The sequence below is a fragment of the Pseudonocardia sp. EC080619-01 genome, from assembly GCF_001420995.1.
GTDB lineage: Bacteria > Actinomycetota > Actinomycetes > Mycobacteriales > Pseudonocardiaceae > Pseudonocardia.
Genome location: NZ_CP012184.1, coordinates 4,462,999 through 4,575,551, shown reverse-complemented (window position 1 = coordinate 4,575,551; position 112,553 = coordinate 4,462,999). Strand labels below are relative to the sequence as shown.

Here is a 112,553-nt window from a genome sequence, read left to right as displayed (position 1 = left end):
CGGCAGACGCACGTTCTGCGCCTTGATCGTGATGCCGCGCTCGCGCTCGATGTCCATCCGGTCCAGGTACTGGGCCCGGTAGTCGCGATCCCCGAGCACACCCGTCACCTGCAGCATCCGGTCGGCCAGGGTGGACTTGCCGTGGTCGATGTGGGCGATGATGCAGAAGTTCCGGATGCGCTCCGGCGGGGTGAACGTGCGGTCGGCGTACGTCGTCACTCGGCTGTACTCGGCTTTCGCAGTCGCGTCGGGGCACTGGCACTCGCACCCCATCGTCCCATGTCGCACGGGAGAGGCGGGTGGTACCGGGCCGCCGGGCCCTCGCGGCGGCCCGGGCGGGTTCCGGCGCGGAGCGCGTGGTGACCCGCGGCGGGGGTGGCGGACCCCGCTGGTAACCTTGTTCTTCGAGCGCTCGGCGTGCTCGCCCGGAACGGCCTGGACCCTCTCTCCAGCGTTGCCGTTCGGTGCCGCCGAAGCGGACCGGACGCAGAGCAAGCAGACCAGCCGAATCCAGCAGGCAGGAAGACCAGAGGCAGACGTGGCCAACATCAAGTCGCAGATCAAGCGTGTCAAGACCAACGAGAAGCGCCGTCAGCGCAACAAGTCGGTGAAGTCCACGGTCAAGACCGCCATCCGCAACTTCCGCGAGGCGGCCGACCAGGGCAGCGAGAACACCGCCGAGCTGCAGCGCAAGGCGGCCAAGGCCCTGGACAAGGCGGCCGGCAAGGGCGTCATCCACAAGAACCAGGCCGCGAACCGCAAGTCGGCCATGGCCAAGCGCCTGAACAAGGTCGGCGCCTGAGCCTCCTGTTCCACCGCACGACGGCGTCATCCCGCACCGGGGTGGCGCCGTCGTCGTGTGTCGGGGTGGTGCTCAGCGGGCGCCGCGGGCATCCACGACGGCGAGGACGGCCCGTTCCAGGGCGTACCCGGGATCGGCCGCGACGCCCTTGACGTCGGCGTTCACCTCGGCGGTCGCCGCGATCGCGACGGCCAGCTGCTCGGGGTGCCACTGCCGGACCAGGCCCTGCGCCTTGCGGATCTTCCACGGCGGCATGCCGAGCTCACCCGCCATCCGGTTCGGGTCGCCACGACCGGCCGACCCGACCTTGGCCAGAGTCCGCACGGAGTCGGCGAGCGCGTCGGCGATCAGCACGTGCGGGACGCCGAGCACCAGCGCCCACCGCAGGGCCTCCAGGGCGCCCCGGCGGTCACCGGCCACGGCCGCGTCGGCGACCGCGAAGCCGGAGGACTCCGCCCGGCCACGGTGGTAGCGGCGCACCCCGGCCTCGTCGATCGTCCCGCCGGTGTCGGACACGAGCTGACCGGCCGCCGCCGCGAGTTCGCGCAGGTCCGAGCCGACCGCCTCGACGAGTACCGCGAGCGCACCGTTGGTGATGCTCCCGCCGTTGCGGCGGACCTCGGCGTGCACGAAGTCGGAGCGCTCGTCGGCCCGGGTGATCCGGTTGCAGGTCGTGACGTGCGCTCCGGCCTTGCGGAGGAGGTCGAGCACCGCCTTCCCCTTGGCGCCACCCGCGTGCTGGACGACCAGGACGATGCCCTCGGCCGGGTCCCGCACGTAGTCGGCGATCGCCGCGACCATGTCCTTGGTCGCGTCCTGGCCGTGGGTGAGCACGATCACCCGGGCCTCGGCGAAGAGCGAGGGACTCAGGTGACCGGCCAGCTCGCCGGGAGCCACCTCGGAGGTCCGGAACCGGCGAAGCTCGGCCTCCGCATCCTGCTGCCGGACGCGGCGGACCAGGTCCGACACGGCCCGTTCCGCCAGGAACTCCTCGTCGCCGACCACGAGCTGCAGCGGATCGGGCGGCGCGGTGTCACGGGTCCGGCTCACGCCCTCCATGGTGGCCCACGCCTCCACCGACCGGTGAGTCGCGTCCCGATCCGGGTGGATCGGCTGGCCGGTCCGGCACCGGTTCGCGTAACGTCAGCCCCGCTCCGGACCTGCTCCGGGCGACACAACCGCATATGGCTCATCCAGAGGGGCAGAGGGAACGGCCCGTAGAAGCCCCGGCAACCGGCGTCGCACGACGATCCGCCCGTCCCTGCGCACCTCGCGCAGCCAGGACGTCGACGAACACGGTGCCAATTCCGACCCGCCACCCCCGGCGGGACAGATGAGGAGATCTCGTGACTCTCACTGCTGTGCCCGAAACGACGTCCTACGACCTGGGCCCCGCCCGTGCCCTCTCCTGCCGGGAGTGCGGGCACGAGGTGCCGCTGGCCGCGGAGTTCGCCTGTCCCCAGTGTTTCGGGCCCCTCGAGGTGGCCTACGACTTCCCCGCGGTGACCCGCGCGTCGATCGAGGCCGGCCCGAAGTCGATCTGGCGCTACAAGGACCTCCTCCCGGTCCCGTCGACCGTCGAGCAGCACCGCAACACCGAGCCCGGGCTGACCCGGCTCATCGAGGCCGACAACCTGGCCAGGGCGCTCGGGGTGCGCAAGCTCTGGGTGAAGGACGACACCGGCAACCCCACGCACTCCTTCAAGGACCGCGTGGTCGCAGTGGCGCTGGCCGCCGCCCGCGAGCTCGGCTTCTCGGTGCTCTGCTGCCCCTCGACCGGCAACCTGGCCAACGCCGTCGCGGCCGCCGCCGCGCGCGCCGGCTGGGACTCGGTCGTGCTCATCCCCTCCTCGCTGGAGCAGCCGAAGATCGTCACGACCGCGGTGTACGGGGGCACCCTGCTCGCGGTCGACGGCAACTACGACGACGTCAACCGGCTCGCCACCGAGCTGGCCGCCGAGCACGAGGACTGGGCGTTCGTGAACGTCAACGTCCGCCCCTACTACGCCGAGGGCTCCAAGACCCTGGGCTTCGAGGTCGCCGAGCAGCTCGGCTGGCGGCTGCCGCAGCAGGTCGTCGTCCCGGTCGCGTCCGGCTCGCAGCTCACGAAGATCGACAAGGGCTTCACCGAGCTGGGCAAGCTGGGCCTGGTCGAGCCGACGCCGTACACGGTGTTCGGCGCGCAGGCCACCGGCTGCTCCCCGGTCGCGTCGGCCTTCGAGGCCGGCCACGACTGGATCCAGCCGCAGAAGCCGGACACCATCGCCCGCTCGCTGGCGATCGGCAACCCGGCCGACGGCCCGTACGTCCTGGACTCGGTGCGCCGCACCGGTGGCTCGGTCGCCCACGTCTCCGACGACGAGGTCGTCGCCGGCATCCGGCTCCTGGCCGAGACCGAGGGCGTGTTCGCCGAGACCGCGGGCGGTGTCACGGTCGCCACGACGAAGAAGCTGCTCGAGGCAGGCGCGCTCGACCCGGACGCCGAGACCGTCCTGATGATCACCGGTGACGGCCTCAAGACACTCGACGCGGTGTCCGGCCAGGTCGGTCCGACGGCCACCGTGCCCTCGACCAGCGCCGCCGTGCGCGAGGCGCTGGCGCACCGCTCCTGAGCCCCTCCGCACCGGACCGGGCCGGGAACCACGGCCGCGCCGGCCCGGTGCGGGGCGCGGGTCGCCGCGTGCCACCAGCGTCAGCCCGGCCGGGTCCTCGCCGGTGATCGCGACGTCACCGGCACGGTCGGTGCGCGCGACGGCCACCCCCGAGCGCTCGAGCCGCTCCACCAGCTCCGGGCTCGGGTGCCGGTAGGTGTTGCCGTTGCCGACGCTGATCAGCGCGGCCCGTGGCCGGACCGTGTCCAGCCACCGCGGCACGACCTTGCGGGAGCCGTGGTGCGGGAGCTTGAGCACGTCGGCCCGCAGGTCGCTGCCGGAGGCGAGCAGGTCGTCCTGCGCGGCGAGCTCGATGTCACCGGTGAGCAGCACCGACCCGGCCGGGGTGCTCGCCCGCATCACGAGCGAGCCGTCGTTGACCGCGGTGCCGTCCTCGCCGTCGACCGACGCGATCGGGTGCACCGGCCCGAGCACGTCGAGCCGCAGGCCCGGCCAGCCCAGCGCCACGCCCCGGGACAGCTCGACGACCGGGACGGCGGCGCGTCCGGCGACCGCGGTGAGCTGTCGCAGCCCGGAGGCCGGTTCCCGGACGGGGCCGACGGCGATCCCGCCGGCTGCGCGGCCGCGCAGCGCCCCGGCGAGGCCGCCGTCGTGGTCGGAGTGCAGGTGGGTGATCACGACGAGCTCGAGGACCCGGACGCCGAGCCGGTCCAGGCAGGAACCGATCGCGTCGTCGGTGGGACCGGTGTCGACCAGGACCGCGTGCCCGGGCGGACCGGTGGCGAGCACGAGCGCGTCGCCCTGACCGACGTCGCAGGCGACCACCCGCCAGCCCGGCGGCGGCCAGCCCGGCGGGACGAACCGGGTCGGGACCAGCACGATCAGCAGCCCGACGAGCAGCGCCACCAGCAGCGCCCGCAGCCGTGGCACCCGGCCCATCGCGAGCAGGCCCAACAGCAGCGCGCCCAGGAGCAACGCCCCGCCGGTCCCGGCGGGCCAGGGCACCGTCGCGCCGGGTACGGCCGCGGCCCGGTCCCCGACCAGCACCAGCCAGTGCACGAACGGGCCGGCGAGCCAGGCACAGAGCCAGGCCGCCCCGGGACTGACCGCGGAGACCACCGCACCGAGCACCCCGAGCACCGTCGCCGGTGCCACGGCGGGCGCGGCGAGCAGGTTCGCGACGATCGTGACCAGCCCGACGTGCCCGTTCAGCCCGGCGATCAGCGGGGCGGTGGCGACGGCCGCCGCCACCGGCACGACGAGCGCCTCGGCCGGTCCGGACGGCAGGCCGCGCGCCGTCAGCGCCGCCGTCCAGCCGGGGCCGAGGAGTACCAGGGCTCCGGTCGCGACCACCGACAGCGCGAACCCGGCGTCCACGGCGAGCGCCGGGTCGTACAGCAGCATGCCGAGCACGGCCGACGCCAGGGCGGGCACCGCCGACCGCGCGCGACCGGCGGCGAGGGCCGCCAGGACCACGGCGCCCATCACGGCCGCCCGCTGCACCGACGGGGAGGGCCGGGCCAGCACCACGAAGCCGACGAGTGCGAGCAGGGCGGCCGCCGCGGCGAACCGGGGATCGGCCCGGAACAGGCGCAGCAGGAGCAGCACGGCCCCGGTGACGATCGCGACGTTCGCACCGGAGACCGCCGTGAGGTGGGCGAGACCGGCGGTGCGGAAGTCCTGCTCCGTCTCGGGCAGCTGGGCGCGGACGTCCCCGACCGCCAGGCCCGGCAGGAGCCCGGCCGGTGCCTCGGGCAGCGCCCGGCCTGCGGCGTCGCGCAGTCCGTCGCGCAGCGATCCGGCCGCCGTCTGCCACCACGGCGGAGCCGTGACGTCGCCCGGCGATCCGCGCACCCGCAGCACCGCCGTCGTCAGGTCGGGGCGCTGTGCCGGGGCCAGCAGCCCGGCGGCGGAGGCCTCCTGCCCGGGCAGGAGGTCGCTCCAGGTGTCGGCCGGTGCCAGCAGCAGGATCCGGCCGCCGGTGTCCCAGGTGTCGTCCCCCGCGGTGGCGGACAGCAGCTCGGCCGGTACCAGCGCGGTGGCACGGGCGGACCCTGCCTCGTCGCCGCGGACGGTGCTGCGCAGGACGCGCGGATCGTCGGTGAGGCGGACCCGCACCTCCGCGGCGGCGCCCCGGTCGGCGTGCGCACGCAGTGGATGAGCAGCGAGGGCCGAGGCGTGCCCGGTCACCAGCACCGCGGCGACGAGCGCGCACCCACCGGCCGCCACGACCGTCGACCCGGGCGCCGCGGCGCGGGCGCTGATCCGGGAGCGGAGGAGTGCCGTGAGCACCGCGGCGGCGGCCAGGAGGGCGGCCGTGATCCCGCCCGGTGGCCCTCCGAGCAGACCGGCCAGCACGGCGCCCCAGGTGGCGAGCGCCGCCGGGACGAGCCGGAGGTCCGGGGGCGCGGGACGCTCCCCCGAGTCGTCGTGGGTGGCGGCGGAACGGTCCGCTGCGGCCCTCACACCGTCACCAGCGCCTGGAGCTGCGAGAACCGGCGCTCGCCGATGCCGTCGACCTCGCGGAGCTGCTCGATCCGGCTGAACCGCCCGTTCGCCGACCGCCAGTCGATGATCTTCTTCGCGGTGACCGGGCCGACGCCGGGCAGCGCGTCGAGATCGGCGGCGGTGGCGGTGTTGAGGTCCACCGTGCCGCTCCCGGGATCGCCACCGGGCTCGCCGCCGGAGGCGGGCTCCCCGCCGGGTGCGGGGAGCACCGGGGCGCCGTCGGCGGCGGGCGGGACGCCGATCGCGATCTGCTCGCCGTCGCCGACCCGGCGGGCCAGGTTCAGGGCGGCGAGATCGGTGCCGGGCAGCGCTCCCCCGGCGGCGTCGACGGCGTCGGCGACACGGGCGCCGTCCGGGACCCGGACCAGGCCCGGGCGCAGCACCTTCCCGACGACGCTGACCACCAGCGGCCCTGCGGTCACCGGTGCGGCGGCGACCGGGTCCCCTGGTGTCGCCGCTGTCGCCGGGGGCGCAGGTGTCGCCAGTGGCGCGGCCACCTCGGGGAGCCCGGTGACCGGCTGCGCGGTGGGCCGGTTCGACCACACGCCGATCCCGGCCACGACGGCTCCGACGAGCACGACCGCGAGGAGGGCGAGCGCACCGGGCCTGCCGGGATCGACCCGGGCTCCGGCCAGCGAGGACGGCAGCCACCGCTGCGCCGTCCGGCGCCACCAGGACGGTCGACCACCGTGTGGTGGGCCGTCCTCCGTGGTGGGGCCGGTGGCAGCGGGACCCGCCGGGAACCGGGCGAGCGGATGGTCCCCGTCGCCGTCGGTCCGCTGCGGATCCGGGTGGAGCCCGCGCGGCTCACCGGGCCACCACCCCGGTGGCGGGTGCCCCGTGCCCGGGTCGGGCGGGGGCGGCAGCGGCACCGTCGGCGGATCGAGCGGGTGCCGCCCGGTGACCGGTCCCACCGCGCGCGGACGACCGCCCAGCCCGGCGAGCCGCCGGGATGCGTCACGGGAGGCGTTCGTCGTGGTCACGCCTCCGACGCTAGGAGCGGATCGACCCGCCGCACCCACGATCCGCGGGGCTGTGGACGGCCGGCCCGGTTGGGGACGACCGGGCTCGCACGGCGCCCGGCGGGCCGTGACCGTCGATGCTGTGTGCTAGGACTCCGCGGGGACCACCACGACCCCGACCAGACCGGGACCGGCGTGCGCCCCGATCACCGCACCGACCTCGGACACGTGGAACTCCGCCGCGTCGGGCAGTTGCTCGCGCAGCCGGTCGGCGATGTCCTCGGCCCGCTCCTCGGCGCCCAGGTGGTGCACGGCCAACCGGGCCCCGGGCCCGCCGGACGCCCCGACGGCGAGCGCGACCAGCCGGTCGGTGGCCCGCGACGTCGTCCGGACCTTCTCCAGCGGGGCGATCCGGCCCTCGGCGAGGTGCAGCAGCGGCTTGACCGACAGTGCCGCCCCGAGCAGCGCGGACGCCGCACCGATCCGCCCGCCACGGCGCAGCCGCTCGAGGTCCTGCACCCCGAACAGCACCCGGCAGCGGGCGCTCACGGCCGTCGCGGCGGCCTCGGCCGCGATCCCGTCGGCACCGGCGCAGGCGGCGTCGGCGGCGGCGAGCACGGCGAACCCGAGGCCCATCGCGATCGCCCGGGAGTCGACGACCCGGATCCGGTCCGGGGCGATCTCGTCGGCCGCGACCCGGGCGGCGTCCCAGGTGCCGGACAGCTCGCGGGACAGGTGCACCGACACGATCTCGCGGGCCCCGGCGTCGAGGAGCTCCCGGTAGAGCTCGGCGAACGCGGCCGGTGCGGGCCGTGAGGTCTGCACCGTGAGGTTCCGGTCGGCGAGTGCGGTGATCAGCTCGGCCGGGGTGACGTCGACGCCGTCGCGCGCGGTCCGCTCCCCCATCCGCACCTCGAGCGGCACGACGTGCACCCCGCGCCGGTCGGCCGCCCCCGGCGGCAGGTAGGCGGTGGAGTCGGTGACCACGGCGACCGGGGAGCTGGGCACGGCCGGACCCTACCGGTGGCCGGCCGGTCCTGATCACCGGAACAGCGGGGCCAGCGCCTCCTGTGCCGCGAGGTAGCGCCCGTGCGCGTCGTCGAGCCTGCCCCGCACGCGCGGATCGGGGACGAACTCGCGGTCCACGCGCACCATCCGCCCGGCCAGCTCCCCCACCGACCCCGCACCACCGACGGCCAGCCCCGCCAGCATCGCGGCGCCGAGGACGCCGGCGTCGCGCTCGGCGGTGCGGCGCAGCGGGCGGTCCAGGACGTCGGCCTTGACCTGGCACCAGAGGTCGCTGCCGGCGCCGCCACCGCAGGCGGCGAGCGTCGTGGCGGGCCGCCCGGCGGCCGCCTCCAGCGGGGCGAGGACGTGCCGTGCGGCGTGCGCGACCCCCTCCAGCACCGCGCGGGCCAGCTCGGCGCGTCCGGTGCCGAAGGTCGCGCCGAGCCAGTGGCCGCGCAGCTCCGGGTCCCACAGGGGGGCGCGCTCGCCGGCGAGCTGCGGCAGGAACAGCACCCCGCCGCTCCCCGGACCCGCCTGCCCCGCGAGCTCCAGCGTCTCCGGGACCCCGGTGCCGAGAGCGGCGGACGCCCAGGTCAGCGCGTCGCCGCCGGCCTGCGTCGGTCCGGCGTGCACGTGGAGCCCGCGCCAGGTGGGGAAGGTGACGATGCCGGGCGCGCCGCCACCTGGCCGCGCGGCCATCGCGAGCACCTCGGAGGTCCCCGCGACGTCGACGGCGTCACCCGGCTCGGCGACACCGCCGCCGAGCAGCGCGGACCAGGCGTCCATCGTCCCGACGGCGACGGGCAGCCCGGCCGGCAGGCCACCGGCGCCGGTGGTCTCCCCGGCGACCGATGCCGGGTCCGCGAGCGGCGGCAGCATCCCCGTCAACCCGGGGGCGAGGAGGTCCAGCCCGTCCGGGTAGGTTCCGCCCGGCCCGACCGCGCCGATCGACGACAGCGGGTCGGCGACCGCGGCGCCGGTGAGCCGGAGCAGCAGCCAGTCCTTCGGGGCCAGCAGCCGCTCGGCCCGGGACCACACGTCCGGGCGGTGCCCGGCGAGCCAGGCCGCGCGGGCGGCGGGGTGCGAGGCGTCGACGGTGCCCAGGCCACCGCGTACCCGGGCCCGCTCCTCGGGGTCGAGCCGGTCGCCGAGAGCCGCGGCGACGGCGGCGCACCGGCCGTCCTGCCAGGTGATCGCCGGGTGCACGGGGATGCCGTCGGCACCGGTGAACAGGTGCGTGTTGACCTGCGCGCAGAGCCCGACGGCGGTGAGGTCCCGCAGCGCGCCGGCCGCCCGGAGGTCGGCGACGGCACCGGTCAGGCCGTCCCACCAGTCCGCCGGATCCTGCTCGGCGTGCCCGGGGGCGGGGCGGCGGGTGACGTGCCGACGGCTCGCGGCGGCGACCCGGACACCGTCCGCGGTGAACACCGCGGCCTTGACCGACGTCGTGCCGAGGTCGATCCCGAGCAGCGTCACGGCTGCTCGGACCGGACCGGCAGACGTCGTCCCAGCTCGTCGGCCAGCGCCGTACCGACCGCCCGGTGCCCGGCCCAGCCCCAGTGCATGCCGTCGGGGTTGCCGTGCCCGCCGAGGACGTGCCCGCCGACGAGCGCTGCCGTGTCCAGCAGGGTGACGCCGGGTGCGCGGGCCGCCCACGCCCGCATCGCCGCCTCGGTGGCGGCCCGGTGCGGGTGGACCCGGCCGTAGTCGGCGGCGCGGTGCACCGACGGGAGCAGCGCGACCACCGGCAGCCCCGGCCGCAGCGCGTGCACCGCGGAGCGGCACCGCTCCAGGTAGGACGCGGTCAGCCGGGCCGGGAGCGTGGCGGGACCGCCACCGGGGAGCTCCGCGAGGAGCGGCGCCAGCACCGGCTGCGCCCGCCGGTAGCCGTCCCGGACCACGCGGCGGAGCGGTGCCGGGCGCACGGCCGGGATCAGCTCCCGCAGCGCCGTCGGCAGCGGCGAGGGCAGCGAGTCCATCCCGGACACCCCCAGCACGACGGCGTCCACGTGCGGCAGCACCGCCCACACCCGCGGGTCGCCGCTGACCGCCGACCACGCGTGCCGGGCCGTCCACCCGGCACGGGCGACGAGCTCCGCGCGCCCGCCGAGGCGGGTCGCGGCGAGGTTGGGCCACAACCGCGGCTCGTCCGCCGGGTAGGGCCGCTCGGGACCGTGGAAGGCCAGCGAGTCCGCGACGACCAGCAGGTCAGGCACCGATGTTGTATCCCGAGAGCCGCCAGCGCGGGTGGTCGGCGCGGCGGGCGACGACGGACCACTTCGCGTTGCCCATCCCGCCGATCACCGGCCACGCCGACTCGGGCAGGTCCAGCAGGCCGCAGACCATCCCGGCGATCATGCCGCCGTGCGCGACGAGCAGGACGGACCGCTCCTCGGGGTCGTCGGCGTACGCGGCGTCGAGCTCGGCGACGACCGGCAGCGAGCGGTTGACGACGTCGACGCGGGACTCGCCGCCGGGCGGTGTCCACCGCGGATCGGACCGCCACGCGGCGATCGCGCCCGGGTCGTCGGCCTCGATCTCGGCGACGGTCCGGCCCTGCCAGTCGCCCAGGTGCGTCTCACGGAGCCGCTTGTCCACCGACAGCGGCAGCCCGGTCGCCCCGGCGACGGCGGTCGCGGTGTCGTGCGCGCGGCTCAGGTCCGAGGTCACGATCCGGTCGAACGGGATCCCGGCCAGCAGCGGCGCGGCCGCGGCGGCCTGGGCACGGCCCTCGTCGGTGAGCCGGGTGTCGAGATGACCCTGCATGCGGCCACCGGCGTTGTACTCGGTCTGGCCGTGCCGGAGCAGGGTGATCCGGCGCAGCGTCATCCGGCGCCGTCCTCGTCGGTCCCGCTGCTCGCGTCCGACGGCACCGCGTGCGGCACCTCGATCGTCGGGCAGTCCTTCCACAGCCGGTCCAGGCCGTAGAAGCCGCGCTGCTCGTTGTGCATCACGTGCACGACGATGTCGGTGAAGTCGAGGAGGATCCAGCCGTTGTCGGCGTCGCCCTCGCGGCGGGTGGGCTTGCTGCCGCGCTCCCGCAGCTTCTCCTCGACCGCCTCCACGATCGCCTGGACCTGACGCTCGTTCTGCGCCGACGCCAGCACGAAGCAGTCGGTGATCACCAGCTGGTCGGACACGTCGAGGGCGACGATGTCGACGGCCTTCTTGTCCGCCGCGGCGGCCGCCGCCACCTTCGTCAGCTCGATCGCCTCCGGTGATGCCGTCACTGCGCCTCACGTCTCCCGGGTGTTCGTGTCGCGGACGGACTCGTCCGACGGTCCCCCAGTGTGTCAGCCGGTCCCGCGGGGGTTGGGCGCCGGGCACCTCACGGGATAGGTTGCGGTGATCACGGTGGAGAAGTCGAAGGAGACTCCCCATGGCCCTGGCCCCCGATCTCGAGGGCACGCAGTGCGAGCCGGTCAACGTCGCGTGGGCGCGTGACGACGTGCTCCTCTACGCGCTCGCCGTGGGCGCCGGCGCCGAGCAGCCGCTGGCCGAGCTGTCGCTGACCACGGAGAACACCGACGGTGTGCGCACCGTGGTGCTGCCGTCGTTCGCCGAGACGCTCACCCGCAACGCCGTCGTCGATCTCGGGGGTATCGACCACTCCCGTCTCGTGCACGCCGAGCAGTCGTTCCGGCTGGCCGCCCCGCTGCCCGTCGAGGGCCGGGCCCGGGTCACCGCGACGGTCACCGAGGTCCTCGACAAGGAGTCGGGTGCGCTCGTCCGCACCCGCGCCGACGCGGTCGACGCCGAGACCGGGGCTCCGCTCGCGTCGGCCGTGAAGTCGGTGTTCGTCGGGGGCGAGGGCGGGTTCGGCGGGTCCCGCGGCGCGGCGGCCGCGCCGTCCCCGATTCCGGACCGGGCACCCGACCACCGGGTGACCTACCGGACCTCGCCCGGCCAGGCGCTGCTCTACCGGCTGACCGGGGACCGCAACCCGCTGCACTCCGATCCGGCCTTCGCCGCCCGGGGCGGCTTCGACCGGCCGATCCTGCACGGCATGTGCACGTACGGCTTCACCGCGCGGGCGCTCGTCGAGACCGCCTGCGACGGCGACGCGACCCGGCTCGCCGCCATGGACGCGCGGTTCACCAGGCCCGTGCTGCCCGGCCAGGTGCTGACGGTCTCCGTCTGGAGCACGGCCGCCGGGCCGGTGTTCCGGACCGCCGTCGACGGCGAGGTGGTGCTCGACCGCGGGACGGCCGAGCTCACCGGCTGATCCGGGCTCAGGAGGCGACGGCGGCGATCCGCGGCGGCGCCGGATCGCCCGGGTAGTCGCTCCCGCCGCGGTAGGCGAGCTCGGCGAGCGCGTCGAGTGCCGCGAGCTGCGGGTAACGGTGGTCCGGGTCGCCGCGGTGCGGCCACCGGTGGTCGAGCTCCCGGAACGCGACGGCCCGGTGCCGGGTCGTCGCGAGGTAGCGCGGGTTGTCGCGGACGAACCGTCCGTAGGCGTGGCGCAGCTCGTCGTGGTGCGGGAGCTCGGTGCGGACGAAGCGGTCGACGTCGGCGGCGATCTCGTGCACGTACTCCCCGCACAGCTGCACCACGAACGGCACCACCCACGGCTCGTGCACGCAGAACAGCTCGCGCACGGCGCGCTGCCGGACGCCCGCGTTCTCGCTGCGCGACATCCAGGCCGCGACGACGGCCTGCCGGCGCGGGCTGAACCGGGCGACGAAGCCGGGCGGGGGCCACGGGAAGGACACCCGGTACGGGATCTGGACCGGGTCGCCGTCGACGTGCACGTCGTGGTCGGCGACACCACCGCCGGTGTCCTGCACGAGCTGCGCGGACACCGCGCCCCACGGGGCGAGTGCGTGCATCGCGACGTGCGCGTCCCGGCGGACCGGCTGCGGGACCGCCCGCAGCAGCAGCCCGGCGAGCGCCGGGGTCGGGACGTCGATCACGGCTCCACGGTAGCCCGATCAGCCCAGTTCGGCGTGACCGATGGTGCATCGTCGCCCTCTGCGATCACCTGTTCGGCGCAGAGTGAAGGATGCGTGTCCGCGGGGCGGTAGCGTCCCGGCGCGTGACGGCACCGGAACCGAACGCGGAGCAGTGGCGGGCCTGGAGCGGCAGCGGCGGGGACTTCTGGGCCGCCCACGCCGACCTGTTCGAGGCGGGTGTCGCCGGTTACCGGGACGCGTTCCGGTCCGCGACCGCGGTCCGGCCCGGCGAGCGGGTGCTCGACGTCGGCTGCGGCGCCGGGACCACGACCCTCGACGCCGCGGCGGCCGCCGCCCCGGATGGGCACGCGCACGGTGTCGACATGTCCGCGGCGTTGCTGGCGATCGCCCGCGACCGCGCCGCCGCGTCCGGGCTGCCGGCGACCTTCGCCGTCGCCGACGCCCAGACCGAGGAGCTCGGCGACGGCGCGTTCGACGTCGTGGTCAGCCGCAACGGCGTCATGTTCTTCGGCGACCCGGAGGCCGCCTTCGCGAACCTGCACCGCGCGCTGGCCCCGGGCGGGCGGATCGTGCTGCAGGTGTGGCAGCCGCTCGCCGAGCAGGAGTGGTTGTGGGCGGTGCACGGCGCCCTGCGGCTGCCCGATCCGCCACCGGACGAAGCGAGCCCGCTCTCCCTCGGCGACCCGGACCGGTGCCGCGACCTGCTGACCGGGGCCGGCTTCACCGGCGTCCGGCTCGACGACGTGCGGGCCCCGATGTGGTTCGGCTCCGACGTCGAGCAGGCCGCGGCGTTCCACCTGGGACGGGTGGCCGACGCGCTCGCCGCACGCGCCGCGATCGACCGGCAGGACGCGGAGGACGCGCTGCGGGGGGTGCTCGCCGAGCACGCGGGCCCCGGGGGCGTCGCCTTCCGGTCGGCCGCGTGGCTGGTGCGGGCCACCCGCCCCTGATCTCCGGCCTCAGCGGTACTCGACGGTCTCCACGGTGTGGGCCTCGATGCGCTCCCAGTCGTAGGTGACACCCAGGCCGTGTCCCTCCGGCACCGGGACGCAGCCGTCGGCATCGACCGCGGCGAGGCCGTCGCGGTAGTCGTCGGCGTAGACCAGCTGGCTGCGGCCGATCTCGCTCGACTTCGGGTGCACGAACGACATCTCGTAGTAGTTCGTGTTCCGCAACGACGCCATGAGCTGGCGCTGGGCGGGCCCGGGGGTGTGCAGCTCGACGTCCAGGCCGAGCCCCTCGGTGGCGTGCGCGATCTTCAGCGCTCCGGTGATGCCGCCGTCGTACTCGGCGTCGGCGCGCACGAAGTCGGTGCCGCCGCCGACGACGAAGTCGACGTGCTGCTCCAGCCCGCGCACGTGCTCGGTCTGCAGCAGCGGCGTCCGGATCAGCTCCCGCAGCCGCTTGTGCCCGAAGATCGAGATCCCGGTGTCCTTGTACGGGTCCTCGAGCCAGAGGAAGTTCGCCTCGTCGCAGGCCCGGCCGACCTGGACGGCGTGCGCGAAGGTCTCCAGCTTGCAGCCCGGGTCGAGCATGAGGTCCATGTCCGGCCCGACGGCCTCGCGCACACGCGCGATCGTCTCGACGACCTCGGAGACCTCGTAGACGTCCCAGACGTGCAGCTTGTAGGCCTTGTAGCCCAGCTCCTTGCACTGCACGGCGAAGTCCGCGTAGGCGGCGGGCGAGTCGAGGCCGCCGTTGCGGTCACCGGCGGCGGTCGAGGCGTACGCGGGGACGCGGGTCTTCCAGCCACCGAGCAGCGTGCGGATCGACGCGCCGTGCGCCCGGCCCGCGAGGTCCCACAGCGCGATGTCGACGAAGCCCATGCCCATCTTGTCGAACTTGCGGAGCTGACGCTTCACGTCGTTGTAGATGAGCTCGCGCTGCAGCGGGTCCTTGCCGATCAGGTAGTCGCCGAACATCGCGACCTGCGCGACGGCGACCGAGTTGCCGCCGACGTAGCCGCCGACGACGCCGTCGTCGGTGTAGATCCGGATCGCGTAGGCGCTGGTGGGCTTGCGGCTGCCCGGCTCGTAGACCAGCGAGAAGCCGGTCGTGTGCTTGGCGAAGTCGACCATGTCGAACTTCGCCTTGTCGATGCGGATCCGCTCGATCTTCACGCGGCGCCCCCGCCGTTGCGGGCCGCGTCGAGGTGCGCCTTCGCGGCCTGCTCGAGGTGCACCACGTCGCAGGCGACGCTGGCGTAGGAGAAGCCCTGGGCCAGCCGCCGGGCGGCGGTGGCTCCGTCCGGGCAGTGGATGCCGCAGGCGATGCCGGCCGCGTTCGCGGCGGCCAGGATCGCGGTCAGCGCCTCCTCGAACCGCTCGTCCAGGTCCGGGTCGGTGGAGGTCTTCCCGCCGAGCGCGAGCCGCAGGTCCGACGGCCCGACGTAGAGCCCGTCGACCCCTGGGACGGCGGCGATGTCCTTGACGTTCGCCAGGCCGTCCGGGGTCTCGATCATCACCAGGCAGGCGACCTCGTCGTCGGCGACGGCGGGCGTCGGGCCGACCCGCAGCTGCGCCCGCATCGGGCCGTAGCTGCGCCGCCCGACCGGCGGGTACCGGGTGGCGGCGACGGCGGACTCGGCGTCGGCGACGGTGTCGACCATCGGGACGATCACACCGCGGGCACCGGTGTCGAGCGCCTGCCCGATCCAGAACGCGTCGTTGGCCTGCACCCGCACCATGCTCGCGACGCCGAACGTGTCGACGGCGGTGATCGTCGACAGCACGGCGCGCGAGTCGACGAGCCCGTGCTGGGCGTCGATGCAGACGTAGTCGTAGCCGGTGCGGGCGATCCGCTCGGTGCCGACCGGGTTGTCCAGCACCACCCAGTAGCCGATGGTCTTCTCCCCGGAGCGCAGCCGGGCGGCGAAACCGTTGGTCATGACAGGTCCCCTCAGCGGTTGTAGGCGGGCACCGGCCCGCGCAGGTCGGCCCAGACGGCGTCGCAGGCCGTGACGACGTCGTCCGGGAGCGGGCCGCGCTCGGCGGCGGCCACGTTGGCGTGCAGCTGCTCGACCTTCGACGCGCCGACCAGGATCGCGCCGACGCTCTCCCGGCCGACCAGCCAGCGCAGCGCCAGCTCGGGCAGGGGAAGACCGGCGTCGGCGGCGACCCGGGACAGCGCCTCGACGGCCCGGAACAGGCCCTCGTTCCAGTAGCGGTCGCGGTACATCGTCGCCAGCCCGGACGAGCCGAACCGGCCGTCCGACGGCGGCGCGTCGAACGAGTGCCGCCCGGACAGCAGGCCGCCGCCCAGCGGGTTGTAGACGATGTCGAACAAGCCCGCGGTCCGGGAGAACTCGACGTACTCCTCGTCGATCCGGCGGGCGAGCAGGTTGTAGAGCGGCTGGGAGAACACCGGCTGCGGGGCACCCGCCGCGATCGCGGCGTGCCGCAGCTCGGCGATCTGCCAGGCCGCGAAGTTGGAGACGCCGAGCGCGCCGATCGTGCCGGCGTCGGCGAGCTCGGCGACGGTCTCCAGGGTCTCCGCGATCGGCGTCGCGCGGTCGGGCTGGTGCAGGTAGTAGACGTCGAGCTTCTCGACGCCGAGCCGGGTGAGCGAGCCCTCGACGCAGGCGTGGATCGCCTTGCGCGACAGCGGCGGCGCCCCACCGGCGTCGGGGTGCGGGATGCCGACCTTGCTCGCGACGTCGAACCGGCCGGGCCGGGACCGCAGCAGCTCGCCGAGGATCGGCTCGCAGCGGGACCCGGCGTAGCCGTTCGCCGTGTCGATCATGGTGATGCCGGCCTCGGCGGCCGCGTCCAGCATCGCGGCGGCACCGTCCCGGTCGACGGTGTCGCCGACGTTCATCGTGCCCAGCACCAGGCGGGACACCGCCAGGCCGGTGCCGGGTACCTCGGTCGTCTGCATGTGTTCGGTCTCCTCAGCCGACGGGGTGGGCGGGCCGCTCGCCGCGGAGCACCCGGGTGATGTCCGCGACGACCATCGAGCCCATCGCGGCGTTGGCGTCGTCGCTCGCGGCCCCCACGTGCGGGGTGAGGACGACGTTCGGCGCGGTGAGCAGGGGGCTCCCGGCCGGCGGTTCGACGGCGAACGCGTCCACGCCCGCCCCGGCCAGGTGGCCGTCGTGCAGGGTCGCGGCGAGGGCGGCCTCGTCGACCAGGTCGCCGCGGGCGGTGTTGACGAGGTAGGAGCCGGGCCGCATGGCGGCGAGCTCGGGGGCACCGATGAGCGGGGTGCCGGAGCCGCCGGGCAGGTGCAGGGTGACGGCGTCGGCGCGGGCCAGGCACTCGGTGAGGCCGAGCAGCGGGACGCCGTCGGCCTCGGTGCCGGGCAGGAAGGGGTCGTGCGCGACGACCTCCATGTCGAACCCGGAGGCGCGCCGGGCCACCGCCCGTCCGATCCGGCCGAACCCGACCACCGCGAGGGTGCGGCCGGCGAGCTCCGGGCCGAAGAAGCGCTCCCAGCGGCCGGCCGCGGTCGAGGCGTGCGCCTGCGGGATCCGGCGGGCCAGCGAGAGCAGCAGCGCGAACGCGAGGTCGGCGACCGCCCCGGTGTTCGCACCCGGGGTGTTGACGACGGTCACGCCCCGGGCGGCGGCGGCCGCGACGTCGAGGTTGTCGACGCCGACGCCGTGCTTGGCCAGCACGCGCAGCCCGTCCGCGGCGTCGAGCACCTCGGCGGTCACCTCGTCGAGGCCGACGATCGCGGCGTCGACGCCGGGCATCAGCGCGGCCAGCTCGGCGGCGGGCAGCGGGTGCCGGTCGGTGCGGACGACCGGCTCCAGCCCGGCGTCCTTCAGCGCCGTCCAGGGAGCGTCGGAGCGCGCGCCGAAGCTCGGGGTCGTGATCAGCACACGGGGCCGGGGGTTCACTGCGGTCATCCTCCGAAGTCCACGCCGAACGTGTCGAGCAGGGAGTACACGGCCAGCGCCGTCACCGCGAGGCTGGACAGCGCCAGCGCGACGGTGAGCAGCGGGTTCGACCGGAACCGCCGGTCGACCTCGGTCGTACGCAGGTACCAGACGGCGACGACGACCGCGAGCAGGAACACCCCGCCGGCCACCCCGCCGATCTGGACCATCAGCACCGGCGACTGCACCGCGAGGTAACCCAGCGCCCAGACCGGGGGCATGGTCATCGTGAGGATGCGGATCCACTTCTCGCGGGCGGCCCGGTCCCGCCAGTCCAGCACACCGAGCAGCGACAGGGTGTGCGTCCAGAGCCGCGGGACGCTGGCGGTGGAGGCGACGAACGTCGAGTACAGCACCGCGACGGCGCCGACCAGGAAGGCGTACATCGCCCACTCGCCGAGCGTGTCGGTGTACATCCGGGAGAGCGTCGTGATCATCTCGTTGCCGGACGGGACGAGCCCCTGGGGGTGCAGCACGGACGCGCCGATCAGGTAGAACGACAGCGTGCAGACCGTGCACACCAGCCAGGACACGAACACGTCGAGCCGCATGACCTTGAGCCAGCCCTCGGCGCGGCGGGCGCGCTCCTCGGTGCCGTCCTCCGGGCCGGTCCAGCGGGCGTAGCCCTTCTCGATGCACCAGTACGAGTAGGTGGTCATCTCGTCGGCGCCGACGCCGGTGATGCCGAACATCGCGATCGCGAAGCCGAGCGTGCCGGCCGGGATGAGGAACTCGAAGCCGAGTGCGAGGTCGTCGCCGCCGTACCCGAACGGGGTGAGCGGCAGGCCCAGCGCCAGCCCGACGGTGGCGACGGTGAACAGCAGGACCGCGACGAAGCAGACCTTCTCGACCACGCCGTAGCGGTTGGTGCGGAGCAGGAACAGCACGCTCGCGACGGTGATCACGGTCCAGGTGAGCAGCGACGGGAACGACAGCGGCTCGCCGACGATCGGCCAGAGGATGCTCAGCGCCGCGACGGCGCCGCCGATGATCCCGCCGCGCTGGAGGATCTTCGCGCCGTCCATCAGGATCCACAGCACGTTGATCCAGCTGATCCGGCCGATCCGCGGCGGGACCTGCGCGTAGCCCTCCAGGGCGGGCTTGCCGGAGAGGATCGCCCAGCGGGCGAGCTCCATCTGCACCCAGACCTTGACCGCGGTGCTGGCGACGACCAGCCACAGCAGGACGAACCCGGCCTTCGCGCCGAGCGCGGTGGTGGTGATGAGCTCACCGGACCCGACGACCGCGGCGGACAGGATCAGTCCGGGGCCGAGGTGGCGCAGGCGGCCGCCGAACGTGGTCGGCGGGGGGCGGACATCGGCCGGGTCCAGCGCGTACGGGTCGGGCGAGCCGGTCCGTGCGGCGCGACCCGCCGTGTCGTCGGTCGTCGTCATCGACATCCCGTTCTGGTCCGTGGTGAGGCCGGGGAACCGGCCGCCGGGGTGATCGGTCGGCGCGACTGCGCCGGGCAGAACATGACACATTCTGCGCGCTTCGCGCAATACTGTCGGTCCAGATCGCGAATTTCTGCTTGTTCTGCGCAGAAGTGCTCGCGCAGAACGCGCGTTTGCTGCATGATGTGCACGACCGGCGCACCGCCGGTCCCCGCGACGACGACGCCCGAGGGAGGTGCTCGATGACCGCCACGCCCGTGCTCGTGCTCGCCGACGACCTCTCCGGCGCCGCCGAGACGGCCGCCGTGCTCGCCGTACCCGGCGAGCCGGCCACGATCCTGCTCGCCCCGGGCGCCGACCTGCCCGCGACCGGGCTGACCGTCGTCGACCTGCACTGCCGCACCGCCGCACCCGCCGTCGCCGCCGACCGCACGCGCCGCGTCCTCGACGCCGCGCCGGCCGGCACGCGGACCTTCCTGAAGATCGACTCGCTGCTGCGGGGGAACGTCGCCGCGGGGATCGGGGCGCTCGCCGGGCGGGGACCGGTCGTCGTCGCCGCGGCCCTGCCGGGCGCCGGGCGCACGGTCTCGGGCGGGGTCGTCCACCTCGACGGGGTCCCGCTGCACCGCACCGACGCCTGGCGGATGGAACCGCACCCCGCGCCGGACGACCTGCACGTCGCCACCGGCCGGCCGGACGCCGTCGTGCTGGGCGTCGCCGAGCTGCGCCGCGACCCGCACGCCGCACTGGCGGCGGCCCTCGCGCGCGGCCCGGTCGTGCTCTGCGACGCCGATACCGACGACGACCTGGACCTCGTCGCCGCCGCGGCCGCGGCGGCCGGGGTCGCGACCGCGGGCTCCGGCGGATTCGCCGCGGCACTCGGCCGTGCCACCGGGCGTCCCGGGCTCGGCACCGGGGACGCCCCGGACGGCGCGCCGCGGCCGGTGCTGGCCGTCGTCGGGTCGGCGGAGCCGGTCGCCGCCCGGCAGGTCGCCCGCCTGCTCGACGACGGCGCCGTCGAGATCCGGCTGCGCCCCGGTGACCCGGTGCCGGACGGCCCCGCGGGACCGGGCGTCACCGTGCTGCGGCCGGACCCGGACCTGCGCGGCGACCCCGCCGCCGTCGCCGGCGCGCTGTCGCGGGCCGCGACGGCGCTGGCCGGCGGGCCGGACGGCCCGCACCTCGTCCTCACCGGCGGCGAGACCGCCCGCCGGGTGCTCGACGCGCTGGGCACCGACCGGCTCGTCCCGCTCGGCCAGGTCGCGCACGGCGCGGTCCGCAGCGCCGCCGCGGGCGGGCGGCAGGTCGTCACCCGGCCCGGCAGCTTCGGCGACGACGACTCGCTGGCCGCGATGGCCACCGCCGTCGCCCCACCCACCGGTCCGACCCAGGACCCTCCGCACCGCACCGAACGATCGGAAGGCAGCCGCATGACCGCCACCGTCTCCCCGCAGGTCCCCGCCGGGGCCGGCGCACCACTCCCGACCGTCGCCGTCACCATGGGCGACGCCGCCGGGATCGGCCCCGAGGTGATCGTCCCGGCCCTCGTGCACCCGGACGTCCTCGGCCGGTGCCGTCCCGTCGTGATCGGCGACGCGGACCGGCTGCGCCGGGCCGCGGCCGTCCTGGGTCACCCGGCCGAGATCGTCGCCGTCGACGACGTGGAGAGCGCCGCGCCCGGACCGGACCGGGTCTGCGTGCTGCAGGTCGGCGAGCTGCCCGCGGACCTGCCGTGGGGCACCGTCTCCGCGGCCGCCGGTGAGGGCGCCTACCGCTACGTCGAGGCCGCGGCCGCGCTCGCCGTCGCCGGGCGGGTGCAGGCGATCTGCACCGCGCCGCTGAACAAGGAGGCGCTGCACGCCGCCGGCCACCGCTTCCCCGGTCACACCGAGCTGCTCGCGCACCTGACCGGCACCGAGGAGGTGTCGATGATGCTGTCGACGCCGACGGTGAAGGTCGTGCACGTGACCACGCACATCGGACTGATCGACGCCGTCGCGCGGATCGAGCCCGGCCTGGTCGAGCGCACCGTCCGGCGTGGACACGAGGCGCTGGTGCGGTCCGGTGTGGAGGCCCCCCGGATCGGCGTCTGCGGGATCAACCCGCACGCCGGGGAGAACGGCCTGTTCGGCTACGGCGAGGAGGCCGAGAAGATCGTCCCCGCGCTGGAGGTGCTGCGCGCCGACGGGATCGACGCCCGCGGCCCGCTGCCGGCCGACACCGCGTTCTTCCTGGCCGGGCGGGGCGACTACGACCTGATCGTCGCGATGTACCACGACCAGGGCCACGGCCCGGTCAAGGTGCTCGGCATCGAGAACGGCGTCAACCTGACCGTCGGGCTGCCGGTCATCCGGACCTCGGTCGACCACGGGACCGCGTTCGACATCGCCGGCACCGGGAAGGCCGACGCCGGGTCGATGGTCGAGGCACTGCGGCAGGCCGTGGAGCTCGCCGCCCGACCGGTAGCGTGACGCCATGCCGCCCCGCGGATCACGTGCCCGCCGGGACGAGATCGTCCGGCTCGCGACGACGAGTGGCCTCGCCAGCGTCGAGGAGCTCTCGCACGCCTTCGACGTCACCGCGTCCACGATCCGGCGCGACCTCGCCCAGCTGACCGCCGAGGGCCGGCTGGCCCGCACCTACGGCGGCGCGATGGCGCTGTCCGCGCACCCCGAGACGTCGCTGCGGCAGCGGATCGGGGAGGCGTTCGGCGCCAAGCGCGCGATCGCACGGTCGGCGGCGGCGCTGGTGCGGCCCGGCGAGACCGTGCTGCTCGACGCCGGTTCCACCGTCGGGGCGCTCGCCCACGAGCTGCGTGCGGTACCCGGGATCACCGTGGTGACCACCGGGCTGACCGCGCTCGGGGAGCTGTCCGACGCCGAGGGCGTCACCGTGCACTGTCTCGGCGGCACGCTGCGCCCGGTGAGCCAGGGCTTCGTCGGCCCGCTCGCCGAGGCCGCACTGGAGCACCTGAGCTTCGACCGGGCGTTCCTCGGGGCCGACGGCGTGACCACCGACGGCGGGCTCTGCGAGGCCGAGCTCGCCCAGACCCGGCTCAAGGAGCTGATGGCGCGCCGTGCCTCGGCGGTCTACGTGCTCGCGCACGCGGACAAGCTGGGGCGCAGGCCGTTCCACGCCTGGGCCCGGCTCGAACCGGGCTGGACGCTGATCACCGACCCGGCCGCCGACACGGCCCAGCTGGCCGCGCTGCGCGGCTCCGGGGTGACGGTGACGGTCGCCGACACGACCGACGGCGTCGCCTGACCTGCTGCGCGTTTCGCGCGAACCGATCGATCACTCTCACCCACGCTCACCTGGCGTGCCCACATGTGCGCGCAATGCGCGCTCCAAATCCGGTCTTGCGCACATCGCGCACACAGTGCGAGCGTAGGACCCGCTGGGCCCGGTGGTCTCCCACCGCGCCCCTCCCCCGCCTCCGGAGGTCGACGATGACCCTTGACCGACAGGCCGGCCCGCGACTCGACCGCCGGGCGTTCCTGCGGTGGACCGCACTGGCCGTCGCCGGGACCGCGGCCGTCCCGCTCGCCGGATGCGCCGGCCCGACCGGCGCACCCGGCCCCGGGACGATCGTCCTCGGGCTCAACCGCTCCCTCGCCAGCCTGGACAACAAGCTCAACCAGTTCGACGGCGCCGTCACCGTCCAGCGCGCCGTCCGGCAGGCCCTGACCCGGGTCGGCCCCGGCCAGACCGCGCAGCCGGTGCTCGCCGACCGCTTCGAGCGGACCGGGCCCACCGAGTGGACGGTCCGGCTGCGCGACGGCGTCCGCTACTCCGACGGCAGCCCCGTCACCGTGACCGACGTCGACGTGGCACTGCGGTGCTACGGCGAGGTCAACGGCGGGTTCATCGCCAGCCTGTTCCCCGAGATCCCGACGGTGCGCCCGGTCGACGACCGGACGTTCCGGCTGGTGACCTCGGACCCGGTGCCGGTGATGGACCTGCTGATGGCGAACGTCCTCGTCACCCCGGCCGCGGCCAACCGCCCCGAGCAGCTCACCGACGGCATCGGCTCCGGCCCCTTCCGGGTCGCCGAGGCGAACACCGGCACCGGCGACTACACGCTGGTCCGCAACGAGAACTACTGGGGTGCCGCGGCGCACCTGGAGTCGGTGCAGGTCCGGTTCGTGCCCGAGGAGTCCAGCCGGGTCGTCGCGATGCGCTCGGGCGAGCTCGACGTCATCGACAGCATCACCCCCGACTCCGCCGAGCAGCTCGCCGGGCTGCCGTCGGTGATCCTGGACCGCTCCCCCAGCACCCGCACCAACCAGCTCTTCTACAACTTCCGCAAGCCCCCGGGGCACCCGCTGGCCGATCCCCGGGTGCGCGAGGCGCTGACCTACGCCGTCGACGGCGAGGCACTGGCCCGCGACGTCCTGGTCGGCTCGGTGCAACCCGCCCGCGGCGTCGTCGCCTCGGCGCTGAGCGGCGCCGCCGACACCGGCGGCTACCGCTACGACCCGGCCCGCTGCCGGCAGATGCTCGACGCGGCCGGCGTGCGCGACCTGGAGCTGACGATCATCTGGGAGTCGGGCGAGTTCCCCGCCGACACCTCGGTGATGGAGTCGGTCGCCGGGATGCTCGGCCGGGTCGGCGTCCGCACCCGGCTGCAGCAGTTCCAGCCCGGCGGGGACATCACCGCCTGGCGGCAGGGCCGCGGCGGGGACTGGGACGTGCTCGGCAACGGGTTCGCCGGGCCCACCGGCGAGGCCGCGACCGTGCTGCAGGGCATGTACGGCGGCACCCCGGCCAAGGAGCGGACCCGCGACACCTACCAGGGCTACGTCGTGCCCGAGGTCGCCCGCACGCTGGACGCCGCGGCGGCCGAGACCGACCCGGCCCGCCGGGAGGCCGCCCTCGCCGGCGCCCAGAAGAAGATCTGGGACACCTGGCCGTGCCTCTGGGCGTTCGTGCCCGACGTCGTGCAGGCCCGCCGGCAGCGGGTCTCCGGCATCGAGCTGCTGCCCACCAACTCCTACGACCTCTCCTCCGTCGCGCTGGGGGCATCGGCATGACCGTCACGACCGCGCCCACCGGGACGGGCTCCGCCGCTCGCCGCGCGCCGTCCCGGGCCGCCGGGCTCGCCCGCTACGCCGTGGTCCGCGTCGGGCAGGGCCTGCTCACGATCTTCCTGACGATCTCGACCGTGTTCGTGCTGGTGCGGCTCGCCCCGGGCGACCCGGCCGCCGCCTACGCCGGTCCGAACGCCTCGCCCGAGGACCTCGAGCGGATCCGCGCCCAGCTCGGCCTGGACGAGCCGGTGCTCACCCAGTACCTGACGTTCCTGCGGAACCTGCTGGCCGGTGACCTCGGGACCAGCTACTCGTTCCAGGCGCCCGCACTCGACGTCGTCCTCGGCCGGGTGCCGTACACGATCACCCTCGCGGTCTCCGCCGTGCTGGTGACGACGCTCGTCGCCGTGCCGCTGGGCATCTGGATGGCCCGGCGCGCCGACACCGGCCGCGAGCTCGGGGCCAACGTCGTCACGGTCGCCGGGCAGTCGATGCCCGACTTCTGGAGCGGCGTCATGCTGCTCACGCTGTTCTCGGTGCTGGTCCCGGTGCTGCCGGCGTCCGGGTTCGCGACCTGGTCGGGGCTGGTGCTGCCGACGCTCACGGTGGCGATCCTGCAGATCGCGCTGATCTCCCGGCTGGTCCGCCGGGAGATGACGGGGGCGCTGACCTCGCCGTACCTGACGGTCGCCCGGGCCCGCGGGACGAGCGAGCGCACGCTCGTCTGGCGCTTCGCGATGGCGAACTCCGCCATCCCCGTCCTCACCGCGCTCGGCACCCGGTTCGCCGCGATGCTCAACGGCGTCGTGGTCGTCGAGGTGGTGCTCTCCTGGCCCGGCGTCGGCTCGCTCGTCGTCCGCGCCCTGGAGACCCGCGACTACCCGCTGATCCAGGCGACGGTGCTGGTCACCGCCGCGCTGGCGATCGGCGTCCAGCTGCTGATCGACCTCGCGTACCCGCTGCTCGACCCGCGGGTCCGGCTCGGAAAGGAGTCCGCGCGATGAGCACGACCGTCCCGGAGCGGACGGCGGCACCCACCGGCCGCCCCTCCGCCGTCACGCCGGAGCTCGCCGCGGCGTCCCCGGCACACCGCCGGGCCCGCGCCTCGCGGGTCAAGATCTGGATCGGCACGGTCTGCACGGCGCTCGTCGTGCTGCCGGTGCTGCTGGCGACGGTGCTGCCGCTGCCCGACCCGGACGCCCAGGAGCTCTCGGCCCGCCGCCTGCCCCCGCTGACCGACGGCCACCTGTTCGGCACCGACCAGCTCGGCCGCGACCTCCTCGCCCGGGTGCTCTCGGGCGGCCAGGTGTCGCTGACCGTCGGGATCCTCGCCGTGCTGGTGTCCGGGCTGATCGGGCTCACGCTCGGCTCGCTGGCCGGCTTCCTCGGCGGGTGGACCGACGCCGTCGCGTCCCGGCTCGCCGAGGCGCAGATGGCGCTGCCGCTGCTGATGATGCTGCTGCTCGTCGTCGCGCTGTTCGGCTCGTCGATCCCGGTGATCACCGCGGTGATCGCGGTGGCGCAGTGGCCGGAGGTGTTCCGGCTGACCCGGTCGCTGGTGCTCGTCGAGCGGGGGAAGCCCTACATCGACGCGGCCCGCACCCTCGGGCTCGGCCGCCCGGCGATCCCGGTCCGGCACGTGGTGCCGAACGTGGTGAAGCCGGCGTCGCTCGTGGTGCTCCTGCTGCTCGCCCAGGCGGTGCTGCTGGAGAGCGCGCTGTCGTACCTGGGGGCCGGTCCGGAGCGGCCGTTCGCGACCTGGGGCCGGATCGTCTCCGACGGCCAGGACTACGTGACGACGTCGTGGTGGATCGCCACCCTCCCGGGCCTGGTCATCGTGCTGCTCGTGGTCGGCGTGAACCTGCTCGGCGACGGTCTGCGCGACCGGCCGGGCGGCGTCGGCCGGCCCCGGTTCCTCGGCCTGGGCCGGAAGGAGGCGACCCGATGACCCCGCTGCTGGAGGTCGCGGACCTGCAGGTGGAGCTGGTGACCGAGCGCGGTGTGGTCCGCGCGGTCGACGGCGTCGACCTGCACGTCGGCGCCGGCGAGACCGTCACGCTCATCGGCGAGTCCGGCTCGGGCAAGTCGACGACGGCGATGGCCGTGCTCGGCCTGCTGCCCGCCGGGACCGCCGTGGTGAGCGGGGCGGTGCGCTACGCGCTCGACCCGGACGCCGCCCCCGTCGACGTGCTCACCGATCCGCGCGCCCCGGCCGCGGTCCGCGGCCGCGGGGTGTCCCTCGTCCCGCAGGACCCGATGACGGCGCTGTCCCCGGTGCACACGATCGGGGCCCAGCTCGGGCACGCCCTGCGGCTGCGTCATCCGGAGCTGTCGCGGAGCACGGTCCGCGAGCGCGGGATCGCGCTGCTCGACCAGGTGCACGTCGCCCGCCCGGAGACGCAGTGGCGCTCCTACCCGCACCAGCTCTCCGGCGGGATGCTGCAGCGCGTCCTGATCGCGATCGCGCTGGCCGGCGAGCCGCGGCTGATCGTCGCCGACGAGCCGACCTCGGCCCTCGACGTCACCGTGCAGGCCGGGATCCTCGACCTGCTGCTGGAGCTGCAGGAACGCACCGGCGTCGGGATGCTGCTGATCACCCACGACCTGGGCGTCGCCCGGCTCGTCTCCGACCGGATCCACGTGATGCGGTCCGGGGCGTTCGTCGAGTCCGGCGAGGTGGAGCAGGTCGTGGGGGCCCCGCGCGAGGAGTACACGCGTCGCCTGATCGCCGCCGTCCCCACCCTCGAAGGGACCCCGTCATGACCCCGCACCTGGCCGTCCGCGGCCTGACCGTCGCGTTCGGCGACTTCCGCGCCGTCGACGGCGTCGACCTGTCCGTGGACCGCGGCGGCTCCCTGGCCGTGGTCGGCGGGTCGGGCTGCGGCAAGTCGACGATCGCGCGCTGCCTGGTGCGGCTGATCCGGCCGACGGCGGGGGCGATCGAGCTGGACGGCGTCGACGTGGCGACGCTGCCCGAGCGGAAGCTGCGGGCCCACCGCCGGAAGGTCCAGATGATCTTCCAGGACCCGTACGGCTCGCTCGACCCGCACCTCACCGCGGGCCGGATCGTCGCGGAACCGCTGGCCCTGCGCGGGATCCGCGGCCGGGCCGAGCGCGAGCGGCGCGCGGTCGCGCTGCTCGACCGGGTCGGTATGCCCGCGTCCGCGGCCGCCCGGCGGCCCTCGGAGTTCTCCGGTGGCCAGCGCCAGCGGATCGGGATCGCCCGCGCGCTGGCCAGCGACCCCGAGCTGCTGGTCTGCGACGAGGCCACCTCGGCGCTCGACGTCTCGGTGCAGGCCCAGGTCCTCGACCTGCTGCGGGAGCTGCAGCGCGAGTCCGGCCTGACCTTCGTGGTGATCGCCCACAACCTGGGCGTCGTCCGGGAGATCACCGAGAACGTCGTCGTCCTCTCGCACGGCCGGGTCGTCGAGTCCGGCCGGACCGCCGAGGTGCTCGGCTCCCCCACCCACGAGGTCACCCGGCGGCTGCGGGCCGCGTCGCTGGACCCGGCGGCCGTCCGGGGCCGGAAGCCGCGTTCCGCGCTGGCCGGGGCCGTCCCCGCACCGTCCGGAGGTACCCGCCCGTGACCGTCACCGAGACCGCACCGGCCGAGCTGCCCGGCCCCGCCGACGGCCTGCTCCGCCCGCACGCCGGCGAACCGGACCGGCGCGACGCGCTGCTGCCGGCGCCGGACGTCCAGAACCACGCCGCGAACCTGATGGAGCTGCCCGGCGGCGCGCTGGGGTGCGTGTGGTTCGGCGGCACCCAGGAGGGCGTGCCCGACATCGGGGTGCGGTACTCCCGCCTCGAACCGGGCTCCGACCGCTGGACCGGGCCGGTCGCCCTGTCGGACGACCCGGAGCGTTCCGAGCAGAACCCGCTCCTGTTCGTCGCCCCGTCCGGCACGGTGTGGCTGCTGTGGACCGCGCAGGTCGCGGGCAATCAGGACACCGCCGAGGTCCGCGTCCGCACCTCCGGCGACGGCGGCCGCACCTGGGACGCGCGGCGCACGCTGTTCCCGGCCGGGCCCGGCGGCGGGGTGTTCGTGCGGCAGCCGGTCGTCGTCACCCGGAGCGGCCGGTGGCTGCTGCCGGTCTGGCACTGCGTGACCCCGCCCGAGGGCCGCTGGGTCGGTGACCTCGACACGTCCGCCGTGATGGTCTCCGACGACGACGGCGCCACCTGGCGCGAGACCGCCGTCCCGGACAGCACCGGGCAGGTCCACATGAACGTCGTCGCCCGGCCGGACGGATCGCTCGTCGCGCTCTACCGCAGCCGCCGCGCCGACGCCGTGCACCGCTCGGTCTCCACCGACGACGGCGGCACCTGGTCGGCGCCCGAACCCGTCGAGCTGCCGAACAACAACTCGTCGGTCCAGGTCGTCGGGCTCGCCGACGGCCGGCTCGCACTCGTCGGGAACCCCAGCAGCCGGGCCGACGCGACTGCGCGGCGGGCGTCGCTCTACGACGAGATCTCCGACAGCGGCGACGTGGGCACCGCGGCCGCCGCTGCCGACGCGCTCCGGGAGGGCGCGTTCTGGGGAGCCCCACGCGCCCCGATGACCCTCGCGATCTCCGACGACGGCGGCCGGACCTGGCCGGTCCGCCGCGACCTGGAGACCGGCGACGGGTTCTGCCTCGTCAACGACTCGCGCGGCAAGCGGAACCGGGAGTTCTCGTACCCGACGATCCGGGCCGCGGCCGACGGCGGCCTGGACATCGCCTACACCGTCTACCGGCAGGCGATCCGGCACGTGCACCTGACCCCGGCGGCGACGGGTGGCTGAGACCGCGCCGCACGCCGTCGTCACCGGGGTCAGCTCCGGTATCGGGGCGGCCGTCACCGCCAGGCTGCTCGACGCCGGCTGGAGGGTCACCGGGCTGTCCCGCAGCGCCCCCGCACCGCGCGACGGGCTCGCCTGGGTCGCCGCCGACCTGGCCGGGCCGGCCGCGGTCGCCGGTGCGGTCGCCGGGACCGGTCCGGTCGACGCCGTCGTGCACGCGGCGGGGCTCCAGCGCACCGCCCCGCTCGGTGCGCTCGACGCCGAGGCCGGGGACCTCATGTGGCGGGTGCACGTGGCCGCGGCCGCGGAGCTCGCCGGGGCGCTGCTCGACCGGATCCCCGACGGCGGCCGGATCGTCCTGGTCGGCAGCCGCACCGCGGGCGGCTCGCCCGGGAAGAGCCAGTACGCGGCGACCAAGGCCGCGCTGGAGGCGATGGCCCGCTCCTGGGCGGCCGAGCTCGCCGCCCGCCGGATCACGGTGAACGTCGTCGCCCCCGGCCCGACCGAGACGCCGATGCTGGCCGACCCCGGCCGGTCCGGCACCCCGCCGCTGTTGCCGCCGCTCGGTCGCCGCGTGCGACCGGAGGAGGTCGCCGCCCTGGTCGAGCTGCTGGTCGGCCCGGACGGCGGAGCCATCACCGGTCAGACGCTCACCGTCTGCGCCGGGGCGTCACTGCCCCGCTGAGCCGGCTCCGCGGGGCCGCAGCACGTAGGCGGTGTAGCCGTACTCGGTGCCGTACCGGTCGCGGACGTCGATCTCGTGGCCGACCTCGTCGAGCGCTGCCGGGTCCACCCCGTCGGCGCGCAGCAGCTCGATCCGCGCGGCCAGCGGGCGGTAGTAGGCGTCCCAGTCGGAGTCCGGCAGCAGGTAGGCGGCCCGGACCGTGTACCCGGCGCGCTGCGCGGCGGCCACGTTGTCCGCGGTCGTCCGCATCGCCGGGTAGCCGGCGTCCCAGAACTCCCGGGCGCCCGGTGACGGCGCGGGCGTCGTCCACTCCGCCTCGGTCAGCACCAGCACCCCGTCCGGGGCGAGCAGCCGCCGCCAGGACGACAGTGCGGCGTCGAACCCCATGACGTAGGCGGCGCCCTCCGACCACACCAGGTCGGCCTCGCCGTCCGGCAGCGGGAGGTCGTCCATCGGCGCGACCAGGGGCCGGACCCGCTCGCCGAGCCCGGAGACCGCGGCGCGGGCCTGCAACCGCCGCAGGTACGGCTCGTGCAGGTCGACGGCGACGACGTCCCCGCCGGTCGCGGCGGCCAGCGGCAGGGTGGCGGGCCCGGTCCCGCAGCCGATGTCGACGATCCGGGGCCGGTCCGGGAGCTCCCCCGCCAGCTGCAGCAGCGCGGTGGTCTCCTCCGATCCCGGTGCCTCGCGGGGGAGGTCGTCGTGGGCGGCGAGGAAGACCCGCTCCAGCGATGTGCTCACGTACCCGGATGATGCCTCCCCCGGGCCTCCGGCGCAGCCCCCGGTCGCAGGCATGATGGACCGGTGCACGTCGACATGCTCCTGATGGCGATCCCCCCGCTCGCGATCTACCTGCTCTGCGCGGCCGTGGTCGGTGTCGAGAGCATCGGCATCCCGCTCCCCGGCGAGATCGTGCTGGTCGCGGCCGCGCTGCTGGCCGCGCGGCCGGGATCGCACGTCGACCCGGTGATGGTCGCCGGGTTCGCCGCGGCGGGGGCGATCGTCGGCGACTCGATCGGCTACTCGGTCGGCCGCCGCTACGGCACCGGGCTGCTGGACCGGCTCGGCCGGCGGTTCCCGCGGCACCTCGGACCGCGGCACGTCACCGTCGCGCAGCGGATCTTCGACCGGCACGGCGTGTGGGCCGTCCTGTTCGGACGGTTCGTCGCGATCCTGCGGATTCTCGCCGGACCGCTCGCCGGGACCATGCGCATGCGCTACCCGGCCTTCCTCGCCGCGAACGCGACCGGCGCGATCCTGTGGGCCGGCGGCACCGTCACCGCGATCTACCTGCTGGGTCTGGTCGCCGAGACCTGGCTGAAGCGGTTCTCCTGGGTCGGCCTGGTGGTCGCCGTCGTCGCGGGGGTGCTGGTGTCGCGGGCGGTGCGGAACCGGGTCGAGCGCGCCGCCGCGGCCGACGACGCGTGACCCGGACCGCCGTCAGCGCAGGCTGTGGCAGGTGTAGGTCACCCCGCCGCTGAAGCTCTTCGCGTCGGTGAGCCGCAGCCCCTCCCGCGACCAGCCGTCCGGGAACAGGCCGCGGCCGCGGCCCTGCACGACCGGGTAGTGGAACAGGCGCAGCTCGTCGACCAGCCCGGCCGCGATCAGCGTGTGGCAGAGATCGATGCTGCCGGTGACGACGATGTCCTGGCCGGACGCCTCCTTGAGCGCCGTCACCTCGGCGACCGGGTCACCGGCGAGGATCGTCGAGTTCACCCACTCCGGATCGGTCAGGGTCGAGGACACGACGTACTTCTGGACCTTGTCGAGGTACGCGGTGACGCCGGTGGTGTCGTCGGTCTGCTCGGGCCAGAACCCGCGGAAGTCGGTGAAGGTCCGCCTCCCGAGCAGGACGGCGTCACAGCTCGCGTCCTGCCGGTGCATCTCGGCCTGCTGGTCCCCGGCGTCGGCCGTCGGGTCGAACCAGGAGCCGAGCATCTCCACGGCTCCGTCGAGGGTGATGTTCTGGGTGATGGCGAGGGTGCGCACGGGTGTGCCTCCACGGTCGTCCTGTGTCGTCCACGAGGGTCGACCGTGGAGGCGGCCCGGACTCATCGGTCCGGACTCGTCGCCCGGGGAGCGATCAGCCCTCGTGGACGGTGATCGCCGCGGCCGGGCAGCCGGAGGCGGCGTGCCGCACCGCCTGGTGCTCGCCCTCCGGCGGCTCGGCGTCGAGCAGCTCGACGATCGCGTCCGAGTCACGCTGGTCGAACACGTCCGGTGCGGTGAGCAGGCACTGCCCGGACCCCACGCAGGAGTCCTGGTCGACCTCGACCTTCATCGGTGCCCCTCCTCTCACCACTGCACCGGCAGGCTGCGGACGCCGCCGGTGAGGTGGTCGGTGCGGATGTCGAGCTCGTCCATCCCGATCGCCAGGCGCAGCTCCGGGACCCGGCGGGCGAGCGTGACGAACACGGCGCGCAGCTCGGTACGGGCGAGGCTCGCGCCGATGCAGAAGTGCGGGCCGTGGCCGAACCCGATGTGCCCGCGCTCGCCGCGGTCCGGGTCGAAGGTCTCGGCGTCGGCGAAGACGCCGGTGTCCCGGTTCGCCGCGTTGATCGACAGGATCAGCGCGTCGCCGCGCTCGATCGTCACGCCGCCGATCTCGACGTCGGTGTGCGCGTAGCGGAGCAGGCCGAGGTCGCCCGGCGCCCCGAGGCGCATGATCTCCTCGATCACGGCGTCGATCCGGCCGTCCGGGTCGGCGACCAGGGCGTCCCACTGGTCGCGGTTGTTCATGAGGAACAGCAGGCCGAGGCCGATCCGGTTCACCGTCGTCTCGTGGCCGGCGAACAGCAGCCCGACGCAGAGCCGCACCATCTCCGGGTAGCCGAACGTCTCGTCGTCGGCCTGCGCCTGCACGAGGTCGCTGATGACGTCCTCGGCCGGTGCGGCGCGCTTGCCCTCGGCGAGGCCCGCCATGTAGCGGCCGAACTCGGTCCGGGCGTCGTGCGCGTCCTGGCCGGAGAAGGTGGCCATCCGGTCCGACAGCGCGCGGAAGTACTCGCCGTCGGACTCGGGGACGCCGAGCAGGGTGCAGATCACCGCGACCGGCAGCGGGAAGGCGAGGTGCGCGTGCAGGTCGACGACGCCGTCCGCAGCCGTGTCGTGGTCGGCGAGCAGGGCGTCGACGTAACCGTCGACCAGCTCCTGGACGTGCCCGGACAGCCGTCGCATCCGCTTCGCGGAGAACGCCGGGGTGAGGAGGCGGCGCATCCGGGCGTGCTCGTCGGCCTCGGAGGCGTAGTCGCCGGTCGGCCCGTCCTGCACGGCCGCGGTGCTGATCCGGGACGCCTTCTCGGGCTCCGGGTGGGACCGGCCGAACCGCTTGTCCCCCAGCAGGTCGCGGACCTCGGAGAACCGGGTCACCAGCCAGGCGGGGTCACCGGCGGGGGTGGTCACCGGGGCGACCGGGGCCTCCCGGCGGAGCACCTCGTAGAACGGGGCCAGGTCGAGGATGTTGGGGCGGGCGAACGGGAGCTGCGGGCGTTCGGCGGCGAGGGTCATCGGGCGTCCTCCTCGGGTGGTGGTGCCCTCACCCTACGATTTGATGGCAGTTTCTGCCACAAACATGACCGTTTACGGTGGCGACGTCACGAACACCCGGACCGGGGGAGGCCGCCGTGACCGGAGAACAGGGCACGGCCCGCCGTGGACGGCCGCCGATGAGCGAGCAGGGCCGGCGCGCGCAGCGCCTGGCCGTCTCCCGGGCCGCCGTGCGGCTCTTCCGGGAGCACGGAATGGCCGCGACCTCCGGCGCCGACGTCGCGCGGGCGGCCGGCGTGTCGGAGCGGACCCTCTGGCGGCTGTTCCGGACCAAGGAGAGCCTCGTCGAGCCGCTGCTCTCGGTGTCCATCGAGGGCTTCCGGGACGTCCTGCGGTCCTGGCCGGAGGGGACAGAGCTGACCGCACACCTGCGCGGGGCCTACACCTTCGCGACCGGCGGCCCGGACGGCGAGACCGAGGAGGTGCTCGCGGTCGTGCGGATGACCCGGGACACGCCGGCGCTGCGCGCCGTCTGGCTTGTGCTGCAGGAGCAGGCCGAACCGACGCTCGCCGCCGTGCTCGCTCCGCGGGCCGGGCTCGCCCCGGACTCCGCCCAGGTCCGGCTGCTGGCCGCCACGGTCAACGCCGCATTCCGGGTCGTCACCGACGAGGTCGCCGCGGGCGCCGCGGAGGGCGCCACCGCCGAGGCGCTCGCCGCGCACCGCGAGCTGCTGGCGGAGGCGCTCCGCACCGGCGGGCAGCCGGCCGGCCGTCAGACGTCCTCGCCCAGCAGCTCCTGCAGGTAGCGGTCGACCTGGCCGATATAGGTCGGGGCGACACCGAACAGCGCCAGGTGCCCGAGCAGGTCGTCGATCACCCGGATCGTCGCGTGCGGGGTCAGCTCCAGCTCGTACTCGTGGTCGCGGACCGGGAAGAACATGTCCTCGTTGATCGGGACGATCCGGGTGACCGCCTCGTTGCGGCCCAGCGCCTCGGCGAGATCGCCGCCGGTGTGCCGGGCGACGTCGCCGCGCTGCCACTTCCACGCCATGCAGAGCAGGTCGTTCGGGTCCATCGCGGTGAAGTAGGGCTCGAGGAACCCCTCCATGAACGCCTCCTTGGAGTCGAACTCCAGGGCGCGCCAGACCTCCTGCTTCCAGAACTCGGTGGAGAAACCCATCACCGCCCAGATGCCGGCGTGCCGCTTGAGCCCGTCGACGACGTCGGCGTTCGAGGAGTACTCGCCGTCCTTGAAGCCGGGATCGGAGGTGATCGCCTCGACCAGCGCCTTGGTGAAGAGGAAGTCGTGCGGGGTGTTCTGCGCGGTGCCCGCGATCGGGGCGGCCCGCTTCACCCGCCCGGGGAAGCGCACCATCCACTCGTAGGTCTGCTGGGCGCCCATCGAGCCACCGACGACGAGCTGCAGGGTCTCGATGCCGTAGTGCTCGCTCAGCAGCTGCTCCTGGGCGCGGACGTCGTCGCCGATCCGGACGTGCGGGAACCGCGACATCGCGATCGAGGCGTTGGGGCCGGCCGCGTTGTGCGGGCTCGTCGAGAGGCCGTTGCCGATCTGGTTGACGACGACGATGAAGTACTTCTCGGGGTTCAGCGCGTGCTCGGGACCGATGTAGACGTCCCGGAAGATCTGGTGGGTCCCGGAGTACCAGGTGGTCACGAGGATCGCGTTGTCCTTCGCCGCGTTCAGCGTGCCGAACGTGGCGACGGCGAGCTGCAGGTCGGGGATCACCCCGCCCTCCTCGAGCGCGAACTCCCCGAGGCCGATCAGGTCGTAGTCGCCGTGGAACTCGTGGGTGTAGTAGCTGTTCTCGATCGCCATGGACTCTCGGTGCCTCCTCGACGCGGGCCGCTCAGGCGACTCTGCCCCGTTGTGACCCGGCACACAAGGATCACCGCGGGCCCCCGCCGAAGGTTCCTGCGGTCGTGGCGCATGCTCTATCGTTCCCACTTGATATAAGTGACGACGAATGGAGACGCTCGATGGACCTGACCGCGGAGATCCGGAAGGCGCACCGCACGGTCGGCGGGGAGGGGCGCACCCACACGATCGTCCTGAACCGGCTCTACCCGGCCTCCCCCGAGGAGGTCTGGAGCGCGTGGACCGAGCCCGAGCGGCTGGCGCGCTGGTTCGAGCCGGTGTCCGGCGATCTGCACGAGGGCGGCCGCTACCGGCTCGAGGACAGCGGGACGGTCGGCACCGTCGAGCGCTGCGCGCAGCCCCGCGCACTGCGGGTGACGTGGGAGTACGAGGGCAGCATCAGCGCGGTCGAGCTCACCCTGACCCCGGCCGGGGACGAGACGGAGCTCGAGCTGCGCCACGAGGTGCCCGACGACGAGCACTGGGCCCGGTTCGGCCCGGCCGCGGGCGGGATCGGCTGGGACTTCTCCCTGCTCCCGCTCGCGATGCACCTCGCGGGCGACCCGCGCGTCCCGGCCGAGGTCCTGGAGGGCACCGAGCTCGGCAACGACCTCACGCGGTGGGCCGCCGGCGAGTGGGCGGCCGCGCACGAGGCGTCGGGCGCCGGCGCGGCGACCGCGAAGGAGGCCGCCGGGCGGACCCTCGAGTTCTACCTGGCCTGAGGGTCAGCTCAGGAGCACGACGAGCACCAGCATCGCCAGCACGAGGACGTTGCCGAGCACGACGAGGGCGAGCCAGGCCCCGGCCGGCGGCGGCGTGACGGGTTCCGGCTCGGCACGGTGACCGTGCCGGCCGCTGTCGGCCCTCCGCAGCTCCGCGATCTGGTTGCGGTCGAGGATCGGGGCGGTCAGTCCCTCGGCGTCGACGTTCATATCCGGATAACGCGCCGGAAACCGCGGAGCGACTGCGGTCCAGCCTCTCGTGTCCCTGCGCAAGATCGATGTCGCCGATCGTGGTCCGATCACGGAGATGCACCACCCTCACGGCCCACACGGGCGGAGCCGATCGCACGCAGCGTGATCGATCCGGGTGCCCCGCGGGCGGACCGATGAGTCGCGGCGCCGGGCGCGGTCGACACCTCGGGACCGGGCACCGCGCCCGGGGCTGCGGAGGACGGACATGGGAACGCTGGACGGGACGGTCGCCCTGGTCACCGGTGGGGCACGCGGGCAGGGCCGCGCGCACGCGACGACGCTGGCCCGGGAGGGCGCCGACGTCGTCGTCTGCGACCTGGCCGCACCGGTCGACGGTGTCGACTATCCGCCCGCGACGCCGGAGGACCTCGACGAGACCGTGCGGCTGGTCGAGGCCACCGGGCGGAGTTGCCTCGGGCTGGTCGCCGACGTCCGCGACCTCGCCGCCGTCGAGAAGGTCGTGGACGCCGCGGTCGAGCGGTTCGACGTCGCGGTCGCGAACGCCGGCATCGCGACCGGGGGCCCGGTCGCGACGATGACCGACCGGCAGTGGCGGACGATGATCGACGTCAACCTCACCGGGGTCTTCACGACGTTCCGGGCCGTGCTGCCGCACATGGTCGAGCGCCGCTCGGGCCACCTGGTCGCGACGTCGTCGGTGGTCGCGACGACCGGGGCGTCGCACTCCGCGCACTACGCGGCGGCGAAGGCCGGGGTGGTCGCGCTCGTGCGGTCGGTGGCCCACGAGGTCGCCGCGGACGGGATCCTCGCGCACGCGGTCCTGCCCGCCGGTGTGAACACCACGATGATCCACAACCCGGCGACGTACCGGATGATCCGGCCGGACCTGGCCGACCCCGGCCGCGCCGACGTCGAGGAGATGTTCGCGCGCGGGCGGCCGCGGCCGGGCCTGCTGGAGCCCGACGACGTCGCCGACGCCGTGCTGGCACTCGTCTCGGGCCGGGTGCGGTGCCGGTCCGGAGAGACCATCACACTGTCCAACGGGCTCGACTGAGCAGGCTCAGCGGTCGCGGAACACGACCGTCCGGAGCAGCACGAAGTTACAGGTCGTCCCGACACCCTGGGACAGCACCCACGCGACCGGGACCGCCCACCACGCGGCGGGCAGCAGGGCGAGCGCGAGCGCGTTCACCCCGAGGATCACGAAGAACATCGTCCCGTAGAGCACCGCGTAGCCGGTCGCACGGCGTGCGCCGCCGGAGACCCGGAAGGCCCACCGCCGGTTCAGGACGTACGCGACGGTGGTGCCGCAGACGAAGCTCAGCGCGCGGGCCGCATGCACCCACAGACCGAGGTGCAGCGCGAGGGCGTAGACACCCGAGTCGACCAGTGCGCCGAGGATCCCGACGGCGACGAACCGGCCCGCCTGGCCCGCGACGCCACGCCCCTCCGACCGGACCGTCATGACGGCGGACCGTACCGGCCGGGGCACCCCGGTTCAGCTCCTCCCCTCCGCACCACGCACCGACGCGCCCGCTCCGCTCGTCACGACACCCTCCGACGCACGGCGGGTGAGCACCAGCGGCCCGTCCTCGGTGATGGCGACCGTGTGCTCGGAGTGCGCCGTGCGCGAGCCGTCCGCCGACCGGATGGTCCAGCCGTCGGGGTCGTAGACGATGCGGTCGGTGGTCCGCGCGAACCAGGGTTCGAGGGCGAGGGTCAGGCCCGGCCGCAGCGTCAGGCCACGGCCCGCCCGGCCCCTGTTGGAGACGTGCGGGTCCTCGTGCATGGTGCGACCGAGACCGTGCCCGCCGAACTCGTCGTTGACCGGGTAGCCGTGATCACGGGCGACCGCCTCGATGGCCGCCGAGATGTCCCCGAGCCGGTTGCCGGGCTGCGCGGCGCCGATCGCCGCCTCCAGCGCCTCGTCGGTGGCGCGGACGATCCGGAGGTCCTCCTCGGCGGCCGTCCCGACGACGACCGTGCGGGCCGAGTCGGCGACCCAGCCGTCGATGCCGACCGCGAGGTCCGCGGTGAGGACGTCGCCGTCGCGCAGGGTGTAGTCGTGGGGCAGGCCGTGCAGGACGGCGTCGTTGACGGCCAGGCAGGTCACGTTGCGGAACGGGCCGCGCCCGAAGGACGGGGCGTAGTCCCAGTAGCAGGACTCCGCGCCGCGGCGCTCGATCATGCCGCGCACGTGGTGCTCCAGGTCCATCAGGTTGACGCCGACGTCGGCGAGCCGGCCGATCTCGGTGAGCGCCTCGGCGACGAAACGCCCGGTCACGTGCATGCGGTCGATCTCCGCAGGCGTCTTCAGTTCGATCACGAGTACCTCGTCACGGGTGCCGGTATAGTTATACCGCGACCGTAGCACTTGCCGGTACAGTAATACCAACCGTAGCCTCGGGGCATGGTCCGCCAACCGCTCACACCCGAGCAGATCGAAGCCGGCAGGCGTCTCGGCGCACTGCTGCGGCACGCGCGGGCCGGCCGCGACCTGGCGGACGTCGCGCAGGCGGCCGGGGTCTCGCCGGAGACCCTCCGCAAGATCGAGACCGGGCGGCTGCCCTCCCCCGGCTTCGGGACGATCATCTGCCTCGCCGAGGCCCTCGACCTGCCGGTGCAGGAGCTGGCGGCGACCTGGCGGGGCAGCGACCTGCCCCTCGAAGCCGCCGGGTAGCCGTCCCACGTCTCACCCACCGCGGGTGAGCTCGGCTGCGACGCGGCCGCGCTACCGTCGGCTCCTCGTCCGTGGGAGCCGACGCCATGACCGATCGACCCGCCGAGCCCGAACCCCCGGGTGAGGACCTGCCGAACTCGGTCGCGGACGAGTTCGACTTCTGGGACGACCGCTACGAGGGGCGCCGGCTGTTCTCGGAGCTGCTGGGCACGTTCTTCCTGGTACTGGTCGCCGTCGGCGGCGGGATGGTGAACGCCCGGTTCGGCGGGGACGCGGTCCCGCCCGCGGCACAGGTGGTGGCCCCGGCGCTGATGGTGGCCGCGGTCATCCTGTTCATGGGCACCGTGTCGGGCGCTCACCTCAATCCCGTGGTCAGCGTGGCGTTCGCGCTCCGCGGGGACTTCCCGTGGCGGCGCGTGCCGGCCTACGTCGTGGCCCAGCTCGTCGGTTCCGTCCTGGCGACGCTGCTGCTCTGGGCGCTGATCGGCAGGCACGGCGACGCGGGCCTGACCCTCCCCGGGGCCGGCATCCCGACCACGACGGCGACGCTCTGGGAACTCGTCCTCACCACCGGCCTGGTCAGCGTCATCCTGGGAACCGCGTCGGGGGCCCAGCAGATCGGGCCGCTGGCCGCGATCGGCGTCGGCGGCTACATCGCACTGGCCGGATTGTGGGGGGCGCCGGTCAGCGGTGCGTCGATGAACCCGGCCCGCTCCCTCGGACCGGCCCTCGTGCTCGGCGACTGGACGGCGTGGTGGGCCTACCTCGTCGGGCCCGCGGCCGGCGCGATCGTCGCCGTCGGGTTCGCGTACGTCCTGCGGGGACGCGGCGGCGGCCACTCCGGACGGGCAGCGGCGCAGGGCACGCTCGGCACGGAGTGACCACACGTCCTCATGATCGTTCTCCCGGTGAGGGTCGGAGCCGGTCGAGGAGGACGAGGCATGGGAACAGCGCTGACCAGAGCCGTCGCGACGGCTGCCGCGTGCGCCGCGCTGGTGGGGACGGTCGTCGTCGGGCAGGCCGCGGCCGCCCCGGCCGGGCCGGCGGCGGAACCCTGCGCGCTCCCCTCGGGTTCCGGCGGGCCCGAGCGTTCGACGCCGGAGGCCCAGCAGCTCGACCCGGCGGCGGTCCGTGACGCCATCGCCTACGCGCAGACGAACATGCGCCTGTCGGTGCGGATCCATCGGCACAACTGCCTGGTCGGCACGGGTCCGTTGGACCCGGTGACCGAGAACGTGCCGATGAACGTGTGGAGCTCGACCAAGAGCGTCGTCTCGATGGCGACCGGCATCGCCTACGGCCAGGGCAGGCTCGGGCTCGACGACCCGATCGGCGCGTATCTTCCCGACGGCCCGGGCTGGGGCGACGACGCCCACCGGGCGATCACCGTCCGCAACCTCCTGCAGGAGGCGGGTGGCCTCGACGAGGCGATCCTCTCCGAGGCGGCCACGGTCGGCAACGACCCCCACGTCGCCCGCCAGGCGCTCGCCCTGCCGATCACCCACGCACCGGGCACGAACTTCGCCTACAGCCAGCGCACCCCGGACCTGCTCGCCTTCGTCGTCGCCCGCGCCGTCGGGCAGGACTTCCAGGACTTCGTCCAGGACACCCTGTTCGACCCGATCGGCATCGACCGCGACAGCTACGTCTGGCTGCGCGACCGTTCCGGCAACACCTACGGCTACGCCCACCTGTTCATGCCCAGCGAGCAGTTCGCCCGCCTCGGCCTGCTGATGCAGAACGGCGGCGCCTGGAACGGCCGCCAGGTCGTCCCGTCCGGCTATGTCCGGCAGGTGAGCGAACCGTCGGTCCCGAACCCCTGCTACGGGCTGCTGTTCTGGACCAACCGCGGCGACACCTGCACGACACCCGACCTCCCGGCGAGCCGGGTCCTGGACCACGAGAGCACGCAGAGCGCACCCCGCGACATGTACGCGATGGTCGGGGCGCTGCACCAGAACAACTTCATCGTCCCCAGCCTGGACATGACGATCACCTGGAACGGCGTGCTCGGCGACAAGTCGCCCGATCCGCAGGCGCTCCTCAGCGCCAGCCCCGCCGACCTCTACTACAACTTCTTCCGGATCCTCATGCGCGGCGTCGAGGACCAGGACGTCCCCGACCCCGGCCCGTACCGGCCCGACACGCCCAGCACGGACCTCTCCCCCGACAACTACCTCGATCCCGCCGTCCTCGGGAACGGACTCGGTGTCGGCCCGTACGCCCCGCCCGGCTGCAGCGTCGTCGCGTGCCCGCCCACGGACGCCGCGGACCCGCGGGACGACTGAGGGCGGCGCTACCCTCCGGCGCATGCCCACACAGGACGACGTGCTCGGGTACTTCGAGACGCTCTCGAACTGGGGACGGTGGGGTGACGACGACGAGCTCGGCACCCTGAACCACGTCACCGACGACGTCCGCCTGGCGGCGGCGCGCGCCGTGCGGCACGGCAGGAGCGTCTCGTGTGCCTGGGACGTCGCCGTACCCGGCGAGATGGAGCGGTCGACGACGACGTGCCCGTGCGCCGCCGACATGCCGGGCGCCGAGGGGATGCCTGCCGCGTTCCACGCCGACCGGCGCTGGGGCTTCTCCTCCGAGCGGCTCGCCATCGGCTTCCACGGCAACACCGTCACCCACGTCGACTCGCCGTGCCACCTCTTCTGGGACGGCGCCATGTACAACGGGCGGCCCCACTCGCTCGTCGATCCCACGACGGGATCGGCGTGGGCGGCGGTCACGGCGGCGGCGAACGGGATCGTCACGCGGGGCGTCCTGCTGGACGTCGCGGGCGCTCGCGGCGTCCCGTGGCTGGAACCGGGCGAGGGTGTCGTCCCCGACGACCTCGAGGAGGCCGAGCGCCGCCAGGGTGTTCGGGTGCAACGCGGCGACGCGGTTCTCCTGCGGACCGGCCGTGGGCGCGTCCGGCACGACGGCGGCGAGGCCGGCGGTGTCACGCAGGCGGGCTGGCACGCCTCCTGCCTGCCGTGGCTGCACGAACGGGACGTCGCCCTGATCGGGGCCGACACGCCCCAGGACGTCCAGCCGTCGGGGTACGACGCCGTGCTGATGCCGGTGCACGCCGTGGGCCTGGTCGCGATGGGACTGTGGCTGCTAGACAACTGCGACCTCGAGACGTGTGCGACGACGGCCGCCGAGCTCGGCCAGTGGGACTTCCAGCTCGCCGTCGCGCCGGTCCGCTTCGCGGGGACGTCGGGGAGCCCGGTCAACCCGATCGCCACCTTCTGACGCCTCGACGGCTCGCCGACCCCTGGAGTCGCGGGTGACTCCCCGAGTACGTCGCCATGACGGCGCGCCCCGCCCCGGCGAGGTCCGGACAGGACAGCACCGTGCAGCGGACGGCAGGTATCGGTCATCCGGGCGCCAGGTAGGTGTGCCCGGTCGGGGTCGTGGTCCGCACCCCGCCGTCCGGCCCGCGGGCCACCCGCCACCCCGCCTGCTCGCGGACATGGTTGTGGAACTCGCACACCCCGCGCCCGTTGTCGAGCTCGGTCGCCCCGCCCTCGGCATCCCGGTGGATGTGGTCGATATGGCGCACCGGGGCATCGCAGTACGGCTCGGTGCACCGGTTCCCCGCCCGCACCCGCACCAGCCGGGCCAGCAAGCCGGTGAAGGTGCGCTGGCGGGAGTCCCCGCCGACCACGACACCGTCGGAAGTGATCAGGCGGCGCAGGGTCTTCTTTCCCTCGCTCGTGGCGAGGAGGTCGACCGGGACCGGGCCGTGGCCGGGGATCTCCGCCGGGAGTGGCGAGTCCGGGTCCAGCAGCGCCTCGATCGGCACCACGACCTGGACCTCGACATCCACATCGGTCGCCACGGCTTGTCCGGTGACCCGCTCGACGAGCGTGTCGGCCATGACCTGACCACGAGTCCGGGTCAGGGGTGCCGGGTTCACCGACACCTCGGTGAACGCCTTGTTCAACGCGGCGAGGCAGGCCACACCCTGCTCGACCGGCAGATACGCGGTCAGATACGTCATCGCATCCGGCGCCGGGCGCAGGGTCACGCGCCGCTCGGCGCGGGCGGACTCGACCCTGGCGCGGAACTTCTCCGGCGCCACCTCGGCGGCGAACTTGCGTGCGAGGTCCTGCAATCGCCGGATCCCGAGCCGGGTCAGCTCGTGGGCGGCCAGGCGCGCGTCCACCGCGGCGCGTTCGGCGCGGTCGAGATCCGAGCACGCGGTCACTACCGCCGTCACCTTGAGCGCCGACAGCTCCCCGGCGGCGAACAGCCCACGGACGTGATCGAGGCCGTCGTGCAGGTCCCGGGCGACGCTCACCCGGCGGCGGGCCTCGGTCGGCGAGACCCGGCAGGCCAATCCGACCTGGGCGACCACCCCACGTTGCAGCCGATCCGGGTCGGTCTGTCCAGCCGCGATGCCGTTCTCCACATGGAGCCGGGCGAACGCCCGCACCCGGGTCGCCTGCAACGCCGCGAGGGAGTGCTGCACCGACTCCAGCTGCTGGATCTGGTCGATCAACTCCGCTTCGGAGACACCGGACAAGTCGTCGTGCGCGGCCTGCTCCGCGGCCAACTGGACCAGGGCCAGGTCGACCTGCGGGAACCCCGGATCCCCGGCAGACGTGCCGGTGCGTGGAGGTTCCTGGACCGCGGTCATGTGATCGATCGTACTCGAACATGCGTTCGATCCGCTAGTAACATTCGCGCCCTCGCACCCCCTGACCACCAGGAGCGCAGGTCGCCCTCGTAATCCCGGCCCCGGTCGCAGCCGACGCGCCCCGAGTCCCCGGAGCCTGTTCGATGACCGACCCGACGACGCGTCGGCCGGACCGGGTCGGCTCGTAACGACTTGTACCCGGCGACCGCCCCACCGCAGGATCGGAGGCGTGGGCGAGCAGAAGGAGCGCATGCTCCGCAACGAGTGGTACCTCGACGAGCCCGACCTCGTCGACGACCGACGCCGCTGCCGGCGCCTGCTCGACCAGTTCAACTCGACCGGCGCCGACGACGACCACGAGCGCGAGTCCGTCCTCCGCCAGATCGTCGGACGGCTCGGCGACGGCGTCGTCGTGCTGCCCCGGTTCCAGTGCAGCTACGGCACCCACATCGCCCTCGGCGCACGCACTTTCGTCAACCACGACGCCTTGTTCATGGACGACGCGACGATCACCATCGCCGACGACGTCCGGATCGGTCCGCGCACCCAGCTCCTGACCGCGCAGCATCCTGTCGAGGACCACGACCGCCGGCGTGAGGGATGGGAACGTCCCTTGCCCATCAGCATCGGAAGCAACGCCTGGCTCGGCGCGGGGGTCATCGTCTGCCCCGGTGTCACCATCGGGGCGGACGCCGTCATCGGTGCCGGGAGCGTCGTGACCCGCGATGTCCTCGACCGCTTTCTCGTCGCCGGCAACCCGGCTCGACCGATCCGTGAGATCTAAGGCACCGAGCAGGCCATCCGAAACAGTGGGACAGGGCGGGAGCGGGGTGCACGGCCTCCGGGCAGGCGCGGGCCGGTCCGTTCCCGACGGTCGGCAGTCAGACGAGTCGCCCGGTGTAGCCCCGTCGGACGAGCAGTTCGAACGCTGCTCGGACGTCGTCGGGCATGGGCTCGGGAGCGGCGAACCCGCGGTCGGCGTAGACCCCGATGCGCTGGGTGTCCCCGGGGAGCATGGTGATGACGCGGTGCTCGTCACCGATCGTGTCGATGTAGTCCCGGATGCCGGTCTGCGCGCCGGCCGTGACGACGTCGACCTCGGGCCAGAGCGCGCGGCAGGTGGCCCGGGCCCGGCGTTGTTGATACGGGCGGCTTATCAGCGTGACCGCGGCCGGGACGACACCGGCGTCGGCAAGGAGTGCCCGGGCTCGGGTGATGTTCTCGCCGGTGTTGGTCGCCGTCGGCTCACTCAGGACCGACGCGGCGGGGACGCCGAGCTCCAGGGCACGTTCGCGGAAATGGACCGCCTCCCCCTCGGGGAAAGCGGTCGATGGTGGTGGGCGCGTTGGCGCCGGTGAACACGATCAGCGGGATGCGGCCGCACCGGTAGAACTGAACGGCCGTGTCCACGACGGACAGGTCGTGACCGCCGAGTCCGATGCCCACGTCGGTCGTGACGCCCCAGGCGTCGTCGAGCCGGTGGTAGGCCCACAGGGTCTTGGCGGCGCGGGCGACGGCGGGGTCGTCGAGGAGTGCATGGTGTCGGCTCATCGGGCTCACGGCGATCGGGCGGAGACGTCGGGCGAGCACCGGGACGATCTCGCACCCGCCAGGGACACAGGCGGCAGAACCGCAGGTCAGCGACCCGGATCCACGTAGAGGCTGCGCTTGGAGATGTACTGGACGACCCCGTCCGGCACGAGGTACCAGACCGGCCGCCCAGCGGCGACGCGCGTCCGGCAGTCACTGGACGAGATCGCCATCGCCGGCACCTCGACCGTCGTGACGGAACCCTCGGGCAGGTGCCCGTCGGCGAGTTCGTACCCGGGCCGGGTCACACCGACGAAGTGGGCGTAGCGGAACAGCTCGTCGACCTTGCGCCAGGACAGGATCTGCTGAAGCGCGTCGGCGCCGGTGATGAAGAACAGCTGCGCCTCGGGCATCGCCTCGTGCAGGTCGGCGAGGGTGTCCGCGGTGTAGGTCGGTCCCGTCCGGTCGATGTCGACCCGGCTGACCGAGAACCGCGGGTTCGACGCCGTCGCGACGACCGTCATCAGGTAGCGGTCCTCGGCGGGCGAGACGTCGCGCCCGGTCTTCTGCCAGGGCTCACCGGTCGGCACGAAGATCACTTCGTCGAGGGCGAACCGGTCGGCCACCTCGCTGGCTGCGACCAGGTGGCCGTGGTGGACGGGATCGAACGTCCCGCCCATCACGCCGATCTTGCGCTGCATCGCCGCAGACTATGCGTCTCCCCCGCCCCGCGGCATCCCCGGTGACCCGGGGTAGAGGTGCCGGAACTGGACGCTGATGCGCGGACCGGACGCGGCGACCTTCGGCACGCTGTGCTGCCAGGTCCGCTGGCAGCTGCCGCCCATCACCAGCAGGTCGCCCGAGGCGAGCGGGAACGACACCGACGCGCCGCCACCGGTCGGCCGCAGCCGGAGCGGCCGGGTCGCCCCGAGCGACACCAGCGCGACGACGGCTTCGGGCCGCTCCCGCGCGACCCGGTCCCCGTGCCAGGCGACGCCGTCGGTTCCGTCGCGGTAGAGGTTGACGCCGACCTGGGTGAAGTCCTCGCCGTACCGCTCCCCCAGCTCCGCCCCCATGTCGAGCAGACGGTCCGGCACACGGGGATCCGGCAGCAGCCAGCGGTGGGTCAGCCGCGGCTCCTCGACCATGCGGTCGTACATCCGGCGGCGGTGCCCGGTGAACGGGACGGTGCGACGCAGCCGGTCGAACAGCGGGTCGGGGTCGGGGACCCAGCCGGGTACGACGTCGACCCAGGCACCGTGCGCCAGCTCGTGCCGAAAGGCTACGGAGAGCCCGCCGCCGGTGGCGGCGAACAGCGATCCCTGCCAGCAGGCGTCCACCCGGCAGACGGTACCCCGGTTCGAACAGAAGTTCGACCCCGTCGGCGGAACTGTCGGTCCCCGCGGCTAGCGTCCGGCCCCGGAACGCACCCCGTGACCAGGAGGCCGAGATGACGAGCACGTTCACCGAACTCGCGATCGACTGCGCCGATCCCGGCCGGCTCGCCCGCTTCTGGTGCGCGGTCCTCGGCTACGACGTGCGGGACCAAGACGACGGGATCGTCACGATCGGGCCCCCACCACCGGCGGGAGGCGGTACGCACACCGGTCCGGTGCCCCCGGTGCTGACGTTCGCCCACGTCCCCGAGGCGAAGGCCGTCAAGAACCGGCTCCACATCGATCTCGACCCCGGCCCCGACCGGCAGGACGACGAGGTCGGCCGCCTGCTCGGCCTGGGCGCCCACCGCGCCGACGTCGGCCAGGGCGACCAGAGCTGGGTCGTCCTCACCGATCCCGAGGGGAACGAGTTCTGCGTGCTGTCGGGCCGGCACCCGTGAACCGGGACTCAGCCCTCGAGGATGCGCCAGGCGTGCGGGGCGAGCAGCAGCGGATCGTCGGGCGCCCCGCCCTCGGAGTCGGTGACCGTGGCGCCGCGGAGGCCGTCGGGGAACCGCTGCGGTCCGTCGTCGACAGACAGGAGCGTCACCAGGCTCTGCTCGGGGCCGGTGCTGCGCAGGGCGATCGCGGTGTCGGTCAGGTGCTCGACGGTCGTGTGCGCCCGTGTGAGCCACGGGTGCCGGCGGCGCAGCGCGATCAGCCGCTGGTGCAGCTCGAACACCGGGGCCCCGAAGGGGGCGAGGCCCGACGGGTCGTCGGGGAACGCCGGGCGGACGGCGTCGTCGCCGAACTCGCGCTCCTCCTTGACCCCGGTGAAGGCCTGCTCGTCGCCGGCGTAGACGCTCGGCACCCCGCCGAGCGTCATCAGCACCGCGATCGCGTGCCCGAGGTGGTCGGCCCGGTCCAGCGTGCTGGCCAGGCGGGTGACGTCGTGGTTCCCGACGAAGGTCAGCGGGGCGAACGTGTCCAGCATCGCCGAGTGCCTGCCCACGGCGTGCGCGAGCTCGTGGAGGTTGCGGTCGTTGAGCGCGCTCCAGACGGCCTTCCAGAGCTCGTACTGGGTGACGGTGTCCATCCCGGACCCGGCGACGACGGCCGCGTAGTCGCCGTGGATGACCTCCCCGGCGATCCACGCCTCGGGGTGCACCTCCCTGACCTGCGGCAGCACGCGGCGCCAGAACGCGTCCGGCACCTGGTAGGCCGCGTCGAGCCGCCAGCCGTCGGCGCCACGGTCGAGCCAGTGCGTCATGACGGCGACGACGTGGTCCGCGACGGCGGGCTCGTCGTGGTCGAACGCGACCAGCCGGTCGTGCCCCTCGAAGGTCACCGGGTGCTCGCCGTCCCAGCGGAACCAGCGGCGGGCGTCGGGGTCGCCCTGTTCGGCCCGCCGGAACGCGTCGAAGTCCCGTCCGACGTGGTTGAACACACCGTCGAGCAGCAGCCGGATCCCGCGCGCCCGGCACGCCTCGACGAGCCGGTCGAAGTCCTGCTCGTCGCCCAGGCGGGAGTCGATCCGGAAGTGGTCGGTGGTGTCGTAGCCGTGGGTGCGCGAGGCGAACACCGGGCCGAGCGCGAGCCCGTTGCAGCCGAGTTCGAGCAGGTAGTCCAGCCAGGGCAGGATCCGGTCCAACCGGTGCACGGCCGGGGCGTCCGCCGGGAGCGCGTCCCGCTCGGCCCCGGTGAAGCCGAGCGGCTGCAGCTGCCACCAGATCGCGTGGTCGGCCCACGTAGCGGTACGAGTCATCGCGGACATGCTGCCTCCTCGGCGGCGGCGCCGCAGACGGCCGGTGCCCGCGCGGGCACGGGCCCCTGCGACGATCTCGATCATGAGTTCGCGTGCCGAGGGTGCCGTGCTGTCCTACCTCGGTCTGCGGCGCGCGGTCGGGATCATCGGCATCCTGCTGCCCTTCGTCCTGGTCGCCGGCGACCTGCTGCTCGGCGGGGACGGGCTGCGCGACTCGATCAGCCGCTACTACTACTCACCGATGCGCGACGTCTTCGTCGGCAGCCTCTGCGCGGTCGGGGTCTTCCTGTTCTGCTACCGCTACGAGCGGCCGGACAACCGGCTGGCCAACCTCACCGGGTCGGCGGCGATCGCCGTCGCGCTGCTGCCGACGAGCCCGGAGGACGGGGCGACGCCGGTCGGGACCGCCGTCGGGTGGCTGCACCTCGTCGCGGCAGGGGTGTTCTTCGCGGGACTGGCCTGGTTCTGCCTCGCGCTGTTCACCCGCGGCGAGGTCCGCAACCGGCGGCGGGCGGCACGCAACGTCGTCTACCGGACCTGCGGGTGGACGATCGTCGCGTGCCTGGCGCTGGCACTCCTGGACGCCGTGCTGGTGCCGGACGCGGTCGCGGAGCGCTTCCACACGCTGTTCTGGCTGGAGGCGCTCGCGATCCTGGCGTTCGGCGTCGCGTGGTTCGTGAAGGGCGACACGGTGCTGCGGGACCCGCCGTCGACGGACCCGGCGCCCGCGGTCTGACCGGCCCCGCACACACGGCGGGGCCGGTCCGGGACCCCCTCGCGCCCGGACCGGCCCGTCGTGACGACCGACGATCAGTTGATCGAGAAGTCCGGCGCCGACGGGGCCTCCGGAGCCGGGATCATGTCCAGGATCGGGTCGAGCGGGGTCGCGGGGAGCTCGGGGAGCGGGCCCTTCGGCTTCTCCTTCTCCTCCTTGTGCTCCCACTTCTTGTGGTCGTGCTTGTGGTGCTTCTTGTGCTTGTGGTGATCGTCGCCCTTGTCCTTCGAGTGCTCCTTCTTCGGAGCCTCGTCGTAGCCGGTGGAACCGGCGAAGGCCATGCCCGGGGCCGCGACGGCCAGGGGCAGCAGGGTCGCGCCGACGAGCGCGCCGCGAACGGACTTCCGCATCTCACAACCTCCTCGTTGTTCGACAGACCGTCGCTTGCGGTCTTGTCGGGGTAACGAGGAACACATCGGCACGCAACGACCATTCACCCGATCGCGCTGACCAGCGGCTCTCACCAGCAGTGACCGGTCCGCTACGCCACGCAGGGGACCGGGTGGAACGGCGGAGCGACGTCAGGCTCCGGCGCGTGTGGCGGCGTCGCCCAGGATCGGGAGGTAGGAGTCGAGCACCCACGGGATCGAGAGCACCGACGGCGCCGAGCTGGCCACGACCCGGTCCGCTCCGACGACCGGGGCGAAGGCACCACGCGCCATCGCGGGAAGCAGCTCGACGCCCGGCGTCGCACGGAACGCCTGCACCTCCTCGGGCGACCCGAAGAACCCGATCAGCAGGTCCGCGTCGACGCCGGACAGCAGCTCGGTGCTGATCGTGTAGTAGACCTCGTCGCCGCCGGGGGCGTTCTGCTCGACGTACGGGGCGAGCTCCAGGCCCATGTCCGTCACCAGCTGGACCCGGACGTCGCCGGCCCGGAACACGCCGAGCGCGCCGCCGTCCATCCCGCCGGTGTACAGGAACGTCTTCCCGGCGAGCTGCGGGAACCGTCCCGTCGCGCCGGTGAGCTGCGCCGTCGTGTCGTCGATCAGCTGCTGCGCCCGCGCCGGGTCACCGAACACCTGGCCGGCGATCCGGGTCTGGTCCTGCCAGCCGGTGGAGTACGCGGCGTCCGGGTAGGCGATCGTCGGCGCGATCGCGGAGAGCTGCTGGTACTCCTGCGGGGTCAGCCCGGAGTAGGTCGCCAGCACCAGGTCGGGCTGGACGGCCGCGATCTCCTCGAACGGGACGACCGCGAGATCGTCGGACCCGATGACCTGCGGGAACTCGGCTCCGCTCGTCCCGATCGCCTCGCGCACCCAGGGCAGGACGCCCTCCGCGTCGCCGCCGTAGACCGTCCGCGGGATCGCGACCGGCACGACCCCCATCGCCAGCGCGACGTCGGCGTTGGCCGCGCTGAGCGTGACGACCCGCCGCGGCCGGTCCGGGACCACCGTCTCGCCGAGCGCGTGCCGGACCGTCACCGGGAAGCCCTCGGCGGCCGGCTCGGCTCCCCCACCGGACGTCTGGTCGCCCCCGCCGCAGCCGGCGAGCAGGAACAGGCCGGCGGCGCCGGCTAGCACCCCACGGCGACTCACGGCACGGGCGGACGGCGGAACGACGACGGGCACGGGGAGCTCCCTCCACGGAACGACAGGGAAGGCGACCCTAACCTTCCTCCGGGCGCGGTACGTCCGATTCGTCTACGGTCGTGGCCGTGGACACAGCCGCGGATGCCCGGAAGGACTGGCCCGTCCTGACCCCGGCGGGGCGCACGGCGCGATGGCTCCAGCGGCTCGTCCTGGTCGCACTGACGATCGTCGGCCTGATCGGGATCGTGGTCGCGCCCCCGGGCCTCGGCCCCGGACGGACGGCGCTCGCCGGCGCCGGCCTGCTGGTGCTGGTGCTGGCCGTCGCCGTCGTGTGGCCGCTGGCGGGCTCCTGGCCCGGCCGGGTCGCGAACCCCTCCACCGTGTGGTCCAGCCGGTGGCGCGACCGCTGGGCCGCCCGGCGCGACCTGGTCGCCGGCCGCCCGCTCGACGACGACGCGCGCCGCCACGTCGCCGCCTCGGTCGCGACCTGGTCGGCGAACGTCCTCCAGCTCCCGGTGCTCTGCGGGATCATCGGCTACCAGCTGGTGCTGCAGGCGACCCGGCCGGACTCCGGGCGTTTCCTGGACGGCGTGGTGGCGGTGACGGTGCTCGTGGTCGGCGTGACGGTCGTCACGCTGCTCAGGGGGCTGTCGCTGCGGCGCGCCGCCCGCGCCGCCGGGGCGCTGCCCGAGGTCCGTTCCGGGCCCTGAGGGCCCGTTCGCCCGGTCCACTGCCGCCGCTCGGCGGCCCCGGAGCCGCACCCGGCGCGCCACGGCGCGCACCACGTCCGAGCCGTCCTGACCCGCGGGTAGCGTCGCCGGTATGCGTGCTCCGGACACCGGCGACCGGGCTCCCCACCCGTCCGGTCCCCGCTCCCCCGATCTCCCGGTCCACCCCGGTGCCGGGCCCGGGCCGTGGTCCCCGCCCGGCGCGACCGGGACTTCGGTGCCCGGTACACCCGGCCCCGGCGCTCCCGGGACGCCTGCGCCCGGCACCTCCGGCCCCGGCGCGGACCGCGCCCCGCACACGACCCCGGCCGGCCCCTGGCCGACCGTGCGCCCGCCGTCGACCCGCGCCGTCGTCGTGACCCGGGTGGCGGCCGTCGTCGCGCTCGTGTGGTTCGGCGCGGTCTACACCGTCGCCACCGACGTCCTGTCCCGTGCGCCGTACCTGCTCACGGGGGTCGTCGTCGGCGCGGTCCTGTGCGTGCTCGGCAGCACCCTGCTCTGGGTGTACGCGGCGCGCACGCCCGCGCGGGTCGCGCCCCGCCGCGGCCCGGAGATGGGGCTCGCCCGCGACCGGGCGGCGGCGCGCACGCTGCTGCGCTCCGGCGGCGACCCGGACGGCGAGCAGCGCCGCCTGATCGCCGTCGAGGTGCTGGCCGATGCGAAGCTCCCGCTGGTCACCGGGGCGACGGCCGGGTTCCTCGGGCCGCTCGTCGTCACCGTCGCGAACGCGAGCGGGCCGCTGCCGTGGCTGGGCCCGGTGACGGCCGGCCTGACCATCCTGTTGCTGCTCGTCCTGGGCCTGCGGACCTGGTCGGCGTACACGCTGCACCGCGCCGCGGACGGCAAGCACACCGTGCCGCGGTTCGAGGGGACCGGCGCGCCCTGGCGGCCCTGGCCCTGATCAGCCGAGCGCGCCGGCGACGAAGGCCAGCTCGGCCTCCATCCCGTCCTGGTCCCCGGTGTGCCGGGCCGTCGCGTGCCGGTGCCCGATCGCGGCGGCCAGCAGCCGGGCGGCCCCGCGGACGCGCTCCGGGTCCGCGGCGGCCGGGACGAGCACCTCGTGCACGGCGTCCTCGAGCTCGGTGGTGCGCCGCTGCAGCGCCTCGCGCACCGCGGGGTGGGTGTCGGCCTCGCGCCAGAGCAGGTGTGACAGCAGCGCCGACGACTCCAGCACCCGGTCCAGCTCCGTGACCAGCGCACGCAACCCGGCCGCCAGATCCCCCGGGACGAGCACGTCCCGGCCGCGTACGGGATGCGGTAGCCGGTCGACCAGGGCCTCGAGCAGGTCCGGCTTGCGGCGGAAGTAGTAGTGCACGAGGCCCTTCGGGACCCCGGCCCGCTCGGCGACCCGGGAGGTGGGCGTCGCGTCGAAGCCGTGCGCGGCGAACAGGTCCTCGGCGGCGTCGAGGATCCGCTCCCGGGCGGGGGCGTCCTCCGGGGTCGTTGTGGGCGGCACGCCCCGATCCTGCCCGGTGCGCGACGGGGGCCGCGACCCGTCGGGTCGCGGCCCCCGTCCCGGAACGACGTCCGGTGCGTCGTGGCCGGTCAGTGGGCCACGATCCCGCGGTGCTCCGCCGTCGCCGCGGGGAGCGCCGACGCGGCCACCGCGACCGTCAGCACCCCGGCGACCCACGACGTCCAGGACGCCCCGGTCAGGGCGCTGTAGCCCATGGCCCACGGCGCCACGAACAGCAGGACGCCGAGCACGCCGTGCACCCATTCGCTCGTCACCGAGCCGGGCACGGCGAGCGACCAGAGCGACGTGGCGGCGAGCACCACGCCCAGCACGACCAGCGTCCATGCGGCGGCGACGTTCGTCGCCGTCACGAGGGGCGAGAGAGCCGTGAGCACACCGATCACCAGCGCTGCCCAGTCCTGCCACCGCTGCCACGACCGCCGAGTGGTCCCTGCCATCGCGATACACCTTCTTCTCTGCGAGTCCCTGTGGGGATACCTCCGGTTTACGCTTGATTGGCCGGCCGGTCAAGGCCATCTGCACGTGGGCCGCCCGTGTCCGGACCGTCCCCGCCGAGATGCAGCTCAGCGCGCTCCGGGGACCTCCAGAGGAACGCTGGACTGCATCTCGACGAGGGCGCGGGGCGGCGCCGGGGCGGCGGTGCGGGTCAGGCGCTCCCGCCTGGGGCGACCGGGCCGATGTAGGTGCCGGGACGCGTGGCACCGTCCTGCCGGGACACCCCGCCGCCCGGCCACGGCAGCGTCTTCGACGCCCGCTCGTCCGGCGGGGTGACGACGAGCTGTGCCGGCTTCCAGTCACCCGGCAGCCAGGTGATCACGGTGTGCGCGGCGCCGCCCGGAGCCAGCCGGACCGTGGACGCCTGCTTCTCCGATCGCGGCAGCGAGTAGCTGGGTCCGTGCTTCGGGTCGTCCGGCCCGCGCAGGTCGACGCCGCCGAACCCGGTCATCGTGCACGGTTCGCCCGAGGTGTTGGTCCAGACGATCGTGGTGTGCCGCTGTCCGGCCTCGCCGGTCGTGCGGCCGACGCTCGCACCGAGGTCGGCCCCGGTGCAGCGGCCCGCGGCACCGTTCCCGCCGCCGTTCCCCCCGCCGTTCCCTCCGCCACCGTCCCCGCCGCCGTCGTTCCCGCCGTCCTCGTCGCCGGTCGCCGGTGAGGTGGGGGTCGCCTGCTCCGGGGCCGACGACGTCGGGGCCGGCGTGGCCGGGGCCTCGGACACCGGGCCGGCCGCCGTCGGCCACGACTCCCCGCCGCAGCCGGCGAGCAGGAGACCGGCCGCGAGGAGACCGGCCGCGAGCGGAGCGCGCATGATCCTCATGTGGACACCCTCTCGCCGGGAAACGTTGCACCGCAGCACCGGCCGACATGGATCACACGACCGGGCATGCTCCGCTCAGACCGGCAGGAGCCCTTCCACGACGTCGGCGAGCTGCGCCGCCGTCCGGCACTCGTGCATCGGCAGCACCTCGCCGTAGCGGCGGGCGTCGGAGTCGCCGGTACCCCACATGCGCTGCGGCTCCGGGTTGAGCCAGTGCGCGTGCCGCGCCCGGTCGGCCAGGAGCCCGAGTGCCCGCAGGTTAGGGTCCCGGTAGTTGGTGCGGCCGTCGCCGAGCACCAGCAGCGACGTCTTCGAGGTGACGGCGTCGGCGTACTGCTCGAGGAAGTCGCCGAACGCGCTGCCGTAGTCGGAGTGCCCGTCGAACGCCGTCAGCCGGGCCTCGCGCAGCACCCGCTGCATCACCCCGGACAGCTCCGCGCCCGGGGTGAACAGGTGCGTCACCTCGTCGGTGCGCTCGACGAAGGCGAACACCCGCACCTTGGAGAACTGCTCGCGCAGCGCCTGGACCAGCAGCAACGTGAAGTGGCTGAAGCCGGCGACCGACCCGGAGACGTCGCAGAGGATCACGAGCTCGGGGCGCCCCGGGCGGCGGGTCCGGTAGGCCGGCTCCATCGGCACGCCGCCGGTGGACAGCGAGCGACGCAGCGTCCGGCGCAGGTCCAGCCGCCCGCGGTGCGCGCGGCGGCGCTTCGCCGACAGCCGTGAGGCCAGCCGCCGCGCGAGGGGCTGCACGGTCCGGCGCAGCTCCGCGAGCTGGACGGCGTTCGCGGTCAGGAAGTTCACGCGGTCCGGCTGCGACGGCGTCGTGGATCGGGAGACCTGCTCGCGGCCCCGCTGCTCGGCGGTGCGGCGGCGGACCTCGTCGCGGACCATGTCCCGGAACCGGGCGATCCGGTCGCGGATCTCGCGGCGGCGGACCTCGGAGACGAAATCGGTGTCGCCCTCCTGCGCCAGCCCGTCGAGGATCCGGGCCAGCAGCGTGTCCGGGGACAGCGCGTTCAGCGCCTGGTAGGCGGACCAGTTGGGTTGCGCGGCCTGCCCGCGCACGCCCTGCCCGGCGGCGCCGGCGTTGCCGATCGCGTCGACCGCGGCCCGCGCCAGCTCGCGCAGGGTCTCGGTGTCGCCGTCGCGCAGGAGGTCGGCGAGGACGTCGCGGAGCGCGTCGACGTCGACCGGGCCCTCGCCGGTGCCGTGCTCGCCGTCGTCGACCCGGGGGACGTCCACCTCGGACGCACCGGCACCCAGCGCCGGCGGGAACCAGAGGTCGAACAGGGCGTCGAAGGTGGCCCGCTGCCCGGAGCGGCGCAGCAGCGCCGCGGCCAGACCCTCCCGCAGCTCGTCGCGCCGCAGCAGGTCCAGCACCCCGACGACGCGGGCGGCGTCGACCGTCTCCCCCGGCCCGACGGCGACGTGGTGACGCCGCAGCGCGGCCACGAAGTCGACCAGGTGTCCCGGTAGACCGTGCTCCGGGACGGCGGACGCGGGCAGGGTGCTCACCGGCCCATCATGCGTGACGCACCCGGTTTGTGCGACGTCCCGGCCGTGCCGCCGAGCTGCGGCCGGGACGTCGCCGATCACCGCGGTCCCACACCGCGGAGGTCTTCTCAGCCGCCCAGGTCGACCGGCACGACGTTCGGGTCGAACGGCTTCTCCCCCGCCACGAGCCGCAGCGACCCGCCGAACCCGCCGGGCCCGTCGGCGTAGTCGATCGCCGAGCGCAGGTCCGAGACACCGTTGGTGCCGGGCGCGGATGCCAGGTTCAGCGTGGACAGCACGCCGAGCGCGGCGCCGTCGGCGGACAGGTAGCCCGATCCGGAGTCGCCCGGGATGCCGGGCAGCACGGTGGTGACGGTGTGCGAGCGGCCGCCGCCGGTGGTGCCGAGCGAGGTCCCGGTCTTCGGCCGCAGCGCCGCGACACCCTGGCGGAGCTCGGAGTTCCCGTAGCCGAAGACGACCTCACCGGCGCGGGTGCCATCGGCGTCGACGCCGGTCGGTCCGCCGTAGAACGGCATCGTCGGGTTGGTCCGTGCGACGTCGGCCGGGTCGATGCGGACGAGCGCGAAGTCGTTGAAGCGGCAGGTGTCCGGATCGGCCCCGCCGGCCTCCTGCATGCTCAGCCACGACGAGTACGCGAGGGCCCCCGGGCGCTCCGCGCCCTCGATCTCCACCGGCGTACCGAGCGGGAGCGACTCCGCGGTGCAGCCGTCGACCTCGGTCGAGCCACCGGTGCCCGCGCAGTGTGCGGCCTGCCCGAGGTAGACCTCGGCGCCGTCGGTGAACACGAAGTTCGCCGTGCACTGGGCGCCCTCGGGGCCGGTGCGGGTCATGACCCCGGGGGTCACCGTGGCGTCGTCGGGGCCGGCGAAGCCCGGGCCGTCCTGGGCGGCGGCCGTCCCGGCCGCGGCGAGGGCGAGCGCGACGACGGCGGCGCCGGCGAGGCCGGCCCGGGCGAGCCGGCGCCGGACGGACGACTGCGGGGTGGGGCGAAGGTTCTCCGGGACGGCGGTCATCGGCGTCGGGCCTCCGGGGTGCGCTGGGGAGCGGTCACCGGGCTCAACTCGCCACGAGCGCCGCGGTTACGGCAGGTGCCGACAGCGGCCCGATCTTCACTCCATCGGGGTGCCCGGCGATACCGCCGGACGGCCCCGTGTCACCCGCCGTTCAGTTGAGCCGGAGCTCGGCGGCCGCCTTCTCGGCATCCGAGCGATGCTTGAGGACGACGCCGAGGGTGGCGCGGACGGCGTCGTCGTCGAGGGTGTCCAGGCCGAGCGCGAGCAGCGTGCGGCCCCAGTCGATCGTCTCGGCGACGCTGGGCACCTTGCGCAGCTCCATCGCCCGCAGCACACGGACGGTCCGGACCAGCGCGTCGGTGAGCTGCTCGGTGAGCTCGGGGACGCGGACGCCGACGATCCGCCGTTCCATCTCGGCGTCCGGAAAATCCAGGTGCAGGAACAGGCACCGCCGCTTGAGCGCCTCGGACAGCTCGCGGGTCGAGTTCGACGTCAGCAGCGAGAACGGGCGCCGGGCCGCGGTGACGGTGCCCAGCTCGGGGATCGAGACCTGGAAGTCCGACAGGACCTCGAGCAGCAGGCCCTCCACCTCGACGTCGGCCTTGTCGATCTCGTCGATCAGCAGGACGGTCGGGTCGGTGCGGCGGATCGCGGTGAGCAGCGGGCGCGGGAGCAGGAACTCCTCGGAGAAGACGTCGTCGCGGGTCGCGTCCCAGTCCTCGGAGTCCCGGCCCGCGGTGATCCGCAGCAGCTGCTTGGCGTGGTTCCACTCGTAGAGCGCGCGGGCCTCGTCGATGCCCTCGTAGCACTGCAACCGCACCAGACCGGAGCCGGTGGCCTGGGCGACGGCCTTCGCCAGCTCGGTCTTGCCGACGCCGGCGGGCCCCTCCACCAGCAGCGGCTTCCCGAGCCGGTCGGCGAGGAACACCGTGGTCGCCACGGCGGTGGACGCGAGGTACCCGGTCTCACCGAGCCGGTCGGTGACGTCGGCGACGGAGCCGAACACGGGCTGGTGGGCTGTGCTCACGGCGGTCATCCTGCACTGCACCACGGGCCGGTGCCGCACGCCCCCGCCCTGCGGGTGAGCCGGATCACCCGCGGGACGGGAGCGCCGCTCAGCGCCCCCGGCGGGCGAACACCCAGGTCGCGGCGACGAGCGACACCCCGGCGATGCCCGCACACCAGGCGAGGGCGAGCGCCGCCGTCGCACCGAGTGCGACGACCGGCGTCCCGTCCGACCCGAGCCCGACCAGCAGCCCCCGGACCGACTCGATCACCGGGGTGACCGGCTGGGCCTCGGCGAAGCCGCGCAGCCAGCCCGGCATCGAACCGGGCGGGACGAACGCGCTGGACACGTACGGCAGGAACAGCATGACGAAGCCCAGCCCACCGGCCGACGCGGGTGTGCGCGCGACGACGCCGACGAACGTCGCCACGCAGGTGATCGCCAGCACGTAGGAGGTGACGACGCCGAGCGCGCCCAGCCACTCGAGCGGGCCCGCGCCGGGACGGAAGCCGATGGCCGCGGCGACGGCCAGCACGATCGCCGTCGTCAGGAGGTTCTTGAGCACGCTCGCCACCACGTGCCCGGCGAGCACCGCCGCACCGGGGACCGGCATGGACCGGAACCGGTCCATGCTCCCCGTCCCGGTGTCCTGCACCAGCGCGATCGCGGTGTTCGAGGCCCCGTAGCCGGCGCACAGCAGGATCACGCCCGGCGTGGCGTAGGTGATGTAGTCGGTGCCGGTCTCGATCGCCCCGCCGAACACGAAGACGAACATCAGCATGATCATCGTCGGGAGCAGGAGCGAGACGAGCAGCTCGTCCGGGTCGCGGCGGGCCAGCCGCAGTGCGCGGCCGGTCATCGTCGCGGTGTCCGGGACGGCCCGGAGCCACCGAGCGGGTGCCGCCGGGGCCGTCATGCCGCCACCCCCGCCGGCTCGGCGGCGTCCGCGTGCCGGGTGGAGTGCCCGGTGAGCGCGAGGAACGCGTCGTCGAGGCTGGGCGCGCGCACCGCCCAGTGCTCCGGCGGCGGACCGGCCGCCTCGACGATCGTGAGCAGGTCGCGGACGTGCCGGACCGAACCGTCGGTGGGCACCCGGAGGACCGGACCGGTGTGCACGAGGCCGCCGAGCGCGCCGGCGACCCGGGCCGCGTCGGTGGCGGAAGCGAAGGCCAGCTCGACGGCGGCGTCCCCGACCGCCCGCTTGAGCTGGGCGGGCGTGCCCTCCGCGACCACCCGGCCGCCGTCGATCATCGCGACCCGGTCGGCGAGCTCGTCGGCCTCCTCCAGGTACTGGGTCGTGAGCAGCAGGCTGGTGCCGTCGGCGACGACGCGGGTGATGACCTCCCACATCCCGCGCCTGCTGCGCGGGTCCAGCCCGCTCGTCGGCTCGTCGAGGAACAGCACCGTCGGGCGCAGCACCAGGCCGGCGGCGAGATCGAGCCGGCGGCGCATCCCGCCGGAGTAGGTCCGCAACTGCCGCCCGGCCGCGTCCGCCAGGCCGAACGCCTCGAGGAGCTCGTCGACCCGGGTCCGGACCGCCCGGCGCGGCAGGTGGGCGAGCCGGGCCATCGTCGTCAGGTTCTCGCGGCCGGTGAGCTTCTCGTCGACGGCGGCGTACTGGCCGGTGAGACCGATGACCTCGCGGACCCGGCGTGCGCCGGTCACGACGTCGTGTCCCGCCACGGTGGCGGTACCGCCGTCCGGCCTGGTCAGGGTGCTCAGCACCCGCACGGTGGTGGTCTTGCCCGCGCCGTTCGGACCGAGCAGCGCGAGCACCTCCCCCGCGTCCAGCCGGAGGTCCACGCCGTCCAGCACCCGCACCGGACGGCGCCTCCCTCCGAAGCTCTTGCGCAGGCCGACCGCCCGCACCACGGGTTCCGCCACGACCACTCCCCTCATCTGCTTACAGTGCAAACTGTTTATAGCATTAACTGCTTACGGCGGACACCGTTTTCCTGCGGCCGCGCGGGCGGGAGAGGATGGACGCATGGACGACGAGGAGGTCCCCGCGACCCTGCGCAGGCTGTGGGGGCGTGCCGGCCGGCCGCGCCGCGGGCCGAAACCGGCGCTGAGCACCGACCGGATCGTGCGGACCGCCGCCGACCTGGCCGACGCCGAGGGACTCGGCGCCGTGTCGATGGCGCGGGTGGCGGACGTGCTGGGCTGCACCGCGATGGCGCTCTACCGGCACGTCGAGAGCAAGGACGAGCTGCTGGCCCTGCTGGCCGACCACATCGCCGAGCCGCTCACGATGCCCGAGCACGCCGGCGACTGGCGGTCCGGGCTGGAAGCGTGGACCCGCGCCCAGATCGACGCCGCGCTCGCCCGGCCGTGGTTCCTGGAGCTCCCGCTGGCCGCGGCCCGGATCGGTCCGAACCGGGTGCGCTGGATGGAGGAGGCGTTCGCGGTGCTGGCCGAGGTGGACCTGCGGGGGGACGAGAAGCTGGCCGTCGTCGGGCTGCTCGCCCAGCACGTGCTCGCCGAGGCGCGGGTGCAGCTGGAGACGACGCTCGCCGCGGCGGACGACGTGCGACGCCGCCGCGGCCTGCCCGCGGACACCCCGCTGAGCGAGCTCGACCCGGCCGAGGTGACCGCGGCGAACCCGATGCACGACTTCGAGACCGTCCTGCACGATCTCGCCGCCCCGGGCGACTACCCGCACCTGAAGGCGGCCCTCGCTGACATGCCGGCGCCCGTCCTCACCGGTGCGCGCGACCCGGACGCGGAGATCGACCTCGGGCTCGGGCTCGTGCTCGACGGCGTCGAGGCGTACGTGCGGGCCCGCTCCGCCGGACCGCCCCCGCGGCCGCCCGGCGACGGGACTGTCGGGGGTCCGCGCCACCATGGGTCCCGTGACGACCGCATCGGAGACCGACCTGCCGGGTAGCGCCGACCTGCGCGAGCGCGCCGAGGCGGTGCTCGCCCAGCTCGCCGGCGACGGCGCCCGGCTGCGCGAGGACCAGTGGACCGCGATCGAGGCCCTGGTCGCGCAGCACCGCCGCGCGCTCGTCGTGCAGCGCACCGGCTGGGGCAAGTCGGCGGTCTACTTCGTGGCGACGGCGCTGCTCCGCGAGCAGGGCGCCGGCCCCACGGTGATCGTCTCCCCGCTGCTGGCACTGATGCGCAACCAGATCGACGCGGCGATCCGCTCCGGGATCGTGGCGGTCACGGTCAACTCGGCCAACGCCGACGAGTGGGACGCGGTGTACGCCGACATCGAGAACGGCGACGTCGACGTGCTGCTCGTGTCGCCGGAGCGGCTCAACAACCCCGACTTCCGGGACCGGGTGCTGCCGAAGCTCGCCGCGAGCGCCGGGATGCTCGTGGTCGACGAGGCGCACTGCGTGTCCGACTGGGGGCACGACTTCCGGCCCGACTACCGCAGGCTGCGCACGCTGATCGCCGAGCTGCCGTCCGGCATCCCGGTGCTGGCGACGACCGCGACCGCGAACGACCGGGTCGTCACCGACGTCTCGGAGCAGCTCGGCATGGGCCGGGACCAGCAGGACACGCTGGTGCTGCGCGGCTCGCTGGACCGGGAGTCGCTGCGGCTGGCCGTGGTACAGCTGCCGACCCCCGCCCGGCGACTGGCCTGGCTGGCCGCGAAGCTCGACGAGCTGCCCGGCGCCGGGATCGTCTACACCCTCACCGTGCAGGCCGCCGACGAGGTGGCCGAGTTCCTGCGCGAGCGCGGGTTCGCGGTGCGCTCCTACTCCGGGAAGACCGATCCGGAGCAGCGGCTCGCCGCCGAGTCGGACCTGCAGGAGAACCGGGTGAAGGCCCTGGTGGCGACGTCGGCGCTGGGCATGGGCTTCGACAAGCCCGACCTGGGCTTCGTCGTGCACCTCGGCGCCCCCGCCTCGCCGGTGGCCTACTACCAGCAGATCGGCCGTGCCGGGCGCGCGCTGGAGCGGGCCGAGGTGGTGCTGCTGCCCGGCCGCGAGGACCGCGACATCTGGGCCTACTTCGCGTCGCTCGCGTTCCCGCCGGAGCCGCTGGTCCGCCAGACCCTCGGCGTGCTGTCGGAGCACCCGCGGTCGACGGCGTCGATCGAGACCCAGGTGGATCTGTCCCGCACCCGGCTGGAGATGCTGCTCAAGGTGCTCGACGCCGACGGCGCGGCGAAGCGCGTCAAGGGCGGCTGGACCGCCACCGGGGAGGAGTGGGTCTACGACACCGAGCGGCACGCGCGGGTGAACGAGGCGCGGCGCGCCGAGCAGCAGGCGATGCTCGACTACATCGCCACCACCGAGTGCCGGCTGGTGTTCCTGCGCCGCCAGCTCGACGACCCGGACCCGACCCCGTGCGGCCGCTGCGACACCTGCACCGGCACCGTCTGGTCCGACGACGTCGCGGCCGACGGCGAGCAGGCCGCGCAGGAGCGACTGTCCCGGCCCGGGATCGAGCTCGCGCCGCGGAAGATGTGGCCGTCCGGGATGGCGGACCTGGACGTGCCGCTGTCCGGGCGGATCCCGCCCGGGGAGCAGGCGGCGACCGGCCGGGCGATCGGGCGGCTCTCCGACATCGGCTGGGGCACCCGGCTGCGCGAGCTGCTCTCCGGTGGCGACGACCCGGTGCCGTCGGACGTGCTCGACGCCGTCGTCCGGGTGCTCGCGGGGTGGGGCTGGGAGCGGCGCCCCGTCGGTGTGGTCGGGATCGGCTCGCGCACCCGACCGCACCAGCTCGATCACCTCGCCCGCCGGATCGCCGAGATCGGGCGGCTGCCGCTGCTCGGCACGCTGCCGCCGGCCGGCGACCACCCGGAGGCGCGGGAGAACTCCGCCCAGCGGCTGGCCGCGGTGTGGGCGGGGCTGGACGCGGCGGCGCTGCCGGACCTCTCGGGCGCCGGGGGCCCGGTGCTGCTCGTCGACGACCTCGTCGACTCCGGCTGGACGATGACGGTCGCCGCGCGCGCCCTGCGGCAGGCCGGGGCACCGGAGGTGCTGCCCCTCACGCTGGCGGTCGCGGGCTGATCTTCCCGTCCCACTCCTCGACGGTTAGGTTTGCCTCACCTGACTCCGAGGAGTGTCCATGCGTGCTCATGTCCCCCGGTTCCCCGCCCTCGTCGCCGTGCTCGCGGCGATCTCGCTGCTCAGCGGGTGCGGCGGAGCACCGGCAGCGCCGGAACCGACTCCCGCGGCGGAGGCCGGCGGCGCCTTCCCGGTGACGATCCCGCACGCGTTCGGCGGGACGACGGTCCCGGCGAAGCCGCAGCGGGTGGTGGCGCTGGGGCTGAACGACCTCGCCGTCGCGCAGACCGTCGGGGCTCCGGTCGTCGGCGCGACGCGGAACGTCGCCGACTCCGGTCCGGTGCTGCCCTACCTCGACCCGCTGCCGCCCGAGGTGCTGGCGATCGACCCGAACGCGCCGCTGTCCCCCGAGCAGATCGCGGCGTTCGCCCCGGACCTGATCCTGGCCGTGTCCGCGTTCCAGGTCACCGACCGCGCGACCTACGACCGGCTCAGCACGATCGCGCCGACCGTCGTCGCCGCCGAGGGGCTGTACTCGGCGTCGATGCAGGACGACGCCCGCCAGGTGGGCCGGGCGCTCGGCGAGGAGCAGAGGGTCGACGAGCTGATCGCGGCGGCGGACGCCCGGATCGCCGCCGTCGGCGACGAGCTGCCCGGCCTCGCCGGGCGGACGTACCTCTACGGCCAGGCCCGCGGCGAGATCCTGCCGATGGTCGTCGGCGAGCAGAACCAGTCGACCGCGTTCATGCGCTCGCTCGGCCTGGCGGTGCCGGAGTCGTTCGCGTCCGCACCCGCCTCGGACGCCCTCGCACCGGGCACCGTCGGCATCTCCTACGAGGAGGTGGGCCGGCTGTCCGAGGCCGACCTGCTGCTGATGACCTTCGCGGGCGAGGGTGACCGCGCCACGTTCGAGGGGGACGAGCTCGTCCAGCGGGTCCGGGCGGTGCAGCAGGGCACCTACGTGCCGCTGACCCTGGACCAGGCGGTCGCGCTGCAGGCACCGAACGTCGTCTCCGCCGGCTGGCTGGTCGACCAGCTGCGCCCCGCCCTGGAGAAGGTCGCGGCGACCGGCTGACCGGCGACAATGACCCTACTCGCGGGTAAGGTCGGCCCCGTGAACCCACCCGACTTCGCGCTCAAGGCGATGAACGCCGGCCACCGGCTGCTGATCAGGCTGTCCGGTGGCCGGGTCGGCCACTCCGCGATGGGGATGCCCGTCGTCGAGCTGACCACGACCGGGCGCCGCTCCGGCGAGCCGCGGACGGTGCTGCTGACCGCCCCGCTGCACGGCGACGGGAGTTACGTCGTCGTCGCCTCCCGAGGTGGCGACGACCGGCACCCGGCCTGGTTCCACAACCTGCGTGCGGACCCGCAGGTGCAGGTCGCCGTCCAGGGTGGCCCGAGGGTCCCGATGCGGGCGCGGGTCGCCGAGCCCGCGGAGCGGGCGGAGCTGTGGCCGCGGATCGCCGACCGGTACCGGAACTACGCCGGCTACCAGCGCAGCACCGAGCGGGAGATCCCGCTGGTGCACCTCGAACCCGCCTGACGGACCCGGACGGCGCCGGGATCAGCCGGGGCCGATCCCCCAGGCGACGCGCAGCCGGGTCCCCGCACCGTCCACGATCTCGGCGTCTCCCGGTGGGCCCGCGCCGGGGGCCGGCACGAGCTCCGGGACGACGGCGTCGATCCGCAGGTCCGCCGCGTGCGGCCGGCCCGCACGGAGCCAGCCGTCGGCGAGGGCGACGAGCCGGTCGGCGGCGGCCTCCCCGCCGGGGCCGAACGACCGGACCGTCGCCCGCGGATCGGCGAGCAGCAGCGCGCACCCGTCCGCACTCGCGAGCCCGAGCGCCACCCGGGCCCCCGCCACACCGAACAGTGCGGACGCGAGCCCGTCACCGGGCGGGCCCAGCAGCCGGACGACCGCGGTGTCGGCGAGCGCGCACCACAGCCCGAGGCCGTCCCACAGGTCCGAGACCGTGCACCGGACAGGAGCCGGTCGGTCCTCCCCCGGCTCGTCCAGGACCCGTTCCAGCACCCGCGGGTCGGCGGCGCCGTCGCCGGAGCGGCAGGAGGGCTGGACCGTCCAGCCGCCGCCGGACAGCTCGGCGTCGGCGCCCGGGTCCGCGCCGGCACCGCGCAGCCGCACGAACGCGCAGCTCCGCACCGAGGTGGACACCAGCCGGCCGGGCCCGGTGTGCGCGAACGCGACCGACAGCTGGCTGCCGCGCACCGTCAGCGGGAGCAGCAGACGGCCCTCCGGGGCCAGCTGCGCGACCCACTCCGGGCGGACACCGGTGGAGCCGACCGTCAGCTCGATCCGGTCGTAGGGCGCCGACGGCGGGTAGCCGCCCGCCCCGTCGGCGGTGACGGCCTCCACCCGGTCGAGCCCGGCCGCGGCGAGGTGGGCGCGGGTGCCTGCGACGAGGTCGTCGTCGATGTCGACCGTGGTGACCGCCCCACCGGGGCCGACGACGTGCGCGAGCAGGCCCGCGTTCCACCCCGCGCCGGCGCCGATCTCGAGCACACGGTGCCCCGGGGCGACGTCGAGCTGCTCGAGCATGATCGCCACCATGGACGGCTGCGAGACCGAGCTGACCGTGACCCCGCCGTCGCTCTTGATCGGCACGGCCTCGTCGGCGTACGCGGCGTCCGGGGCGAGCCCGGGAAGGAACAGGTGCCGGGGGACGGACTCCATGGCCGCACGGATCCGCGGGCTGCGCAGCCTGCCGTCACGGACAAGGTCGGCGACCAGCCCGGCCCGGGCGTCCTCCGGCGTCGGCATGGGGGGCATTCTGCCTCGTGAGTGGTTATCGCGGCCGGGACCGACAAAACCACTCACGGGTCACATCGTGACCAGATCGTCGGCGTGCACGAGCTCCCGGCGCTGCTCGGGGGGCAGCTCACGGGTGCGGCGCCCGATCATCGAGGGCAGCTCCGTCGCGTCGTAGGACACGACGCCGCGGGCGATCGCCCGGCCGTGCGGGGCCAGCAGCTCGACGACGTCGCCCGCCACGAAGTCCCCGGAGACCCCGTGCACCCCGGCGGCGAGCAGTGACCGGCGCCGGGCGCGGACCGCCTCGACGGCACCGTCGTCGAGGTCCAGCGCGCCGCGGACGTCGGCCGCGTGCCGCAGCCAGAACCGGCGGGCGCTCATCCGGGTGCCCGCCGCCCGGAAGGCGGTCCCGACCTTGGGGCCGTCCGGGCCGGCGGCGAGTGCGGGAGCCGCCTCGTCGGCCGAGGTCAGCAGCACCGGGATCCCGGCCGCCGACGCCATCGCCGCGGCCGTCACCTTCGTCGCCATCCCGCCGGTACCCAGGCCGGACCCGGGACGGGTGACGCTGATCCCGGCGAGCTCGGACGGGGTCTCCACCTCGCCGACCAGCGCCGCACCCGGGTCGCGGGGATCGCCGTCGTAGAGGCCGTCGACGTCGGAGAGCAGCACGAGCGCGTCCGCACCGACGATGTGGGCCACCAGCGCGGCGAGCCGGTCGTTGTCGCCGACACGGATCTCGGCGGTGGCCACGGTGTCGTTCTCGTTGACCACCGGGAGCGAGCCGAGCTGCAGCAGCCGCTCCAGCGTCCGCTGGGCGTTGCGGTAGTTCGAGCGGCGGATCATGTCGTCGGCGGTGAGCAGCACCTGCCCGATGCCCTGCCCGTACCGGGCGAACGACGCCGAGTACGCGTGCGCCAGCAGCAGCTGCCCGACCGACGCCGCGGCCTGCTGGGTGGCGAGGTCACGCGGACGCCTGCGCAGCTGCAGCGGCGCCAGCCCCGCGGCGATCGCACCGGACGACACGAGCACCACCTGGCTGCCGGTGTCGCGGCGGGCCATCAGTGCGTCGACGAGCGCGTCGAGCCGCGCCGGGTCGAGACCGCCGGTGAGGCTGGTCAGCGACGACGACCCGACCTTGACGACGACCCGGCGGGCGGCCCCGAGCGCCGCGCGGGTGGTCACTCCTCGATCTCGCGGTCGGAGGCGTAGTGCGCCCCCGCCGCGAGCTCGGCGTCGGACAGGTGTGCCCGCCGCGCCGCCCGGGCCTGCTTGCGCTCGGCCGAGCCGACCCGGTCGTGGCTCTCCAGCCGGATGTCGGTGCCGCGGCCGGTGAGCAGCGCCGCCACCCCGGCCGGGGTGGACGGCTCCCAGTCGAACGTGACGTCGCCGACGGTGACCGGGCAGCCGGGCACGGCACCGGCCTTGGCCAGCCCCTCCTCGACGCCGAGCCGGGCGAGCCGGTCCGCGAGGTAGCCGACGGCCTCGTCGTTGTCGAAGTTGGTCTGCCGGATCCAGCGCTCGGGCCGCTCGCCGCGCACGACGAACCCACCCTCGATCTCGGTGTCCGGCTCGATGGTGAACCCGGAGTCGTCGACCGCCTTCGGGCGGAGCACGATCCGGGTCGGCTCGACCTCCGGACGGGCGGCCCGGGCCGCCGCGACCCGCTCGGCCATCGCGAAGGTCAGCTCCCGCAGCCCGGCCCGGGACGCGGTGGAGATCGCGAACACCGGCCAGCCGAACCGCTCGGTCAGGTCCTCGCGGACCATGTCGACGAGATCCGCAGCGTCCGGGACGTCGATCTTGTTGAGTGCGATCAGCCGCGGCCGCTCGTCGATCCGCTCCCCGAGGGCGCTGGTGCCCAGCTGGTCGGCGTAGTGCGCCAGCTCGGTCTCCAGGGCCTCGATGTCGGACACCGGGTCGCGCTCGGTCTCGAAGGTCGCGCAGTCGACGACGTGCACCAGCACCGAGCAGCGCTCGACGTGCCGCAGGAACTCCAGGCCCAGCCCGCGGCCGTCGGCGGCGCCCGGGATGAGCCCCGGGACGTCGGCGACGGTGAAGGTCTCGTCGCCGGCGCTGACCACACCGAGCTGCGGGACGAGCGTGGTGAAGGGGTAGTCGGCGATCTTCGGCCGGGCCGCGGACAGCGACGCGACCAGCGAGGACTTGCCCGCGCTGGGGAAGCCGACCAGGCCGACGTCGGCCAGCGAGCGCAGCTCCAGGGTGAAGTGGACGTCGTCGCCGGGCTCGCCGAGCAGCGCGAAGCCGGGCGCCTTGCGCGCGGCGCTCGCGAGCGCCGCGTTGCCGAGCCCGCCGCGGCCGCCACGGGCGGCCACGAACCGGGTGCCGGGGCCGACGAGATCGGCCACGACCTCACCGTCCTCGTCGAGCACGACTGTGCCGTCCGGGACGCGCAGCTCGGTGTCCGGGGAGTTGGCGCCGTTCTTGAACGCGCCCTGCCCCTGCGTTCCGCTGCGCGCCGCGGCGTGCGGGCGGTGGTGGTAGTCGAGCAGCGTGTGCACGCCCGGGTCGACGACCAGGACGATCGACCCGCCCCGGCCGCCGTTGCCGCCGTCGGGGCCGCCGAGCGGCTTGAACTTCTCGCGGTGCACCGAGGCGCAGCCGTTGCCCCCGGCACCCGCGGTCGCGTGCAGCACGACGCGGTCCACGAACCGGGACATGATGGTGCTCCTCTGTGACGACGGTGGTGACACGACGAACGGCGGGCCCCCCGCTACCGGGGTGACCCGCCGTCGGCGTCGCTGTGCTGGCGGGTCGCTCAGACCTCGGCCGGCACGATGTTGACGGTCTTGCGGCCGCGCTTGGAACCGAACTCGACGGTACCGGCGGCGAGGGCGAACAGCGTGTCGTCCTTGCCGCGCCCGACGTTGACACCCGGGTGGGTGGCGGTGCCGCGCTGACGGATGAGGATCTCGCCGGCCTTGACGACCTGGCCGCCGAACCGCTTCACGCCCAGGTACTGGGCATTGGAGTCGCGACCGTTGCGGGAGCTGGATGCACCCTTCTTGTGTGCCATGACGCAGGCTCCTTACTTGCCGATCGCGGTGACCTGGACCTTCGTCAGGGGCTGGCGGTGACCCTGACGCTTGTGGTACCCGGTCTTGTTCTTGAACTTGTGGATCCGGATCTTCGGACCCTTCGTGTGCTCGACGACGGTGGCGGACACCGCGGAGGTGAGGCCGCTGGCATCGGTGGTCACCTGGTCGCCGTCGACGAGCAGCACGGCGGGAAGGCTGATCTCGGCGCCGGGCTCACCGTCGATCTTCTCGACGGTGACCACGTCGTCGACGGCCACCTTGTACTGCTTGCCGCCGGTCTTGACGATCGCGTACATCGCTGACGCACGACTCCTGAAAATCGGGGGCGCTACTGGAGCGCGCACGGGTCTCTCACAGCTCGCGCCGATCCCGGCGCGCACGCCACGTCCCCCGTTTGCTGAGCACAGAGGCGTGGCTTCTGTCGGTCAAGGGTACGCGACCCCGCTGACGGGGTCGCACTCACCCCCCGTCCTGGGGCGGGCCCGCGGGGCGGGACGCCGTACGACGACGGCGGCGGGGCCGGGAGACGGCCTCGGCCGCCTCCGGGTGGTCCGGGGTGGCGGGGGCGTCGCCGGTGGCGGCCTCCCCCGTCCCCGTCTCCCCCGCGCCGGACTCACCGGACGGGGACGAGGTGGTGATGACGACCGGCTCACCGGCCGCGACCGGGGCCCCGGCCGAGCGGCTGACCTTGCGACGGCGCGGAGCGGGTGCCTCCGGCACCGCCTCCTCGACGGGCTCGGCGGGCTCGGTCTTGCGCGCCCGCCCGGCGGGCTCGGCGCCGGCGGACGGGACGGCGGAGCCGGTCAGCTCGCCGACCGGCTCGGCGACGGCCGGACCGGCGTCCGGGTCGACGGGCGGGGCGGGCGCGGCGTCGGTGACCGTGGTGTCCGCCGGGGCGGGCCCGGTGCCGGCCGGCGCGTCCTCGGCAGGCGCGGACCCGGTCGGCGTGGACCGTGCCGGCTCGGTGCCGGACTCCGGGGTGTCGGGGACCGTGGTGCCGGCCGACGCGCCCTCGCCGCCCTGTGCGGCCGCGGCGACCGCGGCCACGCCGGCCACGGCGGTGGTGGTGTCCACGGAGCGCTCGGCCGAGCCGTTGCCGTTCCGGTCGGAACCGTGGTCGGCACCGTTGCGGTCCGAGCCGTTGCGGTCCGAGCCGTTGCCGTCCGAGCCCTGGTCGGAGCCGTTCGACTGGCCGGACGGGGCCCCGTTGCCGGAGTCCCCGCCGCCGCGACGACGCCGCCGACGGCCACCGCCGTCACCGTTGCCGCCGCCGTTGTTGCCGTTGTCGTTGCCGCCCCGGCCGTTGCCGTTGCCGTTCCCGTTGTGCTGGTGCTGGTGCTGCTCCGCCGGATCGGTGGAGATCACCACGCCACGGCCACGGCAGTGCTCGCACGGCGTCGAGAAGTGCTCCAGCAGCCCCCCGCCGACCCGCTTGCGGGTCATCTGCACCAGGCCGAGCGAGGTCACCTCGGCCACCTGGTGCCGGGTGCGGTCGCGGGCCAGGCACTCGGTGAGGCGGCGCAGCACGAGGTCGCGGTTCGCCTCCAGCACCATGTCGATGAAGTCGACGACGATGATCCCGCCGATGTCGCGGAGCCGGAGCTGGCGGACGACCTCCTCGGCCGCCTCCAGGTTGTTCCGGGTGACGGTCTCCTCGAGGTTGCCGCCGGAGCCGGTGAACTTGCCGGTGTTGACGTCGACGACGGTCATCGCCTCGGTCCGGTCGATCACCAGCGTGCCGCCCGACGGCAGCCAGACCTTCCGGTCCAGCGCCTTGAGCAGCTGCTCGTCGATCCGGTACTCGGTGAAGACGTCGGACGGGCCGGTGTGCCGGTGCATCCGCTCGGTCAGCTCGGAGGCCACGTGCTCGACGTAGCCCGAGACGGTGTCCCAGGCGTCCGCCCCGGACACGATCAGCTTCGAGAAGTCCTCGTTGAACTGGTCCCGGACGACCTTGACCAGCATGTCCGGCTCCTCGTAGAGGAGCGTCGGGGCCTTCGGTGCGCCGGGGCCGGTCTTCTCGGACTTCTCCTTGACGACCTCCCACTGCGCCTGCAGCCGGCGGACGTCACGCTCCAGGGCGTCGTGCGAGACGCCCTCGGACGCCGTCCGGATGATCACCCCGGCCTCGGACGGGACGATCTCCTTCAGCATCTCCTTGAGCCGCTTGCGCTCGGTGTCGGGCAGCTTGCGGGAGATGCCCGCGGCACCGCCGGAGGGCACGTAGACCAGGAACCGGCCGGCCAGCGAGATCTGCGTGGTCAGCCGGGCTCCCTTGTGCCCGACCGGGTCCTTGGTGACCTGCACCAGCACCTGGTCGCCGGACGACAGCGCCTGCTCGATCTTGCGGGCCTTGCCGTTGAGACCGGCGGCGTCCCAGTTGACCTCACCGGCGTAGAGCACGGCGTTGCGGCCGCGCCCGATGTCGACGAAGGCCGCCTCCATCGACGGCAGCACGTTCTGCACCCGGCCGAGGTAGATGTTGCCCACCATGGAGGAGCCGGAACCGCCACCGGTGATGAAGTGCTCGACGAGGACCGAGTCCTCCAGCACGCCGATCTCGGTGCGGTCGGCCAGCTGGCGGATCACCATCTGCCGGTCGACGGACTCCCGGCGGGCCAGGAACTCGGACTCGGACAGGATCGGCGGGCGGCGGCGGCCGGCGTCCCGGCCGTCGCGGCGGCGCTGGCGCTTCGCCTCGAGCCGGGTCGAGCCACGCACGCCCTGCACCTGGTCGTCGGAGGACGACGAGCCGGAGTCGGAGCGGGCCTCACGGACCTTGGTGACGGTGTTCGGCGGGTCGTCCTCGGAGCGGTCCTCGACGTCGGACCCGCCCTTGCGACGGCGGCGGCGCCGGCGGCGGGAGCCGCCCGACGACTGCTCGTCCCCGTCGCCGTCACCGGAGTCCCCCGACCCGGCCGGGGTCTCCTCACCGGAGCCCTCACCGGACCCGGCGTCGGAGTCGGAGTCGGTGTCGTCGGCGTCCTGGTCGTTCTCGCCCTGCTCGTCGCCGCCCTTGCCCCGGCCACGGCCACGACGGCCACGACGGCGGCGCCGGCGGGCGTCGCCGTCGGCGTCGTCCTCGGATCGGTCGGCGTCGGCATCGGCGGAGTCCGTCCCACCGGAGTCGGCGTCGGAGTCGGCGGGGTCGGCGGAGTCCTCGGCGGCGGTGTCGCCCGCCGGGGTGGTGGCCTGCTCGTCCTCGGCCACGGCCTCGGCGTCGCGCTGCTTCTTCCGGCCCTTGCGGCCCTTCCTGGCGCCACCGGTGCCCTCGCCGTCCTCCGTGCCGGCCGGCGCGGACGCGGGCGGCGCCGCGGGGGCGGCCGGCGCGGTCGGGGCCTGGAACATCGGGGCGGCGAAGGCGGGCGCGAAGGCGGCCGGCTCCGCGGGTGCGGAGGCCCGGGTCGCGGCCGGCCCGGAGTCGGCCGGTCCGAACGGGTTGTGTGCGGCCGCCCGCGGGCCGGTCCGCCGCCCGGTCCGCTCGGGCGCCGGGGCGTCCTGCCCGAGGTCCGCGGCGGCCGGCTCGACCGGCTCGGCGACGGAAGGCTCGGCGGCGGACGACTCAGCCAGGGACGGCTCGGTGGGGGACGGCTCGGCGGCCGACGGCTCGGTGTCACCCTCCCCGGCCACCGGGGCCAGTGCCGCGAGGACCTGCTCGGCCGTCGCGCGGGTGATGTTGGACTGGACGCTGCGGACCTCGTGGCCGAGCGTCGTCAGCGCTCCGAGGACGTCCTTGCTGGCCCGGCCGAGCAGCTTGGCCAGTGCGTGCACCCGCATCTTCTCCGGCAGGTCCGGGGTCGGGACGGGCTCACCGGAGGGCCCGCCGGTACCACCGGCGGGCGCGTCGTTCACGGACATTCAGCTCCTTCGCCCCCGGGCGCCTCGTTCGGGAGGCGGCCGCGCAGGGACCTTGCGCGTACTCGTTCCGCAGCTCGCGCGGGTTGCGCGGTGCGGCACATCTGGTGTCGCTGTCCCGGATCTCCGGGGGTCCTGCCTCGACGGCGCCGCCGGCGGCGTGAGTGCCGTCCGGATCAGGATCCGACCGGTCGGCCCCGGGTCGCCGGTACCGCACCGAGCGGGTCCACCAGGTCGCCCCCGTCGTCGAGCAGACCCTGCGCCAATCGGGTGGCCGTCACCGGTACCGGTGGCGCCAGGTCTGCGACAACACCGAGCGCACCCAGTACGTCGTCGGGTCGAACGGTCGGTGTCGTCTGCCGAACGACCGCCGTCAGTATCGCACAGCCGGTAGCCGGACCCGGGGAACCCGCCGCCGGGTCCGGGACGTCGTCACTCACCTGGGGATCGACCGACAGCGAGACCAGTGCGGCACGCACGTCGATCTCCTTGCGGCCCGACGGAGTGACACGGATCACCACCACCGACTCCCGCTCCAGGAGCGTCGCGACGGCCGCCTCGACGTCGGCGTGCGGCACGCCCCGCACCTCCAGGCGCCACCGGCCGGCGTCGATCCGCTCGGCGAGCGCCGGCGGCTCGGCGACGACGGCCTCCAGGACGTCGAGACCGTCCGGGAGCGCGCGGTCCATCGCCTCGCACACCACCGCCGGATCGAGCTCGCGGGTGAGGCCCATCTCGACGTACTCGGCCTCGCTGGCCGCGCCGGTCGGCGCGGCACCGACCCAGGACAGCCGCGGGTGCGGGCTGAACCCGTGCGAGTGCGACACCGGGACGCCGGCCCGGCGCACCGCACGCTCGAAGCTGCGGGCCACGTCACGGTGGGACAGGAAGCGCAGCCGGCCGCGCTTGGCGAAGCGCAGCCGCACCCGCTGCACCGTCGGTGGTGCCGGGTTCGCCGCCGCTCCCGCCTTCACACGTGCCATGCCCCGGAGTCTAGGAGGGGCGCGCACACGGTCCGGCACACGCCTCGCGCGGAACCTCGCCCGCATCAGCAGTCCGCATCAGCACCGACGCTGCCGCCGAGAGCGAGGAGACCTCCATGACCGCCACCCCGGACCTGTCCGCGATCGGCGCGAAGCACCGCTCCGTGTGGAGCTCGGGCGACTACGGCACGGTCGCCGCCGACCTCATCCCCGGGCTCGGGACCGTCCTGGTCGAGGCCACCGGCGTCGGCCCCGGCGAGCAGGTGCTCGACATCGCCGCGGGCACCGGCAACGCGGCGATCCCGGCCGCGCTGGCCGGTGCCGAGGTGGTCGCGTCCGACCTCACCCCCGAGCTGCTGGCCGAGGGCGCGCGGATCGCCGACGCCCGCGGGATCGGGCTGGAGTGGGTCGAGGCCGACGCGCACGCCCTCCCCTTCGAGGACGCGATGTTCGACGTCGTGCTCTCCTGCGTGGGCGTGATGTTCGCCCCGTTCCACGAGCGGGCCGCCGCCGAGCTGCTGCGGGTCTGCCGGCCCGGCGGGCGGATCGGCCTGCTGAACTGGACCCCGACCGGGTTCATCGGCGGGATGTTCACGACCCTGCGGCCGTTCGTACCGGCCCCGCCGCCCGGTGCCACGCCCGGCCCGCGCTGGGGCGACGAGGCGCACGTGCGCGGCCTGCTCGGCGACGGCGTCCGGGACGTGCAGGCCTCGACCGGCATCGCGCGGCTGGCGGTGACCGACTCACCCGAGGAGTTCCGGGCCTGGTGGAAGCGCAACTACGGACCCGTGATCGCCGCCTACGCCGGGCTCGCCGGGGACGCGGACCGGACCGCGGAGCTCGACGGGGCGTTCCTCGACCATCTGGAGCGCACCCGGACCGGCGACCACTGGGACGCCGAGTACCTGGTGGTCACGGCCGTGCGGACCTGAGGCCCGGCGGCCGAACGGCGGGCGCCGTACGAGGTGCTCGTGCTGCCATCCTGGACGTCCTCCACCGGCGTGTCCCAGGAGCGCGACGATGACCGTCGTCCGGCTGCTCGGCCCGCCCCGGGCCTCGGGTGTGCCGGCCGTCCGGGGCCGCAAGCCCTGGGCGCTGCTCGCCCTGCTGCTGTGCTCGACCGGCCCGGTGCCGCGGTGCCGGGCGGTCGAGCTGCTCTTCCCGGACACCGACGATCCCGCGGCGGCGCTGCGCTGGACGCTCAGCCGGGCCCGGCGGGCCACCGGCGGCGCGGTACGGATCGGCGGCGACCCGCTGCGGGCCGAGCCCGCCGACGGCGTCGCGGTGGACGTGCTGGACGTCCTCGCCGGTCGCCCGCCGGACCGGTGGCCGGTGGTGGAGGCGACGCTGCCGCTGCTGGAGGGCGCCGAACCCGACGTCCCGGAGTACGCGGCCTGGCTGCACGGCAGGCGGCTCGAGCTGGCCCGCTCCGGGCTGCGGATGCAGCAGGCCCGCCGGGACCTGCCGTGCGCACCCGCCGGACGTGGGGCGGTCCGGGAGCTGGTCCGGGTCGCCGAGGAGGTGCTGGCCGACGCGCTCACCCTCGCCGATGCCCTCGACGACGCCCGCCGGGTCCCGCTCACCACCCGCGGCGTGGCCGCGGCCCGGGCCCGGCTCGGCGACCCGGGGGGCGCGGCGGAGACGCTGCGCCGGGCCTGCGCGACGCTGGTCGCCGACACCGACGTGTGCTGCCCGATCGAGCTGCACCCGCGCGACGCCCGCTGCGCGGTCACCGCGGACCACGCCCCGGCGACGACGGCCGGGAGCCACCCACCGGCCGCCCGCTACGGCTCCAGCACGAGCAGCGCGTCACCGGCGGGCAGGAACCCGGCCCGCCGGTAGAAGGCGGCGCTGCCCGCGGTGGGGGCGAGCATCAGCCGCCGGTACCCGCGGGCCCTGGCGTGCGCGACGACCGCCGACAGCAGCACCCGCGGCACCCCGGCCTCGGCGAAGGCCGCCAGTACGAACGCGTTCCCGACCTGCCCGGTGCGGGCGCCGCGCCCGCCGGGACGGGGCATCTGCACCGTCTCCAGCGCGTTGATCGAGCCGACCGGCGTCCAGCCGGCGCGGTCGCTGCCGGCCTCGGCGATCCAGAACGCCCGGCGTGGCTGCTCCACCCGCCACCAGGCGGCGAACGCCTCGTCGAACGACGGGTCGCCGACCGCGCGGCCCGCGCGCTCCTCCATCCACTGGCGGCGCAGCCGGGCCAGCGCGGCGACGTCGCGCTCGTCGGCGACGCGCACCCGCAGCCGACGGCCGCCGTGCTCCCAGGACCCGCCGGTGGCGTCGTCGACGGCGGGATCGGGGATCGAGGACAGTCCGTTCTCAGCCACCCGACCCCGGCTCCTGCCCCGTCGCGTCCGCCGGTCGTGCCGGGAGCGACCCGGCACCGGACGCCGTCGGGTTGACCACCGTGAGCGGCAGCAGCGTGGTGCCGCTGGGGCCGACCTCGATGTCGGTGCCGGTGGAGGGGCAGACGCCGCAGTCGAAGCACGGGGTCCAGCGGCAGTCGTCCTGCTCGCGCCCGGACAGCGCCTCCTGCCAGTCCTCCCACAGCCAGTCCTTCTCCAGACCGGAGTCGAGGTGGTCCCACGGGAGGATCTCGTCCTCGTACCGCTCGCGGGTGGTGAACCAGTCGAGGTCGACGCCCATCGGCTCCAGTACCGCGGCGGCGGAGTCGACCCAGCGGGTGTAGGAGAAGTGCTCGGACCAGCCGTCGAACCGGCCGCCGTCGCGCCAGACCCGCTCGATCACGGCGCCGACCCGGCGGTCGCCGCGGGCGAGCAGTCCCTCGATCAGCGAGGGCTCGCCGTCGTGGTACCGCATGCCGATGTTGCGGCCGATCTTGCGGTCGGCGTTCACGGCCTCGCGCAGCTTGCGCAGCCGGGAGTCGACGACCTCCGGGTGGCACTGCGAGGCCCACTGGAACGGGGTGTGCGGCTTCGGCACGAACCCGCCGATCGAGATGGTGCAGCGGACGTCGTTGCGGCCGGACGCCTTCCGGCCCGCCTGGATCACCCGGTAGGCCATCCCGGCGATCTCCAGGACGTCCTCGTCGGTCTCGGTCGGGAGGCCGCACATGAAGTAGAGCTTCACCTGCCGCCAGCCCTGCGAGAACGCCTCCGCGCAGGTCCGGATGAGGTCGTCCTCGGACACCATCTTGTTGATCACGCGGCGGATCCGCTCGGAACCGCCCTCCGGGGCGAACGTCAGCCCGGAGCGGCGCCCGTTGCGGGAGATCTCGTTGGCGAGGTCGATGTTGAACGCGTCGACCCGGGTGCTCGGCAGCGACAGCGAGGTGTTGGTGCCCTCGTAGCGGTCGGCGAGCCCCTTGGTGACCTCGGCGATCTCGGAGTGGTCGGCGCTCGACAGCGACAGCAGGCCGACCTCGTCGAACCCGGACGACCGGACGGCGGCGTCGACCATCTCGCCGATGCCCTGCAGCGACCGCTCCCGCACCGGACGGGTGATCATCCCGGCCTGGCAGAACCGGCAGCCGCGGGTGCAGCCGCGGAAGATCTCCACCGACGCCCGCTCGTGCACCGTCTCGGCCAGCGGGACCAGCGGCTTCTTCGGGTAGGGCCACTCGTCCAGCTCGACCGTCGTCCGCTTCTGGACGGTCGCGGGGACCCGGTCCTCGGCGGGGGCGACGGCGGTGATCGCGCCGTCGTCGCCGTAGGTCACGTCGTAGAGCGAGGGGACGTAGCAGCCGGGGGTGCCGGCGAGCCGGACCAGCAGCTCGTGCCGGCCGCCGGGGCGGCCCTCGTCCTTCCAGCCCTTCACGACGTCGGTGATGTCGCCGACGACCTCCTCGCCGTCACCGAGGGCGGCGACGTCGACGAAGTCGGCGACCGGCTCCGGGTTGAACGCCGCGTGCCCGCCCGCGACGACGACCGGGTGGCTCTCGTCGCGGTCCGTCGCGTGCAGCGGGACGCCGGCGAGGTCGAGGGTGGTGAGCAGGTTCGTGTAGCCGAGCTCGGTGGAGAACGACACGCCGAGCACGTCGAACGCGCCGACCGGGTGGTGGGCGTCGACGGTGAAGGCCGGGACGCCGGTGGAGCGCATCAGCTCCTCGAGGTCGGGCCAGACCGAGTAGCAGCGTTCGGCGAGGGCGTCCGTGCGCTCGTTGAGGACCTCGTAGAGGATCTGCACGCCCTGGTTGGGCAGCCCGACCTCGTAGGCGTCGGGGTACAGCAGGGCCCAGCGGACGGTCGCGGACTCCCACGGCTTGATCTGCGAGTTCCCCTCACCGCCGACGTACTGCACCGGCTTGGAGACGCGGGGCAGGATCGACTCCAGGACAGGGAAGACGGAGGTGGGTGCCACGCTGCACCAGGGTAGCCCCGTCCGGCGCGGGCGGACCGGCGGGTCGGCGGCCGGCTGAGGCACGGCTCACGGCACGCGGCGGGCGTCCTCGCCTACCCTGGCCCCGACCGGCGATCACGGAGGGACACGATGGGCACCAGGCGCGGACCGACGTCGCCGCTGCTCGTGTCCCGGCGGCACGTCGACCTGTGCCGCACCGGGTCCGCCGGCTGTCCGGCCCCCTGAGGACCCGCACCCCGTACCCGCACCACCGCCCGCGCCGGACCGTCCCGGTCCGCGGCCGCGCGGCGGTCGCACGCCGAGCCCCGGAGCGCCCGTGACCACCCGCCGGATCCACCTGAACGCGTTCGACATGACCTGCGCCGGGCACCAGTCCCCCGGCCTGTGGCGCCACCCCGACGACGAGTCGCACCGGTTCCACGACCTGACCTACTGGACCGACCTCGCGCAGCTGCTGGAGCGCGGCGGGTTCACCAGCCTGTTCGTCGCCGACGTCCTCGGGCTCTACGACGTCTACCGCGGCGGGCCGGAACCGGCGATCCGCGACGGCATCCAGGTCCCGGTCGGCGACCCGACACTGGCCGTCTCCGCGATGGCCGCGGTCACCGAGCGGCTCGGGTTCGGCATCACCGTGTCGCTGACCTACGAGAAGCCGTACGCGTTCGCCCGCCGCCTCGCCACGCTCGACCACTACACCCGCGGTCGGGTCGCCTGGAACGTCGTCACGTCGTACCTGGACTCGGCGGCACGCAACCTCGGGCTGGAGGTGCAGGTCCCGCACGACCGCCGCTACGACGTCGCCGACGAGTTCATGGACGTCGTCTACCAGCTGTGGGAGGCGTCCTGGGACGCCGACGCCGTGCGGCTCGACCGGGAGAACGGGATCTACACCGACCCGGACAAGGTCCACCCGATCGGCCACCACGGCGAGTTCTTCGACGTCCCCGGGATCGGCCTGACCGAGCCGTCGCCGCAGCGCACGCCGACGATCTTCCAGGCCGGCGCCTCACCGCGCGGCAGCGCCTTCGCCGCCCGGCACGCCGAGGGCGTCTTCGTCACCGCGGCCACCCCGGAGACCCTGGCGCCGCGGATCGCCGCGACCCGCCGCACCGCCGCCGAGCTCGGCCGGGACCCGCGGTCGCTGAAGTACTTCTCGCTGCTCACGGTCGTCACCGGCGCCACCGACGCCGAGGCGCAGGAGAAGTACGAGGACCTGCGCCGGTACGTCTCGCTGGAGGGGGCGCTCACCCTCTACGGCGGCTGGTCCGGCCTGGACCTGTCGACGATGGACCCGGACGAGCCGCTGCGCTACGCCGAGACCGAGGCGCTGCGCAGCGCCGTCGAGCAGTTCACCACCGCCGACCCGGACCGGGAGTGGACCCCGCGCGACATCGCCGAGCACATCGGCATCGGCGGGATGGGCGCGGTCGTCGTCGGCGGGCCGGAGACGGTCGCCGACGAGATGGCCCGCTGGGTCGACGTCGCCGACGTCGACGGGTTCAACCTCGCCTACGCCACCACCCCGGGGACCTTCGCCGACGTCGTCGAGCACGTGGTGCCCGAGCTGCGCCGGCGCGGGATGCTCGCCGAGCGCCCGGAGGGCGCCACCCTGCGCGAGCACCTCTACGGCGAGGGTCACGCCCACGCGCTCGCGGACCACCCCGCCGCGGCACACGTCCGCCGCTCCGTCCCGGCGTGACCCGCCCGACCACCGCCCGAACCGAGGAGACCCCCGTGCCCGTGTCCGACGCCGAGCTGCACGCCCGGTTCCGCCCGCTGTTCGACGAGATCGCCGCCGGTGCGGTCGAGCGCGAGCTGCACCGCCGCCTGCCGGAGAAGGAGATCGCCGCGCTGCGCGACGCGGGGTTCGGAGCGCTGCGCGTGCCGGCCGACCGGGGTGGCTCGGGCGTCACGCTGCGGCAGCTGTTCGCGCTGCTCGTCGAGCTGGCGGCCGCGGACTCGAACATCCCGCAGGCACTGCGCACCCACCTGGCGTTCGCCGAGCTGTGGCAGGCGGACCCGGACGACGCGGTGCTGCGCGGCCGGCTGGAGCAGATCGCGTCCGGGAGGCTGGTCGGCAACGCGATCTCCGAGCGCGGCGGGGTGGTCCGCGACTCCTCCACCACGGTGCTGCGCCGCGACGGCGACCGGCTGCTGCTCGACGGCGAGAAGTTCTACTGCACCGGGACCCTCTACGCCGACCTCGTCGACGTCGTCGCGCTCGACCCGGACGGGAACCGGGTCACCGTGCTCGTCGAGACCACCGCGCCCGGCGTCGAGCGGATCGACGACTGGCGCGGGTTCGGGCAGAAGCTCACCGCCAGCGGCACCACCCGGTTCACCGGTGTCGAGGTCGACCCGGCCCAGGTCCGCCCGGCCCCGGTCGACCGGCACGTGCCGGTCCGGCAGGCGTTCCTGCAGCTCGTGCAGCTGGCGGCGCTCGCCGGGATCGCGCGGCGGGCGGCCGACGACGTCGCCGCCTACGTCCGGGACCGGAAGCGGAACTGGCCCTACGGCAACGCCGACCTGCCCAAGGACGACCCGCTGGTGCAGCAGGTCGTCGGGAAGGTCGACGCGGTCGCCTTCACGGTGGCCGCGACCGTCGACGCCGCCGCCGCCTCGCTGGACCGGGCGCTCACCGAACCGGAGCACGCCGACACCGCCGAGCTCGACGTCTACCGGGCCCAGTCGACCGTCCCGCAGCTCGTGCTGGACGCGACGTCGGACCTGTTCGAGGTGGGTGGGGCCTCCACGGTCGACGTCGACCGCGCGCTCGACCGGCACTGGCGCAACGCCCGGACGCTGGCCGTGCACAACCCGATCGTCTACAAGCAGCAGGTGATCGGTGACCACGCGCTCAACGGGACGGTGCCGGTGCTGTCGCTGTCCTCGGGCGTCTCCGGCTGACGGGTGGTTCAGCCCGCGGCCAGCGCCGAGCGGGTCGCGTCGTCGGCGGGCAGGAACGTCTCCAGCGCCAGCTCGGCGAGGGTGACGTCGTGCGGGGCGCCGAACGTCGTCATCGTCGAGTGGAACGCCAGCGGGCCGTCCGGGGTGTCGAGCAGCAGCGGCAGGAGCACGTCGGACCCCGGCGACGGCAGCGCGGTCTCGGCCGGCGCCGGGTAGCCGCGGCACTCGGCGAGCAGCTCCGCCAGCCGCGGGTCCCCGGTGACCCGGACCTGGCGCTCCAGCCGGTGCAGCAGGTGCTCGCGCCACTGGGCGAGGTTGCGGATCCGCGGCGCGAGCCCGCCCGGGTGCAGGCAGACCCGGTAGACGTTCACCGGCGGGCCGGACGCCGCCGGGTCCAGCCCGGCCAGCAGCGGTGCGACCGCCGCCCCGGCGAGCTGCACGTCGCCCCAGCGGTCCACCACGAGCGCCGGGTACGGGTCGTGCGCGGCGACCAGCGCCTCCAGCGCGGACCGGACGGGCGCGAGGTCCGGGTCGTCGAGCGGGCGCTCGGTGTACGCCGGGGCGTAGCCGGCGGCGAGCAGCAGCGCGTTCCGCTCACGCAGCGGGATCTCCAGCTCCTCGGCCAGCGCGCCCAGCAGCTCGCGGCTGGCTCCGGACCGTCCGGTCTCGACGAAGCTCAGGTGCCGGGTCGAGACGCCCGCGGCCAGGGCGAGGTCGAGCTGGCTGCGCCGCCGCCGGGCCCGCCAGAACCGGAGCATCTCCCCCGGGCCCGCGTTCCGGGACGGACGGGCGTGTGCGCTGCTCACCGGGCCCACGCTAGCGACGGGCGGGAACGGCGACGACTACCCCGGAGGTAACGGGACGGCGTTACCTCACGGGTCATCGCGCCGCCCGCCGCGGCGGCGCACGCTCGGTCCCGTCAGCGACACCGAGATCCGGAGGACCGCAGCGATGACCGATTTCACCGCCCTCGCCGAGCGCTACGTCGGCGCCTTCAACGAATCCGACCCGGCCACCCGCACGGGCCTGGTCGCCGAACTGTTCACCGCGGACTGCACCTACACCGACCCGCTCGCCGACGTGGCCGGGCACGACGGCGTCGCCGGCTTCCTGGACGCGGCCCGGCAGAAGCTGGCGGGCTGCGAGTTCCGCCGCTACGGCGACGTCGACTCCCACCACGACCGGGCCCGGTTCCGCTGGGCCGCCGCGCCGCCCGAGGTGTGGGCGGCCGGCGCGGAACCGCCGGTGATCGGGTTCGACGTCGTCGTGGTCGCCGGGGACGGCCGCATCGCCGCGGTGCACGGCTTCCTCGACGCCGTCCCCGCGGCCTGAGCCGGACCGGTCAGTGCACGACCGGGCCGGACGATCCCGGGGCCGGGATCGCCGGTCCGGCCGGGCGGGTGCGTCGCGGCCGCAGGAACGCCACCACCGCGAGCATCCCGGCGAGGAGCGCGCCGTACTGCAGGCCGAGCAGGTAGCCGAGCCCGCGGCCGAGACCGAACAGCGCCTGCGGGTCGAACCAGGAGTACGCCGAGAGCAGGATCAGCAGCACGGCCCCGGTCAGGGGCGCGGCGGGCGAGACCCGCACGGCGAGCGCGACCCCGCCCAGCAGCACCCCGCCGAGCAGCAGGAGCGCCGCGCCCGCGGGGACCGCGTCCAGCTGCATGCGCATCGAGGCCTCGAACGCGGTCCCCATCCCGCGCCCGGCGACGGCCAGCGCCAGCACCGTGCCGACCAGCCCGATCACCACACCCTGCAGATGCCGCATGCCGGCTCCTTCCCCCCGACCGGCCGCCCGTCGAATCGGACGTACCGGTCGGAGGGAACATATCAGCGCTTGCCGTTCGGGAGGGCCAGTCGATTGATCGTGCGCAGGACCTGCAGGTACTGCGTCCACAGCGGCCCGGAGGTGTACTCCAGCCCGTACTCCTCGCAGAGCGCGCGGACCTCGGGCGCGACCTCCGCGTAGCGGTTGCTGGGCAGGTCCGGGAACAGGTGGTGCTCGATCTGGAAGCTCAGCTGACCGGTCATCAGGTGGAAGTACCGGCCGCCGTCGAGGTTGGCGGAGCCGAGCAGCTGGCGGACGTACCACTCGCCGCGGCTCTCGTCCTCCAGCTGCTCCTCGGAGAACTGGACCGCCCCGGTCGGGAAGTGCCCGCAGAAGATCACCGCGTGCGACCAGACGTTGCGCACGAGGTTCGCGGTGACGTTCCCGGCGAGCACCGGCAGGAAGAACGGGCCGGCCAGCGCCGGGAACGCGACGTAGTCCTTGAGGACCTGCCGCCCGGTCTTGCGCCCGATCGACTTGATCTGCTGCCACACCCGCGACCAGGGCTTCTGCCCGGCGACGAGCTTCTCGACCTCGAGGTCGTGCAGCGCGACGCCGTACTCGAAGAACAGGCTCAGCAACGCGTTGTAGAGCGGGTTGCCCAGGTAGTACGGGTTCCACTTCTGCTCCTCGGACAGGCGCAGGATCCCGTAGCCCACGTCGCGGTCCTTGCCGACGACGTTGGTGTACGTGTGGTGCATGTAGTTGTGCGAGTGCTTCCACTCCGCCGAGGACGAGACGTTGTCCCACTCCCAGGTCGACGAGTGGATCTTGGGGTCACGCATCCAGTCCCACTGGCCGTGCATGACGTTGTGCCCGATCTCCATGTTCTCGAGGATCTTGGCGATCGAGAGCATGGCGGTGCCGGCGATCCAGGCCGGCGGCAGGACGCCCGCGAACAGCAGCGCGCGGCCGCCGATCTCCAGGGCCCGCTGCTTGCGGATGACGCCGCGGATGTACTCGGCGTCCGACGCGCCGCGCTCGGCGAGCACCCGGTCGCGGATGGCGTCGAGCCGCCGGCCGAGCTCCTCGATCTGCTCGGCGGTCAGGTCGGTCGTGGCCTGCACGTCCTCACGGCGGGACGACGGGACGAGCTCGAGCAGCGGGCGCTGCGGCTGCTGCAGCCGGCTGGTCTCCTCGGGGCCGGGTTCGGTCACGGTGCTGACGGCGGGGTTGTCGGCGACTGCGGTCACGCGGACCTCCTCGGGTCGGACGGGGCCGTACGGCCCCGGGATTCGGATGTCGGCCGGGTGCGTGGTCGGGTGCGTGGCCGGCTCAGGGAAGATCGATCCGGGCCGGGCCGCACGCGGAGTTGATGCAGGTCTGGACGAGGTCACCGGGCTCGCCGTGCGCCTCGCCGGTTCGCAGGTCCCGGACCCGGCCCTCGCGCAGCGGGAGCACGCAGCCGAAGCAGATGCCCATCCGGCAACCGCTCGGCATGAGCCTCCCGGCCGCCTCGCCGGCCTCCAGCAGGCTCTGGCCGGGCTCCACCTCGACGTCGGCGCCACCGAGGTCGACGGTGCCGCCGGTGCCCTCGGCCGCCCGGGCGGGCGGGGTGAAGCGCTCGGCACGGACGCCGTCCCAGGCCTCCTCGACCGCGTCGAGCAGTCCGGCGGGCCCGCACGCGTAGACGGTGCGCGCGGCCCGGTCGGGGACGGCGGCGTCGACGGTCCCCGGGTCGAGCCGGCCGGTGACGCCGCTGTGCCGCAGCACCACCCGCAACGACGGGTGCCGCGCGGCGAGGGCGGCCAGCTCGGCGCCGAAGATCGTGTCCTCCGGGCTCCGCGCGCTGTGCACGAGGACGACGTCGGGCATGTCCCCCGCCCGGTCGAGGCTACGGAGCATGCCCATCACCGGGGTGATGCCGCTGCCCGCGGTGACGAACAGCAGCGGGCCGGACGCCTCGGCGGGCAGGGTGAAGTCGCCGGTCGCCTGCTCCAGCTCGACGATCGTGCCGATCGGCAGGTCGCGGACGAGCCGGGTGGAGACGACGCCGTCCGGGACCTCCTGGACGGTGATCGTCAGGTGGTCCGCGTCCTCGGGCGAGGTCAGCGAGTAGCTCCGCCGGTACCGGACGCCGTCGACGTCGATCCCGACGCCGACGTACTGCCCGGCCCGGTGCCCGGCCCAGCCGCGGCCCGGCTCGATGGTGACCGAGACGGCGCGTCCGGTCTCCCGGCGACGGGCGACGACCCGGCCGCGCAGGGTCGAGGTCGACCACAGCGGGTCGAACAGGGTCAGGAAGTCCTCGGGCAGCAGCGGCGTGGTCAGCGCTCCCGCGGCGGACAGCAGGCGCCGGGGCAGTGTCGGCGCCGCGACGGCGGATCGGAACATGACATCAACTCTGCACAACTTGATGTCACATAGCAAGTAGAGTCCGAGGGTTCACTGTGTCACATGAGCGCCTGATAGCGTTCGTGTCATGGTCGACGGTACCGACGACGGCTCCGACCTCGAGGGATGGCGCACGATCGACGAGCTGGCCCGCGCCAGCGGTGTCACCGTGCGCAACATCCGCGCGTACCAGGCACGGGGGCTGTTGCCCCCGCCGCAGGTCAGGGCCCGGACCGGGTACTACGGGCCCGGTCACTCGGCACGCCTGGAACTGATCCAGGACCTGCAGGACGAGGGCGTCAAGCTCGACACCATCAAGAAGCTGCTCGACACCACCGGCGGCTCCACCGAGCAGGTCGTGCAGTTCATCCGGACCGTGCGCGAGCTGTTCGCACCCGAGGACCGGCAGATCGTGCACCTCGGCGAGCTGGCCGAGCGGTACGAGACGACCGACGTCGGCGTGGCCAAGCGCGGCGTGAAGATGGGCCTGCTGCGCGAGCTGGGCGACGACACCTACGAGGAGATCAGCCCGCGGCTGATGAACGCCGCGGCCGAGCTGACCGGCCTCGGCATCCCGATCACCCGCTCCCTCGACGTCGTCGAGCAGCTCCGCAAGCACGCCGACGCCGTCGCCAAGCTCTACGTCGATCTCTTCCTCGGCGAGATCTGGCAGCCGTTCGACGCCTCCGGCCGTCCCGACGACCAGTGGCCGCGCGTCTACGAGACGATCGAGCGGATGCGCCGGATCTCCGGCGAGGTCATGATCGCGGTCCTGGAGCTGGCCGTCGCCGAGCGCGTCGACGTCACCTTCGGCCGGGACATCGTCCGCAACGTCCGTACCACCAGCGCGGGCCCGACCGCCGCGGCGGAGTCCACCGACGGCACCGACTCCTCCGACGGCACCGACCCCACGGACAGCACCGCGGACCCGGCGGACACCGCGGATCCCTCGGACTCCGCGGAGTCCTCGGGCACCGAGGATCCCGCCACGACCTCCTAGGACGCCCGACCCGCACGGCGCCCTGCGCCCACTCATCATCGGCACCGGCCGGGTTCGGCCGGAGTGTCGCGCATCCCGGTCGGGTCCGTGCCCGATCCGCAGGAGATCGCGTTCCTCGCACGCAATCGGGTTCCTCGCACGCGATCGGACCCCGTGCGAGCGAGGCGAACCCGTGCGAACGCGTTCCGGGTCGAGGCGCTCGCCGGCCCGGCCCGCTGCGGGGCGTGCAGGGCCCCGTGTCCGCAATACGCGCCGGCCGCCCGGTCCTCGGCCGGACCGGGGCGCGACAGGACCGGGATCCGACCCACCAGCAGCCCTGCAGCCACGGGGCCACGGGGCCACGGGGCCACGGGGCCACCGGCCACAGCCACCGGCCACGAGCCACGCCACGGGCCACGGGCCACGGGCCACGGAGCACGGAGCACGGGGCACGGGGCACGGGGCACGGGGCACGGGGCACGGGGCACGGGGCACGGGGCACGGGGCACGGGGCACGGGGCACGGGGCACGGGGCACGGGGCACGGGGCACGGGGCACGGGGCACGGGGCACGGGGCACGGGGCACGGGGCACGGGGCACGGGGCACGGACCAGTGCTCCCACACACGGGGCACGTACCTGCGCTGAGCTCGCTGCCTGAGGAAGCGATTCCGCAGAACCTCCTCACCGGACCCGCCGACCGCTGCCCGGCGAGCGCACCCCGGAGTCCCTCGGCACCCTGCCCGGCTCCGGTACTCCCCCTCGCCCCCTCGCTCCCCCCGCAACCCACGGCGCGGTCCGGGTACCGAGGGTTCGCACGGGATTGCGCGCCTCGCACGGGATCGGACCCCGTGCGAACGACACGACCTCGTGCGAACCCAGCGAACCCAGCGAACCCACAGGCTCCGTTCGCACGACGCGGTCCGGTGTGCGCGGCGGCCGGGCGAGGTCGTGCCGTCAGCCTGCCGGGTGCGGGGACGGGAGGGGCAGCCCGCGGCGCTCGAACACCCAGCGCGCCCGGTCCGGGGCGTCGGTGATGATCCCGTCGACCCCGAGGTCGAGCAGCGCGTCCATCGTGGGGACGTCGTTCACCGTCCACGGGATCACCGCGAGCCCGGCGTCGTGCGCGGCCCGGACCGTCGCGGCCGTGGTGAAGGGCGTGTAGCCGGGCGCGGTGGTCCCCGCCGACTGCGGCGTGCCGTGCACCGGGGAGATCGCCGACGCGTCGACCGTGCGTGCCGCGGCCACCAGGGCGGTGGCCGGATCGGCACCGAGGTCGTCGGCGTCGAGGCCGTTCAGCCACGGCGACCGGCCCGGCTCCCCGAGCTCCAGGAAGCTCTCGTTCATCAGCAGGATCCGGTCCAGCTCGGGAGCGACCTCCCGCATCCGGTCCAGCGCGGCGAGGTCGAAGCTCTGGACCGTCGTGCGTTCCACGACTCCGGCGCGGCGCACCTCGTCCGCGACGACCTGCACGAACTGCTCCCGCGGCGCGGTCTCCTCCGGGGCCGCGGCCTCGACCTTGGTCTCGACGTTGAACCGGACGTCGTCGGCCCCGCGGTCCCGCGCGAGAGCGAACACCTCGTGCAGCTCGAGCATCCGGGCGCCCGGCGACAGGGTCTGCGCGGGGTACGCGGGCCGGCGCACCGAGCCGCAGTCCATGGTCCGGATCCGGTCGAGGGTCAGGTCCTTCACGTACTTCCCGACGTACGGGAACTGCGGGTCGCCCGGGGCCACCGGCGCGGTGTCCGTGCAGACCTCGTCGCTGGTCCGGCGGTCGTGGGTGACGACGGCGTGCCCGTCGGCCGTGATCTGGACGTCCAGCTCCAGGGTGTGCACCCCCAGGTCGAGGGCCGTGCCGAACGACTGCAGCGAGCTCTCCACCGACAGCACCGATCCGCCGCGGTGCGCCTGCAGGTCGACCACCCGGTCGTCGTCCGGCGGGGCGGGGGCCGCAGCCGTCGTCGCGAGCAGTGCCGCGGCCGCGAGCACGACGAGCAGGGGCACGGGCAGGGGGCGTCGGAGTCGCACGGCGCGACCCTAGGAACCGCCGCTGTCGGGTGACCTGCCCGCAGATGACGGGGGCATGGCGGCCGGTCGACGAGCTCAGCGCCCCCGGTTCCCCAGGGCCCGGGTCAGCAGGGTGCGGGTGTCGGCCGGGTCGATCACGTCGTCGATCTCGAAGACCGTCGCGACGCTCAGCGCCTTGCCGCGCTCGTAGTAGCCCGCGACCAGCTCGTCGTAGCGGACCTGCCGGGCGTCGGCGTCGTCGATCGCGGCCAGCTCGTCGCGGTAGCCGAGACGGACCGCCCCCTCCAGGCCCATCCCGCCGAACTCGCCGGTCGGCCAGGCCACGGTGAGCACGGGGGCGTGCAGGTCGCCGCCGGCCATCGCCATCGCCCCGAGTCCGTAGCCCTTGCGCAGCACGACCGCCACCAGCGGCACCGTGAGCTGCGCCCCGGCGACGAACATCGCGCCGAACCGGCGCACGGTCGCCGTCCGCTCGGCGTCCGGACCGACCATGAACCCGGGGGTGTCGCACAACGACACCACCGGCAGCCCGCGGGCCTCGCACAGCTGCAGGAACGCGGTGGCCTTGTCGGCGGCGTCGCCGTCGATCGCGCCACCGAGATGCTCCGGGTCGTTCGCGAGGACGCCGACGGCGAGGCCGTCGAGCCGGGCGAACGCCGTGACGATCCCGGCCCCGAACCCGCCGCGCACCTCCACGACACTGCCGGTGTCGAACAGGACGTCGAGGACGCGCCGGACGTCGTAGGCCCGGACCCGGTTCTCCGGGACCGCGTGGCGCAGCGCCCGCTGGTCGGCGTGCTCGCCGGGGACCGGGTCGCCGCCGACGTGCAGCAGGTAGCGGCGGGCCTCGGCGACCGCGGCCACCTCGTCCGGCACCAGCAGGTCGACGACGCCGTTGGCCCACTGCATCGACATCGGCCCGACGTCGGACGGCGCGACGACGCCGAGCCCGCCGCCCTCGATCATCGCGGGCCCGCCCATGCCGAGGCTGCTCCCCTCGGTCGCGACGATCAGGTCGCAGGCACCGGCGAGCGCGGCGTTGCCCGCGAAGCAGTACCCGGCGACGACGGCGACCGTCGGCACCCGTCCGCGGAGCCGGGCGAACAGCCGGAACGTCGGGACGTCGAGCTGGGCGACCGCCGAGGTGTCGGTGTCCCCCGGGCGCCCGCCGCCGCCCTCGGCGAACACGACGACCGGCAGGTGCTCGCGCTCGGCCAGCCGGAAGAGCCGGTCCGTCTTGTGGTGGTTGTGCACGCCCTGGGTGCCGGCCAGGACGGTGTAGTCGTAGGACATCACGGCGACCGGTCGCCCGCCGACCGTCCCGGTCCCGGTGACCAGGCCGTCCGCCGGGGTCTTCGCGACGAGCTCGTCGACGCTGCGCCGGGCGCGCTGCGCCGCGAGGGTGAGCGCGCCGTACTCGACGAAGCTGTCCGGGTCGAGGAGGTCCGCGATGTTCTCCCGGGCGGTGCGCCGCCCGGCGTCACGGCGCCGGGCGACGGCGGCGGCCCTGCCCTCGTCGAGCCCGGTGCGCCGACGGTCCCGCACCTCGGCGAGATCGGGCCGGATCCGGTCCGGGTCGTCCGCCCCGGCGCACTCGGCGTCCTCGGCCGCGTCGGCGTCGGCGAGGACGGCGAGCAGGTCACCCGCCTCGACGGCGTCACCGACGGCGACGGCGAGCGACTCGACCCGGCCCGGCGTGCCCGCGGTGACCGGGTGCTCCATCTTCATCGCCTCGAGGACGACGACCTCGCCGCGGGCACCGACCACGTCCCCGACACCCGCGGGGAGCGCGACGACGACGCCCGGCCGCGCCGCACGGACGGCGGTCCGGTCCTCCGGCACCGCGGTCCGTCCGGCGGACGCGACCGGGCCTGCCCCGGTCCCCGACGGGTCAGCCGGCCCGGCCGGGGGCAGCACCGACTCGCGCTCCGCGCCCGCCAGGCCGCCGACGTTCCGGTCCACATAGGACGTGTCCAGCGTCCCGTCGACCAGTTCCGGCAGCGCCAGCAGCGCCTGCAGCAGCCCGATGTTCACCTCGACCCCGGCCACGTCGAACCCGGCCAGCGCCCGCCGGGCCGCCGCGGCGGCCGTGGCGGCGTCCGCGCCGCGGGTGACGACCTTGGCCAGCAACGGGTCGTACCGGGGCCCGACCGGGTAGCCGGCGTAGCCGTGGGTGTCGACGCGGATCCCGCGCCCGGCGGGCGGCTGGAACCGGGTCAGCGTCCCGGCCGCCGGGGCACGGGACCCGTCCGGTCCGACGGCCTCGGCGTTCACCCGGGCCTGCACCGCGGTACCGCGCGGGACGGGTGGCGCGGTGAGCCCGAGGTCGGCGAGCCGCGCGCCGCGGGCGACCCGCAGGCCGAGCTCGACCAGGTCCAGTCCGGTCGTCTCCTCGGTGACCGTGTGCTCGACCTGGATCCGCGGGTTGACCTCCAGGAACGCGATCTCGGCACCCGCGACCAGGAACTCCGCGGTCGCGAGGCCGGAGTACCCGGCGAGCAGGCGCAGCGCGGCGTCGTGCAGACGGGCCCGGACGTCGCCGGGCAGGGCCGGCGCGGGGCCGATCTCGACCAGCTTCTGCCGGTGCCGCTGGGCCGAGCAGTCCCGGTCGCCGAGGACGACGACGTCGGTCCCGTCCCCGAGGAGCTGGACCTCGACGTGCCGGGCGCGCGGGAGGAGCCGCTCGACGAGCACCTCGCCGTCGCCGAACGAGGTCCTGGCCTCGGAGGCGCACCGGCGGACGGCGTCGTCGAGGTGGGCGGCGTCGGTGACCGGCCGCATCCCGCGTCCGCCACCGCCGGAGCGGGCCTTGACCATGACCGCGCCGCCGGGGCCGAGCCGGGACAGCAGCGCCGCGCCGTCGTCGGGGGCGACCGCCTCCAGCACCGGGACGCCCAGCGCGGCGGCCCGCTCGCGCGCGGAAGCCTTGTCCCCGAACAGCTCCAGCGCCTCCGGCGCCGGGCCGACGAAGGTGACGCCGTGGGCGGCGCAGGCCCGGGCGAGCGCCGGGTTCTCGGACAGGAACCCGTAGCCGGGGTGCAGGGCGTCGGCTCCGGTGTCGACGGCCGCGCGCACGATCCGGTCGACGTCCAGGTAGGCCGCGGCCCCGGTGCCGGGGAGCTCGACGGCCCGGTCCGCGCGCACGACGTGCAGGCACGCGGCGTCGTCGGCGGGGTGCACGGCGACCGTCCCGATCCCGAGCGCCGACGCCGTGTCCATGATCCGGACGGCGATCTCGGCCCGGTTCGCGACCAGCAGCGTCCCGCTCACCGGCCCGGCCTCCGCACGACGATCCCGGCGGCCTCGCGGTCCCACACGCCGGTCCCGGCGCCGGACTCGCGCAGCACGTGCTTGTGCACCTTCTGGGTCGGGGTCTTGGGCAGCTCGGGGGCGAACGCGACGTAGCGGGGCACCATGAAGTACGGCAGCCGCTCGACCAGGAACCGGGTCAGCTCGACGGGATCGACGGTGCGGCCCTCCCGCGGAACGACGACGGCCTTGATCTCGTCCTCGGTCAGCTCGGAGGGCACCGCGACGACGGCGCTCTCGTACACGTCGGGATGCTCGTTGATCACGCGCTCCACCTCGAAGCTGGAGATGTTCTCGCCACGCCTGCGCAGCGCGTCCTTCATCCGGTCGGCGAAGAAGAACCGGCCCTCGGAGTCGGCCCGGAAGGCGTCGCCGGTGTGCACCCAGCCGTCGACGAGCGTCTCGGCGGTCTTCTCCGGCAGGCCGTGGTAGCCCTGCATCACGGTCAGCGGCTCCTCGGGCCGGACCCACAGCTCGCCGACGGACCCGGACGGCACGTCGTGGCCGGCGGAGTCGACGAGGCGGAGCTCGTAGCCGGGCCGCGGGAAGCCGCACTCGCCGCCGACCACGGTCTCCGGTGGCCCGTTGAGCACGCAGCCGATCTCGCTCATCCCGTAGACGGCGGCGAGGTCGATCCCGAACCGCGCACGGAACCCGTCGACGTCGCTGGCCAGCGGCGCCATGACGGCCAGCTCCAGGGGGTTGTCCGCGTCGTCGGGGCGGCGCTGCGCCTGCTGGAGCAGCTCGGCCATCGCACCGAGCATCACGGTGACCGTGATGCCGTGCTCGCGGACCGTCGGCCAGAACCGGCTGACCGAGAAACCGGGCTCGATCACGCACAGCGCCCGGTGGATCAGGGCCTGGTAGACGCCGAACCACTGACCCGCGAGGTGGAACAGCGGCAGCGTGACGAGGATCCGGTCGCTCGGGACGGGGCGCGCCTGGTCCTCGCGGGAGGCGTAGGTGTAGGCGTGCGCGTGCGGGATCCGGACGCCCTTGGACCTTCCGGTGGTGCCCGAGGTGTACATCAGCGCCATGAGCTCGCCGGGATCGAGCGTGACGGGTGCGGCGGGCTCGTGGGCGAGCAGCTCGTCGAAACCGACGACGCGGAACCGGTCCCGCAGGCCGTCCGCGGCCGCGGGATCACCCCGGACGACGAGTGTCCGCAGCGCCGTCAGGTCCCCGGCGACCCGGGCGACCCGTTCGACGTGGGCGTCCTCGCAGACCAGGATCCCGGCGGCCGAGTCCTCGAGGACGTGGGTGAGGAACGAGCCCGTGTACGCGGTGTTCACCGGGACCTCGACGAACCCGCCGAGTCCGGCCCCCGACCAGGTGTGGACGGCGTCGAGCGAGTTGTCCAGCAGCAGCGCGACGGTGTCCTGCCGGGCCGCGCCGAGTGCCGAGAACCCGGCCGCGACGCGCAGCGAGCGCTCGTGGCTCCCGGCGACGGTGTACCGGCCGTCCGGCCCCACCTGCGCGACGGCGTCCGGGGACTCCGCGAGGGCACGGTCGTAGGCGGCGCGCAGCGTGCGCTCGGCGATCGGCGGAAGGCTCACATCGGCACCCCTCGTCGGGCGGCGTGGACGACGCTGACTTTACATGGGTGTCAAGTGAGCCGGCCGCGTGCGAGAGTGGCCCCATGTCGCAGGCCGCGGGGCTCGGTGGCCGGGCCGTCCCGGCGGAGGACCGGCGCGCCCTGCTGCTCGACACCGCCGAGGGCGTGTTCCGGCGGCTCGGGTACGAGGCGACGACGGTCGCGGCGCTGGCGTCGGCGGCGGGGGTGACCCGGCCGACGGTGTACTCCTACTTCGACTCGAAGGACGCCGTGTTCCGGGCGCTGGTCGACCGCGTCCGGGCGGAGTTCCTGCGCCTCCAGGAGCGCACGCCGAGCGGGTCACCGGCGACGATGGTCCGCGAGATCGTCGCCGGCTACCTGCGCGCCTACACCCGTCACGACGGGCTGCTGACGATCCTCGCCCACCAGGCGCTCGCCGACCCGGCGCTGCGCGAGGTGCACGACGAGGTGTTCGCCCGCGCGGAGCGCCGCAACACCCGCTTCCTCGAACGGCTCGCCGACGACGGCGTCGCCCGGCCCGTGGTGCCCCCGGACCGGATCTCGGTGGCGATCACCGGCCTGATCGCCCGGTTCGCACGTCTGGCCGCGGCGGAGCCGGACAGGCTCGAGGCGCTCGCCGGCGAGGTCTCGGACATGTACCTGTGCCTGGCCGGCATCGCCGATCCCCCGGACTGAGCCGGGGCCGCGGGTCAGGCGAGCAGCTCGGCAGCGCGCAGCGCGGCGCGGACGTCCTCGTGGTGCCACTCGTCGAGCGGCACCAGCGGCAGCCGGATCCCGCCGGGCATGAGGCCCAGCTCGGCCAGCGCCCACTTCACCGGGATCGGGTTCGGCTCCGAGAACAGGGCGGCGTGCAGGCCCGCGAGGTCGGCGTCCAGCGCGGCGGCGGTCTCGGCGTCGCCGGCGACGGCGGCCTTGCACATCCGGGCCATCGGCTCGGGGGCGACGTTGGCCGTGACCGAGATGTCGCCGTGGAACCCGGCGAGCATCGACGCGCGGGCGGTGCCGTCGTCGCCGGAGTAGAGCGCGAAGTCGTCGAGGCCGAGGGCGACCAGCTCGCGGACGCGGTCGAGATCGCCCTTGGCCTCCTTGAGCCCGACGATGTTCGGGATCTCGGCCAGCCGCGCGACCGTCGTCGGGAGGAGGTCGCAGGCGGTGCGCCCCGGCACGTTGTAGAGGTACTGCGGGATGGCGACGGTCTCCGCGATCCGCTTGAAGTGCTGGTACAGCCCCTCCTGCGGGGGCTTGTTGTAGTACGGCGTGACCAGCAGGGCGCCGTCGGCACCGGCGGCGCGGGCGGCCCGGGTGAGGTGCACGGCCTCGTCGGTGGAGTTGGCACCGGTGCCGGCGATGACGGGGACCCGCCCGTTCGCGACCTCGATGGTGCGGCGCATGACCTCGGTGTGCTCCAGCACCGACAGCGTCGACGACTCACCGGTGGTGCCGACCGAGACGATCGCGGAGGTGCCCGCGTCGATCTGGCGCTCGACGAGCTCGCCGAGGGCCTTGTGGTCGACCTCGCCGTCGTCGTGCATCGGGGTCACGATCGCGACGATGCTCCCGGTGATCATTCCGGTCCTCCCTGGTACCGCTGCTGTGCCGGCACGACGGTAGCAAGCGACCCCGACGACGCCACCGGGTTCGTGGCACTCAGCCCAGCGCGAGCCGGGCCGGCTGGACCGACCGGCCGATCCGGCGTCCGGCCTGCACCGCGACCAGCACCGCGGCGACGACGGCGACGGCGGTGACCGCGATCGGACGGTCGTTCGCGGCCACCCCGGCAAGCGCCCAGACGACGGCCGCGGCGAAGCCCGCGAAACCCGCGGTCGACCCGATCACCGACAGCACGGCGGCGGTCAGCATCACCAGCAGCAGGATCGCCGCGGTCTGGGGCAGCGCGCCGTCGGCGGGCAGGCCGACCGCGACACCGGCGGCCATCAGGCCGAGCACCAGCGCCGCCGACGACCAGCCCAGGTAGAGGGCGACAGGCAGCCGGAACGCCAGCCGCTCGACCCAGCCGTCGGCGGCGTCGCGCGCCAGCCGCGAGTACGCGACCGCGAGGACGGCGACCAGCCCGATCAGCACCACCTCGGCGGTGACGACCCAGCGGTTCGAGAACGCCAGGATCCACAGCGGGTTCAGCGCCGCCGAGGCCGCGAGCCACCAGCCGACCCGGCGGTGGATTCCGCGCCCGCGCTGCGCGGGCAGCAGCGCGTAGGCCGCGTAGACGACGAACCCCAGGTAGATCAGGCCCCAGATCGAGAACGCCCACCCGGCCGCGAGCAGCGGCGTGTCGTAGGACCCGGCCACCTCCCCGATCCCGGATCCGCCCAGCGTGGAGACCAGCACCTGCAGGATCGCCAGGACCGCCACGACCACGCTCCGGACGAGATCCGCGGTGGTCGGGCGCGGGGTGAGCACCGTCATCCGCTCATGGTGGCGCGCAACGCCCGTCCCTGCCATCCGGCCGACGGGCGACCTGATCGATCGGCCGGTCAGAGGGGGTACACGAACAGGTGCACGTCGCGCGCGTCGCCGGGCGCGAGCCGCACCCCGGCGGGGAGCCTTCCGTACTCGGCGAACCCGCGGGCGGCGTAGAACGCCGGCAGCGGCGTCCCGCCGCGCGCCCCGAGCGTGACCATCTCGACGCCCATCTCCCGGCCGTGCGCGACGGCGGCGGCGAGGAGCGCCGTCCCGACCCCACGGCCCTGCAGGTCCGGGCGGACCATCAGGCGCTGGACGTCGGCGCGGTGCGCCGCGATACCGCTGCCGCGGGCCAGGAAGACGGTGCCGTCGGGCTCGGCCCCGTCCCCGGCGACGATCATCCAGGCGTCGCCGGAGCGGACGCCGTCGATCGTCGCCGCGGCGAGGTCACGGATCTCACCGGGGTCCCAGCCGGGCACGAAGTCGACGGCGCCGCCGGCCTCGGTCACGGCGATCCAGAGATCGCCGAGCGCGGCGACGGCGCCGGGGGGTGGATCGACGACCCGGTGGACGGCCGGGGCGTCGACACTCACAGGTTCGGGAACCAGAGCTTGATCTCGCGGTCGGCCGACTCCGGGGAGTCCGAGCCGTGGACCAGGTTGGACCCCGTCTCCAGGGCGAGGTCCCCGCGGATGCTGCCGGGGGTGGCCTTCTCCACCGGGTCGGTCCCGCCGGCGACCTGACGCCAGGCGGCGATGGCCCGCGGGCCCTCGACGACCGCGGCCAGGACCGGGCCGGAGGTGATGAAGGAGATCAGCTCCTCGAAGAAGGGCTTGCCGTCGTGCTCGGCGTAGTGCTGGGTGGCCAGCTCACGGTCGACGGTGCGCAGGTCGAGGGCGACGAGGGCGAGGCCCTTGCGCTCGATCCGCGAGACGACCTCGCCGACGAGCTTGCGCGCGACGCCGTCGGGCTTGACCAGGACGAGAGTGCGTTCAGTCACGCGGGCCAGGGTAGCGACGGTGTGTGACGAGCCCGCACGGGCCACCGTCACCCGTCACCAGGGACCGTCGTGAGATCGGCCAGCGCCGCGGCGATCTGCTCGAGATCGCGCAGGGTCCCCTCCGAGACCGCGACGACGAGATCGAACGCGGCGTCCTGGTCGATCCGCGGCGGGTGCCCGTTCAGCACGAGGAACACGGCGGTCGCCGCCCACGCGAGCCGCTTGTTCCCGTCGACCAGCGCGTGGTTGCCGCAGATGCTCTGCAACAGTGCTGCGGCCTTGAGGTGGACGGTCGGGTAGGCGTCCTGGCCGAACAGGGTGGTGGCGGGCCGGGCCAGGGCGGACTCCAGCAGGCCGAAGTCGCGGACGACGGGCTCCTCGCCGAGCGCGGTCGCGGCGAAACGCAGAAGATCGGACAGGCTCAGGTACCGGGTCACCGGGTCGTCAGGCCCGGCCGAGCCGGTCGAGAGTGTCCCTGAAGTTCTCCGTGACCCAGGCGGCGGCGCGGTCGACCTCGGCGTCGTGGTCGTGCCGGTCGACGTACTCCCTGACCGCGGCCCGGGCGACCTCCTGCATCGACCGCCCCTCGGTCTCGGCGCGGGCGCGCAGGGCTTCGGTCTCGGACTCGGTGAGCCGCAGGGTCATCGCCACGGCAGCGATGATACCTGCGGTGATACCGCGATGCCTCTCATTCCTCCTGCTGCGACGGCAGCGTCCCCGCCGCCATCCGCCGCGCGACCTCGCGCCGCATCCACAGCAGGATCGCGAAGACCACCACGAACGCGAACGCGACGATCGCCAGCGAGGGCACGAACACGAACGACGCGACGATGAGGAGCACCTGCAGCGCGAGCGTCGCGCCCAGGCCCCAGGAACGCCGCTGCAGCCCGGACAGCAGGATCATCGCCACGGCCAGGGCGGTGATCACCCCGGCGCCGAGTGCGGTGGAGCCGCTGCCGAAGCGTGGCAGCACCAGCAGCGCGAGCAGCACCACGATCGCCTCGAGGATCAGCGTCGCGGCGAACACGCCGCGGGCGCCCTTCATCGGGTCGGTCGGCGGCGGGCGGACGCCCTCCGGGACCCCGTCGATCCGGTCCGTCCCGCTCACTCCGGCTCCCTGCCGAACAGCGACCGGACCTCGCCGGCCGTCACCACCGACCCGGTTACGACCACGCCGACGCCGGACCCGCCGGCCTCCTCGGCGATCTCCCCCGCCTGCTCGACGGCGGCCTGCAGCGACGGCTCGACGCTGACCCGGTCGGAGCCGAAGACCTCGGCGGCGAGCGCGCCCAGCTCGTCGGCGTCCATCGCCCGGGGCGAGGAGTTGGTGGTCACCACGACCTCGTGCAGCACCGGTTCGAGGCCCTCGAGGATCCCGCGCGCGTCCTTGCCCTGGAGCACCGCGAGCACGCCGACCAGGCGGGTGAACCGGAACTCGCCGGTCAGCGCCGTGGCGAGCGCCGTCGCCCCGGCCGGGTTGTGCGCGGCGTCGAGCAGCACCGTGGGGGTGTCCGGCCCGCCCTGCACCGGCTCCAGCCGGCCGGGCGAGCGGACGGACGCGAACGCGGCCCGGACGGCCTCCGGGTCGAGGGGCTGCGCGGTGCCGGCCCCGACCAGCGCCTCGGCGGCGGCCAGTGCCACCGCCGCGTTCGACGCCTGGTGCTCGCCGTGCAGCGGCAGGAAGATCTCGTCGTAGCGGCCGGACAGCCCCTGCAGCTCGAGGCGCTGCCCGCCGACCGCGAGCTCCCGCTCCCGGACGCCGAACTCGGCGCCCTCCCGGGCGACCTGCGCGCCGACCTCGGCGCAGCGCTCGATGAGGACCTCGGCCACCTTCTTGTCCTGCGCGGCGAGGACGGCGACCGAGCCCTCCTTGATGATCCCGGCCTTCTCGCGGGCGATGTCGAGGACGTCGTTCCCGAGGTACTCGGCGTGGTCGACGCCGATCGGCAGGATGACGGCGACGTCGGCGTCGGCGACGTTCGTCGCGTCCCACCGGCCGCCGAGCCCGACCTCGATCACCGCGGCCTCGACCGGGGCGTCGGAGAACGACGCGAAGGCCATCGCGGTGAGCACCTCGAACTTCGACAGCGCCGGGGCGTCGCCCCGCTTCGCGTCGACCAGCTCGACGACGGGCTCGACCTCCCGGTAGGCCGCGACGTAGTGCTCCGGGGTGACGGGGCGGTTGTCCAGGTTGATCCGCTCGGTGGCCCGCTGCAGGTGCGGGCTGGTGTAGCGGCCGGTGCGCAGGCCCACCTCGGTGAGCAGGGCGTCGATCATCCGGGAGGTCGACGTCTTACCGTTGGTCCCGGTCAGGTGCACGACCGGGTAGCCGCGCTGTGGTTCGCCGAGCGCGTCGCACAGCGTCTGCATCCGCTCCAGCGACGGTTCCATGACCGACTCGGGCCAGCGGCGGTCCAGCGCGGCGTCGACGGCGAGGAACTCCGCGTACCCGGTGACCGTCGACTGGGCCGGCACGACGTCCGGGGTGTCGCCACCGCGGATCTCGTCGAGCACGGCCGCGATCACGGCCTCCTGGGCGTCCTTCTCGGGGGTCTCCGCCGCCTCGTCGGCGGCCGCGGTGTCCGAGCGGTCCTCGTCGGAGCCGTCCTCCTCGGACTGCTCGGACCGCTCGGAGTCCTCGGACCGCTCGGTGCCGGCCTCCGGCTCCTCGTCGTCGCCGAACCCGCCCTCGGCCCAGCGGTCCCCGCCGTAGGTCGGCGAGTCCTCCTCGTCGAACTGGTCGTAGCCGTGTCGATCGTCGCGTGGTGCCACGTGCCTCAGGCCTCCGGCAGCGCGGCCAGCCGCGCGGTGATCCGCTCGATGTCCGCCAGCGCGGCGGCGTGCCGGGAGCGGATGCCGTCGACGACGTCGGCCGGTGCCTTCTCGGTGAACTTCGGGTTGTTCAGCTTCTTGTCCGCCTGGTCGCGTTCCTTCTCGGCGGCGGCCAGGTCCTTGCCGAGCCGGGCGCGCTCGGCCGCGACGTCGATCGCCCCCGAGGTGTCCAGCTCGACGGTGACCGGCCCCCCGGAGGTCGTGACCTCGAAGGTGGCGGTGGCGGCGAAGTCGTCGCCCGCCGCGTCGAGCCGGTTGAGGAACCGCAGGGCGGTCTCGTGGCCGGCCAGGCCCGCGTCGGTGAGCCCGGCCAGGCGGGCCGCGACGGACTTGCGGTCCGGCAGGCCCTGCTCGGTGCGGAACCGGCGGACCTCGGTGATCACCTTCTGCGCGTCGGTGACCCGGGCGGCCGCGGCGGCGTCGACGGGCGCGCCGGTGTCGGCCGCGGTCGGCCAGGCGGCCGTCACGACGGTCTCGCGACCGGTCAGCGCGGTCCACAACGCCTCGGTGACGAACGGCGCGATCGGGTGCAGCATCCGCAGCAGCGCGTCGAGGACGTGCCCGAGCACCGCACGGGTGCCGGGCGCGGTGGCCGGGTCGTCGAGCTGGGTCTTGCACAGCTCGACGTACCAGTCGGCCAGCTCGTCCCACGCGAAGTGGTAGAGGCCCTCGGTCGCCTTCGCGAACTGGTAGCCGTCGAGCAGTTCGTCGGTCTGGCCGCGGACCTCGGCGAGCCGGCCCAGGATCCAGCGGTCGGCGTCGGTGCGGTCCGCCTCGGCGGGCAGCGGCAGGTGCGGGTCGGCGCCCTTCGAGAGCGCGAACCGGGTGATGTTCCAGAGCTTCGTGGTGAAGTTCCGGGACGCGGCGACCCACTCCGGCGACAGCGACATGTCGGTGCCCGGGTTGGAGCCGCGGGCGATGGTGAACCGCAGCGCGTCGGCGCCGTAGTCCTCCATCAGGTCCAGCGGGTCGATGACGTTGCCCTTGGACTTCGACATCTTCTTGCCGTGCTCGTCGCGGATGAGCCCGTGCAGGTAGACGTCGCGGAACGGGGTATCCCCCATCGCGTAGGTCCCGAACATCATCATCCGGACGACCCAGAAGAAGAGGATGTCGTAGCCGGTGACCAGCACCGAGTTCGGGTAGTAGCGCTCGAGGTCCGGCGTCTCGTCGGGCCAGCCGAGCGTGGAGAACGGCCACAGCCCGGAGGAGAACCAGGTGTCGAGGACGTCGGAGTCCTGCCGCCAGCCCTCGCCGGTCGGCGGCTCCTCGTCCGGCCCGACGCAGACGACCTCGCCGGCGGGGCCGTACCAGACCGGGATCCGGTGCCCCCACCACAGCTGACGGCTGATCGTCCAGTCGTGCATGTTGTCGACCCAGTCGAAGAAGCGCTTCTCCTGCTCCTTCGGGTGCAGCACGGTGCGGCCCTCGCGGACCGCGTCGCCCGCCGCCCTGGCGAGGGGCCCGGTGCTGACGAACCACTGCAGGCTCAGGCGCGGCTCGATCGGGACCTGGGTCCGCGAGCAGTGCCCGACCGAGTGCACGTAGGGCCGCTTCTCGGCGACGATCCGGCCCTCGGCGCACAGCTCCTCGCGGATCGCCTCGCGCGCGGCGAACCGGTCCATCCCGTCGAACCGGGTGCCGGACCCGGCGATCGTGCCGGTCTCGTCCATGATCGTCGGCATCGGCAGGTCGTGCCGCTTCCCGACCTCGAAGTCGTTCGGGTCGTGTGCGGGGGTGATCTTGACGGCGCCGGAGCCGAACTCCGGGTCGACGTAGGTGTCGGCGATGACCGGGATCCGCCGGCCGGTGATCGGCATCTCGATCTCGGTGCCGACCAGCGCTGCGTAGCGCTCGTCGTCGGGGTGGACCGCGACGGCGGTGTCCCCCAGCATCGTCTCGACCCGGGTGGTCGCGACGACGACCGAGGCGTCGCCGTCGCCGTAGCGCATGGAGACGAGCTCGCCCTCGGTCTCGATGTGGTCGACCTCGATGTCGGAGATCGCCGAGCGCAGCGCCGGGGACCAGTTGACCAGGCGCTCGGCCCGGTAGATCAGCCCGTCGTCGAACATCCGCTTGAAGACGGTGGCGACGGCGCGGGACAGCCCCTCGTCGAGGGTGAAGCGCTCGCGGGACCAGTCGACGCCGTCGCCGAGGCGCTCCATCTGCCCCAGGATCGAGCCGCCGGACTCGGCCTTCCACTCCCAGACCTTCTCGACGAACCGCTCGCGGCCGATCGTGTGCCGGTCGGGCTCGCCGGCCGCGGCCATCCGCCGCTCGACGACCGACTGGGTCGCGATGCCGGCGTGGTCCATGCCGGGCAGCCACAGCGCGTCGTAGCCCTGCATCCGGCGGCGCCGGGTCAGGACGTCGATCAGGGTGTGGTCCATCGCGTGGCCCAGGTGCAGGCTGCCGGTGACGTTCGGCGGCGGGATCACGATGCTGAACGCCGGCCTGCCGGACGCCGGGTCGGCCTCGAAGTACCCGCGGTCGACCCAGCGGCGGTACATGTCGCCCTCTACCTCGCCCGGGTTCCACTTGGCGGGCAGGTCGGCGGTACGCGCTCCCAGGGTCTCGGTCACATGTCAAGTCTACGAGTCGGCACCGACAGCTCTCCGGACCCCCGCCGCCACCACCCCCGCCGCACCGCGCCGCACCGCGGGCCCGGACCGGTCAGCACGTTCCGGCCGTCGCCGGGGCCACGACGTGCTGATCGACCGGCTCACGGGACGGGGCGCAGCACGCACCAGGGGCGGGGCATGCCCAGGGTCCGGGCGGCGGTGCCGTCGGCGAAGGCCGCCGGGTGGAACGCCCGGACCGTGCCGGAGCCCGGCTCGTAGACCCGCCAGGTGCCGTCGGCGCGGGCGCCCAGGACCAGCACCCAGTGCCGGGGCAGCCGGCGCGTCCCGACCAGGAGCGGGACCGGCCGACGCGCGGACGCGACCGCGGCGAGCTCGCCCGCCGTGGCGGGCCGGACCCGGAACCGGCCCGCGGCGGGCGCGTGCCGGTGCAGCCACGCCCGCATCCCCCAGGGCGTCGTCCCGAGCGCGCGCGGCCAGAACCGGTTCGCCTGGCGGTGGGCAGCCCGCTGCGCGGCGCCGAACCGCTCCGCCGCCGGGCCCGGCCATCCGGAACCGGTGAGCGCGGCCGTCATCACCAGCACCGACGGCCCGCAGGTGACGCCGTCGACCTGCCGCCCGAGCACACTGCCGACCTCCGGACCCCCGCTCCCGCCCACGACGGTGATCCTGCTGGCCTGCGACGCCGGTGTCACGCCCCGGTCGTCCCCGGGGCGCCCCACCGCCGGTCCAGGAGCACCGAGGCGCAGGCCGGCACGAGTGCACACGCCATCAGGAGCACCCCGATCAGCGGCGGCGCGGTCAGCCCCCAGCCGGCGGCGATCGCGAGCCCACCCAGCGCCGGGCCCAGCGAGTTCCCCACGTTGAACGCCGAGGTGTTCGTCGCACTGGCCAGCGTCGGGGCGGTCCCGGCGAGGGCGAACACGCGGGCGTTCAGCGGGGCGGCGGCGACGAACGCGACGAACCCGAGCCCGACGGCGACCGCCGGGGCCGCGCCGGGGAGCGCGGCCGTCCCGGCGAGCAGCCCGAGCAGGACGCCGGCGCCGACCAGTGCGGCGAACAGCGTCCGCCACGGGTGCCGGTCGGCGAACCGGCCGCCCAGCACGATCCCGGCCAGCGAGCCGACGCCCGCGCCGAACTGCACGGCCGGCACCCAGCCCGGGGCGAGCCCGGCGACCTCGATCAGCAGCGGCGCCAGGTACGCCAGCATCGCGATCATGCCGGCTTGGTAGAGCGCCGTCGTGGTCAGCGCGAGCCACAACCGGGCACGCCGGAACACCGCCAGCTCGGCCGACAGCCGTCGTTCCTGACCGGCGCCCCAGGTACGGGGGACCAGCGTGAGCGCCCCCGCCAGTCCGGCGAGCGCCAGCGCCGCGATGATCCAGAACGTCGCCCGCCAGCCGAACTGCTGCCCGATCACCGTGCCGAGCGGGATGCCGGCCACGTTGGACACGGTCAGCCCGGCGAGCAGCCGGGACAGCGCCCGGGCCCGGTCGCGCGGTCCCACCGACGACACCGTGACGACGGCGGCGACCGCCCAGAACCCGCCGGTCGCGACCGCGGTCAGCACCCGGATCGCCAACAGCAGCGGGTAGCTGGAGGTGAGCGCGCCGAGCACGTGCAGCGCGGCGACGGCCACCAGCATCGCCACCAGCGTGGTGTGCCGCGGCAGCCGCAGCGTCGCGACCGCCATCAGCGGCGCCCCGACGACCATCCCGACGGCGAACCCGGAGATCAGGTAGCCGACCTGGGAGATCGTCACGCCCAGGTCGGCGGCCATGTCGGGCAGCAGCCCGGTGATCACGAACTCGCTGGTGCCGAGCACGAAGATGCTCAGGGCCAGCACCGTGACGACGCGCGGCACGGGCTGCCGTACGTCCACTCCGGTCTCGGTCGCGTGGGACATCGCAGGGAGCCCAACACGGTGACGGCCGCGCGGTCATCCGGATTCCCGCCCTACGCTGCGCGGCATGACCGCTCTCACACCCGAGGTCGCCGGGTTCCTGAACCACGGCACCCGCACCGGGATGCTCGGCTGGACCGCGCGGGACGGCCGCCCACTCGTCGCCCCCGTCTGGTTCCTGGCCGAGGACGACGCGATCGTCTTCAACACCGGGGCCGGCACCGCGAAGGGCCGCGCGATCGTCCGCGACCCGCGGGTCGTGCTGACCGCCGACCTGCCGGAACCGCCGTACGCGTTCGTCCAGGTCCAGGGGATCGCCGAGATCGGCGAGGACCCGGACGAGCTGCTGCGCACCGCCACCGCGCTCGGCCGCCGGTACATGGGCGAGGACCGGGCCGAGGAGTTCGGGCGCCGCAACGGGGTGCCGGGCGAGCTCGTCGTCCGGATCCGGCCGACGAAGGTCGTCGCCTCGCTGGACATGACCGCCTGATCGCTCGTCCCGAACCCGGGTCCGTCCCGCACCGTCCGTCCCGGAGCCGATGAGTTCCGGCGGTCCCGCCGGTCCCAGCTTCCGAGAGGACGGTGGACCATGGACCCCACGCGCCTGGACCTGCGGCACGGCACGCAGCGGACCTTCGCGCACCTGCTGGCGAGCACCCTGACCGTGTCGGTCGTCAACTTCACGGTGTGGTTCGCCGTGACGTTCTGGGTGTTCGTCGAGACCCGGTCGGTGATGGCGACCGGCATCATCGCGGGGATCTTCCTGGCGGCGACGTCGTCGACCGGGATCTGGTTCGGCAGCCTCGTCGACGGGTTCGGCAAGCGCGCGGTGATGCAGGGCTCCGCCGCGGTGTCGCTGGCGATCTACGCGGGCTGCCTGGTCGTCTACCTGACGACGCCGACGGAGGTCTTCCGCGACGCGTCCAGCCCGCTGCTGTGGGGGTTCGTCGTCGCGCTGATGCTCGGCGTGATCACCGGCAACCTGCGCACGATCGCGCTGCCGACACTCGTGACGCTGCTGGTCCCGGCCGGGGTCCGGGACCGCGCGAACGGGCTCGTCGGCACGGCGACCGGGGTCTCGTTCCTGGTGACGTCGGTGCTGTCGGGCCTGCTCGTCGCGTACGACGGCATGCGGTCGGTGCTGCTGCTCGCGCTCGTCGTGCTGGGCGCGTCGCTGCTCCACCTGTCCCGGGTGCGGGTGCCGTCCGCGCCGGTGGACGCCGCCGCCGGGGGCGGGGACGACCGCGGCGGGGTCGACCTGCGCGGGACGCTGCGGGTGGTCGGCTCGGTGCCCGGCCTCCCGGCCCTGATCGTCTTCACCTGCGTGAACAACCTGCTCGGCGGGGTGTTCATGGCGCTGATGGACCCGTACGGCCTGTCCATGATCTCGGTGCAGGCGTGGGGTCTGCTGTGGGGCGCGCTGTCCACCGGCGTGATCGTGGGCGGGCTGCTGGTCGCGCGGACCGGCCTCGGATCGCGACCGATCCGGACCCTGCTGCTGGTGAACGCGACACTGTGGACGGCGACGATGCTGTTCCCGCTGCAGGCCTCGATCGTCCTGCTGACGATCGGGATGACGGTGTTCATGCTGCTCATGCCCTACGCCGAGGCCGCGGAGCAGACCGTCCTGCAGCGGGTGGTGCCCTACGGCAGGCAGGGCCGGGTCTTCGGGTTCGCGCAGAGCGTGGAACAGGCCGCCTCGCCGCTGACGGCGTTCCTGCTCGCGCCCGTCACCGAGCTGGTGGTGGTGCCGTTCATGAGCGACGGCGGCGCCGGTGCCCGGGCGATCGGCGGCTGGTTCGGCACCGGGACCGACCGGGCGATCGCGCTCGTCTTCGTGGTGACGGGGCTGCTCGGACTCGTGGCCACCCTGGCCGCCCTGGCGTCGCGCCCGTACCGGCGGCTCTCCGCCGCCTACCTCGCGGCCCCCGCCGACGACCGGCCCCCCGCCGATCCCGAGGACGTGATGCCCGCAGGCCCCGTCCTGGCGGCCCGGACCCCCGTAGCGGTAGCGCCCGGCCCGGACCTCACAGACCCCCCTGCCTCCCACGACAGCCAGGAGCCCTGACCAGCCCGCCGCCCCGCCCCACGACCTCGCGAGGCACCCCGTCACGGGCCGACGCACCCCACGCAACGGGTGCGGCGCATGGCGACCGGGTGCCGCGGACGGTGACGGGGTGCCGCGCACCGGCACGGGGGCCGCAGCGTGCGCGGCCCGGGGCGGGCGGCGCGGCCGGGCGGGCGGGCGGGGCGGGGCGGTCGCACGCACGGGTGGATCCGGGGTGCCCCGGGCGTGCCGTCCCACCGCGGCGCGGTGCCCTCCCCCACGGTGCGGGGGTGTCGCGAACCAGCCTGCCGCTCACGGCCGTGCTCGCCGCCGCCCTCGCGCTGGCCGCCGTCGCCCTGTACCCCGCACCGGCGCCGGCCGCGGCCGGGGCACCCGCGCACCCGGTCGGCGGCCGCGCCCTCGACGGCTACTACGCCGATCCCGCGATCACCGTCTCGGACGAGACGTACTACCTGTACCCGACCACCGACGGCGAGGGATCGAGCGACGCGTCCTTCACCGCCTGGTCGTCGACGGACCTGGTGAACTGGCGGCCGCGGGGCGAGATCCTGCGGCTCGGCACCGACGTCCGGTGGGCGGAGAAGCTCGCCTGGGCGCCGGAGGTCGCCGAGAAGGACGGCCGCTGGTACCTCTACTTCACCGCCGAGGAGAAGATCGGCGTCGCCGTCGCCGACTCCCCGACGGGACCGTTCCGCGACAGCGGCCGCCCGCTGGTCACGACGAACCCGGGCGGGCGGGGCGCGGCGATCGACCCCGCCGTCGTCGCCGGGCCCGACGGCACCCGCTACCTGTACTGGGGCAACGGCCAGGCGCAGATGGTGCCGCTGAACCCGGACATGGTGTCGTTCGATCCGAAGAAGATCCGGGTGCTGTCCGGGCTGGACGGCTTCGGTGAGGGGATCCACGTCGACCGTCGGGCCGGGACCTGGCACGTCACCTGGTCGATCGGCGACTACCGCTCCGAGGACTACCGGGTCGGCTACGCGACGGGGCCCGGCCCGGCGGGGCCCTTCACCGACCACGGCGTGATCCTCGCGAAGGACGAGGCCGCGGGCGTCCGCGGGCCGGGGCACGGATCGCCGCTGCGGATCCCGGGGACCGACGAGTGGTACTACGCCTACCACCGCTTCGCGATCCCCGGCGGCGACGGGACGCACCGCGAGGTGACCCTGGACCGGCTGCCGATCACCTCCGAGGGCCGGTTCGGGCGGATCACCCCGACGCTCGCCGGTCCCGCACCGCGCCCGGTCCCCTGACCCGCCCGGAGCGGTCCGGGATCAGGCCCGCTGCAGCGTCGTGCTCCAGAGCGAGGCGCCGTCCTGGTCGCGCAGGTGCACGTCCAGCGTCGACCCGTCGGGCGCGACGTCGAGCTCCCCGAAGTGCTGGAACCCCTCCAACGGCGACGCCTCCTGGCGGGACGGCCCGCGTACGAACTCCACCTTCGGCCCGAAGGTCGGGTCGAGCTCGTTCGGCCCGAACGCTCCGGCGTGCAGCGGCCCGGAGACGAACTCCCAGAACGGGTCGAACCCGTCGAACGCGGCCCGCTCGGGCGAGTAGTGGTGGGCGGCGGTGTAGTGCACGTCCGCGGTCACCCAGACGACGTTGCGGATCCCGCGGCGGCGGATGCCCGCCAGCACCCCGGCGATCTCGGACTCGCGCCCGCTCGGCGGACCCGGCACCCCGTTGGCGACGGCCTCCCATGCGGTGTCACCGTCCGGCACCTGCACCCCGATCGGCATGTCCGACTGGATGATCTTCCAGGTGGCCCGGGAGTCGGCGAGCGACTCCACCAGCCAGCGCGCCTGGGCCTCACCGAGGATCCGCTCGCCGGTACCGGTGTTGGCCGAGTTCGGGGTCCGGTAGGTGCGCATGTCGAGCACGAACACCTCGACCTGCGGGCCGAACGTCAGCCGCCGGTACACCCGCCCGTCGACGGCGGTGCGCGGGTCCAGCGGCTGCCACTCGTGGAACGCCCGGAACCCGCGGGCGGCGAGCACGTCGACCCGCTTCTCGGTGTACTTCTCCCCGACCTCGCCGGTCAGGATCTCGCCGGGGTACCAGTTGTTGGTGACCTCGTGGTCGTCCCACTGGACGATCTGGCCCACCGACGCGGCGAACCGGCGCATGTTGTCGTCGCGCAGGTTGTAGGCGAACTGGCCGCGGAACTCGGCCAGCGTCTCCGCGACCTTCGCCTTCTCGGCGGTCATCTCGTTGCGCCAGACCCGGCCGTCGGGCAGCGTGACCGTCTCCTCCAGCGGGCCGTCGGCGTAGACGGTGTCCCCGGAGTGCAGGAACAGGTCCGGCTCGCGGTCCGCCATCGCGGAGAAGATCCGCATCCCGCCGTGCGCCCGGTCGATGCCCCAGCCCTGCCCGACGACGTCGCCGGACCACTGGATCCGGACCGGCTCCCCGCGTCCGGGCTCGGCCCGGAAGCTGCCGGTGAGCGACTCGCTCGCACCGCCGCCGTCGAGCGCCTCCGCGACGACGCGGTAGTGCACCCGGCCACGACGGGCGGGCACCCGCAGCCGGCCGGTGAAGTCGCCGTCGGGGGTCAGCAGCGGGCCGGGGACGCGCAGGGCCCGCCGGAAGTCCGGCGAGTCCGCGACCTCGACGACCATCCGGGACGGCCGGTCGGCCCGCGTCCAGACCAGACCGGAGCCGCCGCGGACGTCCCCGGCCTGGACGCCGTGGGTGAGGACGGGGCGTCCGGAGCGGACCAGTGCCGGTGCCGCGGACGCGGTGGTGGGAAGGGACAGCGCGGCGCCGGCGGCGAGGCCGCCGGCGGCCGCGGTGCGGAACAGGGAACGTCGTGACAGGACCACGACGCCGTTCTAATCCGGACGGGTGAACAACAACCGGACCATCCGGGTGAACGGCCGGTGAACCGGCCGTGGGTGATCTCTCAGCCGAACAGGGCCGGGATCTTCAGGACCAGCTCGTAGAGGCCGTAGGCGAACGGCACCCCGACCCAGATCCAGGCCAGGACCGCCCCGAGCCACTGCAGCGGGCTCCACGTGGCGGATCCCGCCACCTCGGACGTGCTCACGACTGTGCCCCCTTCGCCTCGGCGGTCTCGGTCTCCGGGCCGGTGGCGGTGTCCTCCGGCTCGGGTTCGTGGTGCTTCGCGTCGACCGGCCGGATCAGCTCGTTGCACACGAACGCGATCACCAGCAGCCCGATCATGATCGAGAAGGCGGTGGTGTACCGGGCCGGGCCCTGCACGCCGGCCTCGATGCGGGCGTCGGCGATCGCGTTGACGATCAGCGGCCCGAGCACGCCCGCCGTGGACCAGGCGGTCAACAGCCGGCCGTGGATCGCGCCGACCTGGTAGGTGCCGAACAGGTCCCGGAGGTAGGCGGGGACGGTGGCGAAACCGGCGCCGTAGAACGAGAGGATCAGCACCGCGGCCACGATGAACAGTGCCCGGTTCGAGTTCGGGATCAGCGTGATCAGCAGGTAGAGCAGCGCGCCGACACCCAGGTAGATCCGGTACATGTTCTTGCGGCCCAGCACGTCCGACAGGGACGACCAGGCGATCCGGCCCGCGGAGTTCGCGAGCGAGAGGATCGAGACGAAGCCGACCGCGGCGGCCGCCAGCGTCTCCGCGGGCGAGGAGTCCGCGAAGAAGTCCTTGAAGATCGGGTTGGCCCGTTCCAGGATCCCGATGCCCGCGGTGACGTTGAAGCACAGGACCACCCACAGCAGCCAGAACTGCGGGGTCCTGATCGCGTTGCGTGCCGACACCTGGCCGGTCGAGATCATCCCGGACTTCTTCGCCGCGGCGGGCGACCAGCCTGCCGGCGCCCAGCCCTCGGCCGGGACCCGGATCAGCAGCCAGCCCAGCGACATGAAGACCAGGTAGATGGCCCCCATGGCGAGGAAGGTGTTGCCGATGCCCGGCACCGAGGGCGAGTCACCGCTCGCACCGAAGGTCGACAGCAGCGACGCCGTCAGCGGGGACGCGATCAGCGCGCCGCCACCGAAACCCATGATCGCGAGGCCGGTGGCCAGGCCCGGCCGGTCCGGGAACCACTTGATCAGGGTGGACACCGGCGAGATGTACCCGACGCCCAGCCCGATACCGCCGACGAAGCCGTACCCGAGCACGACCAGCCAGAACCAGCCGAGATGCAGGCCGAGGCCGGAGATCAGGAAGCCGGAGACGAAGCACGCCGTGGCGACGACCATCGCCCAGCGGGGCCCGTTGGCGTCGACCTTCGTGCCGAACAGTGCCGACGACAGCCCCAGCATGATGATGGCCAGGGTGAAGGGCAGCGCGCTCGCGACACCCGAGATGTCGAGCCCGTTCTCCAGCGGGGCCTTGAACGCGCTCCACGCGTACGCCTGGCCGATCGCCAGGTGGATCGAGAGCGCCGCCGGTGGCACGAGCCACCTGCTCCACCCGGGTGGAGCGACGATCCGCTCCCTCGTCAGAAAACCGGCCATCGTGCCCCTCCGTCGTCCGTTGCGGGCGCAACGCTAAGTAACGACGAACGGTACGGCAACCGGAGTAGTGCACTCGACGCGGCAACGCCGGCCCCACCCTGTGGGCGGGACCGGCGTCGCGGCGGGTGACCGGGCTCAGGCCGAGCGGTCGCGGCGCTCCCGGCGCGGGGGCTGCCGCGGGACGATCGTCGGGTTGACGTTCTCCTTGACCGTCTGCGCGGTGACGACGACCTTCGCCACGTCGTCGCGGCTCGGGATGTCGTACATGACCGGGAGGAGCACCTCCTCCATGATCGCCCGCAGGCCACGGGCGCCGGTGCCGCGCAGGATCGCGAGATCGGCGACGGCCTCCAGCGCCTCCTCGGCGAAGTCGAGCTCCACGCCGTCCATCTCGAACAGCTTGCGGTACTGCTTCACCAGGGCGTTGCGCGGCTCGGTGAGGATCTTGACCAGGGCGTCCTTGTCCAGCGAGGTCACCGATGCCACGATCGGCAGCCGGCCGATGAACTCGGGGATGAGGCCGAACTTGATGAGGTCCTCGGGGAGGGTCTCGGCGAAGCTCTCCGCCGGGTCCATGTCCTTCTTCGAGCGGATGTCCGCGCCGAAGCCGATCCCCGACTTGCCGACCCGCTCCCCGATGATCCGCTCCAGCCCGGCGAAGGCGCCGGCCACGATGAACAGCACGTTCGTCGTGTCGATCTGGATGAACTCCTGGTGCGGGTGCTTGCGCCCGCCCTGCGGCGGCACGCTCGCGGTGGTGCCCTCGAGGATCTTCAGCAGCGCCTGCTGGACACCCTCGCCGGAGACGTCCCGGGTGATCGACGGGTTCTCCGACTTGCGGGCGATCTTGTCGACCTCGTCGATGTAGATGATGCCGGTCTCGGCACGCTTCACGTCGTAGTCGGCGGCCTGGATCAGCTTCAGCAGGATGTTCTCGACGTCCTCGCCGACGTAGCCGGCCTCCGTCAGCGCGGTCGCGTCGGCGATGGCGAACGGCACGTTCAGCAGCTTCGCGAGGGTCTGCGCGAGGTAGGTCTTGCCGCACCCGGTCGGGCCGAGCATCAGGATGTTCGACTTGGCGATCTCGATGCCGTCGCCGTCGCCGTTGCCGCTGGCGCGGAGGCGCTCGCCGGCCTGGATGCGCTTGTAGTGGTTGTAGACGGCCACGGACAGCGTCCGCTTGGTGTCGGGCTGACCGACGACGTACTGGTCGAGGAAGTCGTGGATCTCGGCGGGCTTCGGCAGCTCGTCGAGCTTGACCTCACCGGCCTCGGCCAGCTCCTCCTCGATGATCTCGTTGCAGAGATCGATGCACTCGTCGCAGATGTAGACGCCGGGGCCGGCGATGAGCTTCTTGACCTGCTTCTGGCTCTTCCCGCAGAAGGAGCACTTGAGCAGGTCCCCGCCGTCGCCGATGCGTGCCATAGGTGTCGATCCCCAGTCCTGGTCCGGCGTTCTCGCGTCGTGCCCGTCGTCTCCGGAGAGACCGGTCCTCCGGGACCGCGTGGCCTCCGGGGACGACGGTACCTGCCCGGACCCGCCGCCGGGACCGGAAGAAGAGTCCGATTCCGCGGCGGGTCGGCGGGCGGTCACCGGGGCCGTGCCCGGCCCCGGTGACCCGGGATGTCGTCAGCGGCCGCCGGTGGCGGACAGCTTCCGGCTCTGGACGATCTCGTCGACCAGGCCGTACTCCTTGGCCTCCTCGGCCGTCAGGATCTTGTCCCGGTCGATGTCGTCGCGCACCTGCTCGGCGGTGCGGTTCGAGTGCCGGGCGATGACCTCCTCCATCCGCTTGCGGATGCGGGAGATCTCGGTGGCCTGGATCTCCAGGTCGGAGGCCTGGCCGTAGACACCCTCGGTGGCCGGCTGGTGGATCAGGATGCGGGCGTTCTCGACCGCCATCCGGCGACCCGGGGTGCCCGCGCACAGCAGCACCGCCGCGGCCGACGCCGCCTGCCCGAGGCAGACGGTCTGGATGTCGGGCCGGATGAACTGCATCGTGTCGTAGATCGCCATCAGCGAGGTGAAGGACCCGCCCGGCGAGTTGATGTACAGCGAGATCTCGCGGTCCGGGTCGAGCGACTCGAGCACCAGCAGCTGGGCCATCGTGTCGTTCGCCGAGGTGTCGTTGATCTGCTCACCGAGGAAGATGATGCGCTCCTCGAAGAGCTTGTTGTACGGGTTCGACTCCTTGACCCCGTAGCTGGTGCGCTCGACGTAGGAGGGCAGCACGTAACGGGACCGGATCGGGTCCGGCGCGTAGCCACCGGGCCCGCGCAGGTCCGCCACGGACTCGGGGTGGCGCGGATCGAAGGTGCTCATCAGGCGCTCCCGTTCTGCGAACCCGACGCGCGGCCGGCGTGGGTCACGACGTGGTCGACGAAGCCGTAGTCCTTGGCCTCCTCGGCGGTGAACCAGCGGTCACGGTCCGAGTCCCGCTCGATGGTCTCGAGCGACTGGCCGGTGTGCTGCGCGATCAGCTCGGCCATCTCCCGCTTCGTCTTGCGCATCTGCTCGGCGAGGATGGTGATGTCGGCTTCGGTGCCGCCGATCCCGCCGGACGGCTGGTGCATCATGATCCGCGCGTGCGGCAGCGCGAAGCGCTTGCCCGGCGTCCCTGCGGAGAGCAGGAATTGGCCCATCGAGGCGGCCATGCCCATCGCCGTGGTCGACACGTCGCACGGGATGAGGTTCATGGTGTCGAAGACGGCCATGCCGTCGGTCACCGAACCACCCGGCGAGTTGATGTAGAGCTCGATGTCCTTCTCGGGGTCCTCGGCTGCGAGGAGCAGCATCTGCGCGGCGATCCGGTTCGAGATCTCCGCGTCGACCTGCTGGCCGAGGACGATGATCCGCTGCTGGAGCAGCCGCTCGTACACCGAGTCGGACAGCGACATGCTGTGGGTCGCGGCCCGCATCTGCGGCCCGCTACCGAGGCCCGCGAGCGGGCCGATGTCCTGCTGGCTCACTTCACCCTGCTTTCCGAAGTCGGGCCGGGCGGGCACGACGTCGGTCGTGCCCGCCCAGGTCCCGAAAGTCTTCCTCTGGATCGCTCTCGGTTCTCCGGTATTCGGGTCTTGCGAACCCGTCCACGGTCCCTCGTGGGGACCGGTTCGAGGCCGACCCTACGCGGACACCGGTGCCCGCGCGGGGAGCG

Annotated in this window: 112 protein-coding genes, 2 pseudogenes and 1 riboswitch (1 of these 115 running past the window's edge); of the genes and pseudogenes, 41 read left to right on the top strand and 73 right to left on the bottom strand. The window is 74.2% G+C overall.

From position 1 onward, the window contains the following. On the bottom strand, positions 1-219 hold the 5' end (the start) of the coding sequence (gene lepA, locus AD017_RS21445; protein WP_060575275.1) for a translation elongation factor 4. It extends 1,650 nt beyond the left edge of the window; 219 of the gene's 1,869 nt are visible here — the first part of the coding sequence; its start codon is at positions 217-219; the stop codon falls past the left edge of the window. Between the two features lie 319 nt (positions 220-538). Here lepA and rpsT point away from each other — a divergent pair, with 319 nt between their 5' ends. Next, positions 539-802: a 30S ribosomal protein S20 gene (rpsT, locus tag AD017_RS21440; protein ID WP_010233820.1), complete on the top strand. Its 264-nt coding sequence runs from the start codon at positions 539-541 to the stop codon at positions 800-802. A gap of 72 nt (positions 803-874) precedes the next feature. On the opposite strand, the gene holA is transcribed toward rpsT, so the two are convergent. Further along, positions 875-1,861 carry a DNA polymerase III subunit delta gene (gene holA, locus AD017_RS21435; RefSeq protein ID WP_050802436.1) on the bottom strand — a complete coding sequence of 329 codons (987 nt, stop codon included), beginning with the start codon at positions 1,859-1,861 and terminating at the stop codon, positions 875-877. 127 nt (positions 1,862-1,988) lie between these two features. Beyond that, positions 1,989-2,142: riboswitch (SAM riboswitch) on the top strand. A 6-nt stretch (positions 2,143-2,148) separates the two neighbouring features. Between holA and thrC the strand changes: the two genes are divergently transcribed. After that, positions 2,149-3,414, top strand: a complete 1,266-nt coding sequence (thrC, locus tag AD017_RS21430) for a threonine synthase (protein WP_060633681.1) — start codon at positions 2,149-2,151, stop codon at positions 3,412-3,414. A gap of 297 nt (positions 3,415-3,711) precedes the next feature. Here the strand turns inward: thrC and AD017_RS21425 are convergent. The 7 genes and pseudogenes from AD017_RS21425 to rsfS form a co-directional block, all read right to left on the bottom strand. Next, positions 3,712-5,268: pseudogene (locus AD017_RS21425) on the bottom strand (ComEC/Rec2 family competence protein); the annotation flags it as partial. Between the two features lie 608 nt (positions 5,269-5,876). Beyond that, positions 5,877-6,905: a ComEA family DNA-binding protein gene (locus tag AD017_RS21420; RefSeq protein WP_227012811.1), complete on the bottom strand. Its 1,029-nt coding sequence runs from the start codon at positions 6,903-6,905 to the stop codon at positions 5,877-5,879. Between the two features lie 126 nt (positions 6,906-7,031). Further along, on the bottom strand, positions 7,032-7,892 hold the full coding sequence (locus AD017_RS21415) for a DegV family protein (protein ID WP_060575273.1): 861 nt from the start codon (positions 7,890-7,892) through the stop codon (positions 7,032-7,034). Between the two features lie 33 nt (positions 7,893-7,925). After that, on the bottom strand, positions 7,926-9,368 hold the full coding sequence (locus AD017_RS21410; RefSeq protein WP_060575272.1) for an FGGY-family carbohydrate kinase: 1,443 nt from the start codon (positions 9,366-9,368) through the stop codon (positions 7,926-7,928). Continuing rightward, positions 9,365-10,108 (bottom strand): diglucosylglycerate octanoyltransferase, encoded by a 744-nt coding sequence (gene octT, locus AD017_RS34660; RefSeq protein ID WP_060575271.1) that lies wholly within the window; start codon positions 10,106-10,108, stop codon positions 9,365-9,367. The genes AD017_RS21410 and octT overlap by 4 nt, the downstream gene beginning before the upstream one ends. Then, positions 10,101-10,721 (bottom strand): histidine phosphatase family protein, encoded by a 621-nt coding sequence (locus AD017_RS21400; protein ID WP_010231474.1) that lies wholly within the window; start codon positions 10,719-10,721, stop codon positions 10,101-10,103. The genes octT and AD017_RS21400 overlap by 8 nt, the downstream gene beginning before the upstream one ends. After that, the gene (gene rsfS, locus AD017_RS21395) at positions 10,718-11,122 is read right to left on the bottom strand and encodes a ribosome silencing factor (RefSeq protein WP_010231471.1); all 405 of its coding nucleotides are present in this window, start codon (positions 11,120-11,122) and stop codon (positions 10,718-10,720) included. Before rsfS ends, AD017_RS21400 begins: the two co-directional genes overlap by 4 nt. Positions 11,123-11,271: 149 nt before the next feature. Between rsfS and AD017_RS21390 the strand changes: the two genes are divergently transcribed. Next, positions 11,272-12,117 carry a MaoC family dehydratase gene (locus tag AD017_RS21390; RefSeq protein WP_060575270.1) on the top strand — a complete coding sequence of 282 codons (846 nt, stop codon included), beginning with the start codon at positions 11,272-11,274 and terminating at the stop codon, positions 12,115-12,117. A 7-nt stretch (positions 12,118-12,124) separates the two neighbouring features. On the opposite strand, the gene AD017_RS21385 is transcribed toward AD017_RS21390, so the two are convergent. Beyond that, complete coding sequence (locus AD017_RS21385) at positions 12,125-12,805, bottom strand: hypothetical protein (protein WP_060575269.1); 681 nt, start codon at positions 12,803-12,805, stop codon at positions 12,125-12,127. A gap of 122 nt (positions 12,806-12,927) precedes the next feature. Between AD017_RS21385 and AD017_RS21380 the strand changes: the two genes are divergently transcribed. Then, positions 12,928-13,755 carry a class I SAM-dependent methyltransferase gene (locus tag AD017_RS21380; RefSeq protein ID WP_227012810.1) on the top strand — a complete coding sequence of 276 codons (828 nt, stop codon included), beginning with the start codon at positions 12,928-12,930 and terminating at the stop codon, positions 13,753-13,755. A gap of 9 nt (positions 13,756-13,764) precedes the next feature. On the opposite strand, the gene AD017_RS21375 is transcribed toward AD017_RS21380, so the two are convergent. From AD017_RS21375 to AD017_RS21355, 5 genes are read right to left on the bottom strand one after another with little or no spacing between them, the layout of a single operon-like run. After that, the gene (locus AD017_RS21375; RefSeq protein ID WP_060575267.1) at positions 13,765-14,925 is read right to left on the bottom strand and encodes an enolase C-terminal domain-like protein; all 1,161 of its coding nucleotides are present in this window, start codon (positions 14,923-14,925) and stop codon (positions 13,765-13,767) included. Further along, positions 14,922-15,692, bottom strand: a complete 771-nt coding sequence (locus AD017_RS21370; protein ID WP_010231460.1) for an HpcH/HpaI aldolase/citrate lyase family protein — start codon at positions 15,690-15,692, stop codon at positions 14,922-14,924. The genes AD017_RS21375 and AD017_RS21370 overlap by 4 nt, the downstream gene beginning before the upstream one ends. 11 nt (positions 15,693-15,703) lie before the next feature. Next, on the bottom strand, positions 15,704-16,681 hold the full coding sequence (locus tag AD017_RS21365; protein WP_060575266.1) for an aldo/keto reductase: 978 nt from the start codon (positions 16,679-16,681) through the stop codon (positions 15,704-15,706). A 13-nt stretch (positions 16,682-16,694) separates the two neighbouring features. Continuing rightward, positions 16,695-17,654 (bottom strand): phosphoglycerate dehydrogenase, encoded by a 960-nt coding sequence (locus AD017_RS21360; RefSeq protein ID WP_060575265.1) that lies wholly within the window; start codon positions 17,652-17,654, stop codon positions 16,695-16,697. Continuing rightward, complete coding sequence (locus tag AD017_RS21355; protein WP_227012809.1) at positions 17,651-19,078, bottom strand: Nramp family divalent metal transporter; 1,428 nt, start codon at positions 19,076-19,078, stop codon at positions 17,651-17,653. Before AD017_RS21355 ends, AD017_RS21360 begins: the two co-directional genes overlap by 4 nt. 242 nt (positions 19,079-19,320) lie before the next feature. On the opposite strand from AD017_RS21355, the gene pdxA reads away from it, so the two are divergent. The 9 genes from pdxA to AD017_RS21310 all read left to right on the top strand — a co-directional run bounded on the left by pdxA (position 19,321) and on the right by AD017_RS21310 (position 29,576). Further along, positions 19,321-21,549, top strand: coding sequence for a 4-hydroxythreonine-4-phosphate dehydrogenase PdxA (pdxA, locus tag AD017_RS21350; protein WP_060575263.1), 2,229 nt, complete (start codon positions 19,321-19,323; stop codon positions 21,547-21,549). A 4-nt stretch (positions 21,550-21,553) separates the two neighbouring features. After that, complete coding sequence (locus tag AD017_RS21345) at positions 21,554-22,342, top strand: DeoR/GlpR family DNA-binding transcription regulator (RefSeq protein WP_010243038.1); 789 nt, start codon at positions 21,554-21,556, stop codon at positions 22,340-22,342. A 185-nt stretch (positions 22,343-22,527) separates the two neighbouring features. Further along, complete coding sequence (locus AD017_RS21340) at positions 22,528-24,111, top strand: ABC transporter substrate-binding protein (RefSeq protein ID WP_060575262.1); 1,584 nt, start codon at positions 22,528-22,530, stop codon at positions 24,109-24,111. Then, complete coding sequence (locus tag AD017_RS21335; protein WP_202968889.1) at positions 24,108-25,112, top strand: ABC transporter permease; 1,005 nt, start codon at positions 24,108-24,110, stop codon at positions 25,110-25,112. The genes AD017_RS21340 and AD017_RS21335 overlap by 4 nt, the downstream gene beginning before the upstream one ends. Then, positions 25,109-26,056, top strand: a complete 948-nt coding sequence (locus tag AD017_RS21330) for an ABC transporter permease (protein WP_060575261.1) — start codon at positions 25,109-25,111, stop codon at positions 26,054-26,056. The genes AD017_RS21335 and AD017_RS21330 overlap by 4 nt, the downstream gene beginning before the upstream one ends. Then, entirely contained in the window at positions 26,053-26,871 is an 819-nt protein-coding gene (locus tag AD017_RS21325; RefSeq protein ID WP_060575260.1) for an ABC transporter ATP-binding protein, read from the top strand. The genes AD017_RS21330 and AD017_RS21325 overlap by 4 nt, the downstream gene beginning before the upstream one ends. Continuing rightward, positions 26,868-27,695: a dipeptide/oligopeptide/nickel ABC transporter ATP-binding protein gene (locus AD017_RS21320; RefSeq protein WP_060575259.1), complete on the top strand. Its 828-nt coding sequence runs from the start codon at positions 26,868-26,870 to the stop codon at positions 27,693-27,695. The genes AD017_RS21325 and AD017_RS21320 overlap by 4 nt, the downstream gene beginning before the upstream one ends. Further along, a complete protein-coding gene (locus AD017_RS21315; RefSeq protein WP_082398853.1) occupies positions 27,692-28,894 on the top strand; it encodes an exo-alpha-sialidase in 1,203 nt (400 codons plus the stop codon). Before AD017_RS21320 ends, AD017_RS21315 begins: the two co-directional genes overlap by 4 nt. Continuing rightward, positions 28,887-29,576 (top strand): SDR family NAD(P)-dependent oxidoreductase, encoded by a 690-nt coding sequence (locus AD017_RS21310; protein ID WP_060575258.1) that lies wholly within the window; start codon positions 28,887-28,889, stop codon positions 29,574-29,576. The genes AD017_RS21315 and AD017_RS21310 overlap by 8 nt, the downstream gene beginning before the upstream one ends. Here the strand turns inward: AD017_RS21310 and AD017_RS21305 are convergent. Next, complete coding sequence (locus tag AD017_RS21305) at positions 29,562-30,317, bottom strand: class I SAM-dependent methyltransferase (RefSeq protein ID WP_060575257.1); 756 nt, start codon at positions 30,315-30,317, stop codon at positions 29,562-29,564. The genes AD017_RS21310 and AD017_RS21305 overlap by 15 nt on opposite strands. 63 nt (positions 30,318-30,380) lie before the next feature. On the opposite strand from AD017_RS21305, the gene AD017_RS21300 reads away from it, so the two are divergent. Further along, on the top strand, positions 30,381-31,004 hold the full coding sequence (locus AD017_RS21300) for a DedA family protein (RefSeq protein ID WP_010227905.1): 624 nt from the start codon (positions 30,381-30,383) through the stop codon (positions 31,002-31,004). A gap of 12 nt (positions 31,005-31,016) precedes the next feature. Here the strand turns inward: AD017_RS21300 and AD017_RS21295 are convergent, their stop codons facing one another. From AD017_RS21295 to AD017_RS21285, 3 genes are all read right to left on the bottom strand, one after another. After that, entirely contained in the window at positions 31,017-31,565 is a 549-nt protein-coding gene (locus AD017_RS21295; protein WP_060575256.1) for a dihydrofolate reductase family protein, read from the bottom strand. 94 nt (positions 31,566-31,659) lie between these two features. Continuing rightward, on the bottom strand, positions 31,660-31,857 hold the full coding sequence (locus AD017_RS21290; RefSeq protein ID WP_010227910.1) for a ferredoxin: 198 nt from the start codon (positions 31,855-31,857) through the stop codon (positions 31,660-31,662). Between the two features lie 14 nt (positions 31,858-31,871). Next, complete coding sequence (locus AD017_RS21285; protein ID WP_010227912.1) at positions 31,872-33,083, bottom strand: cytochrome P450; 1,212 nt, start codon at positions 33,081-33,083, stop codon at positions 31,872-31,874. Positions 33,084-33,199: 116 nt separating this feature from the next. Between AD017_RS21285 and AD017_RS21280 the strand changes: the two genes are divergently transcribed. Beyond that, positions 33,200-33,868 carry a TetR/AcrR family transcriptional regulator gene (locus AD017_RS21280; RefSeq protein ID WP_227012808.1) on the top strand — a complete coding sequence of 223 codons (669 nt, stop codon included), beginning with the start codon at positions 33,200-33,202 and terminating at the stop codon, positions 33,866-33,868. Here the strand turns inward: AD017_RS21280 and AD017_RS21275 are convergent. After that, positions 33,835-34,899 (bottom strand): alpha/beta fold hydrolase, encoded by a 1,065-nt coding sequence (locus AD017_RS21275; RefSeq protein ID WP_060575254.1) that lies wholly within the window; start codon positions 34,897-34,899, stop codon positions 33,835-33,837. The two genes, AD017_RS21280 and AD017_RS21275, sit on opposite strands and share 34 nt — an antisense overlap. 161 nt (positions 34,900-35,060) lie before the next feature. On the opposite strand from AD017_RS21275, the gene AD017_RS21270 reads away from it, so the two are divergent. Then, positions 35,061-35,660: an SRPBCC family protein gene (locus AD017_RS21270; RefSeq protein ID WP_060575253.1), complete on the top strand. Its 600-nt coding sequence runs from the start codon at positions 35,061-35,063 to the stop codon at positions 35,658-35,660. 3 nt (positions 35,661-35,663) lie between these two features. Here the strand turns inward: AD017_RS21270 and AD017_RS21265 are convergent, their stop codons facing one another. Next, positions 35,664-35,870, bottom strand: coding sequence for a hypothetical protein (locus tag AD017_RS21265; RefSeq protein ID WP_010227918.1), 207 nt, complete (start codon positions 35,868-35,870; stop codon positions 35,664-35,666). Between the two features lie 247 nt (positions 35,871-36,117). Between AD017_RS21265 and AD017_RS21260 the strand changes: the two genes are divergently transcribed. Next, a complete protein-coding gene (locus tag AD017_RS21260; protein ID WP_060575252.1) occupies positions 36,118-36,927 on the top strand; it encodes a mycofactocin-coupled SDR family oxidoreductase in 810 nt (269 codons plus the stop codon). A gap of 6 nt (positions 36,928-36,933) precedes the next feature. Here the strand turns inward: AD017_RS21260 and AD017_RS21255 are convergent, their stop codons facing one another. Further along, complete coding sequence (locus tag AD017_RS21255; RefSeq protein ID WP_060576524.1) at positions 36,934-37,338, bottom strand: GtrA family protein; 405 nt, start codon at positions 37,336-37,338, stop codon at positions 36,934-36,936. Positions 37,339-37,371: 33 nt separating this feature from the next. Next, positions 37,372-38,199 (bottom strand): type I methionyl aminopeptidase, encoded by an 828-nt coding sequence (gene map / locus AD017_RS21250; RefSeq protein ID WP_060575251.1) that lies wholly within the window; start codon positions 38,197-38,199, stop codon positions 37,372-37,374. 84 nt (positions 38,200-38,283) lie between these two features. On the opposite strand from map, the gene AD017_RS21245 reads away from it, so the two are divergent. The 4 genes from AD017_RS21245 (at position 38,284) to AD017_RS21230 (ending at position 41,799) form a co-directional block, all read left to right on the top strand. Next, positions 38,284-38,553: a helix-turn-helix domain-containing protein gene (locus AD017_RS21245; protein WP_010227928.1), complete on the top strand. Its 270-nt coding sequence runs from the start codon at positions 38,284-38,286 to the stop codon at positions 38,551-38,553. Between the two features lie 86 nt (positions 38,554-38,639). Further along, on the top strand, positions 38,640-39,434 hold the full coding sequence (locus AD017_RS21240) for an MIP/aquaporin family protein (protein ID WP_060575250.1): 795 nt from the start codon (positions 38,640-38,642) through the stop codon (positions 39,432-39,434). Positions 39,435-39,494: 60 nt separating this feature from the next. After that, positions 39,495-40,841 carry a serine hydrolase gene (locus AD017_RS21235; RefSeq protein ID WP_060575249.1) on the top strand — a complete coding sequence of 449 codons (1,347 nt, stop codon included), beginning with the start codon at positions 39,495-39,497 and terminating at the stop codon, positions 40,839-40,841. A gap of 22 nt (positions 40,842-40,863) precedes the next feature. Then, positions 40,864-41,799 carry a cyclase family protein gene (locus AD017_RS21230; protein WP_060575248.1) on the top strand — a complete coding sequence of 312 codons (936 nt, stop codon included), beginning with the start codon at positions 40,864-40,866 and terminating at the stop codon, positions 41,797-41,799. A 124-nt stretch (positions 41,800-41,923) separates the two neighbouring features. Here the strand turns inward: AD017_RS21230 and AD017_RS21225 are convergent, their stop codons facing one another. Beyond that, positions 41,924-43,189, bottom strand: coding sequence for a DUF222 domain-containing protein (locus AD017_RS21225; protein WP_082398852.1), 1,266 nt, complete (start codon positions 43,187-43,189; stop codon positions 41,924-41,926). A gap of 229 nt (positions 43,190-43,418) precedes the next feature. On the opposite strand from AD017_RS21225, the gene AD017_RS21220 reads away from it, so the two are divergent. Then, positions 43,419-43,973, top strand: a complete 555-nt coding sequence (locus tag AD017_RS21220; RefSeq protein ID WP_060575247.1) for a sugar O-acetyltransferase — start codon at positions 43,419-43,421, stop codon at positions 43,971-43,973. A gap of 97 nt (positions 43,974-44,070) precedes the next feature. Here AD017_RS21220 and AD017_RS37490 read toward each other — a convergent pair whose 3' ends face one another. From AD017_RS37490 to AD017_RS21205, 5 genes and pseudogenes are all read right to left on the bottom strand, one after another. Next, a complete protein-coding gene (locus tag AD017_RS37490; RefSeq protein ID WP_255358494.1) occupies positions 44,071-44,205 on the bottom strand; it encodes a hypothetical protein in 135 nt (44 codons plus the stop codon). A 132-nt stretch (positions 44,206-44,337) separates the two neighbouring features. Beyond that, positions 44,338-44,442: pseudogene (locus AD017_RS37485) on the bottom strand (YdcF family protein); the annotation flags it as partial. Then, a complete protein-coding gene (locus tag AD017_RS37480) occupies positions 44,435-44,740 on the bottom strand; it encodes a hypothetical protein (RefSeq protein WP_349675476.1) in 306 nt (101 codons plus the stop codon). The pseudogene AD017_RS37485 and the gene AD017_RS37480, both read right to left, overlap by 8 nt. An 86-nt stretch (positions 44,741-44,826) precedes the next feature. Next, a complete protein-coding gene (gene nadD, locus AD017_RS21210) occupies positions 44,827-45,420 on the bottom strand; it encodes a nicotinate-nucleotide adenylyltransferase (RefSeq protein ID WP_060575246.1) in 594 nt (197 codons plus the stop codon). A gap of 9 nt (positions 45,421-45,429) precedes the next feature. Next, positions 45,430-46,059, bottom strand: coding sequence for an alpha-ketoglutarate-dependent dioxygenase AlkB (locus AD017_RS21205; RefSeq protein WP_010226821.1), 630 nt, complete (start codon positions 46,057-46,059; stop codon positions 45,430-45,432). A 110-nt stretch (positions 46,060-46,169) separates the two neighbouring features. Here AD017_RS21205 and AD017_RS21200 point away from each other — a divergent pair, with 110 nt between their 5' ends. Beyond that, complete coding sequence (locus AD017_RS21200) at positions 46,170-46,556, top strand: VOC family protein (protein WP_010226820.1); 387 nt, start codon at positions 46,170-46,172, stop codon at positions 46,554-46,556. 8 nt (positions 46,557-46,564) lie between these two features. Here AD017_RS21200 and AD017_RS21195 read toward each other — a convergent pair whose 3' ends face one another. Further along, positions 46,565-47,869, bottom strand: a complete 1,305-nt coding sequence (locus AD017_RS21195; RefSeq protein ID WP_227012807.1) for an alpha-amylase family glycosyl hydrolase — start codon at positions 47,867-47,869, stop codon at positions 46,565-46,567. Between the two features lie 73 nt (positions 47,870-47,942). Between AD017_RS21195 and AD017_RS21190 the strand changes: the two genes are divergently transcribed. After that, the gene (locus tag AD017_RS21190; protein ID WP_060575245.1) at positions 47,943-48,596 is read left to right on the top strand and encodes a hypothetical protein; all 654 of its coding nucleotides are present in this window, start codon (positions 47,943-47,945) and stop codon (positions 48,594-48,596) included. 74 nt (positions 48,597-48,670) lie between these two features. On the opposite strand, the gene AD017_RS21185 is transcribed toward AD017_RS21190, so the two are convergent. Both AD017_RS21185 and AD017_RS21180 read right to left on the bottom strand, forming a co-directional pair. Beyond that, positions 48,671-48,985: a hypothetical protein gene (locus AD017_RS21185; protein ID WP_060575244.1), complete on the bottom strand. Its 315-nt coding sequence runs from the start codon at positions 48,983-48,985 to the stop codon at positions 48,671-48,673. A 171-nt stretch (positions 48,986-49,156) separates the two neighbouring features. Further along, positions 49,157-50,206 carry an ABC transporter substrate-binding protein gene (locus AD017_RS21180; protein WP_145986086.1) on the bottom strand — a complete coding sequence of 350 codons (1,050 nt, stop codon included), beginning with the start codon at positions 50,204-50,206 and terminating at the stop codon, positions 49,157-49,159. An 86-nt stretch (positions 50,207-50,292) separates the two neighbouring features. Here AD017_RS21180 and AD017_RS21175 point away from each other — a divergent pair, with 86 nt between their 5' ends. Together AD017_RS21175 and AD017_RS21170 are read left to right on the top strand one after the other, a co-directional pair. Beyond that, the gene (locus tag AD017_RS21175) at positions 50,293-50,877 is read left to right on the top strand and encodes a hypothetical protein (protein WP_060575242.1); all 585 of its coding nucleotides are present in this window, start codon (positions 50,293-50,295) and stop codon (positions 50,875-50,877) included. Positions 50,878-50,989: 112 nt separating this feature from the next. Then, positions 50,990-51,796, top strand: a complete 807-nt coding sequence (locus AD017_RS21170; protein ID WP_145982564.1) for a hypothetical protein — start codon at positions 50,990-50,992, stop codon at positions 51,794-51,796. On the opposite strand, the gene AD017_RS21165 is transcribed toward AD017_RS21170, so the two are convergent. The 8 genes from AD017_RS21165 to AD017_RS21130 all read right to left on the bottom strand — a co-directional run bounded on the left by AD017_RS21165 (position 51,797) and on the right by AD017_RS21130 (position 59,114). Then, positions 51,797-52,351, bottom strand: coding sequence for a TetR/AcrR family transcriptional regulator (locus AD017_RS21165; protein WP_010227494.1), 555 nt, complete (start codon positions 52,349-52,351; stop codon positions 51,797-51,799). Positions 52,352-52,440: 89 nt separating this feature from the next. Beyond that, on the bottom strand, positions 52,441-52,809 hold the full coding sequence (locus AD017_RS21160) for an SPW repeat protein (protein ID WP_029239382.1): 369 nt from the start codon (positions 52,807-52,809) through the stop codon (positions 52,441-52,443). Positions 52,810-53,018: 209 nt separating this feature from the next. Continuing rightward, positions 53,019-53,687, bottom strand: a complete 669-nt coding sequence (locus AD017_RS21155) for a DUF4232 domain-containing protein (protein ID WP_227012806.1) — start codon at positions 53,685-53,687, stop codon at positions 53,019-53,021. A 75-nt stretch (positions 53,688-53,762) separates the two neighbouring features. Then, positions 53,763-55,205, bottom strand: coding sequence for a VWA domain-containing protein (locus AD017_RS21150; RefSeq protein WP_060575239.1), 1,443 nt, complete (start codon positions 55,203-55,205; stop codon positions 53,763-53,765). A gap of 107 nt (positions 55,206-55,312) precedes the next feature. Beyond that, on the bottom strand, positions 55,313-56,218 hold the full coding sequence (locus AD017_RS21145; RefSeq protein WP_060575238.1) for a hypothetical protein: 906 nt from the start codon (positions 56,216-56,218) through the stop codon (positions 55,313-55,315). A gap of 151 nt (positions 56,219-56,369) precedes the next feature. Then, positions 56,370-57,254: a MoxR family ATPase gene (locus tag AD017_RS21140; protein ID WP_060575237.1), complete on the bottom strand. Its 885-nt coding sequence runs from the start codon at positions 57,252-57,254 to the stop codon at positions 56,370-56,372. Positions 57,255-57,333: 79 nt separating this feature from the next. Next, positions 57,334-58,140: an ABC transporter permease gene (locus AD017_RS21135; protein ID WP_060575236.1), complete on the bottom strand. Its 807-nt coding sequence runs from the start codon at positions 58,138-58,140 to the stop codon at positions 57,334-57,336. Further along, a complete protein-coding gene (locus tag AD017_RS21130) occupies positions 58,137-59,114 on the bottom strand; it encodes an ATP-binding cassette domain-containing protein (protein WP_227012861.1) in 978 nt (325 codons plus the stop codon). Before AD017_RS21130 ends, AD017_RS21135 begins: the two co-directional genes overlap by 4 nt. Before the next feature lie 97 nt (positions 59,115-59,211). Between AD017_RS21130 and AD017_RS21125 the strand changes: the two genes are divergently transcribed. From AD017_RS21125 to AD017_RS21110, 4 genes are all read left to right on the top strand, one after another. After that, complete coding sequence (locus tag AD017_RS21125) at positions 59,212-60,111, top strand: TetR/AcrR family transcriptional regulator (protein ID WP_010240136.1); 900 nt, start codon at positions 59,212-59,214, stop codon at positions 60,109-60,111. Then, on the top strand, positions 60,077-62,197 hold the full coding sequence (locus AD017_RS21120; RefSeq protein WP_010240133.1) for a RecQ family ATP-dependent DNA helicase: 2,121 nt from the start codon (positions 60,077-60,079) through the stop codon (positions 62,195-62,197). Before AD017_RS21125 ends, AD017_RS21120 begins: the two co-directional genes overlap by 35 nt. A 58-nt stretch (positions 62,198-62,255) precedes the next feature. Beyond that, on the top strand, positions 62,256-63,269 hold the full coding sequence (locus AD017_RS21115; RefSeq protein ID WP_033200390.1) for an ABC transporter substrate-binding protein: 1,014 nt from the start codon (positions 62,256-62,258) through the stop codon (positions 63,267-63,269). 69 nt (positions 63,270-63,338) lie between these two features. Continuing rightward, positions 63,339-63,740, top strand: a complete 402-nt coding sequence (locus AD017_RS21110; protein WP_033200394.1) for a nitroreductase/quinone reductase family protein — start codon at positions 63,339-63,341, stop codon at positions 63,738-63,740. 21 nt (positions 63,741-63,761) lie between these two features. Here the strand turns inward: AD017_RS21110 and AD017_RS21105 are convergent, their stop codons facing one another. The 7 genes from AD017_RS21105 to AD017_RS21075 all read right to left on the bottom strand — a co-directional run bounded on the left by AD017_RS21105 (position 63,762) and on the right by AD017_RS21075 (position 72,861). Next, positions 63,762-64,976: a protein-L-isoaspartate(D-aspartate) O-methyltransferase gene (locus AD017_RS21105; protein ID WP_227012805.1), complete on the bottom strand. Its 1,215-nt coding sequence runs from the start codon at positions 64,974-64,976 to the stop codon at positions 63,762-63,764. Between the two features lie 60 nt (positions 64,977-65,036). After that, complete coding sequence (gene proB / locus AD017_RS21100; protein WP_010240124.1) at positions 65,037-66,149, bottom strand: glutamate 5-kinase; 1,113 nt, start codon at positions 66,147-66,149, stop codon at positions 65,037-65,039. Next, complete coding sequence (obgE, locus tag AD017_RS21095; protein ID WP_060575234.1) at positions 66,146-67,645, bottom strand: GTPase ObgE; 1,500 nt, start codon at positions 67,643-67,645, stop codon at positions 66,146-66,148. Before obgE ends, proB begins: the two co-directional genes overlap by 4 nt. Before the next feature lie 98 nt (positions 67,646-67,743). Beyond that, positions 67,744-68,001 (bottom strand): 50S ribosomal protein L27, encoded by a 258-nt coding sequence (gene rpmA, locus AD017_RS21090; RefSeq protein WP_010235598.1) that lies wholly within the window; start codon positions 67,999-68,001, stop codon positions 67,744-67,746. A gap of 12 nt (positions 68,002-68,013) precedes the next feature. Then, a complete protein-coding gene (gene rplU / locus AD017_RS21085; protein WP_010235601.1) occupies positions 68,014-68,319 on the bottom strand; it encodes a 50S ribosomal protein L21 in 306 nt (101 codons plus the stop codon). 163 nt (positions 68,320-68,482) lie between these two features. Further along, positions 68,483-71,881 (bottom strand): translation initiation factor IF-2 N-terminal domain-containing protein, encoded by a 3,399-nt coding sequence (locus AD017_RS21080; RefSeq protein ID WP_060575233.1) that lies wholly within the window; start codon positions 71,879-71,881, stop codon positions 68,483-68,485. Between the two features lie 173 nt (positions 71,882-72,054). Further along, positions 72,055-72,861 carry a TIGR03936 family radical SAM-associated protein gene (locus tag AD017_RS21075; protein WP_174521760.1) on the bottom strand — a complete coding sequence of 269 codons (807 nt, stop codon included), beginning with the start codon at positions 72,859-72,861 and terminating at the stop codon, positions 72,055-72,057. Positions 72,862-72,977: 116 nt separating this feature from the next. Here AD017_RS21075 and AD017_RS21070 point away from each other — a divergent pair, with 116 nt between their 5' ends. Both AD017_RS21070 and AD017_RS21065 read left to right on the top strand, forming a co-directional pair. Beyond that, entirely contained in the window at positions 72,978-73,793 is an 816-nt protein-coding gene (locus tag AD017_RS21070) for a class I SAM-dependent methyltransferase (protein ID WP_060575232.1), read from the top strand. Between the two features lie 88 nt (positions 73,794-73,881). Beyond that, positions 73,882-74,703 carry a hypothetical protein gene (locus AD017_RS21065; protein WP_060575231.1) on the top strand — a complete coding sequence of 274 codons (822 nt, stop codon included), beginning with the start codon at positions 73,882-73,884 and terminating at the stop codon, positions 74,701-74,703. Here AD017_RS21065 and AD017_RS21060 read toward each other — a convergent pair. Next, positions 74,646-75,194 (bottom strand): GNAT family N-acetyltransferase, encoded by a 549-nt coding sequence (locus AD017_RS21060; RefSeq protein ID WP_010231684.1) that lies wholly within the window; start codon positions 75,192-75,194, stop codon positions 74,646-74,648. The genes AD017_RS21065 and AD017_RS21060 overlap by 58 nt on opposite strands. After that, a complete protein-coding gene (locus AD017_RS21055; RefSeq protein WP_060575230.1) occupies positions 75,187-77,187 on the bottom strand; it encodes a TIGR03960 family B12-binding radical SAM protein in 2,001 nt (666 codons plus the stop codon). The genes AD017_RS21060 and AD017_RS21055 overlap by 8 nt, the downstream gene beginning before the upstream one ends. Before the next feature lie 129 nt (positions 77,188-77,316). Here AD017_RS21055 and AD017_RS37475 point away from each other — a divergent pair, with 129 nt between their 5' ends. The 3 genes from AD017_RS37475 (at position 77,317) to AD017_RS21045 (ending at position 80,094) form a co-directional block, all read left to right on the top strand. Beyond that, entirely contained in the window at positions 77,317-77,412 is a 96-nt protein-coding gene (locus AD017_RS37475; protein ID WP_369821682.1) for a putative leader peptide, read from the top strand. 91 nt (positions 77,413-77,503) lie between these two features. Further along, on the top strand, positions 77,504-78,886 hold the full coding sequence (locus AD017_RS21050; RefSeq protein ID WP_082398850.1) for an LLM class flavin-dependent oxidoreductase: 1,383 nt from the start codon (positions 77,504-77,506) through the stop codon (positions 78,884-78,886). Between the two features lie 35 nt (positions 78,887-78,921). Further along, complete coding sequence (locus AD017_RS21045; RefSeq protein ID WP_029239613.1) at positions 78,922-80,094, top strand: acyl-CoA dehydrogenase family protein; 1,173 nt, start codon at positions 78,922-78,924, stop codon at positions 80,092-80,094. An 8-nt stretch (positions 80,095-80,102) separates the two neighbouring features. On the opposite strand, the gene AD017_RS21040 is transcribed toward AD017_RS21045, so the two are convergent. Next, positions 80,103-80,852 (bottom strand): helix-turn-helix domain-containing protein, encoded by a 750-nt coding sequence (locus tag AD017_RS21040; RefSeq protein ID WP_010231670.1) that lies wholly within the window; start codon positions 80,850-80,852, stop codon positions 80,103-80,105. Between the two features lie 193 nt (positions 80,853-81,045). Between AD017_RS21040 and AD017_RS21035 the strand changes: the two genes are divergently transcribed. Continuing rightward, positions 81,046-81,426, top strand: a complete 381-nt coding sequence (locus AD017_RS21035) for a nuclear transport factor 2 family protein (RefSeq protein WP_060575228.1) — start codon at positions 81,046-81,048, stop codon at positions 81,424-81,426. A 10-nt stretch (positions 81,427-81,436) separates the two neighbouring features. Here AD017_RS21035 and AD017_RS21030 read toward each other — a convergent pair whose 3' ends face one another. From AD017_RS21030 to AD017_RS21020, 3 genes are all read right to left on the bottom strand, one after another. Continuing rightward, complete coding sequence (locus tag AD017_RS21030; protein ID WP_010231665.1) at positions 81,437-81,862, bottom strand: hypothetical protein; 426 nt, start codon at positions 81,860-81,862, stop codon at positions 81,437-81,439. A gap of 62 nt (positions 81,863-81,924) precedes the next feature. Next, entirely contained in the window at positions 81,925-82,989 is a 1,065-nt protein-coding gene (locus AD017_RS21025) for an acyl-CoA desaturase (protein WP_029239612.1), read from the bottom strand. Positions 82,990-83,197: 208 nt separating this feature from the next. Next, positions 83,198-84,256, bottom strand: coding sequence for a ferredoxin reductase (locus AD017_RS21020; RefSeq protein ID WP_010231659.1), 1,059 nt, complete (start codon positions 84,254-84,256; stop codon positions 83,198-83,200). Positions 84,257-84,344: 88 nt separating this feature from the next. Here AD017_RS21020 and AD017_RS21015 point away from each other — a divergent pair, with 88 nt between their 5' ends. Then, positions 84,345-85,256 (top strand): MerR family transcriptional regulator, encoded by a 912-nt coding sequence (locus tag AD017_RS21015; protein WP_060575227.1) that lies wholly within the window; start codon positions 84,345-84,347, stop codon positions 85,254-85,256. Between the two features lie 935 nt (positions 85,257-86,191). Here the strand turns inward: AD017_RS21015 and AD017_RS21010 are convergent. From AD017_RS21010 to AD017_RS21000, 3 genes are all read right to left on the bottom strand, one after another. Beyond that, positions 86,192-87,262 (bottom strand): glycerophosphodiester phosphodiesterase family protein, encoded by a 1,071-nt coding sequence (locus AD017_RS21010; RefSeq protein ID WP_227012803.1) that lies wholly within the window; start codon positions 87,260-87,262, stop codon positions 86,192-86,194. 75 nt (positions 87,263-87,337) lie between these two features. After that, complete coding sequence (locus tag AD017_RS21005; RefSeq protein WP_060576518.1) at positions 87,338-90,481, bottom strand: carboxyl transferase domain-containing protein; 3,144 nt, start codon at positions 90,479-90,481, stop codon at positions 87,338-87,340. A 47-nt stretch (positions 90,482-90,528) separates the two neighbouring features. Next, positions 90,529-92,127 carry an AMP-binding protein gene (locus AD017_RS21000; RefSeq protein WP_060575225.1) on the bottom strand — a complete coding sequence of 533 codons (1,599 nt, stop codon included), beginning with the start codon at positions 92,125-92,127 and terminating at the stop codon, positions 90,529-90,531. Between the two features lie 83 nt (positions 92,128-92,210). On the opposite strand from AD017_RS21000, the gene AD017_RS20995 reads away from it, so the two are divergent. After that, a complete protein-coding gene (locus AD017_RS20995) occupies positions 92,211-92,822 on the top strand; it encodes a TetR/AcrR family transcriptional regulator (RefSeq protein WP_060575224.1) in 612 nt (203 codons plus the stop codon). A gap of 14 nt (positions 92,823-92,836) precedes the next feature. On the opposite strand, the gene dapA is transcribed toward AD017_RS20995, so the two are convergent. From dapA to AD017_RS20940, 11 genes are all read right to left on the bottom strand, one after another. Further along, positions 92,837-93,715: a 4-hydroxy-tetrahydrodipicolinate synthase gene (dapA, locus tag AD017_RS20990; RefSeq protein ID WP_010232594.1), complete on the bottom strand. Its 879-nt coding sequence runs from the start codon at positions 93,713-93,715 to the stop codon at positions 92,837-92,839. Positions 93,716-93,794: 79 nt separating this feature from the next. Continuing rightward, entirely contained in the window at positions 93,795-94,571 is a 777-nt protein-coding gene (locus AD017_RS20985; RefSeq protein ID WP_060575223.1) for a hypothetical protein, read from the bottom strand. Positions 94,572-94,639: 68 nt separating this feature from the next. Further along, positions 94,640-95,161 (bottom strand): GNAT family N-acetyltransferase, encoded by a 522-nt coding sequence (locus tag AD017_RS20980; protein WP_060575222.1) that lies wholly within the window; start codon positions 95,159-95,161, stop codon positions 94,640-94,642. Continuing rightward, on the bottom strand, positions 95,158-95,568 hold the full coding sequence (gene ndk / locus AD017_RS20975) for a nucleoside-diphosphate kinase (RefSeq protein ID WP_060576517.1): 411 nt from the start codon (positions 95,566-95,568) through the stop codon (positions 95,158-95,160). Before ndk ends, AD017_RS20980 begins: the two co-directional genes overlap by 4 nt. 47 nt (positions 95,569-95,615) lie before the next feature. Further along, entirely contained in the window at positions 95,616-96,005 is a 390-nt protein-coding gene (locus AD017_RS20970; RefSeq protein WP_060575221.1) for a type II toxin-antitoxin system death-on-curing family toxin, read from the bottom strand. Positions 96,006-96,012: 7 nt separating this feature from the next. Continuing rightward, positions 96,013-96,213 carry a ribbon-helix-helix protein, CopG family gene (locus tag AD017_RS20965; RefSeq protein WP_082399335.1) on the bottom strand — a complete coding sequence of 67 codons (201 nt, stop codon included), beginning with the start codon at positions 96,211-96,213 and terminating at the stop codon, positions 96,013-96,015. A gap of 43 nt (positions 96,214-96,256) precedes the next feature. Beyond that, the gene (locus AD017_RS20960) at positions 96,257-96,676 is read right to left on the bottom strand and encodes a DUF4233 domain-containing protein (protein ID WP_010232585.1); all 420 of its coding nucleotides are present in this window, start codon (positions 96,674-96,676) and stop codon (positions 96,257-96,259) included. Continuing rightward, positions 96,673-98,094, bottom strand: coding sequence for a folylpolyglutamate synthase/dihydrofolate synthase family protein (locus AD017_RS20955; protein WP_369821696.1), 1,422 nt, complete (start codon positions 98,092-98,094; stop codon positions 96,673-96,675). The genes AD017_RS20960 and AD017_RS20955 overlap by 4 nt, the downstream gene beginning before the upstream one ends. Before the next feature lie 251 nt (positions 98,095-98,345). Next, positions 98,346-100,982 (bottom strand): valine--tRNA ligase, encoded by a 2,637-nt coding sequence (locus AD017_RS20950; protein ID WP_060575219.1) that lies wholly within the window; start codon positions 100,980-100,982, stop codon positions 98,346-98,348. Between the two features lie 140 nt (positions 100,983-101,122). Then, positions 101,123-101,638, bottom strand: coding sequence for a hypothetical protein (locus tag AD017_RS20945; protein WP_145982563.1), 516 nt, complete (start codon positions 101,636-101,638; stop codon positions 101,123-101,125). A gap of 32 nt (positions 101,639-101,670) precedes the next feature. Then, entirely contained in the window at positions 101,671-102,885 is a 1,215-nt protein-coding gene (locus AD017_RS20940) for an MFS transporter (protein ID WP_060575218.1), read from the bottom strand. A gap of 64 nt (positions 102,886-102,949) precedes the next feature. Between AD017_RS20940 and AD017_RS20935 the strand changes: the two genes are divergently transcribed. The 3 genes from AD017_RS20935 (at position 102,950) to AD017_RS20925 (ending at position 106,206) form a co-directional block, all read left to right on the top strand. After that, the gene (locus tag AD017_RS20935; protein ID WP_060575217.1) at positions 102,950-103,372 is read left to right on the top strand and encodes a PPOX class F420-dependent oxidoreductase; all 423 of its coding nucleotides are present in this window, start codon (positions 102,950-102,952) and stop codon (positions 103,370-103,372) included. 99 nt (positions 103,373-103,471) lie between these two features. Further along, positions 103,472-104,950: an MFS transporter gene (locus tag AD017_RS20930; RefSeq protein WP_145982562.1), complete on the top strand. Its 1,479-nt coding sequence runs from the start codon at positions 103,472-103,474 to the stop codon at positions 104,948-104,950. A 269-nt stretch (positions 104,951-105,219) separates the two neighbouring features. Then, a complete protein-coding gene (locus tag AD017_RS20925) occupies positions 105,220-106,206 on the top strand; it encodes a family 43 glycosylhydrolase (RefSeq protein ID WP_227012801.1) in 987 nt (328 codons plus the stop codon). A gap of 21 nt (positions 106,207-106,227) precedes the next feature. On the opposite strand, the gene AD017_RS20920 is transcribed toward AD017_RS20925, so the two are convergent. From AD017_RS20920 to AD017_RS20900, 6 genes are all read right to left on the bottom strand, one after another. Further along, positions 106,228-107,772 carry an alkaline phosphatase gene (locus tag AD017_RS20920; protein ID WP_060575216.1) on the bottom strand — a complete coding sequence of 515 codons (1,545 nt, stop codon included), beginning with the start codon at positions 107,770-107,772 and terminating at the stop codon, positions 106,228-106,230. 80 nt (positions 107,773-107,852) lie between these two features. Continuing rightward, positions 107,853-107,996 carry a hypothetical protein gene (locus tag AD017_RS35420; protein WP_010232502.1) on the bottom strand — a complete coding sequence of 48 codons (144 nt, stop codon included), beginning with the start codon at positions 107,994-107,996 and terminating at the stop codon, positions 107,853-107,855. Next, positions 107,993-109,396 (bottom strand): OFA family MFS transporter, encoded by a 1,404-nt coding sequence (locus AD017_RS20915; protein ID WP_060575215.1) that lies wholly within the window; start codon positions 109,394-109,396, stop codon positions 107,993-107,995. Before AD017_RS20915 ends, AD017_RS35420 begins: the two co-directional genes overlap by 4 nt. Positions 109,397-109,531: 135 nt before the next feature. Then, on the bottom strand, positions 109,532-110,821 hold the full coding sequence (clpX, locus tag AD017_RS20910) for an ATP-dependent Clp protease ATP-binding subunit ClpX (RefSeq protein ID WP_010232504.1): 1,290 nt from the start codon (positions 110,819-110,821) through the stop codon (positions 109,532-109,534). Between the two features lie 204 nt (positions 110,822-111,025). Next, positions 111,026-111,718 carry an ATP-dependent Clp protease proteolytic subunit gene (locus AD017_RS20905; protein ID WP_010232505.1) on the bottom strand — a complete coding sequence of 231 codons (693 nt, stop codon included), beginning with the start codon at positions 111,716-111,718 and terminating at the stop codon, positions 111,026-111,028. Further along, a complete protein-coding gene (locus AD017_RS20900; RefSeq protein WP_029239652.1) occupies positions 111,718-112,314 on the bottom strand; it encodes an ATP-dependent Clp protease proteolytic subunit in 597 nt (198 codons plus the stop codon). Before AD017_RS20900 ends, AD017_RS20905 begins: the two co-directional genes overlap by 1 nt. Between the last annotated feature and the right edge of the window lie 239 nt (positions 112,315-112,553).

Coding starts and splice junctions, on each gene's coding strand:
- holA (WP_050802436.1), bottom strand. CDS start 1,861: ATGGAGGGCGTGAGCCGGACCCGTGACACCGCGCCGCCCGATCCGCTG.
- AD017_RS21400 (WP_010231474.1), bottom strand. CDS start 10,721: ATGACGCTGCGCCGGATCACCCTGCTCCGGCACGGCCAGACCGAGTAC.
- AD017_RS21390 (WP_060575270.1), top strand. CDS start 11,272: ATGGCCCTGGCCCCCGATCTCGAGGGCACGCAGTGCGAGCCGGTCAAC.
- AD017_RS21370 (WP_010231460.1), bottom strand. CDS start 15,692: ATGACCAACGGTTTCGCCGCCCGGCTGCGCTCCGGGGAGAAGACCATC.
- AD017_RS21365 (WP_060575266.1), bottom strand. CDS start 16,681: ATGCAGACGACCGAGGTACCCGGCACCGGCCTGGCGGTGTCCCGCCTG.
- AD017_RS21360 (WP_060575265.1), bottom strand. CDS start 17,654: ATGACCGCAGTGAACCCCCGGCCCCGTGTGCTGATCACGACCCCGAGC.
- AD017_RS21355 (WP_227012809.1), bottom strand. CDS start 19,078: ATGACGACGACCGACGACACGGCGGGTCGCGCCGCACGGACCGGCTCG.
- pdxA (WP_060575263.1), top strand. CDS start 19,321: ATGACCGCCACGCCCGTGCTCGTGCTCGCCGACGACCTCTCCGGCGCC.
- AD017_RS21345 (WP_010243038.1), top strand. CDS start 21,554: ATGCCGCCCCGCGGATCACGTGCCCGCCGGGACGAGATCGTCCGGCTC.
- AD017_RS21340 (WP_060575262.1), top strand. CDS start 22,528: ATGACCCTTGACCGACAGGCCGGCCCGCGACTCGACCGCCGGGCGTTC.
- AD017_RS21335 (WP_202968889.1), top strand. CDS start 24,108: ATGACCGTCACGACCGCGCCCACCGGGACGGGCTCCGCCGCTCGCCGC.
- AD017_RS21330 (WP_060575261.1), top strand. CDS start 25,109: ATGAGCACGACCGTCCCGGAGCGGACGGCGGCACCCACCGGCCGCCCC.
- AD017_RS21325 (WP_060575260.1), top strand. CDS start 26,053: ATGACCCCGCTGCTGGAGGTCGCGGACCTGCAGGTGGAGCTGGTGACC.
- AD017_RS21320 (WP_060575259.1), top strand. CDS start 26,868: ATGACCCCGCACCTGGCCGTCCGCGGCCTGACCGTCGCGTTCGGCGAC.
- AD017_RS21290 (WP_010227910.1), bottom strand. CDS start 31,857: ATGAAGGTCGAGGTCGACCAGGACTCCTGCGTGGGGTCCGGGCAGTGC.
- AD017_RS21285 (WP_010227912.1), bottom strand. CDS start 33,083: ATGACCCTCGCCGCCGAACGCCCGCAGCTCCCGTTCGCCCGCCCCAAC.
- AD017_RS21275 (WP_060575254.1), bottom strand. CDS start 34,899: ATGGCGATCGAGAACAGCTACTACACCCACGAGTTCCACGGCGACTAC.
- AD017_RS21270 (WP_060575253.1), top strand. CDS start 35,061: ATGGACCTGACCGCGGAGATCCGGAAGGCGCACCGCACGGTCGGCGGG.
- AD017_RS21265 (WP_010227918.1), bottom strand. CDS start 35,870: ATGAACGTCGACGCCGAGGGACTGACCGCCCCGATCCTCGACCGCAAC.
- AD017_RS21260 (WP_060575252.1), top strand. CDS start 36,118: ATGGGAACGCTGGACGGGACGGTCGCCCTGGTCACCGGTGGGGCACGC.
- AD017_RS21255 (WP_060576524.1), bottom strand. CDS start 37,338: ATGACGGTCCGGTCGGAGGGGCGTGGCGTCGCGGGCCAGGCGGGCCGG.
- AD017_RS21245 (WP_010227928.1), top strand. CDS start 38,284: ATGGTCCGCCAACCGCTCACACCCGAGCAGATCGAAGCCGGCAGGCGT.
- AD017_RS21240 (WP_060575250.1), top strand. CDS start 38,640: ATGACCGATCGACCCGCCGAGCCCGAACCCCCGGGTGAGGACCTGCCG.
- AD017_RS21235 (WP_060575249.1), top strand. CDS start 39,495: ATGGGAACAGCGCTGACCAGAGCCGTCGCGACGGCTGCCGCGTGCGCC.
- AD017_RS21230 (WP_060575248.1), top strand. CDS start 40,864: ATGCCCACACAGGACGACGTGCTCGGGTACTTCGAGACGCTCTCGAAC.
- AD017_RS21225 (WP_082398852.1), bottom strand. CDS start 43,189: ATGACCGCGGTCCAGGAACCTCCACGCACCGGCACGTCTGCCGGGGAT.
- AD017_RS37490 (WP_255358494.1), bottom strand. CDS start 44,205: ATGCTCCCCGGGGACACCCAGCGCATCGGGGTCTACGCCGACCGCGGG.
- AD017_RS37480 (WP_349675476.1), bottom strand. CDS start 44,740: ATGAGCCGACACCATGCACTCCTCGACGACCCCGCCGTCGCCCGCGCC.
- nadD (WP_060575246.1), bottom strand. CDS start 45,420: ATGCAGCGCAAGATCGGCGTGATGGGCGGGACGTTCGATCCCGTCCAC.
- AD017_RS21200 (WP_010226820.1), top strand. CDS start 46,170: ATGACGAGCACGTTCACCGAACTCGCGATCGACTGCGCCGATCCCGGC.
- AD017_RS21195 (WP_227012807.1), bottom strand. CDS start 47,869: ATGTCCGCGATGACTCGTACCGCTACGTGGGCCGACCACGCGATCTGG.
- AD017_RS21190 (WP_060575245.1), top strand. CDS start 47,943: ATGAGTTCGCGTGCCGAGGGTGCCGTGCTGTCCTACCTCGGTCTGCGG.
- AD017_RS21185 (WP_060575244.1), bottom strand. CDS start 48,985: ATGCGGAAGTCCGTTCGCGGCGCGCTCGTCGGCGCGACCCTGCTGCCC.
- AD017_RS21170 (WP_145982564.1), top strand. CDS start 50,990: ATGCGTGCTCCGGACACCGGCGACCGGGCTCCCCACCCGTCCGGTCCC.
- AD017_RS21160 (WP_029239382.1), bottom strand. CDS start 52,809: ATGGCAGGGACCACTCGGCGGTCGTGGCAGCGGTGGCAGGACTGGGCA.
- AD017_RS21155 (WP_227012806.1), bottom strand. CDS start 53,687: ATGAGGATCATGCGCGCTCCGCTCGCGGCCGGTCTCCTCGCGGCCGGT.
- AD017_RS21145 (WP_060575238.1), bottom strand. CDS start 56,218: ATGACCGCCGTCCCGGAGAACCTTCGCCCCACCCCGCAGTCGTCCGTC.
- AD017_RS21140 (WP_060575237.1), bottom strand. CDS start 57,254: ATGACCGCCGTGAGCACAGCCCACCAGCCCGTGTTCGGCTCCGTCGCC.
- AD017_RS21135 (WP_060575236.1), bottom strand. CDS start 58,140: ATGACGGCCCCGGCGGCACCCGCTCGGTGGCTCCGGGCCGTCCCGGAC.
- AD017_RS21125 (WP_010240136.1), top strand. CDS start 59,212: ATGGACGACGAGGAGGTCCCCGCGACCCTGCGCAGGCTGTGGGGGCGT.
- AD017_RS21115 (WP_033200390.1), top strand. CDS start 62,256: ATGCGTGCTCATGTCCCCCGGTTCCCCGCCCTCGTCGCCGTGCTCGCG.
- AD017_RS21110 (WP_033200394.1), top strand. CDS start 63,339: ATGAACGCCGGCCACCGGCTGCTGATCAGGCTGTCCGGTGGCCGGGTC.
- AD017_RS21105 (WP_227012805.1), bottom strand. CDS start 64,976: ATGCCGACGCCGGAGGACGCCCGGGCCGGGCTGGTCGCCGACCTTGTC.
- obgE (WP_060575234.1), bottom strand. CDS start 67,645: ATGTCCCGGTTCGTGGACCGCGTCGTGCTGCACGCGACCGCGGGTGCC.
- rpmA (WP_010235598.1), bottom strand. CDS start 68,001: ATGGCACACAAGAAGGGTGCATCCAGCTCCCGCAACGGTCGCGACTCC.
- rplU (WP_010235601.1), bottom strand. CDS start 68,319: ATGTACGCGATCGTCAAGACCGGCGGCAAGCAGTACAAGGTGGCCGTC.
- AD017_RS21080 (WP_060575233.1), bottom strand. CDS start 71,881: ATGTCCGTGAACGACGCGCCCGCCGGTGGTACCGGCGGGCCCTCCGGT.
- AD017_RS21075 (WP_174521760.1), bottom strand. CDS start 72,861: ATGGCACGTGTGAAGGCGGGAGCGGCGGCGAACCCGGCACCACCGACG.
- AD017_RS21070 (WP_060575232.1), top strand. CDS start 72,978: ATGACCGCCACCCCGGACCTGTCCGCGATCGGCGCGAAGCACCGCTCC.
- AD017_RS21065 (WP_060575231.1), top strand. CDS start 73,882: ATGACCGTCGTCCGGCTGCTCGGCCCGCCCCGGGCCTCGGGTGTGCCG.
- AD017_RS37475 (WP_369821682.1), top strand. CDS start 77,317: ATGGGCACCAGGCGCGGACCGACGTCGCCGCTGCTCGTGTCCCGGCGG.
- AD017_RS21040 (WP_010231670.1), bottom strand. CDS start 80,852: ATGCTCCGGTTCTGGCGGGCCCGGCGGCGGCGCAGCCAGCTCGACCTC.
- AD017_RS21035 (WP_060575228.1), top strand. CDS start 81,046: ATGACCGATTTCACCGCCCTCGCCGAGCGCTACGTCGGCGCCTTCAAC.
- AD017_RS21030 (WP_010231665.1), bottom strand. CDS start 81,862: ATGCGGCATCTGCAGGGTGTGGTGATCGGGCTGGTCGGCACGGTGCTG.
- AD017_RS21020 (WP_010231659.1), bottom strand. CDS start 84,256: ATGTTCCGATCCGCCGTCGCGGCGCCGACACTGCCCCGGCGCCTGCTG.
- AD017_RS21015 (WP_060575227.1), top strand. CDS start 84,345: ATGGTCGACGGTACCGACGACGGCTCCGACCTCGAGGGATGGCGCACG.
- AD017_RS21005 (WP_060576518.1), bottom strand. CDS start 90,481: ATGGACACGGCGTCGGCGCTCGGGATCGGGACGGTCGCCGTGCACCCC.
- AD017_RS20995 (WP_060575224.1), top strand. CDS start 92,211: ATGTCGCAGGCCGCGGGGCTCGGTGGCCGGGCCGTCCCGGCGGAGGAC.
- dapA (WP_010232594.1), bottom strand. CDS start 93,715: ATGATCACCGGGAGCATCGTCGCGATCGTGACCCCGATGCACGACGAC.
- AD017_RS20985 (WP_060575223.1), bottom strand. CDS start 94,571: ATGACGGTGCTCACCCCGCGCCCGACCACCGCGGATCTCGTCCGGAGC.
- AD017_RS20965 (WP_082399335.1), bottom strand. CDS start 96,213: ATGACCCTGCGGCTCACCGAGTCCGAGACCGAAGCCCTGCGCGCCCGC.
- AD017_RS20940 (WP_060575218.1), bottom strand. CDS start 102,885: ATGTCCCACGCGACCGAGACCGGAGTGGACGTACGGCAGCCCGTGCCG.
- AD017_RS20935 (WP_060575217.1), top strand. CDS start 102,950: ATGACCGCTCTCACACCCGAGGTCGCCGGGTTCCTGAACCACGGCACC.
- AD017_RS20930 (WP_145982562.1), top strand. CDS start 103,472: ATGGACCCCACGCGCCTGGACCTGCGGCACGGCACGCAGCGGACCTTC.
- AD017_RS20915 (WP_060575215.1), bottom strand. CDS start 109,396: ATGGCCGGTTTTCTGACGAGGGAGCGGATCGTCGCTCCACCCGGGTGG.
- clpX (WP_010232504.1), bottom strand. CDS start 110,821: ATGGCACGCATCGGCGACGGCGGGGACCTGCTCAAGTGCTCCTTCTGC.
- AD017_RS20905 (WP_010232505.1), bottom strand. CDS start 111,718: ATGAGCACCTTCGATCCGCGCCACCCCGAGTCCGTGGCGGACCTGCGC.
- AD017_RS20900 (WP_029239652.1), bottom strand. CDS start 112,314: ATGCGGGCCGCGACCCACAGCATGTCGCTGTCCGACTCGGTGTACGAG.